This is a genomic window from Sorangium sp. So ce321, from assembly GCF_051530195.1.
Taxonomy (GTDB): domain Bacteria; phylum Myxococcota_A; class Polyangia; order Polyangiales; family Polyangiaceae; genus Sorangium.
In genome coordinates this window covers 12,330,687-12,445,096 of record NZ_CP150329.1, presented here as the reverse complement: position 1 = coordinate 12,445,096, position 114,410 = coordinate 12,330,687, and the positions used below count along the sequence as shown (strand labels likewise).

Sequence of the window (114,410 nt, the reverse complement as noted above, 5' to 3'; positions counted from 1 at the left end):
CCCTGTGGACGCCCGCGCGTTCGTCGCCGTCCACCGCGCCACGGCCGAGGATTACCGGGAGTCCACCGGGTGCATGGGTGTCGCGTGCGGACCGTGCCCGGACGTCGGCGCGACCGAGCACACCTCCCAGTACTTCACCGCCGCGTGCGAAAGCGGGCGCTGCGTCGTCGTCGACGTGCGCGAGTCGCCGCTGACGCAATGCTCGGACGACGCGGAGTGCGTCCTGCGCGACGGCCTCGGGTGCTGCGAGGGGTGCGACGGGATGGACATCGTCGCCCTCAACCAGAGCGCGGACATCCGAGGGCTGGTCTGCCCCGACGACTTCGGCGCGTGCCCTCCCTGCGCGCCCGTGGTTCCGCCCGGGATGACGGCGGTGTGCTCGGAGGGCAGGTGTCGGCCCGAGCTGTCCGCGGGGCCGTGAAGGCCAGCGTCGCCTGCATGCGCCATCAGGCGCTGTCACCCGAGCCGTGAGCAAGGCTCTCCCCGGCACACACAGACGGCGTCTCCCCGTCCGCAGCGCGTCACCAGCGCGCGCTGTCGCTGCGGTCGAACGAGTCCGGCGCGGACGAGAAAAGCCGCCGCGCGCGCTCGCCTCGCGTTGACGGTCGGCGCTCGTCGCCGATAGCCTGTTGCTGAAGCGCTTGTACATTCTTTCTTTTCGACCTCTTCGCGAAGGGAGCTGCCCGTGAATCGAAGCACCCCGAGGATGCTGCTCGTGGCCCTCGCGCTCTCGAGCGCGGCCGCGTGCTCGGGAACAGACGGAGACCAGGGCGGATCGAGCTCGGGCGACGGTCCTGGTCCCGGTCCCGGTCCCGGCACCGACGTCCAGTGCGCGCCCGGCGCCACCGCGCCCGGCCCGATGCCGCGCCTGACGCGGCTCACGCACGCGCAGTACGACAACACGATCCGGGATCTCCTCGGCAAGGACATGAAGGCCTCGGCGGCGTTCCTCGCGGACCCGGCGTTCGAGGGGTTCACGAACAACGCCAGGGCGCTCACCGTCTCCGACCGCCTCGCCCGCGATTACCGCCGCGCCGCGGAGACGATCGCGGCAGACGCCGTCGCCGACCAGGCCGTGCTCGGCAAGATCGTGCCCTGCGCCCCGGAAGGCGACGGCGCCGCGTGCGCGCGCCAGCTCATCAAGGCGCTCGGCAAGCGCGTTTACAGGAGGCCGCTCTCGGCGGAGCAGGAGGAGGCCTATGTCGCCGCCTACGCCCGAGGCAACGGCCTCTTCGAGTCGGGCACGCCGTTCGAGCAGGGCGTCCGCCACGTCCTCGAGGTGATGCTCCAGTCGCCGCATTTCCTCTACCGCGTCGAGCTCAGCGAGGAGCTCGACGGCGAGCAGGTCATCCCGCTCGACGGCTACGAGGTAGCGACCCGGCTCTCGTACCTGCTCTGGAACAGCCTGCCTGACGACGCGCTCCTCGCGGCGGCGGAGGGCGGCGCGCTGGGCACGCCCGAGGGGATCGAGGCCGAGGCGCGGCGCATGCTCGCCGACGTCAAGGCGGTGAGCGCGCTCGACGACTTCCACCGCCAGTGGCTCCACATGAGCGGCTACGCGGATCTCTCGAAGGATCCCGCGCTCTACGAGGGCTTCGACGCCAGCGTCTCCTCGGCGATGCTGGCCGAGACGCAGGAGTTCATCCGGCACGTCGTCCTCGAGATGGAGGGCGACTACCGGACGCTGATGACCGCGCCCGTCGGGTTCGTGAACGACAAGCTCGCCCCGATCTACGGCGTGGAGGGGTCGTTCACGAGCGAGCTCGTCGAGACGCCGCTCGACCCGGGCGAGCGCGCGGGGCTCCTCACGCAGGCCGGCTTCCTGAGCTCGCACGCGTTCTTCAACAAGACCTCGCCGATCCACCGCGGCGTGTTCATCCAGCGCCAGATCCTCTGCGCGGACCTCCCGGACCCGCCGGCGAACATCAACACGGAGCTGCCGCCCATCCAGGGCGAGATCAGGACGACGCGCGACCAGGTGGAGGCGCACACGTCCCCGAAGGCGTGCAGCGATTGCCACGGCATGATCAACCCGCCGGGCTTCGCGTTCGAGCACTTCGACGCTGTCGGCCGGTACCGCGCCGACGAGGACGGCGAGCCGATCGACGCGACCGGCACGATGCAGGTCGGGGAGACCGAGCTCCGCTTCGACGGCGCCATCGATCTCGTGAAGCAGCTCGCGGAGAGCCCTGTCGCAGAGCGGTGCTATCTGACGAACTGGTACCGTTACGGCAACGCCCGCCAGCTCTCGCGCGAGGACGCGTGCACGATCGAGGACCTCGACGCGAAGCTCGCCGGGGGCGGATACAACATCAAGGAGCTGCTCGTCGCGCTCACGCAGACGAGGACGTTCAGGTATCGAGCGGTGGAAGAGGTGGAGCAATGAAGCGCAGAACGTTCTTGCGGGGCGCGTGCGGGGTGATGCTCGGTCTCCCGTTCCTCGAGTCGCTCGAGCCGCGCGACGCCAAGGCGGATCCGGCGAGCGCGACGCGCCGGTTCATCGCCTTCTTCATGTGCAACGGCGTGAACATGGACCGGTTCTTCCCGGGCACGCAGTACGGCGCGCTGACGGCCGCGTCGTTCGGGGCCGAGCGGGCGATAGCGCCCCTCGCCGGGCACCGGGACAGGCTCCTGATCCCGCGGGGCATTCACATGGCGCCGCGCGGCTTCGGGTGGGACCCCAGCGCGGGCGACGATCACGCGAAGGGGATGGGCTGCAAGCTCACGGCGCAGCCGCTCGTCCAGGGCAGCCAGTACGCCGCGGGGATCTCGCTCGATCAGTTCATCGCGAACAAGGTCAACCCGCCGGGCACGCCCGCGCTCACGCTGATGGTCGGCGCGAAGACGCCGAACGTGCGCGGGCACATCTCCTACAGCGGCAGCGAGCAGCCCGTCTCCGGCGAGAACAACCCGTGGCTCGCGTACCAGGACCTGATCGGCGTGACGAACCTCGACGAGGAGGCGCTCGTGCGGCTGACGAAGCGCCGCCAGAGCGTGCTCGACCTGGTCGGGGCCGAGTACGAGGGCCTGCTCAAGAAGAAGCTCAGCAAGGCCGATCGCGAGAAGCTCGAGATGCACTTCCAGACCGTGCGCGACCTCGAGGTGGGCATGGACAACGCGGGGGTCATCCCGCGCGAGCTCCCGCCGGAGCGGGTGACGGAGATCGAGGGGATCAACCCGGACACGGTGTCGTTCGACGCCGAGTTCAAGAAGATCGGCCGCATGCAGATGGACATCCTCGCGCTGGCGATCGCGACCGGCGCGACGCGGTCGGCGACGCTGCAGTGGGGCTCGGGCGCGCACGGGCCCATCTTCAAGTGGGACGGGATGAGCCACGAGTACAACCACCACAAGCTGTCTCACGGGAACACGAAGGACGACGACTCCGGGAGCGCCGTGGACGGCTACGAGGAGATGCTCTTCAACATCGATCGCTGGTTCATCGGCGAGTATGGCTATCTGCTCGACCGGCTCGCGGGCTACGACGAGGGCGGGACGTCCGTGCTCGACAACAGCGCTGTCGTGTTCATGAACGAGCTCTCCAACGGCAAGGTCCACGACTTCCGCGACCTGCCGTACATCATCGCGGGGAGCTGCGGCGGCTACCTCAAGACGGGGCAGTACATCAAGGTGACGCGGCAGTCGAACACCGTGCAGGACGAGGACGCGCCCCACAACAAGCTGCTCACGACGCTCGCGAACGCCGTCGGCTGCACCGAGGAGGGCGGGGGGCCGATCACGAACTTCGGCGCCTTCGGCGAGCCCGGCGAGTTCGACCAGCTCAAGGCATGAGCCGCTGATCTCCCGGACAGGGGTCTCCGGCGCGACGGTCCATCGCGCGCCGCGCCGGAGCGCCGCGCTGCTGGCACATCCCCTGCTATCCCGCCTCGTCCTCAAAGGAGCGCTGCCCTTTTATGACGAAGCAACCTTCCCGAAGAACGTTCCTTCATGCTGTGGGTGCAGGCGTCGCGCTCAGCGCGTGTGCAGGAGGCGCGCAGGTGGGGCAAAACGCCACATCCGCGAGCGGGGGCTCCCAGGAGCCTCCCCAGGGGCCCGCGCCAGGCGCGCCGGGGGAGAAGGACATCGAGCTGCCGGCCGGCGGGGTGATGCCGACACGGCCCCTCGGGCGGACCGGCGTGAACGTCAGCCTCGTCGGCCTCGGCGGCTACCACATGGCGGTCCCGAAGGACGAGCAGGAGAGCATTCGACTCGTCCGCTTCGCGCTCGATCACGGCATCAACTTCCTCGACAACTGCTGGGATTACCACGACGGCAAGAGCGAGGAGCGGATGGGCAAGGCGCTCCAGGAAGGGTACCGCCAGAAGGCCTTCCTGATGACCAAGCTCGACGGCCGCACGCGCGCCTCCGCGGAGGCGCAGCTCGAGCAGTCGCTCCGCCGGCTGCGCACCGACGTCATCGATCTCGTGCAGATGCACGAGATCATCCGGATGAGCGATCCCGAGCAGATCTACGGGCCCGGCGGCGCCATGGAGGCGCTGGTCGCCGCGAAGAAAGCCGGCAAGATCCGGTTCATCGGCTTCACCGGGCACAAGGACCCTGACATCCACCTGGCCATGCTGCAGATGGCCGAGCGCCAGGGGATCCCGCTCGACGCCGTGCAGATGCCGCTCAACGTGATGGATCCTCATTACCGCAGCTTCGAGAAGAAGGTCCTCCCGGTGCTGACCGAGCGGGGCATCGGGGTGCTCGGGATGAAGCCGTTCGCCAGCGGGGAGATCGCGAAGACGGGCGTCGTCTCGCCGATCGACTGCCTGCATTACCCCATGAGCCTGCCGACATCGGTGGTCATCACCGGCTGCGACACGATGGGTGTCCTCAAGCAGGCGCTCAAGGCGGCGTACACGTTCCAGCCGCTCAGCAGCGAGCGCGTCTCCGCGATCCTCGCGCGCACCGCCGAGCTCGGGGCCACCGGGAAGCACGAGCAGTTCAAGACCTCGGAGCGCTTCGACGGCACGACCAAGAATCCCCACTGGCTGACGACCGCCGAGGTCTGATCGGCGCGGGGGGCTGGTCCCCATGTCGCCGAGGTCAGGTCTCCTTCCCTGGTTGCGCGAGAGGCCTCGCCGAGTCGCCTGGCCCCCGGAGAGCGTGTTCTCCTGGGACCGATTTCCGCTGACAACGCGAACGAATGAGGAATTCTCAGCCCGCGATCCCCACGGCCGACATCATCAAAGGCCGCTCGAGTCCAGGGGAGCCGAGCGGCCTCGGTGCGCGGACACCCGCCGCGAGCCGCCTTGTTACCACCCCAAAGCTTCGATCATCTTCTCACCATAACGCGTGCCCATGAGAACAACGGACGCATGATCGAAGTGGTACTGATCCATGACGTTGGTCCCCTGCTGAGTGATCCAGTATCCCTCAGGCAACATGTCGGCCGCCTGGTGCACGAGGTTGTTATGACCGCCGCAACATCCGCCCGCGGGGAGCTCTCCAAGAATGAAGGGAACGTCATAGTCGGCCCCCCAGGCTTCTTTCACCTCGTTATAGAGCTGAACGACCTTGCCGGGCCATGAGCTCTGGCCGCTGTCGGATTCACCCTGGTGGAAGATAATGCCAGCGAAGCGCGCATTCTCAGCCATCTTCGCTTTGGCGATCTTGTTCAAGATCATCTGATGATGTGTGCCACCAGAGATGAACGTGTTGATCGACTCACCGCTCTCAGCAGTAGCGACCAACCCGATCGTATCCCCCTCAGCCAGCTTTCCGAGCAGGGTCTTGCCGAACCATATGCCCGGGTCGACGGAGGTCGACAGGTTCCATCCTTTTTCACCGGGGCAATCACTGAGCGGCGGGTTGGCCAAGTTCCACTGTCCGGCCGGCTGATTGCATCCGCCGAGGACCTTGAGCCGCTCGTCAGAATTTTGGTCACTGTCCTGTTTGTCTGCGACACCAGCCATATTCGACTGGCCCATGAGCATGAAGATGTGAAACGTCGGACCTGAGCTAGGCGCGCCACCGGTGCCTGCCCCGCTGCTACCCGATCCGGTCCCTCCCGTGGCGCCACCTCCAGTTCCAGCGTTCGTGCTGCCTGTCGCGGCGCCTCCGGTCCCCGCGCTCGTGCTGCCTGTCGCGGCGCCTCCGGTTCCAGCGCTCGTGCCACCCGTCGAGGCGCCTCCGGTTCCCGAACTGGCCCCTCCGGTGTTGTCGTTCTCACCGGTCGCGCCGGACGAGGCGGACTCGCCACAACCGGACGCAGCGATGATGAAGAGAAATGGGAGGAGCAGGAATCTAGGCGTGCCTCGGATGGTGCGGTTCATCTCGGTCATGGTGTTACCTCGTCGCGCCGGGGCGCGATCTTGAAGAGAATGGCGGAATTAGTAGGCCGGCGTCGCGATGCCGGTGCGGCGAACCTCGCCCGCAAAGAGCTAAGCGCCGGGGCCTAGCCTATCGCATCTTGGGAGCTTGGCTTCCAGGATTCGGCTCTAGGACAACACAAGGAGAAGACCGTGACACTGGACCATTTCATCGTCGACGGCGTTCGTTCTTCCTGCGCCTCAAGCGCCGACCGATCCTTTTGAAGCGAAGCGGTTTTATGGTACTGGACCGCGGAAATTTGAAATGGACGCGTCGCGTAGGCAACGCAGGGGACCCATCACGAGGCAGCCGCGCTGCGTCGCGAAATTGGCTAGCCTCTCGGAGTCCGCCGCGGCCTGGGTGCGCGGCATTTCGTCTCCAGCCGCTCCTTGTCGCGCCATGAGTCGGCGTCGATGTCGAGGACGTGGCACTGCTGGGCGAAGCGGTCGACCAGCGCCCCGAGGCACGGCGCATCTCCAAACACCGTACCCCACTGCTTGTAGGAGAGATTGGTCGTGATCACGACGGAGCGGCTCTCGTGCCTCTTGCTGAGGTCGGCAACCAAGGCGGCCCGGGGTAACGGATCGGCCGACGCGAGAGTTCCAGGCCCGAGCCTCGCCGGCTGGGCCCGGGTTGGGTCCATGCCCTCCGAACGGGTGCGATCCGTCGTCACGCCTCCCCGGAATGCCGGCGGATCCCGCGCCCGCGGATCGCGCCGGTTCGCCACTGCAAACTCGTCCCTTGGGCTTCTTCCCTGGTGCCGGGGAGCGCAGAGCAGAAATATGAACCATTTCAATCACTTCGTCTTGCTCCGCCGCCGGGACCTCGTGGTTTGGCCCAACGAATAGGCGTTTGCGGGACTGCGGCACCCGGAGCCGCGCCGTCGCCCTCGGGGACGAGGTGACGGATCGAGTCGTTCACGAGGCGATCGGCCGACTGATCTGCCCGGCGCCGTTGCGGACGACACGTTCCCATGATGCCTAGCCCTCGCCCCCGGTGGTAACGTGGGCGACATGGGTCACGCACGCTGCTTCCTCGCCGCAGCCCTGATCCCCGCGGCCGCTGCGGTCATCGCAGCGTGCGGCGGGCCGATCGAAGGCCCCGAGGGCTCCTCGCAGACCGTGGGCTCGAGCGGGAGCGGCGCCGGCGGCGCGAGCACCGGCAGCACAGAGGCCGGCGGCGCGGGCACCGAAGGTACGGGGGCTGCGGGCGCTGGGGTCGGCGGAGCTGGGGCCGGCGGCAGCTGCATTCCCTTCTCCGAACCGCCGGGAGCCGAGTGTTCGCCGAGCTTGCAGTGCAAGAGCACAGCGATGTCGTGCGTGTGCAGCGGCACGGACACGCTCTGCTCCTCGTCCCAGACCGGTCAGCAGAACGACGTGCACCCGCCGAAATCCCCCCCACCCGAGGGCGGCTGCTGCGACACCGAGGGCCTGGTCTGCGGCTACGAGACCTGTGGGCCGATCTGCCGGTGCACGAACGGCGCGTGGTCGTGCCAGGCGCCCGACGTCTGCCCGCCGTTCGAGTGCCCGGCCGATCCCTCGCTGCTCGACGGCCAGCGCTGCGAACAGTTCCTTGGGCAGGTCTGCGCTCGATGCTCCCCGCCCTGGAGCTGCACCTGCGAGCTCCAGCCCACGGGGGCTGCCCTGTGGGAGTGCGTCGAGATCCCGTGCTGAGCGGCCGCTCCGGCGGCCGGCACCCGACGTCGACCCGGGGGGCAGCTCGCGAAGGGCGTGAAAACGCGGACCAACAATCGCACCGGCCGGATGATCAGCACCAAGGGCGAGGCCGCGATGGCGTTCTAAGGCACGAACACCTAGGCCGACCCCAGAGGGGCGTCTGGCGAGCGCTCAACGATGTCCGTGTCAGGTGCCCCATGAGCGTGGACTTCGCGCCGCTCTCCGACGACGAGACGCGCGTCGAGTGGCGCATGATCAGCCGCAATCAGCGGTGGTGGTTTCGCTGGCTTGTGGTCCCACTCCTGCGCCGCGTGATGCGCGGCCGAGCGCGCGACGGACTGCGTAAGCTGAGCGAGAACCTGGAGCGCGAGCCGTCGTGAATGCGCTCGACGCGGCAGTTCCGGCGCGGCACTGGCGGCTCGCGCCCGAGGGTGAGGCTCAGTCCCGGCGGCTCGCCCGCAAGTTGCTCGATTTCCAGCCGTTCAGGCTGGTGTGCAGCCGAGAACCCAAGGCGCTCCGCACGGCGGAGATCGTCGCGGAGGAGCTCTCCCTGCCGGTCGCTCGGCAAGCCGGGCTCGAGGAGTTCGACCGCCCCGCGCTGCCGCTGCTCTCCGCGGCCGAGCACGCTTTACTCAACGCCCCGATCTTCGCCGACCCGGCGCGGCGTGTGCTCGGGGAGGAGTGCGGCGCCGGCGCTCTCGAGCGCTTCCGCGCGGCGCTAGCGGCGGCTCTCGCCGACACCCCGGAGGACCACCACCTCGTGGCCGTGACGCACGGTACGGTGATTGCGCTGATGGTCGCGGCGCATAACCGCGTCGATGGGTTCAAGCTCTGGCGGCGGCTCGCGTGCCCCTCCCTGGTGGTTCTGGGGCTGCCGGAGCTGGAGCTGCTCGAGGTTCTCGATCAGGTGACCTGAGCGGGTGACCTGAGCCGCCCTCATGGCTCAGAATTCATGGCTCAGAAGCCGAAGGTCGGATCCCGCTCGGAAGGGCCCTTGTTGGAGGGCGCCGGAGAGGCCCGCCGGGGCGGGGGAGGCGCCGGGGGGCGCGCCGGCCTCGACGCGCCCCGCGCGGCGCCTGTGGAGGGCGCTGCCGGGGGCGTGGCTGCACCGGCGGCGGCGGACGAGGAAGCGGCGGGGAGGGCGCTCGCGGGCGGCGGAGCGGGCTCCTGGGCGGCCGGCGAGGGCGGCGGAGCGGGGTCCTGCGGGACGGGCGAGGGCGACGGAGCGGACTCCGGGGCGCCGGGCGAAGGCATCGCCGCCGGCGCGGCGGGCGCTTCCGGTACCGGCGAACGAAGCAGGACGACGGCGGCGACGCCCGCCCCGAGCGTCAGCGCGCCGGCGACCACCGCGATGAGCGCCCGGGCCGAGGAGCGACGGTCCGCTTGCGGGGGCAGGGCGCCTCCCACGGCCTCCAGCGTGCCACCTGCCGCGAGCGTGCCGCCCGGGCCATGGACTCCGCCCGGGCCCGGGATCGACATGCGGCCTGCGACCACCGTCCCGCCTGCGACCACCGTGCCCCCGGCGGCCGGCGCGTCATCCAGGGCCACGGTGCCGCCCCGGAAGACCGGCGCGCTGCCCTGAGCCGCTGGCGCGCCATCCGAGCCCGGCGCGCTGCCGTGGGCGGGCGCGCCCGAGCCTGGCGCGCTGCCGTGGGCCGCCATCGCGCCACCCGAGCCCGGCGCGCTGCCGTGGGCCGCCATCGCGCCACCCAAGCCCGGCGCGCTGCCGTGGGCCGCCATCGCGCCACCCAAGCCCGGCGCGCTGCCGTGGGCCGCCATCGCGCCATCCAAGCCCGGCGCGCTGCCGTGGGCCGCCCGCGCGCCGCCCAAGCCCGGCGCGCTGCCGTGGTGCATCGCGCCGGCCTGGGCCAGCGCGCCGCCCTGGGCCATCGCGCCGGCCTGGGCCATCGCGACCGAGGAGTCCATCGCGCCGCGCGGCTCCGGGAGCGGCGTGCGCTGCACCGCCGCGGCGAACGCCCGGGCGAGCTCGCTCGCGCTCTGGAACCGCTCCGCGGGCTCGCGCTTGAGCGCGCGCTCGAGGAACTGATCCAGCTCGGGCCAGAGATCCGGCGCGAGCTGCGACGGGACCGGGATGTCTCCCGTGCAGATCTCCACGAGCACGTCGCCGAGCTCCTCGCCCGGGAAGGGCAGCTGGCCGGTGATGCACTGGAAGATGATCACGCCGAGCGACCAGAGATCGCTGCGGTAGTCGATCGTCTTGCTCCGGCGCACCTGCTCGGGGCTCATGTAGTGCGGCGAGCCGATGAGCGTGCCCGTCTTCGTCGCGTCGGCGACCAGCGCGGTGCCGGTCGACTTGGCGACGCCGAAGTCGAGGATCTTGACGATCTCCTCGCCCTGGCGCGCGATGAAGATGTTCGCGGGCTTGAGGTCGCGGTGGATGAGCCCCACCTCGTGCGCGCGACGGAGCGCCTTGCACACCTGGCCGATGATGCCCAGCGTCTCGGCCGGCTCGAGGCGGCCGCGGCGCTTGAGGTACGCCGCGAGGTCCTCGCCCTCGAGGAGCTCCATCGCGAGGTAGGGCGTGTCGCCCTCGAGCCCGTAGTCGTAGACGTGGACCACGTTGGGCGTCCGGAGCTGGGCAGACGCCTTCGCCTCGCGCTCGAACCGCGCCCGCGCGACCGGGGAGTCGGCGTGCTGCGGCATCATGAACTTGATCGCGACCTCGACCTCCAGCTGGAGGTGCCGGGCTACCCAGAGGAAGCCCATGGCGCCGCCCGCCAGCGGCCGCTCCAGGCGATACTTGCCACCCACGACGCTCCCGGCCTCAAGCGACAGCATGCGATCGAGCCTTCCGCGTCCCAGCGTCCTTGCGTCCGGGCCTCCGGGGTCTAGCAGAGGCGGGGCCCAGTGTCGCGGTTCTTACAACCACAGGCATCTCGCCTCATCATGCCACGGCCGCGGTGACGCGACGAAGGCCGAGCGCGAGCGGTCCGCTGTCGCATCTTCTGCTCCGCTCCTCCGCCCTCCGCGTCCTCCGTGCCCCCCGCGCGCGCCCGGAGCTCCCGTGCACACCCCGCCGCGGCAAGGCAACGGACGAGCCCGTCCAGCCGCAAGGCGCCGAGCGCGCGCTTCCCGCCGCGCCGGGGAGTCTTTGCTGGATCCGGTACTAAGCTGCGCGCGGCATGGCCGACGCCTCTGCGATCACCGCCGTCCTGGGCCCGACCAACACCGGCAAGACCCACCGCGCCATCGAGCGCATGCTCTCGCACGACTCGGGCATGATCGGCCTGCCCCTGCGGCTGCTCGCGCGCGAGGTCTACGACCGGGTGACCACCCGGGTCGGCGAGGCCCGCGTCGCGCTCGTGACCGGCGAGGAGAAGCGCGTCCCGCGGCGGCCGGACTACTGGGTGTGCACCGTCGAGGCGATGCCGATCGACCTGGAGGTCGACTTCCTCGCCATCGACGAGATCCAGCTCGCGGGGCACGACCAGCGCGGCCACGTGTTCACCGAGCGGCTGCTCCTCTCGCGCGGGCGGCGCGAGACATGGTTCCTCGGCGCCGACACGATGCGACCCCTCATGTCCGAGCTCGTGCCGACCGCGAAGCTCGTCCAGCACCCGCGGCTCTCGCGCCTCGCGAGCGCCGGCACCGGCAAGCTCTCGCGGCTGCCGCCCCGCAGCGCCGTCGTCGCCTTCTCGACCCCGCAGGTCTACGAGATCGCCGAGCGGCTGCGCGCGCAGCGGGGCGGCGCGGCGGTCGTGCTCGGCGCGCTCTCGCCGCGCACGCGCAACGCGCAGGTCGCGATGTTCCAGTCGGGCGAGGTCGACTACCTCGTCGCCACCGACGCGATCGGCATGGGGCTCAACCTCGACGTGCGCCACGTCGCGTTCGCGGCGCTGCGCAAGTTCGACGGGCGCGACGTGCGCGACCTCGACCCCGCCGAGCTCGCGCAGATCGCCGGCCGCGCGGGCAGGCACCTCACGGACGGGACCTTCGGCACGGTCGCCCCGCTGGCGCTCCCCGACGGCATCGCCGCGGCGATCGAGGCGCACCGCTTCCCCCCGCTGCGGCGGCTGCTCTGGCGGAGCAGCGAGCTCGATCGGAGCTCGATCGACGCGCTCCTCGCGTCGCTGCGGGAGCCGCCACGCGTCCGCAGCCTGAAGCTCGTCCGCGACGCCGAGGACACCGCCGCCCTGGCGCGGCTCGCCGAGGACCCGGAGATCCGCGCCCGCGCGCGGGGTGAAGCGGCGGTGGGGCTGCTCTGGGACGTCTGCCGCATCCCCGACTTCCGCAAGCTCCTGTTCGAGTCGCACGTCGCGCTCCTCGCCGAGGTCTACGGGCAGCTCTCGGGCCCGAAGGCGGCCCTCGACACGGACTGGATGGCCGCCCGGGTGGCCGAGATCGACGACGTGGGCGGCGACATCGACACGCTGATCACGCGGATCGCGTCGATCCGGACGTGGACCTACATCTCGAACCACGCGCGCTGGGTCCGCGACGCGGCCGCGTGGCAGGACCGCACGCGCGCGATCGAGGACCGCCTGAGCGACGCGCTCCACGAGCGGCTGGTGCAGCGCTTCGTCGAGCGGGGCGGCGGCGCGGCGCGGGGCGCTCGGTCTTCGGGCGCGCGCCCCGCGCCGCGCCGGGCCGAGGCGGAGGAGCCGGTGAGCGTGCCCGAGGGGCACCCGTTCGCGCGCATCGCGGCGCTGCGGGCCCTGCTCGCGCCGGGGCCGGCGGCGCCCGCGCCCGAGGACGACCGGGCGCGGTGGGTCGAGTCGATCGTGGGGGCGCCGCACGAGCGCTTCTCCGTCGACGCGGCGGGGCGGATCCACGACGGCGATCAGCTGCTCGGGCAGCTCGCGCGGGGCCCGGCGCTGCTCCTGCCCGACGTGCGGCTCGCGGCGCTCGAGGACGTCGGCCCGGGGGCGCGGTCGCGGGTCCTGCGGCGGCTGGTGGCGTTCGCGCGCGACCTCGTCGAGGAGCTGCTCGGGCCGCTGCGGTCGCCGGCGGTGCGCGCGCTCCCCGGGGCCGCGCGCGGCATCGTCTACCAGCTCGAGCAGGGGCTCGGGACGGCGGCGGCGCGCGAGGCCTGGGAGCAGGTCGCGGAGCTCGCGCCGGAGGACCGCGCGCTGCTCAAGGCGCACGGCATCGAGGTGGGCGAGCGCGTGATCTACGTGCAGCAGCTGCTCCGGCGCGGCGCGCTGGAGCGCCGGCTCGCGCTGTGCGCGGCCTGGTTCGACCGCGGCCGCGTGCCCGCGTGCCCGGCGCCCGGCGCCGTGTCGGTGCCCGTCGCGCGCGGCGTGGACCCGAGGGCGTACGCGGCGATCGGCTATCCGGTGTTCGGCACGCGAGCGATCCGCGCCGACGTGGCCGAGCGCGTCCACCGGGCGCTCGTGAGCGGCGAGCCGGCGGCGCGGCTCTCGAGCTGGATGGGGTGCCCGGCGCGGGAGGCGCCGCAGGTGGCCGCGTCGCTGCTCGGGTAGGCGAGGAGGGGCTCTCTGGCACGGCGAGCGGCGCGCGCCCGGTGAAGAGGCCTCCCGGTCGCCTGTGGGGGAGCTGAGCTACGGATAGGCCGGCTCCGGGGGGCTCCCCGCCGGCGTCCGCGGCGCGGCGACGGTGAGATAGCCGATGAGCGCGTCCGAGATCGCCCGCCGGAGGCCGCCCTCCTCGACGCCCGGAGGCGGATCGAGGGCCGCTGCGTGGACGAGCTCCTCGAACATGCGCAGGACCACGTAGGTGGCGAGCTCGAGATCCGGCTGCGCGATCTCCGCGCTGTGGCGCGACAGGAGCTGCCGCGTGCTGTCGAAGACCGCCTGGCTCGCGGCGCTCAGCGCGCGCCGTTGCTCCAGCGTCGGGAGGTCGGCGTGGAGGAGCCGCTGTAGCCGCGGCTCCGTTCGATGGACCTCGAGGCCCCTGGCGACGAGCACCTCCGTCGCCTCCCTCAGCGAGGCGCCGCCGTCCACCGCGCCGACCTGCTCGAGGAGCCGGAGCATCTGCCGCACGTGGCGCTCGTGCAGCGCGGTGACGAGGGCGTCCTTGTTCGGGAAGTACTGGTACACCGACCCGACGCTCACGCCCGCGATCCTGGCGATCCGGTTCGTGTTCGCCCCGTCGTAGCCATGCTCGTCGAAAACGCGAGCTGCGGCCTCGACGATGGTCTCGACGAGGAAGCGCGAGCGCGCCTGGCGAGGCTCTTTGCGCGGCGTCTGTGGTCGCTTCGTCGTCTGTCTTCCCAACGCGAGTCTCCGCGGTCCGCCGGATGGCCCAGACTGGCGGCTCATGATCACCTCCGACGCCTCCCCGCGCAATCTGCTCCCGCCGGTTCTCTTTCTCCTCGTGGCCGCGGCCATGGGGCTCGCGCACGCCCTCTTGCCGCGCCCGTCGGTGCTCCCGGAGCCGTACCGCCCGATCGGCCTCCTGCTCCTCGCGATCGGGGTCACCGTGGCGATCGCGGCCCGCCTGCAGTTCGCGCGGGCCGCGACGGAGATCAACACCTTCGCCGAGCCCACGCGGCTCGTGACCGACGGGCTGTTCCGGTGGTCCAGGAACCCGATGTACCTCGGGATGGGCCTCGCCGCCGTCGGCGTGGCGACGCTGAGCGGCGCCGCCGCGGCGTTCCTGCTCGCGGGCGCCTTCGTCGCCCTCGTCGACCGCTGGTACATCGCGTTCGAAGAGCGGCGGCTCCGCGCCCGGTTCGGCGCTGCCTACGAGACCTACGCGCGGTCGACGCGGCGCTGGGTCTGACGGCCCGCGTCGCCGGAGTCGCCCGGACGCCCTCGCCGTGCGCGCGTGGACGCCGCGCCCGATCCGAGCACAGGGAGGAGGCAAAACGCCCCTGGGCCGACAGGCTGTCCCCAGGGCCCCTCCGCGGACTCGGCGCGTCCATCGAGCTCTCCTACGCACGCGGCTCCGCTCTGGCGAGGCCCGTCCACCAGCCGCTCGAGAGGGCGAGCGCGATCCAGCCCTGCAAGTTCGCGCGCAGCCGCGCTGCCTCCGCCGCCGTACAGCCCGCCTCGACGGCGGCGAGGGCTTGCCCGAACGTCAGCTCCCGGCAGCGCTCGAGCAGGCGGGCGAACAGCGGATCCACGGAGGTCGTGGTCGTGCCGGCCGCGCTCCGGGCGAAGACCCAGGTTCGCGTCGATGGGTGGCGACGTATCGCCTCCGGTGCGCCCTCGTCCAGGTCGCCCCCCGCGAGGCGCGAGAAGCGGGCGAGATCCCAGTCCTCGTAGGTCAGCGTGCAGGAAACCGCGAAGCGCAGCCGGCCCTCGGCGAGCCCGGTGAGCTCCTCCGGCGTCGGTCGCCAGAGCCCCTCGAACGGCGACCCGAAGGCGTGCCGCTCCGCTTCGTCCATGTGGAGCGCCTGGCGGACCATGTCGCGCGGGGCCCGGGAGAGCTCGACCCGCCGGGACCACTCGTCTTCTTCGTGTTCGCGCGCCGGGCGCTCCGGTCGGCGACCGCGGCTCGCCTCGTCGAGGCGCTGCAGCGCGCGATCGAGGCGCGCGGCGAACCCGCGGGCCACCTCGTCGAGGTCGAAATGACGGGGCGGGCGCGCGGCGAGGTGGAGCGCGGCGAGGTGGTTGAAGTGCCAGTAGCCCATGGCCCGCGACACGCGCGGGAAGCTCGTCTGCAGGGCGGTGAACAGCCGCATCCAGTACTGGCGGTGGTAGAGCGCGAGCCGCTCCGCCGGAGCGGGGCCCCCGGGGCCGCTCCTCAGCTCCGCCACGAGCCGCGCCGGATACCGCTCCTGCCGCTCCCGGAAGACCCCCGTGCCCGAGTCGAGCGGCGCGCGGAGGACGGCGGTGAAGTCGCGCTGGAGCTCTCGCAGCCAGCGCGGAGGACCCCCGCCGCCCGGGCTCACGGAGACCGCACCCGCCGCGCCTTGTCGAGCTCCGAGAGCGCCACGGACAGGGGCGGGATCTCCGCGTCCCACTCGAGGAGCGTCGGGAAAGGGCCGCCCCGGCGCCACGCCTCCTCGTAGAGAGACCACACCTCGTCGCACACAGGACGATCGTGCGTGTCGTGCCGCAGGCCCGACGGCAGCCTCTGGTGGCCGGCCAGGTGGACCTGCAAGACCCGGTTCCATGGCACGCTGTCGAGGTACTCGCGCGGATCGAACCCGTGGTTCTCGCTGGAGACGAACACGTTGTTGAGGTCCAGCATGTACCAGCACCCGGACTCTTCCACCACGCGGCGGTAGAACTCCCACTCCGGCAGCGTGTCGCGCTCCCAGGCGACGTAGGAAGACAGGTTCTCGATCCCGAAGGGGACGCCGAGGGCCTCCTGGACCTCGAACGCCCGGCCGGCGGCGTAGGGGATCAGCTCAGGATCATGGGGCGCCGGCAAGAGGTCGTGGTGCGTCACGCCCTCGAACGCCGTCCAGCAGAGGTGATCCGTGAAGTATGGAATGCGGAGCTCCTGGATCAGGTCCTTCAGCCGGGACAGGTAATCTCGGTCGAGGGCGCCTTCGCCAAGCAGGTTCAGGGAGACGCCGTGGGCGACGATCGGATAGCGCTCGGCGACGCGCCGGAGCCGCTCCCGGGGGAGCTTCGACGCGCCGAGGTAGTTCTCGGCGATGATCTCGAAGAAGCCGAGCCGGGGCCGGAGCCGCTCGATCTCGTCATGGTGCGGCGGACGCAGCCCGAGGCCGAGCGCGTCTCGCGCGACCGCGCGCTCGGCTGGCGTCCGATCGTCGGCGGGAGCTCGCGGCGCGCTCATGGGCCGGCTAGTTGCCCGGGTCGATCGGATCGGCTGGCGGCACCTGCTCGAAGCTCTCGCCCTCCGGCGTCAGGGTGCGCAGGTGCGCGATGAGCCCGTCCATCTCGGCGCGCGAGAGGAGGTGATAGGCGCCGGGCATGTTCGAGTAGGCGGTGCCCTCGGAGGCGACCCCGTCGATCCCGAACGCGATCACGGACTGCAGGTACAGGTCGGAGCGGCGGTCCCAGAAGTCGGCGACGAACTCGCTCACGTCCTCGCCGGGCGGCACCTGCACGGTGAACGTGCCCTCCGGGCCGGAGTGGCAGTGATTGCACCCCGCGGCCGCGAACGACGCCGGTCCGTCGCGATCCTGGTCCTCGGCGGTCTCCACGCAGCTCCAGCCCGCGCAGCCGTTCACGGCGCGGCAGGAGTGGTCGTAGATCTCGTTCCATGTCTGGTAGACCATGCCGCGGCAGCTGTTCGTGCCGGCGCAGGACGCGTGGACCTGGACCACGCCGGGGCGCGCGTCGCCCATGAGCATGGCGGACTCGGCGCACGCCGCCGAGAACTCGTCGAAGGAGATCTGGCCGTCGCCGTCCGCGTCCATGAGCGCGACAGCGTCGACCAGATCGGGGCCCGGCTCGCCGCTCCACACCAGCGTCTTGGGCGGCGCGTCGGCCCCGTCGCAGTCCGAGTCGATGGAGTCGAGGTTCCTCTCCTCGGCGCCGGGGTAAATGGTGTTGTTGAAGTCGTCGCAGTCGCCTGCGCGCGCGGTGACGCCGTCCCTGTCGCTGTCGCGGTCCTCGTCGCCCACGGGCTGGCCGCCCGCGCCCGCCGTGCCGGAGCCGCCGTCTCCGGAGGACTCCGCGCCGGAGCCGCCGTCCCCGGCGGGCGACTCCGCGCCGGAGCCGCCGTCTCCGGCGGGCGGCTCCGCGCAGGGGGGCGAGCTGTTGTCGTCGTCGCCGCAGGCCGGAGCGAAGGCGGCGAAGCTGGCCAGCGCCAGCGCGAACAGCGTTGATTCCGGGGATTTTTTCATGCTCATCGTCCTGTCTGCGAGAGGCCGCGCCGAACGCGCGCCCGCCAGTTGCTCGGCGCAGGACTCTATCCATGGCTGCCGCGCGTGGAACATGCGGCAAGTTGTCGCACGTACATGCGTGGATGAGTTGTCGACAAGATCGAGCGATGTTACGACCGACGGCCGATCCGGCGGAGCGTTCTGCCGCCGTCCGGGCGCGGATGGCCGGGCCGGATCCGGGTGAAGAGGCCGAGCGCAGGGAAGCAAGAAGCAACGAGACGGGTACCAGGGGAGAGGGAGAGGGGCGACGGATGACGCGCAGGCTTCGTGATGTGCTCGGGATGGGCTGCGCCGCGGCAGCGACGCTCGCGGCGGGGCAGGCGATCGCCATGCCGCCGCCGCCCGGTCCCGAGGCGCAGGCGTCGCCGGCGCCTCGGCCTGCCGAGGCTCCTCCCGCAGCCTCGACCCCGGCGACCCCGCCGCCGCCGGCCGCCCCGCCGGCCGGCGCGTGGGACGCGCCGCCGCCCGGGTATCCGCCGCCTCCTCCCGGGTGGACGTGGAGCCCGGTCCCGTGGCGGCCCGAGGCGACCGCCGGGCGCGGCGAGCAGCCCGCGACGAAGACCGTGTGGTACGGCTGGCAGCACCTCCTCGTGGCGCTAGGGAGCCTCGTCATCTTGCCCGTGGGCGCCGGTTCCGAGTCCGGGGCGCTCATCATGGTGGGCATCGGCGGCTTCGCGCTCGGCGGCCCGGTCACGCACTGGGCCAACGGGAACGTCGGCAAGGGCTTCATCAGCCTCGGCCTCAACGCCGGCGGCGCGTTCGGCGGCAGCATGATCGGGGTGGCCATTGGCAGCTCCGGCGACGGGTGGGAGGCGCTCGGCGGCTTCCTCGTCGGCGGCGCCCTCGGCCTGTTCGCGGCCAACATCGTCGACATCGCCGCCTTCGAGTACGAGGAGCGCGGGACGGCCGAGAGCTACGACTACATCCGCGTCCGCTCCCCGCGCCTGCGGCTCGCGCCCCAGGTCGGCCTCGCGCCGGGCGGCGCCACCTTCGGCCTCGGCGGCGCCTTCTGAGCGGACCGCCCCGCGCCTCGCCCTCCGCTTCGGCCTGGCCCGGCGGCGGCGGGGGTGTAGCATCCGCGCGTGTTCATTCCGAAATCAGGTGTACGACGGCTCGCGCTCGCCGCGCTCGCCGCGCTCGCCGCGTGCGGCGGCGCCGACCGGCAGGATCCCCAGTTCGCGGATTCGCCCTCGGTCCCGCTCCCCGGGCCGCCCGGCGCCGCGCCGCTCGACGCCCCCGGCGGCGAGCCCGAGGAGCTGCCCGGCGTCGACACGGCCGAGCTCGTCCGCCGTGAGCGCCACACCTGGTGGCAGCTCGTCTCGCAGCTCTACGCGCCCTGCTCCGATCAGGCGGTGTCGCTCGCGCAGTGTGTCCGCGAGTCGCGGCCGTGCGCGGCCTGCGTGCCCGCCGCGCAGCTCGTCGCCGACAAGATCCGCGGCGGCGCGAGCGGCGCCGAGGCGCAGGCCGCGTACGGCGTGAGGTTCGGTCCGAACGTGAAGAAGATCGACCTCGCCGACTCGCCCTCTCGCGGGCCGGAGCGCGCGCCGGTCCAGATCGTCGTGTGGTCGGACTTCGAGTGTCCCTCCTGCGGGCGCGCGGTCCCGCTCCTCGACGAGATCTTCGAGCGCCACGCGCCGGACGTCCGGCTGGTCCACAAGGTCTACCCGCTGCGGTCGCACGCCCACGCCGAGCCCGCGGCGCGCGCCGCCGTCGCGGCGCACAACCAGGGCCGCTACTGGCAGATGGAGCGCCTCCTGTTCGAGAACCAGGCGCGGCTCGAGGAGAAGGATCTGCTCGGCTATGCGCAGAGGATCGGCCTCGACATGGCCCGGTTCCGCGCCGACATGGCCAGCGAGGCCGCCGCGAAGGTGATCGCGCGCGACAAGGCCGAGGCCGACCGCGCCGGGCTCAACGGGACGCCGTTCATCGTCGTCAATGGACGGGAGTTCGATCTGGCGCTGTTCAGCCTGCAGGGGGAGCTCGATCGGTGGATCGAGACCGAGCTCGCGATCTTCAAGGCGAGCGGGGGGGCGGCGCCCGGCGCCGGCGCGCGGGCCGGCGCGGAGTAGAGCCCTGCCGGGCCCCTCGTTCGGGGTGCTGGACGGAGCTGGGGGCAGAAAGCGAACGCGCACCGGCTCCCCCTCCGCCGCTCGCGCGCCGGTGGCGGGCGTTTGCCGACGAGGCGGCGCGCGCACGCGCCTCAGCCCCTCCGCCGTCGGCGCCGGGCCTTCCCGGCCGGCGCGGGGGCCCCGGCGTCGCGGCCGCCGCGCCGCAGCGCTTCCCAGAGCGCCTGCGCGACCACGCCGTGCGGTCGGTCACGGCGACGCATCGCGAACAGCTCCATGACATGGGCGTCGAACTCGGGCACCTGCAAGCTCACCAGCTCGCCCGCCGCGAGCGCATCGGCGGCCACGTGCTCGGGCAGCCCGCCCCAGCCCATGCCCGCGAGGATGACCTCCCTCTTCGCCGCGACGTCGGTGACGCTCCAGCGGAGGCCGCCCTCCAGCACGTTCAGCGACGGCGAGGCGCTCCCCGTCGCGCTGTCGCGCAGGATGATCTGCGCGTGCGCCCGCAGCAGCGCCGGCGGGATCGGCGTGCCGCAGGTGGCCACCGGGTGATCGAAGCGCGCCACCGGGAGCACGCGCACGTCGCAGAAGGGCGCCATCTCCACCTCGGACGCGTCGATCCCGAGCCGCGTGGCGACGGCGAGATCGGCGCGGCGCTCGCTCAGCGCGTCGGCGGCGCCCGCCAGCCGCTCGGTGCCGAGCTCGATGCGGACCAGCGGATAACGCGCCTGCACCCCGCGGAAGATGTCCATGATCGGCCCGAGCGGCGTCACCGCGTCGACGGCGAGCCGCACGATCGGCTCCACCTTGCCCGAGAGCCGCATGCCGAAGCTCCGCAGCGCCTCGGTGCTCTCGATGACCGCCGCCGCGCGCTCGTGGAACAGGCGGCCGGCATCGGTGAGCGTGGCGCGGTACTCCCGGCGATCGAACAGCTCGACCCCGAGCTCACCCTCCAGGTTGCGCACCAGCTTGCTCACCGCCGGCTGTGATTTGTGCAGCCGCGCGGACGCAGCGCTGAACGAGCCCTCGCCCGCGACGGCGAGGAAGGCGACGAGCTGATCGTAGGTCATGGCGGCGCGCGCAGGGTCCATAACTGGAGGTTATGGAGTCCATCGAAACATACCACTTTCTTGTTCCGGGGAGTGGCCTCAGGCTGTCGACCAGAAGAGAGGAGCGACACTCCATGTCCAACCGAATCGATCGCGTCATCATCACCGGCGCCAGCAGCGGTATCGGCCTCGATCTCGCGAGGCGCTTCCTGGCCGAGGGCTCGAGCCTGGTCCTGAACGGACGCGATCCGGAGAAGCTCGACCGGGCGCGGCGGAGCCTCGACGGCGGCGCGCGCGTCGTCGCCGTGCCGGGCCACGTGGGCGATCGGGCCACGGCGCTGGCGGTCGTCGCCGCCGCGCGGGAGCACTTCGGCGGCGTCGATGTGCTGATCAACAACGCCGGGATCTTCGGCGTGAAGCCGTTTCTCGAGAGCACGGAGGAGGATCTGGACCGGTTCTTCGCCACCAACGTGAAAGGGACGTTCCTGATGACGCAGGCCGCGGTGCCCCTGATGATCGAGGGCGGCGGGGGCTCGATCATCAACGTGGGCACGGTGCTCGTGCAGCAGGCCATGACGGCGATGCCAGTCTCGGCCGCCATGGCCAGCAAGGGCGGCGTCCACGCGCTCACCGTCTCGCTCGCGGCCGAGCTGGCCCGCCACGATATCCGCGTGAACACGCTGGCGCCCGGCATCATCCGTACGCCGCTCATCGGCGAGAGCGCGGAGTCGATGGCGTCGATCCACCCGCTCGGGCGGATCGGCGAGGTGCGGGACACGACGGACGCAGCGCTGTTCCTGGCCAGGGCCGGCTTCGTGACCGGCACGACGCTCGACGTGGACGGAGGCTACTCCCATGGGCGCTGAGGGCCGAGAGCACGTGCTCCTGATGGGGCTCCAGGTGACGGACGAGGCGGCCTACGACGGTTACCGCGCCCGCATGACGCCGATCCTCTCGACCTACGGTGGCTCGTTCGGCCACGATTTCGTCGTGGCGCGCGTGCTGAAGGGGGATGCGCGCATCAACCGCGTCTTCACGATCGTGTTCCCCGATCGCGCGACGCGGGAGCGGTTCTTCGCCGATCCGGAGTACCGCGCGGCGCGCGCCGAGCTCTTCGAGCCGGCGGTCGCGGCGACGATCGTCCTCGGCGAGCTCGAAGCGGCGGTGGCATGAGCCGTCCCGTTCGCCACGGTGCCTGAGAGCGCGCAGCGCTCTCCAGGCACCGCCGGCCTCCCGTCGCGGGAGGGAGAGCATCCCTCACAGGTCGTCCGCCGTGCCCCGCGCACCGCCGCTCCCCGGCGAACGATGCCAGTCAGCTAGGCTGCTTCCCCTTGTCGGCCACCGTCTGGCCGCCGCTCACGGCCGTCTGGCCGCTGCCCGCGCTCGCTCCCTGTCCGCTCGCCATCTGCGCCGCGGACCCGCCGCCGCTCTTGATCTCGACCGAGCGGCCGCGCCGCTGTTGCTGCGGCAGCTTGAGGCAGACCTCGAGGACGCCGTTCTCGAACCTCGCGTCCACGTCGTCGGCCTGCACGCCCTGGGGCAGCGGGATCGAGCGCATGAACGAGCCGTAGCTGCGCTCGGTGTAGCTCACGCCCTCGCGCTGCTCCTGCTGCTCCTGCCGGCGCTCGCCCTCGATGATCAGGGCGTCGTCGTGGAGCTGCACCCGGATATCGTCCTTCGTCACGCCGGGGAGGTCGGCCTTCACGACGAGCTGACCGCCGCGCTCGCCCACCTCGATGTGCGGCGACCAGAGGTTGCCGCCGGAGGACGAGAGGCCTCGCCCGCCGCCCTGCTCGGCCGTCGAGCGGGGCTGTCTGAACGGCGACAGCATCCCCCCGAAGCCGAGGTCGTCGAACATGCGATCCATGTCCTCCATCATCCGGCGCATCATCGTGAACGGGCTGACGAAGCCGCCCGCCGCGCCGTACCGCCCGAGCTGACCGCCTCCTTGCTGGCGCTGCATTCCGGTGGGCTGCGCGCCGGCCTCCTGAGAGGAGGGCTGACCCATCGCCTGGCTGCTGGGCTTGCCCTGCTGCGACCTGCCAACGGACACATCCTGACCCGTCTGCTGACGCTGCTGTTCCGCCATGGGAACCTCCTTTCAACCAGTCACCAGACGTTGTTGCAAGCGCGATGCCGCGTCGCCCGCGCGCGCCAGACACGGCGGCTGAAGCGCGCGACGCCGCGCCGCGCCGCGCCGCGCCGCGCCGCGCCGACAGCGCACCGCTGCGCCCGGGAGCCGGCTATCGCCAGCCCCTGACGATCTCCAGGAAGCGATTGAGGTTGCACGGCTTCTGCAGCACCGGACGGCTGAGGTCGGACTCGCGCAGCCCTGCCTTGCCGTACCCGGTCATGAAGACGAAAGGGATGCCTCGCGCCATCAAGATGTCCGCCACCGCATAGACCTTCTCGCCGGCGATGTTGACGTCCAGGCTCGCCCCATCCATCTCCGCCTCGCGGGCCAGGCGGATCGCGTCCGTCATGTTCAACGCCGGGCCGATCACCACGCAGCCGAGGTCGGTCAAGGCATCTTCCAGGGACGAGGCGAGCATGGGCTCGTCCTCGACGATCAGGACGCGCAGGCCCTCCAGCAGCTCGCGCGTGCTCTCTGGATCCGGCGCCATCATACGGTCAACCGCTCGAGCGACAGGTGCATCACGCAGCGCACGCCCTCGGGCAGGAACTCCAGGCGCACCTCCCTGGCGAGCTGGCGCTGCAGGTCCCGCTCGATCAGGCGCGAGCCGAAGCCCTTGCGGCGCGGCGGCCGGACAGGCGGTCCGTTCGTCTCCTGCCATTCCAGGCTGACCAGCGGCTCGGGCGTCTGTGCGCTCACGTTCCATGTGACCGCGACGCGGCCGGACGGCTGCGACAGCGCCCCGTACTTGGCCGCGTTGGTCGCCAGCTCGTGAAAGGCCATGCCGAGCGTCACCGCCACCTCCGGGCGGAGGCGCACGTCCTCGCCGGCCACGTGGACGCGCTCGGCGTGGCAGTCGGCGTGCGGCGCCAGCTCGGCGCGCACGATGTCGTGGAGGCTCGCGCCCTGCCAGGAGGTCTGGTTCAGCAGGTTGTGGGTCTGGGACAGGGCCAGGAGCCGGGCCAGGAAGGCCTCCGTGAACGCTCTGGGCGAGTCCGCCATGCGGAGCGTCTGCATGGCGATCGCCTGCACGATCGCCAGCGTGTTCTTCACCCGATGGTTCAGCTCGTTCAGCAGGAGCCTCTGGCGCTCCTCCGCCTGCTTGCGCTCGCTCACATCGAGGACGAACGCCACCCCCTGGTTGTCTGATCCCTCGAACCGCGCGCCGCCGAGCAGCACCGGGACGCGGCTGCCGTCCTTCCGGAAGAACTCCTTCTCGTACGGCCGGAACTGACCCGTCGAATCGATCTCGTCGAGCGACCGCTGGGTCACGTCGTGAAACTCCGGCGGCGTGGCCGCTGTCCAGTAGATCTTCTCCGAGACGAGCTCCTTCCGGCCATAGCCGACAATGGACAGAAACGCGTCGTTCGCGTCGATGATCCTGCCGTCGAGGTCCCAGAAGGCGATCCCGATGATGTTGGCGTCCACCAGGCGCCGGATCCGCGCTTCCCTCTCGCGCAGCGCCAGCTCCGCGCGCTTGCGTTCGCTGTTCTCTCGCTGGAGCTGGGTATAGAGGCGAGCGTTCTCCAGCGAGTTGGCGGACTGGGAGGCCAGGAGCTCCAGCATCGCGATCCGATCAGCGATGAAGGCGCGCGGGGTCAGGTTGTTCTCGAGATAGAGCACGCCCACCAGCGTGCCCTGCTTCACCAGGGCGAGGCAGAGCACGGAGCGGGGGCGCCGCTCGCGCACGTAGGCGTCCTCCGAGAACTGGTTGGGCGCGGCGGCGTCGTCGAGGATCACGCTCTCCCGCGTGCGGATCACGTAGTGGAGGACGGCGATGGGGAGATCGGCCGGGGTGACGGGCGCCTGCCGGAGGGTGACCTCGACCCGGCCGCGCCGGGTGACGACCTCGGCCTCGACCTCGTGCTCGGCGCCGCAGGGGCGGATCAGCAGGCCTCGCTCGGCGCCCGCGTGCTCGACCATGATCGTCAGCAGCGTCTCGAGCAGCCGGTCGAGGATCAGCTCGCCCGAGACCGCCTGCGAGGCCTTGAGTACGGTGATGACGTCGAGCTCCGCGTGCGGGGCGTGCGGGGCATCGAATGCGGGGGCGGGCCCTGGCGCGGCCTGCCTGCGCATCACCTCCGGCCGGAGCGCGTGCGGGAAGTCCCTCTCGAGGCGCTGCATCGGCCGCGCGGCGCCCCAGCGCCCGTAGAGCCTGTGCGCCTCGGTCATGTAGGCACACGCGACGAAGGTCCTGTCCTGGTCGAGGTAATGGCGAGCGCAGAGCTCGTTGGCCAGCGCCGCGTCGTGCAGGAACTGACCCTCTCGCGCCGCCGTGATCCCCTGGTCGTAGAGGGCGCCCGCGCCTTCGCGCTGCTCGCTCCGGGCGAGCTCGGCCTTCAGGATCAAGTCGCGGTGACGGTGGCTCGCCGGGCCAAGAGCCGCCGAGGACTCCACCTTGCGCGCGCACTCCCTGAGCCTCGCGAGGTACACCTCCCTGAGCGCAGGGGCGGCGGTCCCCGCGGCCCGCGAGAAGGCCAGCCCGCCGTAGAAGTAATAGCAAGGGCTCGCGAGGTAGGCAGCGAGCATTCCAAGGCTGCCCGGGTCGGTCGAGCCCCAGAGCTCCGCCACCTCCTCGTACGAGCCCTGGAAGACGCCGGCGATGACCTTGAAGATGTTCAAGAAGTAGAGGGACGCCCGGTTGTCGATGCGGCGGGCCTCCTCGGTGACCGCGTCGATGTCGACCCATGCCCCGCACGTCCAGTCGCCCCCGCCCGTCGCGCCGAGGTGCTCGCAGAGCTGCGCGACGGCCCCGACCATCCACGTGATCGTGTTGAACTTGTCGAGCTTGCAGAGCGGCACGTACAGCCTCGCCTCCTCGATGACGTCGTGGAGGTGCGCCCCGCGGAGCAGGCCGTTCATGCTCACGTTGCACGCGTTGTAGAAGGCCCAGATGTACTGCCCTGTCTCGATGCCGGCGTGGATGCCCTTGCGCAGGGTCGCCTTCGAGCTCTCGTACGTATCCATCCAGTGCTGGACCCACCCTCCCCACATGTTGCACAGCATGGATTCGGACTTCGCGTCCGGGTAGCGCTCGTTCAGGCGGACCGCCGCTCGCCCGAACTCGTGGCCCTTCTCGATGTCGAGCCCGGCGCAGAGGAACGTCCCGAAATTCACGTAGGCATACGTCGAGCTCTTCGAGATTCCATGTCTCAGCGAGTTCTGGAGCACCTTCATCACCGTGATGCCGAAATTGTTCGTGCCCAGCTGGTAGTTCGGCGAGAACATCTCCTGAAGGACGTCCTGCAGGGCGGCGATTTCGGGATCGTTCAGCGCGGGCAGATCGACGAGAGACGCGATGGGGCGGTCGCCGATCATCGCGATCGTTCGATCGAACTCGGCGGCGAGCGCGCCGTCGTCCGGGTAGGGCGGCAGGTGGATGCCGTACGCTCGGAGCGCGGCGAGCCCCTCTTCCATGGCGGCGGGCAGATCGTTCTTCAGGATCTCCACCTTCATCTTCAGACGCCGCACCTCTGTCTTGTGGAGGCGCCCCGTCGCTTTATCGAAGCTGCACGCGAGGGTCGACAGCGCGTCGTCGTGCCGCCCGCAGAGCGACTCCATGAGCCCCTTCTTCATGTGATAGACGAACGTCAGATCATAGTGGGAGGTCCACGCGTCTTCAGGCAGCATGGACATGCCATGTTCCAGGTACTTCAGGGCCGCCGTGAAGGCCGCCGACTCCTCGGCTCGCCCGGCGGCCTGGAGGTTGAGCCTGGCCGACTCCATGCGCTCCTCCGGGGCCTGGATCAGATCGCCCGCGCTGTTCAGGTGATTGACGATGTCGAACAGGTGTTGCCCCCTGTCGGAGCGCAGCTTGTCGAGCAGGAGCCTCCCGATCCGGTAGTGGAACGCCGGTCTGTCCCGCCCCGGGATCAGCGAGTACGCGGCCTCCTGGATCTTGTCGTGCGCGAAGCGATACTGCTCGTTCGCGCTCACGATCAAGCCCTCGCCGAGGGCGTGGTCGAGGCTTCCGTACGTCTCGTCCGGGGGGCGCTCGCTGACGGTGTTCAGGACGTCCAGCTCGAACGTGTTGCCGATCGCCGAGGCCAGCCGGAGCACCCGCTGCGTCGCCTGCGGCAGGCGCCGGATGGTCTCCGCCATCAGGCTCAGGACGTTGTCGGTGCACTCCAGCCGCTCGATCTGCGGCAGGTCCCAGCCCCAGCCCGTCGCTGGATCGAAGACCAGCACCCTCGCGTCATAGAGGTGCCTCATGAACTGCTTCACGAAGAACGGATTGCCTCCGGTCTTCTTCAGGACCGCGCGAGCGAGCGCGTCTCCGTCGCTGATCTGGAGGCTGTCGTTGACGAGCTCGATCAGGTGGGCCAGCCCGAGGGGCTCGAGGACGATGCTCCGCGCCACGAGGCCGCTCCTCGCGAGCTCCTCCAGCGCGACGAGGAAGGGATGGGTCGGGCTCACCTCGTTGTCGCGATACGCGCCGCAGAAGAAGAGCGATTCCACGTTCTCCTTCGCGAGGATGCTCGTGATCAGGCTGAGGCTGGCCGAGTCGACCCATTGCAGGTCGTCGATGAACATGGCCAGCGGGTGGGCGTGCCGGGCAAATACGGATACGAAGTTCTGGAAGTAGAGGATGAAGCGATTCTGGGCCTCGACCGGGCCGAGCGCGGGGACGGGCGGCTGCTCGCCGATGATGTGCTTCAAGGACGGGAGGACATCGCAGATGACCTGCCCGTTGCTCCCCAGCGCGTCCAGGACGGCGCCCCGCCACGTCGTGATCCTCTCCTCGCTCTCGGAGAGGAGCTGCTTGATGAGCCCGTCGAACGCGTGGACGACGGCGCTGTAGGGCGTGTCGCGGTTGTACTGATCGTACTTCCCGCTGATGTAGTAGCCCTTCTCGCGCGCCAGCGGCTTCAGGATCTCCTGCACGAGCGACGACTTGCCGATGCCCGAATAGCCCGAGACGAGGACGATCGTGCGCTTCCCCCGGAGCACGTCGTCGAACGAATCGATGAGCACTCGAATGTCCCCTTCGCGACCGTAGAGCTTCTGGTGAAGCCGGAAGAGGTCTCTCCTGTCGTACTGACCAGGGCTGAACGCCCGGATCCGGCCGCCGCATCGCCAGCGCGACCGGACCTCTTCCAGATCGGCCTTCAGCCCCTCGGCGCACTGGTAGCGGTCTTCAGCGTTCTTGCCGAGGAGCTTCAGCGCGATGTCAGAGAGCGCGCCGGGCGCCTCCGGGTTGATCTCCGAGGGCGGGACGGGCTCCACGGCGATGTGGGCGTGCATCAGCTCGAGCGGGTCCATCGCCTCGAACGGCCTCCGCCCGGCGAGCATCTCGAAGAGCACGACCCCCAGCGAGTACATGTCCGTGCGGTAGTCCACGCTGCGGTTCATGCGGCCGGTCTGCTCGGGCGATGTGTACGGGAGCACCTCCGAGAGGACGCGGTGGGAGTAGATCTCCTCTTTCTCGCGCGTCACGAGGGAGTCCACGCCGAAGCCCGTGAGCTTCACCTGTCCTCCCCCTCCGTGCAGGATGTTCGGAGGCCTCACGTCGCCGTGGACGACGCCGTGCCGGTGGATGTCGGCCAGGGCTTCGGCGACGGGGATCACGGTGTCGAGCAGCGCGCAGACGTCGAGCTCGCCTGCCGTCACCGCGGACAGCGGGGCGCCCGGGAAATACTCGGTGAAGAGTATCAGGCCATGTGCGTGCTCCTCGACGGCGTGCACCTTGACGATCCTCGCCGAGTCGATGCCCTGGATGACGCGGTAGGCGTGCTTGAAGCGCATGATGTCGCCTATCCGCGTGTAATCGGCGTACAGCACCTTGACCGCCACCTCGATCCCGTCGACGTCCCGGTTGGCTCGGTACGTGGCGGACCCCGCGCCCTCACCGATCTTCGCGGTGACGTGATACCCCTTGATCTCGAGCGCGCCTGGCTGCATCGGAGAGGGGCTCATCGGGCCGTCTTCCCGCTCGCTGCCCCGCTCTCGCGCGGACAGCTCCGCGCCGGGATCCGAGACCCGGAGCCGCTCCGGCCCGCCCGCGCGACGCGCGCCCTGGCGCAACGCAGCGAGCATTCCGGACAGCAGGTCGATTCCGTACGTGGGATGTGCGCCCCCATTGCGTGCGTATGAGCCCTCCACACGCCCTGTCAACCGGACGAACAGCCCGGGTGGCGCCGCTGCGTGCGGCGCCGCGCCTCAACAGGCGCGGCGCGGAGGCGGGATCCGCCGCCTCGGAGGAGATCCGGCGGCCGTCGCGCCGGCCATCGTCGCACGCGTCGCGCGCGTCACGCGCGTCACCCTCGCAGCCGGAGGATGAGCTCCGTCAGCCCCGCCGCGAGCAGCAGCAAGAGCCCGCCGACGAAGCAGATCAGCGTGAACCGGTCGTCCCGCCACCGCGGCCGGAGCGGCACGATGTCCCGCTCCGGCAGCACGACCGCCCTCATGGTCTGGTGGATCGGCAGCCCGCCCGGCCGCGGCGCGACCGCCACGTTCGGCGGCTGCGCCAGCCCCATGTTGATGAACCGCGTCACCCCCGCGCGGAGCCGGTCGCCCATGCCCGGCAGCGCGCTGCCGATCGCCACCGCCCGGATCCACGGCGCGCGCTCGAACGCGTTCTCCATCGCGATCACGCCGAACAGCTGCCGCAGCCTCGCCATCAGCGCCCGCACCTCGGAGAGGTGCTGGAACGCGCGCATCCTCGCGTCGGGCGGGTCCTCCGAGCTCACCCGCGCCAGGCAGTACGACTCCAGCCGCGCGTTCAGGCCCTCGAGCGCCTGGAGGATGCGCGGCGCCGCCTTGTCCGGGCTCGTCTCGAGCGGGAGCGTGAAGCCCCAGGGCTCCTCGCGGCCGCGCTCCGGGGTCCACTGGAACACCTCGGCGAACCCCCAGAGCGTGTCGTAGCGCGACAGCACCACGTACGTCGGCACGTCGGCGCGCAGCGCGCGGCCCACCTCGATGAGGTAGGCGCGCACGCGGTTCGCGTACGCGTCGACCCCCTGCTCGTCGAGCTCGACGAACTCGGCGATGCTCAGGACGAGGAGGATGCCGTCGATCGGCTCGCGCGCCCGCGAGCGGCGCAGCTCCTCGCAGAGCTGCACGAGCTCGGCCGGCTGCCGCCGCGGGCCGAGCACCGACGCCTCGGGCTCGATGAAGAGCGCCTCCTTCGACAGCCAGTACGAGCACCGCGCCCCGGGCACCCCGATCGGGAGCGGGCCGCCGCCCGGGGCCCACGTGAGGTTCATCGAGCGGACCACCGTGGAGCGGCCCGAGCCGGGCTCGCCGAGCACGAGGTAGCACGGGACCGCGTAGATCCCCTGCGCGCTGTCCGGGTTGGCCTGCTCGACCAGCGCGTGGACGCTCGCCAGCTCGTAGACGAAGGAGCCGCTCATCCGACCCTTTGCGCGATCGTCCACCCGAGCGCCAGCGCGCCCGCGATCGCGACGAGCGCCGCCAGCGCCCGCCCCACCAGCGCCGACCGCCACAGCGGCAGGCCGGGGACGTGCCGGTCCGCGACGCCGTCGACGAGCGCCGGCCGGAGCACCCCCGCCTTCCAGTCCCGGTCCGGATCGACGCCGAGCTTCAGCGAGAGATCGCGGCGGATCCGCAGCAGATCGTCGCTGTTCTGCCCCGGCAGCCCGTAGCGGCCGCGGAAGCCGAGCCCGAGCACGCAGGCGTAGGTCGCCATCACCGGGAGCGGCCCGCTCTGCACGCGCCCGAGGCGCTCGAAGAGCTCGACGCCCGCGTTGTTGGTCATCCACCGCGACGCCTGGAGCGGGCGCTGGGCCCAGACCGGCCGGAGATCCGGCAGCGACATCGCGAGCTCGTCCGCGAACGCGGCGATCGCGAACATGCCGTCGTCGACCGAGGCCACCGGCAGCGACATCGCGAGCTTGGACCCCTTGAGCTCCTCGAGCAGCAGGTTCGCCTGCCGCAGCACGTGATCGGCCGGCGGCCGCCGCGGGGACTGGCGGAGCATGCAGAGCCAGAGGAGCATCTCGTCACCGAAGACGCCGATGGACGTTTCCACGCGGCCGCGAGCTTACGCCAGGCGCGCACCGACCGTCGACCCGGGCGCGCGTCGATCGACCGGTCGACCGCTCGACGGACGGCGCGCGCGCCTTCTCCGCTTCTCCGCTTCTCCGCCCGCCCGCGCGACGATCCCGCGACATCGTCGGTGCGAACGGCGGCGCGCGCGTTTTCTGCGCCCGGTCCTGCGCCCAGGCGGCGCCTCGCGCGCGGATGCACTGGAGATGCACCGGAGCGTCGACAACCGGGGGGGGCCGCGCCTATGCTCCCGCCGCTTCTCGAGCCCCCTTCGAGAGCAGCCGGGGACCCGCGAGCGCGGCCCCCTTGAGGAGAGGTCATGTCGGAGATTCAGAGCGTCATCGCCCGCGAAGTCATCGATTCGCGCGGCAACCCCACCGTCGAGGCCGAGGTCACCACGCTGAGCGGCACCGGCCGCGCGGCCGTGCCGAGCGGCGCGTCGACCGGCGAGCACGAGGCCGTCGAACTCAGGGACGGCGACAAGAAGCGCTTCCTCGGCAAGGGCGTGCTCACCGCGGTGAAGAACATCGAGACCGTCCTCGGTCCGGCCGTCCTCGGGATGGATGCGCTCGATCAGGCCGAGCTCGACCAGGTGCTCATCAAGGCGGACGGCTCCGCGAACAAGTCGAAGCTCGGCGCCAACGCGATCCTCGCCGTCTCGATGGCCGCCGCGCGCGCCGCCGCCGACACGGTCGACCTGCCGCTCTGGCGCTACCTCGGCGGCGCCGCGGCGCGCGTCCTGCCGACGCCCCTCATGAACATCCTGAACGGCGGCGTGCACGCCGACAACGGCCTCGAGATCCAGGAGTTCATGGTCGTCCCCTACGGCGCCGCGTCGTTCGCCGAGGCGCTGCGCACGGGCGCCGAGATCTTCCACACGCTGAAGGGGCTGCTCAAGAAGGACGGTCAGGTCACGGCCGTCGGCGACGAGGGCGGCTTCGCCCCGCGCCTCGCGTCGAACCGGGCGGCGCTCGAGTACGTCGTGCGCGCCATCGAGGCCGCCGGCTACCGCCCCGGCGAGGACGTCGGCGTCGCGCTCGACTCCGCGCTCAGCGAGTTCTACGACGCGAAGACCGAGCGGTACACCTTCGACAAGCAGCAGAAGACCCGCGAGGAGGTCGTCGCGATCTACGAGGAGCTCAGCAAGGCGTTCCCGATCGTGTCGATCGAGGACGGCGTCGCCGAGAACGACGAGAAGGGCTGGCGGCTGCTCACGGAGCGGCTCGGCAAGAAGGTCCAGCTCGTCGGCGACGACCTCTTCGTCACGAACCCCGCCCGGCTCGCGAAGGGCATCGAGGACGGGCTCGCCAACGCCATCCTGATCAAGCTGAACCAGATCGGCACCGTGACGGAGACCCTCGAGTGCATCCGCCAGGCGGGCGAGGGCGGCTACCGGTCGATCATCTCGCACCGCTCGGGCGAGACCGAGGACACGTTCATCGCCGACCTCGCGGTCGCGACGAACGCGGGCCAGATCAAGACGGGCTCCGCGTCCCGCTCGGACCGGGTCGCGAAGTACAACCAGCTGCTCCGGATCTCGTACGCGCTCGGCGACGGCCAGATCTTCGCCGGCCGCGCGCCGTTCCGCCGCCCCGGGGCGCAGCGCGCCAGCTAGCGTCAGCCCGGCGCTGGCCGCGCTCTTGCGGCCAGCGCTCGGTCGACGTGGTCGATGTGACGACGTCGCCGTCAGCGACGTCAACGTGAACGACGCAGCGGGGCCCCCGCGGCGCTTAGCGCGCCGGGGGCCCTGCCTAGCCGCTGGCTACCAGCGATCGCGCCCGCCGCCACCTCCGCGGCCACCGCCACCGCCACGGCCGCCGCCGCCGCCACGGCCGCCGCCGCCGCCGCCGCCGCCGCGGAACCCACCGCCGCCGCCGCCGCCGCCCGGACCGCCCGTGCGCTCGCGCGCCTCATTGACCGTCAAGGTGCGGCCGTCGAGGTCCTTCCCGTGCAGCGCGTTGATCGCCGACTGCGCCTGGGCATCGCTTACCTCGACGAAGCCGAACCCACGAGACTGCCCGGTCATCCTATCCGTCATCAACTGAATCGACAGAACCTCGACCCCTGCCCCCTCGAACGCGGTGCGCAGGCTGTCTTCCGTCGAATGGAACGCCAGGTTCCCCACATAAAGCCGCTTGCTCATGTCTGCCGCCGATCCCATGTGCACGATCCCCGCTTCCCTCGCGAACGGCCCGGATCGTGCCGCGGGCCGTACACGAAAACACTCCCCGATGACCGGCCGTCACCCCACGTTCGGATGAGGCAACCACGTTGCAGCAGGCGGCCGGATCTGAGGTCGAGGACGAACGAGCCTTGAGGCGCTTCGGAAGCTACCGGCCGGCGACGGTGTACGCAAGGTATTCCCCCTGGATGGCCGCGTCTGCCTGGCGATGAGCGGGCCCGGCCGCGGATCCGGGCCGCAGGATCGCGCCGGGCACGGGCCTCGCTCGACCCCGTGACCGAGGCTGGCGCCCGCGCTCGCGCCAGGGAGAACGTTTTCATGCAACGAGGACACACGGATCTTTCCGTGGCCTCTCTGACGCCGAGCTCGGCTGGGTCGAGCGCGATTCGCTCGAAATCGCTCGATCGCGCCGCGCGCGGGCCAGAGGCGAGCGCGTATGTCCCCGATCGTCTCTTCTGGTAGCCTGCCTGTTCAGTGCTCGGACTGGAGGTCAGACCATGAGACCACGCGTGTTCTCCGCGAGGGCAGGCTCGCGCAAGGTGCATCGAGGGGCGCTCCTCCTCGCCTTCGCGGCGGCGATGGCGGCTTCCGGGGGGGCGTGCTCGTGCTCCTCGGACGGCGAGACGGACACGTCGACGGGCGGGGCGCAGGGCGGCGGCGGTGGCTCCTCGAGCAGCGGCGCGGTGGAGGGGCTCGTCTCGCTGCGGGTCGAGCCGGGCGCCACCTCGGTCGAGCTCGCGGTCGGCGAGCCCGCTGCCGTGCAGCTCGAGGCGATCGGCCGGTTCGAGGACGGCTCCGAGCGCGACGTCACCGACCGGGTGGCCTGGAGCGCCGACGACCTCTTCGCCCACGTGGAAGCCGGGCGGCTCACGACCGCCTCGCCCGGCCGCGTCCGGGTGACCGCCGCGGACGGCCCGATCGCGGCGAGCGCCGAGGTCACGGTGAAGCTCGCCGGCGAGATCGCGCTGCCCGGCGCGCCCTCCGGGGCGAGCGCCGCGCTCGACGGCGCGCCCGAGGCGGCGAACGCCCCCGCCATCGCCTATCCGCTCGACGGCGCGCTCTTCCCCTCGAACATCGGCACGGTCGAGCTCCAGGTGCGCCGGGGCAGCGCCGGGCAGAGCGTCGGTCGCATCGAAATAACGGGTGATTTCATCGACTTGCGGCTCGTCGGCGCCTGCGACCCGATCCGGGACACCGACGGGTGCGCCATGGCGCTCCCCGCGGATCTGGTCCCGCTGCTCGTGAGCGCGAGCGAGGGCGAGGCGATGGAGACGCGCGTCCGCCTGGCCGCCGACGACGGGAGCGAGCTCGGCGAGAGCGCGGCGATCGACGTCCGGTGGGCGAGCGCGTCGCTCTCCGGCGGCCTGTATTACTGGCGCACCAACGGGACCTCGCTCCAGTCGGCCGCCATCTACCGGTACGATCTCGACGACGCGTCGAGCCCGCCCGAGCTGTTCTGGGACAACGAGCAGTCGCCGCCGCTCGCGAACGGGCAGGAGATGCCGTGCATGGGCTGCCACGCCCTCGCGCTGGCCGGCGACAAGATGGCGCTCACCTTCGGCGGCAGCGGCCCTTCCTCGTTCGCGCTGGTGGACGTCGCGACCGCGGACATCATCGCGCTCCGCAACACCGACCCCGACGGGTTCGCGACGATGACCGCCTTCTCCCCGGACGGCGCGCTCATGGTCAACGCCTTCCGCGGCGGGCTCACGCTCCGGCGCGCCGACGAGACGCTCGAGTCGCTCGGCGACCTGTTCGGCGACGAGCCCGAGCGGCTGACGCAGCCGTTCTGGTCGCCGGAGGGCAAGCACCTCGCCTTCGTCGCGTGGCAGCCCGGAGAGAACGGCGCGGGCGACGAGCTCTACGGCGACACGGTCCGCGGCGCGCAGATCCTCATCGCGGGCGCGGACGGCGCGGGCGGGTTCGAGGCGCCGAGGGCCCTCGTGCCGCGCGAGCAGGACCGGACCCATTATTACCCTGCCATCTCCGACGACGGCGCCTGGGTGGTGTTCAACACCTCGCGCTGCGACGGGCCGCTCGGCAACGGGACCTACGGCAACGACCCGTGCGATTCCTACGACGACAACTCCGCGCGCCTCCGGATCATCCCGGTCGAGGGGGACACGCCCGTCGATCTCGCGCGGGCGAACGGCGACGATACCTGGGCGAACTCGTGGCCGCGCTTCGGGCCGAGCCACGACACCTACCGTGGAAAGAACATCTACTGGGTCGCGTTCTCGTCGCGGCGCCCCTATGGCCTGCGCCTGCCCGGGTCGAACGACGGGACATCCAAGCCGCAGCTCTGGTTCGCGGCCGTGACGCTCGCGCCGGGCGCCGAGATCGACGGCGACCCGAGCTTCGCCCCGGTGTGGATGCCCCAGCAGAACGACGACATGGCCGATCCGACGGGGAACCACATCCCGCAATGGGCCGAGAAGGCGCTCCCCGTGCCGCAATGACGAGAGCCGGGCGCGGCCGAGCGCGGCGCGGCCGAGCGCGGCGCCGCGGCGGAGCGCGGCGCCGCGGCGGAGCGCGGCGCCGCGGCGGAGCGGCGGAGCGCGGCGCGCGCGAGGCGGTCCGCGGCCTCGCGTGCGCGCCGCTCAGGCGGCCCGCGCCGCGGCCACGGCGGCGCGGGGCTGCACCACGCCCCAGCCCTGCCGCTCGAGCGCGATGCCGGGCAGCCCGCGCGCTGTCTTCATGAGGATGCGCCGGCACTGCTGCGGCGAGAGCCGCGGGTTCGCCTCCAGCATCTGCGCCACCACGCTGCTCACGATCGGCGCGGCGAAGCTCGTCCCGTCCACGTGCTTGTAGTGGCCGGAGATCACCTTCTGGTCGCGCAGCTTGGCCGCCGCGAGCTGGCGCACGAGGTACGGCTCGCGCCCGGCGACGGCGTCGAGGTCCGGATCGACGCACGCGTGCTCGACGAGCAGCCCCGGGAGCTCGTCGTCCCGCGCGCCGTCGAGCAGCGACAGGAGCTGCGCCTGCGCCGCCGTCGGCGTCCCCGGCAGGATCGGCGCCGCCAGCCAGATCGCCGGCGCGATGATCTCCGGCTTCTGCAGCCCATCGAGCGTGAGCCCGTACGATGAGTGGTAGTTCCACGTCTGCTCCCCGGCGCCGCCGTCGTCGAGCCCCCCGACCGCGACGACGCTCGGCGCGCTGGCCGGCGGAAGGACGTTGTGCGCCGCGTCGTGCCCGGAGTTGCCCGCGGCCGCCACGACGACGATGCCGTGCCGGGTCGCGTCGTCGGCGGCGCGCGACAGGCTGCCGGTGAGGTACGACTCCTCGTAGTCGCCCCCGCACGAGATGTTGAGCACGCGGATCCCGTACCGCTCGCGGTGCGCGATCACCCACTCGATGCCCCTGCGGATGTCGTCATGGACGATGCGGTGCGCGGAGCCGACCTTGACCAGCACGAGGCTCGCTTCCCAGGCGAGCCCGCGGAAGCGCCCGTCCGAGAGCGCGCCGTTCCCCGTGGCGACGACCGAGGTCATCATCCCGTGCCACGACGAGGCGTCCCGGTGCTCGAGGGCCGAGAGGTCTGCTTCGGGCGAGAAGATGTCGTGGTAAGCGAGGATGCGGCTGCGCGGCGTGACGAGGTCCGGGTGGGCGTGAAAGCCGGAGTCGAGGAAGGCGATGGTGACGCCCCGGCCCGCGTAGCCCGGATCCGCGTGCAGCCGGTCCGCGATGGGCAGGATGCGCCGGGGGTCGAAGTGGCTCGGGGACATCGGCGCGACACTATTTCACCGTTTCGCTCCCCTGGCTCGCGTGAACTCCGCGCGAGCCCGCTCGCCCGCCGGGCTGACACGCTGACCGACGCTGGCCGCCTCCTGGACGGGCCGGCGCCGCTCCGGCAGGCTCGGCGCATGAGGTCATTCATCGCGACGATGGTCTACGAGCTTCACCCGGACACGCCCCCGGACGCGAGGAAGCTCTTGCGGGCGCACCTCGTCGGCAGGCGCTGGCAGGACAGGCACGAGGGCGCGCCGATGCCGCCCACCGCGGTCTGGATCCGCCGCTCCGCGGAGGACCACGAGACGACCGACGACCTGCACGCCGCGTGCGCGCGCGACCTCGGCGACGCGACCGCCGCCGTGGCCAGGGCGGGGCGCCCGATCCAGGTGGTGCGCGCGTGGATCCAGGTGAGCGGCGCCGGGACGTACGGGCTCGCGCCGCTCGCGCCGCTCGCGCCGCGCGGCTGAGGGGGCGGCGCGGCTGAGCGCGCGGCGCGGAAAGCCGGGCCTCACCGTGGTACTTCGGATAGGCTCGGGTGGCTCGAAGGGAGGCGACGATGGCTCGATGGCTGGGGATTGGCACGGTACTGCTCTCGCTGGTCGCGCTCGCGGCCGGCTGCGGGGGGTTCTCGACGGAAGAGGCGCAGCAGCGCTGTGATCAGCTGCGCGACGCGGTGCCCTCCTGCTCCAACGACGAGAGCCATGGCGCGTGCGTGAGCTGTTACGAGGAGTGCGGCGACGACTGCGAGCCGTCGGCGGCCTGCCCACAGACCTTCACCTGCGCGGAGTGACCGGGAGCATCATGAGCAAGCGCAGGGCAGGTTCATGGGCCTTCGCGGCGCTCGCCGCGGTCGCGCTCGGGGGCGCCGCGCTCGGCTGCGGCGGCGGTTACGATGACGAGGACGCGAGGGCGGCGTGCGACGCTCTGGTCGGCCAGGTCGCCACGTCCGACGAGGCCGCGTACGACGACTGCATGGAGTGTCACCGGGAGTGCGGCGCGGACTGCGCGGTGCTCCAGAGCTTCCCGCCGCAGTTCGCCTGTCCTGATTGACCGCCGCGCCGCCCTGCAGGGGCGGGGAGGGGGCACCTGGGGAGGGGGCGCTCGACGGGCTGCGCCGGGCGCGCGAGGCGCTCGCGGCCGCGCGCTCCCATCGCCCGCCGCCCGGCCCTACCTCACCTCGACGCCGCAGTTGATGAACTCGATCGAGGTGTCGATCCGGAAGTGGGAGTCGGTCACGTGGCGCTCGGCGAAGAAGAAGTCGAGCTGATACTTCTTCCCGATCTCGAGCCCGAGCTCGTCGAGGTTGACGATCTCGGTCTGCTCGGCGTGGATGCCCCCGAGGTCGACGACCTTCTTCCCGTTGATGTACGTGAAGACGTCGTCGTCGCCGGCGAACGTGAACTGCTCGCCGCCCTTGTACTCGAAGCCCATGTGCATCTCGAAGGTGAAGTGGTAGTTGTGCGGCCGCCCCTCGTTGCCGAACAGCTGCTCATCGATGGGGAAGAACTCCCGGTCATTGTACGTCCACACGCCGTCTCCCTCGGGGTCCTCGAACTGGAGCGTGACGTTCATCGGCATGTTCTCGCCATCCATATCGCGGAACCACATGTCGAAGTTTGCCTGGCCGGTCGTGGTCGTGGTGCCCTCGGCCCCGCCGGCGTAGACCGGCTTCAGGTCCTGTCCGAGAACGTCGGAGACGATCGCGTGGTCGTCGCAGTTCGAGCACTTGCCCGAGTCCTGCGGCTCCATGTCGGGGTGGGCTTCCTTGAAATCGCGCACCCGACCGGTGAACTTGCCGTCGCACGACTCCCCGTTCTCCTGCCCGTTCTCTCCGGGGGTCCCTCCACCGCTACCGGTGGTGCTGGGATTGACCGAGCCGAAGCTCTCGTCGGCGCCCCCGGTCCCGCCGGGCCCCGCCGGCCCCGCGGTCCCGCCAGGCCCGCCAGGCCCACCGGCGGCTTCAGACGACGAGTCCCCGCCGCTGCTCTGATTCGCCTCTGCGCTGCACCCGCTCAGCGCTCCCACGAGCGCAAGTGCCGCCACGCAACCCGCCGCCGTCTTCATCGCCTTCATCGCCGACCTCGCTCTTAAGATGTCGTCCCAAGCCCCGGCGGCAAAGTAGCATATTGGCACCATCCTGGCGTGTTGACGTAATGCGTCATCCGCCGGAATGCACATATCCAACACGCGATTGGGTTTGCTGTGGCTGGCATTTTCTATCGTCCAGGCACGCCGGGCGATCGTGGTCGGAGGCCGGTGGGCCCAGAGGGCTGAAATTGTTTGATCCCATACGTTCTCCCGCTCGTCCCGGTGCAGGTCGGCATGTTGATGCCCGTCCGGTCGGGTCTCCGAGGACCATCGAGCGGGCCGACCTTCCGAGCGAGCGCGGTCCGCCTGCGCCACGGCGCGGCCTGTGCCGCGGCGCCGCGGACCGGGCTCGACCGCGTGTGCGTGGCTGTGCCCGGCGCCGGGAGCGACCTCCTCCGCCAGGCGCGTCGGCGGGCCTGGACGCTGGATTGCATACAGCACGTCGAGGACGTCGAGGATGTCGAACGGAACGCTGAGCACGTGATGTGGAAGGAGGAAGCGACGATGAGCGATCAACAAGGTGACGCTGCGGGGCGGACGGCCACACAGAGCGGGGCAGGCGAGGGGACGCCTTCCGAGGAGATCGGGCACGGCCCCGGGCTCGATCCGCCGGGCGCGCCGCCCGACGAAGACGCAGATCCCCGGGACGAGGCCTATGCGGACCGGCCCGCGGCCAACACGCCGTCCGCGCCGAAGGACGGGCGCGAGCCAGTCGGGCAGTCGGACTACAGCGATGCAAGCGACGACGCTTCGGCCATCCAGCGTCCGCCGGCCGACTCCTGAGCTGGCGACCACAGCCATGCTCGCCTGAGCGCCTGCGTCTCGTACCCCGCCCGCGCGCCTTCCGTGGAGGCGTCGCGACTTCCCGTCATCTCGTTCACAGCCGTCGCTGGTGCTCCGGCACGAGGGGCTCGACATCCGGGCACGCTCGGAGTACGCGAGGACCGCTCACGGAGAGACGCAGGTGCGCAGTGGACCACGAGACGCGGAGCGATATCGAGCCTGGCTCCAGCGCCGCTGACGCGCGGGAGGCCCGCCACGCCGCCGAGGCGAGCCCATCGCCGGAGTGGACGGAGGCGCCGTCGACCCGGCCGCCCAGCGCCAGTGAGGCGATTTGCCCTGTCTGTCTCGAGCGCATCGCCGCCGGCGTCGCCCTCTGCCCCGAGTGCCGCGAGCCGACCGACGTACCGAAGAGGTCGGTGCGCGCCCCCTCGGTCCCCGACGCCCCCCCGGACGCGAGCTGGCTGTCCCTGCACTGGCGCCCGCTCGTCACCCTCGGCGCGATCCTCGGGCTCATCAGCACCGGCGGGGCGCTGCGCTACCTGGCGCCCGGCCGGTTCTCGCCGTCGCGGGCCGCGTCGCCGGTCCCTCCCCCGGCCCCCGTGTGCGGGGCGCCTTGCTGGAGCGGCGAGGCGTGCCAGCTCGGCCGCTGCGTCTGGCAGCGCCCGAACAACGTCGGCCACCTGGTCGACGCGCCCACGATCACCGGGCCATTCTCGCTCCCCAAGGACGCCTTCGACGCGCTCCCGCTCGACCGCGACCGCTTCGCTGTCGCGCTGCACGCCGGCCTCGAGGTGCGCAGCTCCAGGACCGGCGAGGCGCTGAGCCTCGTCACCGAGGCGCCCAACGTGCGGCGCCTCTACCGCGTGGGCGAGGTCGTCTACGCGACGGCGCCCTCGCGCATCTACGTGATCGACGCCGCCACGACGCGGCTGCTCAAGACGATCGAGCTCGGCGAGGCCGTGGGCGACGTCGTCGTCGGCGCCTCGGGCCGGCGCGCGCTCGCCTCGCTGCCGGCGGCGCACGCGGTGGCGATCCTCGCGACCGAGTACCACGCCGAGATCGAGCGCATCCAGTTCGGCGACGACGCCGTGGGCCCCGTGGCGGTCGACGACAGCGGCACCCGCGCGATCACGACGACCGGCCAGCTCCCGCTGTCCGGCCAGCGCGAGCCGTCGGGCGGCGTCGCGTACCCGTTCGACCCGAGCCGGCTCGGCTCGGAGCAGGATCGCGTGCGCACCTCGATGGTGGGCAACCCGGCCAGCGCGCTGATGAGCCCGGACGGCTCGGCGGGCTTCGTCGCCCTCCGGGCCGAGAACACCCTGGTGCCGCTCACCTGGCTGCCGTCGGGCGCGGTGCGGCAGGAGGCGCGCATCACGACGTGCCGCGAGCCGGAGCAGATCGAGCTCGTCCGGAGCGACAGGCGCGCCGTCGTGCGGTGCAACGAGGGGCGCGCGCTCCAGGTCTTCGACCTGTCGAAGCGCGAGCTGATCCGGGCCGTCACGTTCCCCGGCCGCGCGCTCGACATGGCGGTCGCGCCCGACGGCGCGCAGGCGGTCGTCGCGCTGAGCGGCGACGCGGCCGGCTCGGTGGCGCTCGTCGATCTGAAGAGCTACGCGGCGACGGTCCACCCGCTCGGCGGCGAGCCGACGCGGATCCGGCTCGCCCCCGACGGCGGCTCGGCGCTCGCGCTCGGCGATCGCGCCAAGGTCGCATGGGTGCTGCAATGAGCGAGCGACGCGTCCCGTGCCCGAGCTGCGGCGCCCGGATCGTCGAGGGCGCGCGCAAGTGCCGCGCCTGCAAGGCGTGGCTCGGCGAGCGTCCCCGCGGGTCCTCCGCGTCGCTGTCGGGCCGCGAGCCGCGCCTGGCGCGGGCCGCCGTGTCGGTGGCGAGCGGCGTCGCGGCCGTGATCATCGCCACCGTGACCAGCCTGAAGTCGCCCGTCGGCGAGGCCCCGCCGCTCACGGCGCTCACGCCGGAGGGCGCCGCGCCGTCGTCCGGCGTGGCCGACGACGCGCCGAACCCCGCGGCGTTCGGCCCGGACAGCCCGGAGGGCGCGCCGACGACGCCGCCGTCCGCCGACGCGAAGGGCCGCTGGCGCGCCCGCGAGTTCCGGATCGGCGACGTCCACCCGCTCGACGTCGTCTTCAGCCCGAGCGGCACGTCGATTTACGTCAGCGCCGACGACGCCTCGCTGCGCGAGTACAAGCTCCAGAGCGGCGAGCTCATCCACAAGGCGTCGATGCCGGCGCAGGGCGACCACATCCGGCTCCTGTTCGACCGGTACGTCGCGGTGCTGCGGCACGAGGACGCCGCGCGGATCCCGGTGATGGACACGACCGCGTGGGACCGCGATCCGGTCCTGCTCGACGTCGGCCGGACCCCTGGCGACATCGTGGCGTTGCCGGACGGCAGGACGGTGGTCGCGGCGACGACGGACACGAAGCGCGTGACGAAGTTCGAGCTGCCGACGGGGGTGCGGCTGGCGAACATCACGCTCCCGCACGCGACGGGGCAGCTGTTCCTGGTGCAGGCCGAGGGCCGCCCGTACATCGCGGCGCTCGGCGCGCTCACGCACGCCGGCCGGCCGGCCGGCGCCTGGATCGACCTGTTCGACCCGAGCGAGTCGCCGTTCGGCGCGACGCGGCGGAGCATCGCGGTCGGGCGCGAGCCGCGCGAGGGCGACATCACGAGGGACGGGGGCGCCGTGTTCTTCCCGGATCGGCTGTCCAACACGGCGATCTTGCTGAGCGTCGCCGGGGTGACCGAGACGAGGAAGGCGCCTGTCGGCGTCGGGCCGACCGCCGGCTTCCTGCTCGACGAGGACCGGTACGGCATCACGCTCAACGCCGAGGGGCGGACCGCGAGCGTCATCGAGCTCTCGACGATGGCGGTGAAGAGCACGCTGCCGCTCCGCGGGGAGCCGCGGACGGGGGTGACGTCGCCCGACCGGAGGACGCTCTTCGTGGCGCTCGGCGGGGCCCAGTGGCCGCCGGCCGGCAGCGGCGTCGCGGTCATCGCGGGCGACCCGCCGCGGGTCGTCGCGTCGCTGCCCACCGGCAAGGGCGCGTGCGCCGTGGCTGTCTCGAAGGACGGCACCCGGGCGGTGGTCGCCTCGTACTGGGACCGCTCCATCACGGTGCTCGAGCAGCAATAGGCGGCGGCAGCGCATGCGCACGGAGGCGGCGGCAGCGCACGCGCACGGGGAACATCCTGGCGCTGATCGGCGTCGGGCCACGGTCGTGAGCTCCTCGCCTCTCCGTGCCCGTCTCCTCGCGCTGGCGGCGCTGGCCGCCTGCCGCGGCGGCGCTGGCGCCCCCGACGCGGGGCCAGCGCCGGCGCCCGGCGCCGACGCGGCCGCGTCGGCCTCCTCCGTCGCGCCTGTCCCGGCCGCGGCTGCGAGCACGGCGGCGGCCGTGGCGAGCGCGGCGGCGCTGGATGCGGGGGCGGCGGCGGACGCGTCCGCTGCTCTGGACGCGTCCGCGGCGGCACCGGACGCCGCAGCGCCCGACGCCGCCGCGGATGCGGCGGTCACGGCGGCGGCGCCGGACGCCGGCTGCAAGCTCCGCCGGGGCCCCCTCGCGCTGTCGCTCCGGGGCCCGGCGCTGCTGTGGGCCCCGGACGCGGCGGCGCGCGCGGATTTCCGGGTGATCTTCAACCGCGACGGCGTGGCGCAGCACGTCACGCCGGCGTTCGGCGCGCTCCTCGGGCCGCTCTCGCCGCGCCAGGGGTCCTCGCCGGACGCGGGGACGGGCAGCGCCTCGCCGGACGCGGGGACGGGCAGCGCCTCGCCGGACGCGGGGACGGGCAGCGCCTCGCCCGACGCCGGGACGGGCAGCGGGGAGCCAGCGCGCGCGTCCTGGCCGGCGTGCGAGGTGGCCTCCGGGTTCGTGTTCTGCATGGACCAGGGCGGCACGATCCGGAGGACGCCGCTGGCTGGCGGGGCGGCGCCGCCCCTCGGCGCCGGGCGGCGGGGCACGTCGATCTCCGCCGTCTCGCTGCCCGGCGGGCGCACGCTCCTCGCCTTTCTCTCGGATCGCAAGACCAGCGAGGGGGCCGTCACGCAGGCCTTCGCGGTGCTCGACGACGGGCCTGCCGTGCCGCTCTCCGCGGAGGGCAGCGGCGCGACGTTCGTCGCCCTGTCGCCGTGGAAGGGGGGAGCGCTCGCGATGTACATCGACGCGCGGTCGGCGCTCACGCCGGTTCACGCCCGCACGCTGGGGCTCACGGCGGAGGGGAAGCTCGAGCTCGGGCCTGACGCGGTCCTCTTCGTCGGAGACGCGGGCGAGTCGCGGATGGGCGGCGCGCTCGCCCGCGGGGCCGACGGGCCCGCGTACGTGCTCCTCCCGGCGGCGAGGGACATCTCGGCGTTCGGCATGGCGGCGATCCGCATCGACGACGCGCCGCGCGACGACATGCCGGCGGTCTGGTCGCTTTACCCGAACGGGCTCAGCCCCGCGCCGATCGCGGCCACGCAGGGGGTCACGCCGATCCACGTGGCCCGGGTCCGGCCGACAGCGCGCGAGCCCGGGGCGCGGCACGCGCTCGAGATCGGGCAGCTCGACGGCGAAGGGCGGTTTCACGCGCGCTGCCTCGCCGTGGAGGGTAAATCGTTCAAGCACGTGGCGATCGAGGCGGACCGCGACGGCTCGCTCTGGCTGGCGTACACGACAAGCGCCGGCACCTTCGTCGAGCAGCGCGCCGTGGGCCCCTGAAGGCCGCGCTCACCTGGCGCTGATGCTCCGGCGCCCTGAGGAGCCCCCTCATTTCGCAGCCCTTTTTCAGCGGGGAAATTGAACAGGGAGGCGGGGAGACGGGGAGTAGTGAAGACTTCCCTCCCCGTCTCCCCGCCTCCTTGTGAATTTTCCGAAGAATTCAAGGCGATGCCTCGGTCCGGCGCCAGGTGAGCGCGGCGCCGCGGCCCGGGCCGCTCCCGGCGCTCGTCTCCCGCGGCGCGCAGAAACCGAGATCGACGCGCCGGCCTGCCCGGAACAAGGAGGTATGAGAAGATACCCCATGGGCGCTCCGCCACGTTCTCCCCTCACGGCCGACGACATCCGACCGGGCGATCCCTACGAGCTCTCGGAAGGAGAGCTGGTCGAGTGCTTGCCGACCGGGGAGCGCGGCGGGCGCGGCAACCTGGTGGGCGGCTCCGTGCTGGACACCGATCCAGCGGTCGAGTCTGCCGGTGTGGACGTCGGCGTCGCCGTGCGCCCGGACATGCTCCGGGCGCCGGACATCTCGGTAGGCAATGTGCATGACAAGCCCGGCTGGGCGAGCGCGGCGCCGCCACTCGCCGTGGAGTACGCGGATACGGGGCAAGACGAGGGCGAGCTGCAGCGCAAGGTGGTCGAGCTCCTCTCGGCCGGCACGCGCTGGATCTGGGTTGTCCGGCTGAGCGGCGCGCGCCGGGTCGAGGTGTACGAGGCGGGCGCGAGTCCGGCCGATCGTGGGGGCCGGTCCCCGGCGCTGTCGCCGTCTGGCGGGCGCGCTCGGCGGCAGCCCGCGCTGAGTCCGGCGCGGGTGGCGTACCCGGGCGAGGCGCTGGAGGCGCCGGGCGTGCTCAAGAACTCGGTTCCGGTCGAGGCGCTCTACGATCGCGAGGCGGCGCACGAGGTGACCCTGCGCAACCTGCTCCAGCGCAAGGGATACGAGAGCCTGGCTGCGGTCCAGGCGTCGGGGCGCGAAGAGGGCCTGCGCACCGGTCTCCGGGACCTGTGCGAGCTGCTCGCCATCGAGCTCTCGCCCGAGCGCGAGGCGGCGCTCGACGCCATGAAGGAAGCGGAGCTGCTCGCCTTGCGCGAGCGCCTCAAGCGCGAGCGCCGCTGGCCTTAGTCTCGCGCCCGCCTGCCTGCCATATCATCGCGTCGAGTCGAGCGGACACGAGGCGAATCGCCAGCTCCCTCGGGGCGTGCACGTGTCCCCGCCGGCGGAGACTCCCGCGCTCCCCGCTCGGTCGAGCACAGGAGTCCGCTCGATCCACGACCCCTCCCTGTCCCGCGATGTGCGCCAGGGCCCTTGTCTCAGGGCACGACAGCGCGCCGAGGCTGTTGCGTCACTCCCCCTCCTGGCGTAAGCCAGCCCCGTGGATCCGCGAATCCACTCCTGTCGTAAATCTTAAGGAGCCGAGATGAAGCTAGATTACGTGCCCACGGGCATTTTATGGCCCCTCGTGTCGCTGCTCGCCCTCGGCGTTGCTGGCTGTGGTGACGACGGCAGCGGCGACTCCGGCGACTCCGGCGGAGCTACGGAGAGCACCTCGACCGCCACCGGCGGGCAGGGCGGCGCCGGCGGCGGCGGGGTCACCGCGACGGGCACGGGCGCCGGCCCGGGCAGCTCCACGACGACCGGCGCGACCTCGACGAGCACCGGCGAGCCCAGCAGCACGACCGCCGCCACCACCGCGGCCGCCACCACGACCGGCGCGGGCGGCGCGTCCGCGAGCTGCGGCTATCCCGCCGAGTACGAGGACGGCTCCGTCACCTTCTACACGCTCGACATGGGCTCGACCGAGGTGAACTGCAGCTACCAGATCACGGGGCGGAACCCGGACATCGTCGCGCACGTCCCGTTCGGCGGGGGCCAGTACTTCGCCGCCATGAACACCGCGGACTACAACGCCGCGGCGATGTGCGGCGCTTGCGTGGAGGTCACGCGGGACGACGGGCGGAGCGTGCAGGCCATGGTCGTGGACCAGTGCCCGATCGCCACGAACCCGAAGTGCACGGCGGGCCACATCGATCTCAGCAAGAGCGCCTTTCTCAAGGTCGGCGAAGAGCGCGAGGGGTATGTGGGGACCACCCACGGCGGCGCCGGGGGGAAGATCTCCTGGCGCTACATCCCGTGCCCGACGACTGGCCCCCTCACCTTCCGCCTCAAGGACCCGACGAACCGCTACTGGAACGAGATCATCGTCGAGGGGCACGCGCACCCGATCGAGAAGCTGGAAGTCGAGATCAACGGCACGTGGCAGACGGCCACGCGGCAGTCGTACAACTACTTCGTTGTCGGCGACGGGAACATGGGGGCTGCGCCTTACCATGTCCGCGTCACCGACATCAACGGCTCCACCCTGGAAGCGATGCTGGACCTCAAGGCCGGAGACCAGCCCGCCAGCGCTCAGCTCCCCGCCTGCCGCTGACCGCCCGCCTGCCCCGGACTGGCTACCTGGTTGCCCCGGACCGGGTTGCCCGGACTGGTTGCCCCGGCCGAGCAACCAGTCCGGTCGATCGCGCGCTAGGCCCCCCGCCCCGAGGGCGGCCGCCCGGCGGCCCACTGGTGAACGCTCCCCTCGTGCAGCGCGGCGTAGATCTCGTCGCGCAGCGCGTTCGCCTCCTCGTGCGTGAGCGTCCTTTCGACGTCCCGGATCACCACGCGCAGCAGCACGTTCTTCTGCCCGGGCGCGCTCCCGAGCCGCTCGACCGCGGCGGGCGGCAGCGCCTCGTGCGGCGTCTCCGAGACCACCTCGACGAGCTCCACCGACGGCGCCCGCTCGCCCAGCGCCGCCCGCACCCGGTCGCCGAGCTCCTCGGCCGTCGTGTCGCGCCGCGCCGCGATCGACAGATCGCGCCGCACGGGCGGCTGCGACGAGACCGGGCGGTACGGCGCGAGATCGAGCATCTGCCGGGCGATGCGCGCGTCCGTGGCGCGCAGCAGCCGGATATCGTCGATGCCCTTGCGCAGCATCAGGACGCGGTCGAGCCCGAGCCCCATCGCGAGCCCCGAGAAGCTGCCCGTGGATAACCCCGCCTCGTCGAGCATCGCGCCCAGCGCGAGGCCGCACTCGCCGACCTCCACCCAGCCGTCGCCCTCCACGACGTCGATCTGCAGCCCCTCCGTCGTGTAGGGGTGCACCGCCGCCGCGCAGCGGAGCGGGCGCCCCGGCAGCGCGGCGGCGACGACGGTCTCCACCATCCCGCGCAGATCCTCCGCCGTCAGCGCGGGCCCGCGGCGGATGCGCCAGAGATCGACCTGGTGCGGCTCACCCGTGTGCAGCCGATCGATGGTGTCCCGGCGGTAGACGAGCCCCGGGCAGACGAGGAGCACGTCGTCGACCGGCCCGCCCTCGGGCTGCGCGAGCCGCCGGAGCAGCGGCGGGATCATCGCCGAGGTCTGCGTCCTCAGCACCTCTGTCTCGGAGACATACCGCGTGTAGCGCGCGTCGCGCGCGGCGCCGTCCGGCGGATAGTGCAGCCTGTCGTAGTTGTCCTCGATCGAGACGATGGGGCTCGCGCGGTGGACGATCACTTCGCACCCGAAGGTGCGCTGAAGCGACCCCACCATCTCGTCGAGGAGGAGCTGCATCGCGTGCGGCCCCAGGGCCGGATCGGTGAGATCTCGGAGAGAAAGCGCGCGCTCGCGCGCGCCTTCGTCAAGGACATGACGTGACATGGAAACCCTCGCAGGCAAGGCGTGCTGTGTGCCCACGCGCCGCCGCAGAGAGGGCGGCGCGAACCTCGGGTCACCCCCCGGACCGAAGCCGGGGCCGCCTCACGGCGATCACGCTGCGAGAGGGACTGGCGCTGGAACCTGGAACGACAAACGCTACGCCCGCACCTCTCGACGCCCGGCCTGGGTCGAGGGGCCGGTAAATCGACGAGCGGCGGCGGTGGCGGTCCAGCGCATTGCGACCGTGAGCATACCGCAGCTCGGCGCGCTTGCCAAGCCGGATGGCCGCCATCTCAGCTGGTACGATGGCCGCCGCCCGCGGTCAGGACGTATCGCTGGGCTCTCCAGGAGAACGCCGTGCAAGACCCTCGCCCCGCCCCGTCGCTGCTCACCGTCGACGACTTCGAGCGCGCCGCGCGCGCTCGCCTGTCCAGGATGGCCTATGACTACTACCGATCAGGGGCCGACGAGGGCCGGACGCTCCGGGAGAACCGCCGCGCCTTCCGCCGCCTCGAGATCCACTACCGCGTGCTCGTCGACGTGGCCGAGCGCGACATGAGCACGACCCTGCTCGGCACGAGCTTGCCATTCCCCATCCTCGTGGCGCCGACGGCCTATCAGCGCCTCGCGCACCCCGAGGGCGAGCTCGCCTCCTCGCGGGCGACCTCGGAGCTCGGGACCATCTTCACGCTCTCCACGCTCTCGACGACGAGCCTCGAGGCGGTCGCCGAGGCGTCGCCAGGGCCGAAGTGGTTCCAGCTCTACGTCCACAAGGACCGCGGCCTCACGCGCTCTCTCGTCGAGCGGGCCGAGGCCGCGGGCTATCGCGCGCTGATGCTCACCGTCGACACACCGCTCCTCGGCCGCCGGATCGCGGACGTGCGCAACGGCTTCGCGCTCCCCGAGGGGCTCGTGATGGCGAACCTCCTCGACGCCACGGCGGGCGCCCCGGTCGCGGAGAGGGGCTCGCTGCTCGCGGCCTACGTCGCCTCGCGACACGACGCCTCCCTGACGTGGCGTGATGTCGAGTGGCTCGGCTCGCTGACGCGGCTGCCCATCCTGCTCAAGGGCATCATCCGGCCGGACGACGCGGTCCGCGCGCTCGGCTGCGGCGCGGCCGGCGTCATCGTCTCCAACCACGGCGCGCGGCAGCTCGACGGCGCACCCGCGACGATCGAGGTCCTCCCCGCCGTCGTCGATGCGGTCGCCGGGCGATGTCCGGTGCTGATGGACGGCGGTGTCCGGTGGGGTACGGACGTGCTGAAGGCGCTCGCGCTCGGCGCCCGCGCGGTGCTGGTCGGGCGACCAGTCCTGTGGGGACTCGCCGCGCTCGGCGGCGACGGGGTGGCGCGCGTGCTCGCGGCCCTGCGCGATGAGCTCTCGATCGCCATGGCGCTCGCGGGCTGTCCTACCCTGGCATCCCTCGATCGCGACCTCGTCCGGCGGGCCCGGCCCGCCAGAATGGATACCTGAGTCGCACGAGCGCGGAGTTTTCCACGGTTGGTGCTGTCACACGCGCTGTCAACGCAAACTCCCGCTGGATTGCTGCGCTCCCCGGGATGAAGGTGTCTTCGACGAAAGAAAAGGTGGCGGCCATTCGACCTCGCCCGTAGACTCGCCAGCAGTGAACGGCGCTGTACCTGCGAGGGACCGGTGGCGGGGGCTCTTCCGGCGGGGCGCTGGGCCCTCAGGAGAGGAATCGGGACCGGGGCTGGCGGACCCGACCATGGGGATTCGCCTCCGGCGCTTCGCGGGGCCGGCTGCCTACCTCGACCAGATGTCCTCGCTGCGCATTGCCCACCTGACCGATCAGCACGTCGGCCGGGTGACATCGGTGCGGGTCCAGCGCGCGGCCGTGACGCTGACGAACCAGCAGCGGCCCGATCTGGTGGTGCTCACGGGCGACTTCGTGTGCCACAGCCAGCTCTACCTCGATCAGCTGGAAGAGGTCGTGCGCGGCTTCGAGGCGCCGGTGATCGCCGTGCTGGGGAATCACGATCACTGGTCGGGCGCGGACGCGGTGAAGCGCGCGCTCGAGCGGGGCGGCGCCGCGGTGCTCTGCAACGCGAGCACGGTCATCACGCTGGGCCATGAGCGGCTGCAGGTGGTGGGGCTCGACGACGCCTACACCGGCCACGCGTCGCGCGAGAAGGCGGTGAAGGGGATGCGGCGCGATCTGCCGACGCTGGGCCTCTCGCACATCGCCGAGGAGGCGGACGGGCTCTGGCGGCACGGCATCCCGCTGGTGCTCTCGGGCCACACGCACGCGGGCCAGGTCACTGTCGCGCGCCTGAACGAGCTCGCGATCGGCAAGATCGCCGGGCACCGGTACATCCACGGGCTCTACGGCACGCGCAAGCGGGCCGAGCCCGGCCAGGGTGCGGTCTACGTGGGCGCGGGGATCGGCGCGGCGGTGATGCCGCTGCGGCTCGGCGAGCGCGGCCAGCGCGAGGTCGCGATCTTCGAGCTCGGCAGCGAGCCAGGGTCGTTCGACGAGCACCACGCGGAGCAGGTGCCGCACCAGGGGCGCAAGCCGACGCCGGAGCTCCTGGCGAGCCGGGCGGCGCGTGTGGCGAGGAACCGCGAGCGCCGGGCGCGGGCGGTCCGGCAGGGCCAGCAGGGCCCGGGGAGCGCCGGCGGCGGAGAGCCGTAGCGCTGCAGCGCCCGAGGTCGTCCCCTTGCCGCGCGGGTCGTGCCGAGTGACCCGGGCCCACGCTGAGCGCGGAAGCAGGGACGAGCTGGATGGCGTGCCGCGGTACGGCGCGCGAGCGCGCTGGCCGGGTAAAATTGTGAACGATCACATGGGCGATTTTCTCGCTGTCCGAGCGGCGGGTTGGTCGATCGACGTTGACACCGGCCATGTGAGCGTTGACAATGCCGACCTGTAGTCACGCTTTTGCTTCGCTCCGGATGGGCCATCATGCGCATCCAGGAGCAGTCATGAGATAGCGACCGGTCATGTCGCTCGCGGCTGGGATCGCGGTCCTGGCCAGTGGCGACCCTGTGCAGCAACGATCCCAGCGGCGGTGGAACCCCGGTGCAGCCGGCAGCGGCGGTGGGACCCCGGAAGCGGTTCGACGCATCCGGCCCAGCAGCAGGCCTCTCCGGGGGGCTGCATCATGGATATCTGGTTGCGTCGTACGGCGACGCCAGCTGTTCGATGATGGGGTGGCTACTGCTCCTGAGCTTCATCGTCATGCCGCGGGTCCTGAGCCGCTCGGCGCGCTTCATGAGCAGCCAGGGCCGGCGACGTACAGTCCAGAGATGATGCCGAAGTGCAAGGAGCGATGGAATGAGTGAGACAAAGACGATTCTGGTCACCGGGGCGGCGGGCAAGGTGGGCCAGGCCTTCATCCGCAGGTTCCTGTCGGAGCCCAGGTTCGAGGCCTGGAAGGTCCGCGCGCTGTGTCACAACCGCATGCTGGAGCGGACGGCGCGCCTGGACGTTGTACGTGGGTCGCTCGAGCATCGCGCCGTGGCCAGGGAGGCCGTGGAGGGCGTGAGCCACGTGCTGCACCTGGCGACCAGCAAGGAGACGCCCGAGAGCATCATGGACGTGGCCATCAAGGGCATGTTCTGGCTGCTCGAAGCCTGCCGCGTCAGCCCTGCATTCGAGCAGTTCATCTTGATCGGGGGCGACGCCGGGATGGGCCACTTCTTCTACCCGCACCCCGCCCCCGTCACGGAGGCGCAGAAGCACAGCGCCTACCCCGGGTGTTATGCGCTCTCCAAGGTGCTCGAGGAGGTCATGCTCGAGCAATATTACCTCCAGTACGGGCTGAACGGGTGCTGCCTGCGCGCGCCGTGGATCATGGAGAAAGACGACTTCAAGGCCCAGCTGTCGTTCGGTGACGACGTGTTCGGGGGGCCGAGGTGGCGCGATCTTGTCGGGGCCGAGGCGGCAGAGGGTCACGTCCGCTCAGGCGCCGTCCCGGTGATGCTCGACCCTGACGGCAAGCCGGTGAAGCGTAACTTCGTGCACGTCGATGATCTGGTCGCCGCGATCCTCAAGGCGATCGGTCATGAGAAGGCGCGCCAGCAGACCTTCAACATCTGCATGGATGAGCCGGTGGACTACGGCGAGCTGGCGTCTTACCTGGAGACGACCCGGGGCCTGCCGAGCGTGCGGGTGAAGACGCCGTACCATTCGACCTGGCTGGACAACGCGAAGGCCAGGTTCCTGCTCGACTGGCGGCCGCAGTACAACCTGGCGCGACTCGCGGATGCCGCCTTCGACTACGTGCGCGCGCCCGATGATCCGCGGATCACGTGGTACCCCGGTTGATGAACGAGACGGCGCCCGGCGGTGCGCTGTCACCTCAACGATAGCCCCGGTGTCCGTCGCGACACGCTCATCCTCGACCCCACGAAGACCATTCCAGCTCGGGGCGTCAGCTCGCGTGCAGCGCGCGGCCGAGCGCCGCCTCGAACCTGGCACGATCGCGGTAGATCTCGATCCCGCCGACGGCGATCTTCATGAGCCAGGCCCCCACGGTCACGATCGTGGCCGCGACGAGCACGTGCTCGGTCACCGACGCGCTCGCCCGCACGGCCCGGAGGTACTCGACGAGGCGGACGCGGACGACCGAGTCATAGCCGGTCACGCGCGTGCAATCGAGGAACTCGTCGATGTGCCCGTGGAGCGCCACGCCCTGCAGCGTGGGCTTCACGAGGGTGGCGAGGAGCGGAGCGTCGATGTGCCCGGCGAGGCGGTAGTAGATGACGTGGCGCCCCGGATAGGCTATCTCGACGCTGCCCCGCTCCGATTCATGGCGGACATCGACGGGAAGTGGCGAGTCGTGCATGTCGTTCTCCCGCGCCTCACGCCGCCCGGAGGTCGACGTGGAGCGCCGCGCCCCACGTTACGCGACGCGATCCGCGGAAGCGAGCGTCTTGCGACGACCGCCACCGCCTGGCGCGGCGACAGGACGCCCTGCATGTTTCTCCCCGCGCTGTAGCGCCGGTCCAGCAGGCAGGAGGGCGCGCCGATGTCCCTCACTCGACAGGCGGGCTCGCGCACGAGCCCCGCTGATCGACCGAGATCCCGCTCGCGGCCGCGACGCAAGCGTTCGAGTACGTCTGGCCATCGCAGCCGCACACGGGCGCGAGCTCCTTCGTGCAGACCTCGGGCTTCTCCGCGCAGAGGCCGGACGCGTCCGCGCGCCCGCAGATCGCGTCGGGCGCGTACTTGCAGTAAAGCCCCTCTCCGCACACGCGCGGCCCGCCCAGCGTGAAGCCGCCGCAGCTCTCGTCGAGCCCAACCACCGTGGGGCCACACTCCCCGAGGCTCTTCACGGAGACGCCAGCCATCGCCGCGACGCAGTCGTTGCCGTACGTCCGGCCGTCGCAGCCGCAGACCGGATCGTAGTCCTGCCTGCACACCTCGGGCACGAACTCGCACGTACCGCTCCTGTCGAAAGCGCCGCAGTTCGCCTCGGGAGCGAAGTCGCAGTACAGGCCCTCCGCGCAGCGGATGCCCGCGATGCCCCCGCACATGGCGCCGGGCTGCGCGAGCGGCGAGCAGATCCCGCCGGCGCAGGAGAGGCGGAGCTCGAGCTCGGAGACGGCGCGCGGAGCGGCGATCTGCACGACGTACGCCCCGGTGCCCTGGCTCCGCCACGTCGCCGAGGCCGCCCGGGTGCCCCCGTTCCGCGGGATCTGCCGCAGCTTCCCGTTGCTCGTGACCTCGTGGAGCTTGAAGGCGACCGCGGCGTCCCTGGCCCCGGCGATCGCCCGCAGGTCGAGCGTGATCGTCCTGCCCGGATGGCTCGTGAAGTGCGCGTAGACAGCGTCGCCGCGGTCCACGGTGAAGCGGTTCTCGTGATCGAAATACGCCGGGACAGCCGCCACGTCGCTCAGCGTGAGCGTGCCCTCGACAGTCCCTGTCTCCTCTGGATCCCCGACCTCGGCATCGTCCGATGATGCCGTGCAGCCGGCGAGCGTCACAGCGAGAACAGCACCCAGAACATCCGCCATCTTCATGATCGTGAAAACTCCTCGTGAAGAGACGGGCCCAGCGCTCCGGGCGTCTCCTCGGAAATGCGAATCGCGCGCGAACAGGGCAACGCCAGCGCCGCCAAAAGGCGAGCTGCGTCGGTCAGCCATCCGTCAGCTATCCGGCCAGGCGGTTGCTAGGACCCGAGAGCGGGTCCGTCAATCACCGCCGGAGAGCGCGGCCCGAGCCGCCCTCGCGGCGCAGCGGCCATGAGCCCTGCGTCCCGCTGCGATATCGCTGTGTCCTCCATACCGCCGAGCTCTCGCTCGACCTGGGGTGGTAGTGCGTCGATATGTCCACACTCCAGCGCCTTGACGATCGCTCTCCTCATTCATCCACGTGATCAGCTCTCATCGACTCGACATCTGCTGCCTCATGCGGTTGCAATCAGCGTTCCCCGCGAAGAGCGATGAGCCCGCTCGCCACCCTCTCTCCGGCGCCGGGCAGCGAGGAGCGCGGCGGTCATGGCGTAGTTTTCACGCCGGGGCGGGGCGCCGGTGGCGAGAAGGCAGCGCGCACACCCTGTTCCCACATCACACGCGCCCCTGAGGCGTTCCGCCACACGGGGGCGCTCACCGTACGACCGCATCCCTCCGTGCGGGGCAGTTTGCTACGCGGAAGACCTCGGAGGGCCGCCGCTCGGGCGTGGTCGTCTTCGGGCTCAGCCCTTGTGATGTTGACATAAAGCGCTCGGCCGCTCGCGCGCGGCGGGCGGGTGGTGCGCAGTCCGCGCGGCCAGGCCAGGCCAGACCAGGCATGGCCAGACAGACCAGACGAAGGGGCAAGGGCAGAGGCGCGCGCTCGGGGACGCGGGCGTTCGTGACAGGCGCGTGGCGACGCCTCTTGCTTTCGCTGCGGTGGCGCGGCTAAGTCTTGGTCTGCTCGAATGGTCCGTCCCACCGACAAGACCGCCAACAACCGCACCCCTCGGGAGCTGAACCGTTCCCTCGTGCTCGAGCTCGTGCAGGAGCACGGCCCGATCTCGCGCACCAACCTCGCGCGGCTGAGCGGGCTGACCAAGCCGACGGTCTCGGCGATAATCGAGGAGCTCCTGGGGAGCGGCAGCGTGCGCGATGTCGGGACCGAGTCGCGCGGCGGCCGCCCGGCGCGCCTCCTCGAGTTCAACGACGAGAGCGCGGCGTACCTCGGCATCGAGATCGGCGTCGAGCAGACGGCCGTCGCCGTGGCGGACGCGCGCGGGCGGCTGCGGGCGCGGCTGGAGCATCCGGCCGTCCTGCGCGATCCGCACCGGACTGTCCGCGACGTGGTCGAGCTCGTGCCGAAGGTGCTGCAGCTCGCCGGGGTGCCGCGGAAGCGGCTGCGCGGCGCGTGCGCCATCCTGCCCGGGCTCATCGAGCGGCCGAGCGGCGTCTGCGTGCTCGCGCCCAACCTGGGCTGGGAGCGGTTCCCGCTGCGCGCAGAGCTCAGCCGCGCGCTCCGCATGCAGGTGCCCGTGTACAACCTGCCTCAGGCGGCGGCGGTGGCGGAGGGGCAGCTCGGCGAGGCGCGAGGGCACGCCTCGTACGTGTGGGTGTATGTCGGGCTCGGCGTCGGCGCGGGCCTGGTCGTCGATGGGCGCCTGTTCTTCGGGATGCAGGGGTACAGCGGCGAGATCGGCCACTGCCGCATCGCCGACGACGGCCCGCCTTGCGGCTGTGGGCGCCGCGGCTGCCTGGAGACGTTCACCTCGGTCATGGCGCTCCGGCGCGCCTCCGAGGCCGCGGCCGCGCATTCGGACCTGCTCGCCGCGCTCCCCAGGCCGCACGCGGTCGCCGCCATCGGGAGCGCGGCGCTCGCCGGGGACGCGAGCGCCCGCGCGGTCTTCCACGAGGCCGGAAGGCAGCTCGCGCGCGGCATCGCGTTCCTCCTGAACCTGCTCAACCCGCAGCTCGTCGTGCTGGGCGGCGAGCTGCTCGTCGCGCCCGAGGTCCTCCTCGCCGGCGTGCGCGAGGAGCTGCCGCGCCACGCCGTGCGCGCCGGCGAGGTGCCGGTCGTCGCGTCTCCGCTCGGCAGCGAGGCCGGCCTGCTCGGCGCGGTCCTGCTCGCGCGCGAGGGCGCGGTGCGCTCGTTCCGGCTCGTGCCCGACGGCATCCTCCAGGACAGCGCGCCGTAGCGGCGCGCCGCGCCGCGCCGCCGCTCTCGCGCGGCCGCGTGCGCAAAAGGGAGCCTTTGTCAAGAGGCTTTCCCAACCGTGTGCCGGGACCCGGGGCTCGCCCGTCGCGCGGGGGCGCGCTATCCGGTGGGCTCATGAGCAACGTCGAGCTGATCGAGCGGCTGTACCGGGCTGTCCGGGAGAAAGATTACGAGTCCTTCCGGAGCGTCTGCGCGCCTGACATCGCGTGGATCCAGAACGAGGGTTTTCCGAACGGGAAGAGTCACCGGGGTGTCGAGGCCGTGCTGACCGACGTCTTCGAGGCGCTCGGCGGCGAGTGGTCCACGTGGCGCTTCGCCGTCGAGGAGTATCTGGACGCGAGCCGCTCGGTGATCGTCCTGGGGCGGTACGAGGGCGTCCACAGGACGACGGGCAGGTCGTTCACCTCGGCCGCCGCGCACGTCTACGACATCGAGGACGGCAAGGTCCGACGGTTCCGGCAGTTCACCGACACCAAGGTCATCTGGGACGCGATGGGTCAGGCCGCTGCGCGTGCTTTTCAGAACGAGAGAGATTGAACAGCCAGGAGCGCCAGGGACGCCATGAGAGAGATAGATAGATTCTCTCTCCTCTCGGCGTTCTTGGCGTCCTGGCGGCTCTCCTTCTCTACATTTCTCATCCCGCCCACCGTCGCCCGGAGCGCCGCTATGCAGGCGAAGCGCGCTCCCCGCCCGCCGCGCCGTCCGCGGCGGAGGTCGAGCCGGCGCGCCCCTCGGCGAAGAGCGGCGCGAAAGCGCGGCGGTCGTGCCAGGTGAGGGCGCCGAGGAGGCCGAGCAGGATCACCGCGTTGACGCCGGCGCGGTGGTCGAGCAGCAGGTGGAACAGGGCGATGTTCACCACGACCGGCCAGAGCAGCGCCAACGCGAGAGGGCGGCGGCGGTCGAGGAGGAGCAGGACGGCAGCGGTGAGCTCCACGGCCTTGACGGCATAGACGTAGCCGCTGTCGACGAGCAGCTGCGTGAACGGATGGAGCGGCTCGGGCACAGGCACGATGCGCACGAAGCCGTTGATGCCGCCGAGCAGGATGATGAGGCCGAGGGCGATGCGGGTGGCGTCGACAGCGCGAGGGGGCATGGGTCCTCCTGGTTTCAGGGGACCACCATGCGCCCGGACGCGGCCGGCTCTTGTACGAAGTGGCTGCGGGCGATGGCGCCCGGCGTGCGGCCCAGCGTGGCGGCGATCGCGCGCGCCAGGTGCGCCTGGTCATGGAAGCCGCCGGCGAGCGCCGCCCGCGCCGGCGCGATGCCGTCCACGAGCGCCCGGACGGCCGACATGACGCGCAGGAAGGTCACGTAGTCGCGCAGCGGGTGGCCGAAGGCGTCGTGGAACAGGTGGGAGAGCCGCGAGCGAGACAGGCCCTCCGCGGCGGCCAGCGGGCCCAGCGCGGGGCGGTCCGGGGCGTGCTCCGCGAGGCGGCGCATGGCGCGCAGCACGCGGCGGTCGATCGGCGGGCGCGAGCGCGCGCCGCCCGGCGCGAAAGCGCGGGCGCAGGCGGTCATGAGCTCGCGCGCGGCGGCGTGATCGAACCGGCCGCGGAGCGCGTCGCGCGCCGCGCCACGCACCCGCTCGGCCTGCGCCCCGTCGAGCACGAGCACCCGCCCACGCGCGGCCGCCTGCGCGCCGGCGCCGAGCCCGTCAGGCGGCAGGAACGCCGTCACCGTCGCGCCGGGCGAGCCGACCGCGTGCGCGACGCCGGCGCCGGTGAGCACGGGCGCGCGCACCGCGATCGGCCGCTCGCCCTCGCGCTCGACCTCGAGAGGGCCGTCGACGGGCACCACCAGCTTCACCAGGTGGAGCGCATGGCGGCGCGTCGCCCCGGCGCCCTCGACGATGTGCACGCCGCCCTCGCCAACCAGCGCCGTGTGCTCGCGAGCCGTCACGGCCGAGAGCGAACCACTCGGACGCAGGCGGCGCAAGCGATCATCAGCAGCGGTGACGCGCCCGCGAGCACCTGAATCTGCAACGAGACGAGACGCGCGCCCGCAAGCATCACGTGATGCCTGCAGGAGCCTCGATCCTCCATTGAGGAAAAGTGACGAAAACTGTCGTCAAGTCTGGCAGACCCGCGCCAGGTCCGGGTAGGATCAACGCCAGTTGGAAGCGACACCACGGCGGATTGGGGCCGCCGGGGTGTTGGCGCCATGGCCTCGTGCCGGAGGACTGGACGCATGGACAGTTATCTTAAGCATTGCGTTGTTGGTTCTATATTTCTCATCATCGTGGCGATTTCTTCGTGTGAGCGTCCGAGCCACCTCGGGGGGAGCTGCGAGTCGACGGCCGACTGCGAGTCGGACACCCAGTACGCGCCCGGCACGGAGTGCGCGGACGGGGTGTGCACCTGCGTCCAGGAGGGCCACACGCTGTGCTGTGAGCCCGAAGACACGGCCCCTGACTGCTTCCTCGCCTGCCGTCCCTGCAGCGAGTGCCAGGAGGGCTGGTTCAGCTGCGCGCCGGGGACGGCGGGGACGGCGTGCGACAACGACGCGAAGTGCGCCGGCCCGCCCGACCCCCGCTGCGGTGCCGGGCGGTGCGTGGACAGGGTGTGCCAGGTGGACATCTACCCGGGCCCGCTGCCCTCCCAGGTGCGGGGCGACTGTGCGAAGCTCGAGTGCACGCAGACAGGCGAGGTCGTGGTCACGGCGGATCCGGCCGACATCTACAACGACGGCAACCTGTGCACGTCCGATGTCTGCTCGGCCGAGAACAGGCCTGTCAACGTGCCTTTCGACAACGGCATCAGCCTCATGGCGCTCTATGCGGTCGACCAGATCTGCTACGAGTCGCACCCGTTCGACTGCATCGTCGAGGACGACGAGTGCGGGCCTAGCCGCATCTGTGTCCCGACCGTGGGCGCGCAGCACGGCGGGGGCTTCTGCGCGCCGAGCCACTGCATCAACCTGCGGCGCGACACGGACGAGGCCGACGTCGACTGCGGCGGCATCTGCAGGCGACCGTGCGAGGACGGCTCGCGGTGCGCCGCCCCGCAGGACTGCATCTCCGGCGTGTGCCTCGGGAGCCCGAAGACGTGCCAGAGCCCGACCGTCTCCGACGGCGTGCGCAACGGCTCCGAGACCGGCGTCGACTGCGGCGGTCCGTGGTCGCCGTGCCCGCCGGGCGAGGGCTGCGCGACGGGCGCGGACTGCGGGGCCGGCGTCTGCTGGGCGGCCGTGTGCGAGGAGCCCTCGTGCATCGACGGGGTGCGGAACGGCGGCGAGCTCGACGTGGACTGCGGCGGGCCGGCGTGCCCGGCGTGCCCGCGGTGACGTCGTTGACGCTGCCGCGCCGAGGGGGCATAGGGGAGAGATGCATAGACTCGCCATCGAAGGCATGACCTGTAATCACTGCGTCCAGGCGGTCTCGAAGGCGCTCGCGAAGGTCCCCGGCGTGACGCGGGTGAGCGAGGTGAGCCTCGAGCGCGGAGAGGCGATCGTCGAGGGGAGCGCGGCGGCCGAAGCCCTCGTCGCCGCCGTGGCCGAGGCCGGGTACGAGGCGCGCGACGCCGGCTGACGCGGCGGTGCGGAGGTCGGCCGCCTTTGGTATGGTGGCGGCCACCATGACGCGAGAACAGAGCGGGAAGGGCTTTCCGGAAGGGTTCCTCTGGGGCGCTGCGGCGGCGTCGTACCAGATCGAGGGCGCCGCGTCCGAGGACGGCAAGGGGCCGTCCGTGTGGGACATGTTCTGCAGGAAGCCGGACGCGGTGTGGAACGGCCACACGGGCGATGTCGCCTGCGACCACTACCACCGGTATCAGGAGGACGTCGGCCTCATGCGCGACATCGGCCTCCGCGCCTACCGACTCAGCATCTCGTGGCCGCGCGTCCTGCCGGAGGGCACGGGCGCCGTCAACGAGCGCGGGCTCGCGTTCTACGACCGGCTCGTCGACGCGCTGCTCGAGGCGGGCGTCGAGCCTCATGCCACGCTGTTCCACTGGGACTTCCCGCTCGCGCTCTACCACAAGGGCGGGTGGCTGAACCGCGACAGCGCGGATTGGTTCGCCGAGTACACGAGCGTCGTGGTCCGGAAGCTCGGCGACCGGGTGAAGGACTGGATGACGCTCAACGAGCCGCAGGTGTTCGCGGGCGCCGGCCACTACGAGGGGCGCCACGCGCCCGGCGATCGGCTGCGCTTCGCGGAGGTCCTGCGGCTGTGCCACCATGTCCTGCTCGCGCACGGCAAGTCGGTGCAGGCGATCCGCTCGTCGAGCCCGGGCAAGTGCAACGTCTATTATGCGCCGGTCGCGCAGGTGAAGTACCCCGCGAGCTCGTCACCCGAGGATCTCGAGGCCGCGCGGGCGGCCACGTGGGCGGTGAACGCGCGCACGACGTGGACCAACACGTGGTGGATGGATCCCGTGTTCTTCGGCAAGTACCCCGAGGACGGGCTCCGCCTGTTCGAGAAGGAGCTGCCCGAGGTCCGGAGCGGCGACATGGAGATCATCGCGCAGCCGGTCGACTTCTGCGGCGTGAATGTCTACTGGGGAGTCCCGGTGCGCGCCGGGGCGAACGGCGCCGCCGAGGTCGTGCCGCACCCGGTGGGACACCCGATCACCGCCTTCGAGTGGTCCGTCACGCCCGAGTGTCTCTACTGGGGTCCCAGGTTCTTTTACGAGCGGTACAAGCGCCCCATCGTGATCACCGAGAACGGCCTGTCCACCCGGGACTGGATCTCGCTCGACGGCAAGGTCCACGACCCTCAGCGCATCGACTTCATGGCGCGCCACCTGATCGAGCTCCGCCGGGCGATCGCCGAGGGCGCGGCCGTGAACGGGTATTTCCACTGGTCCATCCTGGACAACTTCGAGTGGGCCCATGGCTACAAGCACCGCTTTGGCCTCGTCTTCGTCGATTATCCGACCGGCAAGCGCGTGCTCAAGGACTCGGCGCACTGGTACCGCGAGGTCATCGCCTCGAACGGCGCGACCCTCGGCGGGTGAGCCGGCCGCGGGGGCGGGGTCAGGCCGGGACCAGCGCCGTCTCGCGGCGGCGGAGAGCTGCTGGGCACTTCGTCCGGTGGCCGACGCCGGTGATAGCCTCGCTCTCCATGTCCATGCTGCGCCCCGCGCCATTCCGGATGGTTCAGGCCCCTCTGCTCGCGCTCGGGCTCTCCGCGTGCGCGAGCGCGCCGGTCGCTTCGAGGCCGGCGGCGGAGTTCCCGAGCCAGGCCGCGCTCGCGGCCATCGAGGCGAAGCCGGCGGCGCTCCCGGCGCTGCCCCAGGAGATCGATGTCGGCGCGGGCTGGGCTCCGGAGGGCGCGCTGCCGGAGGTCGCCGGCGACGAGACGTGGCAGCCGGAGGGCGCCTGGGGCGCGGCGTTCAGCGAGACGGTGAGCGGCGCCGAGCGCCCGCCGCGCGTCACGCGCGCGCTGAGCTGCACCGCGCGCGAGCTGGGGCGGTTCATGCTCGAGCACAAGGCGCCGCCCCCCCAGGCGCTGCGCCGCTTCATGAACGCCGCGTGCGGGGGCGTGAGCGAGGTGGGGGGATACGCCTATGTGGGCGGCGAGGTCCCGCCGACGGCGACCGACGAGGAGGTGCTCGCGCGCTGGGGGAGCGGCTTTCGCGAGCGCGTCGCGGAGGGCGTCAAGGCCGGAGCCCAGGTCGTGGGCTTCTCGTTCGAGCGGCGGGACGGCCGCGCGGTGGCGAGCGCCGTCTTCGCCGTCGAGGAGGCGCAGCTCGAGCCGTTCTCCCCGGTGCCTGATGCGCGGGGCGAGGTGACGATCGCGGGGCGCCTGTCCAGGCCGGCGGGCCAGGTGACCGCCTACGTGAACCGCGGGCGCGCGGGCGTCGCCCCGTGCAACGTGGACCTCTCGGTGCAGCGCCCGAGCTTCCGCGTGATCTGCCGCCCCGACCCGGCCGATCGCAGCGCGTGGATCCAGCTCATGTACACCGCGCCGAAGCGCGTGCTCGCGACGCCGTTCGCCCAGGTGCTCGCCCGGCGCGCCGGCGAGACGCCGGTGTACCAGGACGAGGCGTACGCCGCGTCGCGGCCGGTGGCGAGCGCCGAGCAGTTCACGCGCGCGGTGCTCGAGCAGCTGAACAGCGCGCGTGCGGGGGTGGGGCTCCGCCCTGTCGCGCTCGCGGCGCGCGAGTCCGCCACCGCCGCGCGGCTCGCGCCGCACTACTTCGCGGCGGCGCTCGGGGAGGGCGAGCGGCCGGAGGTGGACGTGATCGCGCTCGGGCTGCTCGCGGGCTGGGAGGTCGACGGGACGATCCGGAGCGGCAGCTTCGTCTCGAGCTTCTCGCCGCGCGGGCTGGACGCTGGCCACTGGCTCGCGGCCGCGCTGGAGATGCCGATGGGGCGGGTGACGCTCTTCGCGCCCGACATCGAGCAGGTGGCGCTCGGCCCGCTCCTGACGCGCGGGCCTGACGGGCTCGGGGCGGTGGTCACCGGGTACCGCTTCCACCACGGCAGCGACCACGCCGCGGACGTGAACCTCCTGCTCTCCCGCGTCATCGACGCGCGCCGCCGGATGAGCCTGACCCCTCCGCAGCGCCTCGCGGACGTGGGCCAGGCGATGGGGGAAGAGCTCCGCCTCGTGCACGTGGGCGAGTCGGACACGAGCTCCGCGCTCGAGGCGGTCATGGAGCGGGCGGTTCAGCAGTACGGGAGCAGCATGCGCGGCTTCGCCATCGAGACGACGTCGCTCGACGCCCTGGAGCTCCCGCCCGAGCTCCTTCGCCAGCGGGCGCTGCACCTCGACATCGGCGTCACCCACCATCGGCCGAAGGGCGCGGCCTGGGCGCAGTACGTGATCCTGGTCGTCTTTGCCGATTACAGCGCGAACGAGGCGTGAGGCGCGGCCGCGCGCCCGGAAGCGCCGGGCGGGCAGCCGCGCCGCCGGCGCGCGCCGCCGGCGCGCGCCGCCGGCGCGCGCCGCGAGCGAGCGCCTCGGCCGGCTCAGGAGGCGATCGGCTCGTCGCCGTCTTCCTCGTCGTCGAGCGGCTCGTCGTCCCCGCTCGCCAGGTCGTACCCGTTCGGATCGAAATCGTCGAACATGGCCTGCAGGCGCTCGGTGAGCGAATCCCACGTGTCCGGCGGCTCGCCTGCCTGGCGATCGCGCTCCGCCAGGGCGAACGCGGCGGCGACCGCCGAGGTCAGCGGGCGTGCGTCCTGGAACACCGCGACCTTCGAGGCGTCGCCGCTGCACGAGTACGCCAGCAGGTAAGCCCGATAGATATCCTCATTCGTCTTGTCGCTCATTCCTCGTCCTTCGTCGTTCGTCGTCCGGCGCGCCGTTCGTTCCGTGGTCTGGCCTTCCAGGCGCGGTGGACCGGGGGTGCGAGCGTAGCCCATCTCGGCATCCATCGGGGGGGTCTGTGTCTCGCCCGCGCGTCCCCCTCGGGCGCCGCGCGGGCGCAGCCGGATCAGTGGCGCAGCCGGTCGCGCAGGGTGCGCACGGCGCGCTCGAGCCCCGCGTGGTGGTGGAAGCAGCACTGACCGATGCGCGGCTGGCACTGCGACGAGCGGAGCATCTCGAGGAACACGAGCGCCCGCGCGTCGCCCTCGAGCGCCGCGCGCTCGAAGAGCGTGTGCTTGCGCCGGCAGGGAGCCTCGCGCAGCTCCACGGCGATGCGCAGCGGGACGCTGGCGCGCTTCAGCACCTCGGGCCGGCGGAGCAGCTCGGCCGCGCGCTTTCCGCCCTGCGTGCCGCCATAGCCGCTCACGATCTCGTAGGCGATGTCGAGGCCCTCGGGGCCGAGGCGGCTCTCCAGGGCCTCGAAGATCGGGTCCGCGCGGCCGTCGGGCCGGTACGAGCTCTTCACCGCGACGGCGGCCGCGGCCGTCATCACGTCGCGGTCCTCGAAGGCGGAGCGATCCCTCTCGAGCAGCGCGAAGAGCGCGCCCTCCGCGTCGTCCCACCGCTTCGCCTGGACCGACTCCACGAGGCGCACCCGCTCGGCCGGCAGGCCCGCGCCCTCGAGCGGCCCCGGACCGGCGTCCGCGACGACGTCCGCGGCTGGCGCCGTCGCGGAAGCTGCGAGCCCGGGGGCCGAGGCGCTCGCGGCCGGCGCCGCGGAGGGCGCTGGCGCTCGCGGCGGCGCGCCGAGGGCGCCCGGCGCCGCGGCGGCTGGCGCTGCGGCGGCCGGCGCCTGCATCGAGGCGGTCGCTTCCCGGAGCTCCTGGCCCGCGACCGCCGGCGCCGGCCGGCTCGCGGGCAAGCGGCGGAGGAGCACCGCGCCCGCCGCGCCCACGGCGACCAGCGCGGCCACCCCGAGGAGCCAGCCCCGGGCGCCCCGCCGCGGCCGGCCCTCCGCCGCCCCGCGCGCACCCTTCCCGGGCGCCCCGCGCGCGTCCCTGGCCGCGTGCGGCGCGCCGGCCGCGTGCGGCGCGCCGGCCTCGTCGCCGCCGCCGGCCTCGTCGCCGCGGGCCGCCGCTGCGTCGCCGGCGCCGGCGCCGTCTCTCCGTGGCGCTGGCGGCCCGGCCGGCTGCAGCGCGCGCATCGCCTCGTCCGGCCACGACGTCCCGCTCGAGAGCGGGTCCTTCCAGGAGAGCAGCCCCAGCGCCTCGGACCTCGGCACGGCCGCGTCGAGCGCGGCGAGCAGCGCGCGCGCGCTCGCGTGGCGCGCCTCCGGGTCCTTGCGCAGCAGCCGCATCACGAGCGCCTCGAGCTCGCGCGGCACCTCCACGCCCGGGGCGCGGAGCCGGAGCGGCGGCGGCGCCGTGTTGCACTGGTCGCGGAACAGCTCGACGGGCACGATCGAGTCGAACGGGTGCTTCCCGGCGAGCATCTCGTAGAGGATGAGCCCGAGGGCGTAGAGATCGGAGCGCTCGTCGACGTGCTCCATGCCCTGCGCCGCCTCCGGCGCCATGTACGCGAGCGTGCCGAAGACCATGCCGCTCAGCGTGATCCGGACGGGATCGGGCCGCTCCTCGCCGCCGTGCGCGTACGTCGTGGAGAGGCGCTCCAGCGGCACCTTCGCGAAGCCGAAATCGATGAGCTTCACCGCGTCGGTGCCGTGCTCGACCATGACGTTGCGCGGCTTCAGATCGCGGTGGATGACGCCGCGCTCGTGCGCCGCGGCGAGCGCCGCCGCGATCTGCCGCGCGATCTCGGCGGCGCGCGGGGCGGGCACCGGGCCCTTCTTGATGATGCGATCGAGCGTCGCGCCGCGGACGTGCTCCAGCACGAGGAACCGGGAGCCGTCGGGGAGGGTCCCGAAATCGGTCGCCGAGGCGATGTTCGGGTGCTGGATGTGCGCGCCCGCGATCGCCTCGCGCTCGAAGCGCGCCGTGAGCTCCGGAGAGCCCTTCGCCGCGGGCAGGAGGATCTTCACCGCCAGCCACTTGCGCAGCAGCAGGTGCTCGGCCTTGTAGACAGCGCCCATCCCGCCCGTCGCGACGAGCTCGACGATCCGGTACCGGTCCGAGATCACCGTCCCGACCATCTGCGCGGCCGCGCTCTCCGCGGGCGCGGCGCTCGGCGTATCGCTCGGCGTATCGCTCGGCGTATCGCTCGCGTGGAGCGACGGATCACCGGGGGCACGGGGCGGGGAGGCGCTCACGGGAAGGCGTGAACTGTCCGGCCTCGCCCGATTTTTGTCAAAGGGGGCGGCGACGCGGGGGCGGCGGCGCGCTGGCTTGCCTATTGAATTGGCCCCGTGCCCGGGCCAAGGATGCGCCATGGCCGATCCCGTCCACGCCCTCTCCCGCGCTCTGCAGGCGGCGATCATCGCTGCGTTCGGCGCCGAGCACGCCGCCACGGATCCCTCGCTGCGCCGCTCCAGCCACGCGGACTACCAGGCGAACGCCGCCATGGCGCTCGGCAAGCGCCTCGGCAAGCCGCCGCGCGAGGTCGCCGCGGCGATCGTCGCGCGGCTGGAGGTCGGCGGGATCTGCCGCAAGGTCGAGATCGCGGGCCCCGGGTTCGTGAACCTCACGCTCGACGACGCCTACCTGATGGGCGAGCTGGCCGAGACGGCGAGCAGCGGCCAGCTCGGCATCGCGCCCGCGGCGCAGCCCGAGACGGTCATCGTCGACTACTCGGGCCCGAACGCCGCGAAGGAGATGCACGTCGGCCACCTGCGCAGCACGATCATCGGCGACGCCCTCGCGCGCGTCCTCGAGGCGCTCGGCCACCGCGTGATCCGCCAGAACCACCTCGGCGACTGGGGCACGCCGTTCGGCATGCTGATCGAGCACATGCTCGATCTCGGCGAGGCCGCCGCCTCGGACGAGCTCTCGGTCGGCGACCTCGACGCGTTCTACAGGCAGGCGCGCGCCAAGTTCGACGGCGACCCGGCGTTCGCGGAGCGCTCTCGCCGGCGGGTCGTGCGGCTCCAGGGCGGCGACGAGCAGACGCTCGCGCTCTGGCGGCAGCTCGTGCGCGAGTCGACGCGCTACTTCGAGTCGGTCTACCGCCGCCTCGGCGTGACCCTGACCGAGGCCGATTTCGCGGGCGAGAGCTTCTACAACCCGATGCTGGCCGACGTCATCGCCGAGCTCACCGCGAAGGGGCTGGCGCGCGAGAGCGAGGGCGCCCTCTGCGTCTTCCCGGCCGGCTTCACGGGCAAGGGCGGCGAGCCGCTGCCGCTCATCGTGCGCAAGCAGGACGGCGGCTACGGCTACCCTACGACCGACCTCGCGGCGATCCGCCACCGCCTCACGACCGTCGGGGCGCAGCGGCTCATCTACGTGGTCGGCGCGCCGCAGAGCCAGCACTTCGCGATGGTCTTCGCGGCGGCGCGGGAGGCGGGCTGGCTCGCGCCCCCGGCCCGGGCCGAGCACGTGGCCTTCGGCTCGGTGCTCGGCGCCGACAAGAAGATGTTCAAGACGAGGAGCGGCGACACGGTGAAGCTCTCGGACCTGCTCGACGAGGCCGTGGAGCGCGCGGCGAAGGTGGTGCGGGAGAAGAACCCGGAGCTCGACGCCGAGGCGGCCGGCGCTGTCGCGCGGGCCGTCGGCGTGGGCGCGGTGAAGTACGCCGATCTCTCGAGCGACCGGATCAAGGACTACGTGTTCGACTGGGATCGGATGCTGGCGTTCGAGGGGAACACGGCGCCCTACCTGATGTACGCGCACGCCCGCATCCGCTCGATCTTCAGGAAGGGCGGCGTGGGCTCGCCGCGCGGGGCCGGGATCGCGCTGGGCGAGCCGGCCGAGCGGGCGCTCGCGCTGGAGCTGCTCCGGTTCGGCGCGGTGCTCGAGGACGTGGCCGCCACGCTCGAGCCGCACCGGCTCTGCGGGTACCTCTTCGAGCTCGCCGGGTCGTTCACGACGTTCTACGAGCGCTGTCCGGTGCTCAAGGCCGAGAGCGACGAGGTGCGCCGCTCGCGGCTCGCGCTGTGCGATCTCACGGCGGAGGTGCTGGCCAAGGGCCTCGGCCTGCTCGGGATCGAGGCGCCGGAGCGGATGTAGCCGCGCCGCCAGCGCGCGCGCCGTGGATCCGGCGAGGCAGACGAGCCCATCTTCCACGGGGCGCCGCGGACCGAGACAGCGGGCGAGCCCATCTTCCACGACGCACGCCACAGACCGAGACAGCAGGCGAGCCCATCGCGCGCGAGCGCGTTTTCCGGGAGCCGCGCGTGGGTTGCGCGCGAGCCCGCCGCGGTCGTCGTGGCAAAGTGCAGGGATGATGGAACTGCGGCTTTCTCTTCCCGGCGCCGGCGTCGCGGCGGTGGCGGCGCTCGTCGCCGCGCTCGGGTGCTCGGCGGTGGGGGGCTCGCCCTCGCCGGGCGGCGCGGGTGATCAGGGCGCGGCGTCGTCGGGGGCCGGCGGCGAGGACGTCGCCGACCCCTCCGGCGGTCTCGATGGGCCGGGCGCGCCCGGGCCGGGCGGCGGCGGCGCTGGCCCCGTCGCCGACCCGAACGCGGACACCGACGCCGACGGGTTCACGCCCGCGGGCGGCGACTGCAACGATGCGGATGCCAATGTGAACCCCGGCGCGATCGAGGTCGAGGTGACGGAGCCCGACGCGAGCGGCCAGGTGCCTGCGCCGGCGGACGAGGACTGCGACGGCGCGATCGACAACGTGGCGCCTCCCTGCGACGAGGGGCTCTCGCTGGAGGATTTCGATCCGGCGAACGGCGCGAGGGCGATCGACCTGTGCGCCGTCGCGACCCGCGAGGAAAGGCGGTGGGGCGTGCTGTCCGCGAGGTATGTCCGCGGGGACGGCTCGCCGGCGGAGCGGTCGCCCGCGGTCGGCCTCTTCGACGGCTTCGGGCCGAACGTGCACGTGCAGGGCGGCGCGCGCCTGCTCGCGCTCTCGACGGGGAGCGCCCGCCCGCCGGATCACCTCGACGCCTGCTGGTCCGAGAGCTGCTCGAACTACGGCGCTGGCGCCGCGCCGCCCGGCTTCCCCCAGGACAACCCCGACTGCCCTCCTTCCGACTTCATCAACGACGACATCGGCCTCGAGGTCGTCCTGCGCGCGCCGAGCAATGCGACCGGCTACGAGTTCCTCTTCAAGTTCTACACGTATGAATACCCGGAGTGGGTCTGCCAGGACTTCAACGATCAGTTCGTCGCGCTGGCCACGCCGGCGCCGCCGGGGTCGTACAACGGCAATCTCTCGTTCGACGCGGAGGGCAGGCCGGTCAGCGTCAATATCGCCTTCTTCGATGTCTGCGACGGATGTACGCTCGGCTCGGACGAGCTGGTGGGGACCGGGTTCAGCCCGCGCCACGACGGCGGCACCCGGTGGCTGAAGACCCGGGCGCCGGTGCGGGGCGGAGAGGAGATCACGCTCCGGTTCATCCTCTTCGACACCGGGGATGATCGCTTCGACTCCACCGCGCTGATCGACGGGTTCCGCTGGATCGCCACCGGCGGGACCGTGAGCCTGGAGACCGCGCCCGCCGCCGACCCCCGCTGAGCCGCGCGGCGCTCTCGCGTGACGTCGCCCGCGTCGCCCGCGCGCCGGGGGGCGGGCGGGAGGCCCGATGATCGCCCTGCGCTCGCCATCCTACCTGCAGGTCCGACACGCTCCTCCGCAATCGACGTCGAGCTCGCTTCCATTCAGGGTGCCGTCATCGCACGAGGGCTCCTGGCAGACACGCTCCCTGCACACGCCGGACGCGCAGTTCTCCCCGGCGAGGCACCCGTCGCCGGCGGCGCACAGCGGGCACGAGCGGGTGCCGCAGTCGACGCCGGTCTCGAAGCCGTTCGCCACGCCGTCCACGCACGTCGGCGCCTGGCAAACCCCCAGGCGACATACGCCCTCTTTGCAGTCGATGCCCGTCGCGCACGAGCCGCCGAGGCGACAAGGCCTGCACGAACCGCCGCAGTCGGTGTCGGTCTCCCCTTCGCGATCATCCGTGATGCCATTGCTGCAGTGCGGGGGGACACACGTGTCCTCCGTGCAGGTCCAGCCCTCGGGGCACTCGTCGCAACTCCAGATGACGATGGCCCCGCCCTCCCCGCACGAAAGGAAAAAAGGCGCCGTCAGCCCCAATGCAATGACGCGTCGAAGCATGGTGCTCGCTCTTCTTTGTAGTTGATGGCCTGTTGACGTCGACAGTACATCAAGCAACGCCATCGAGGGCGCCGATCTGGCCGTTTGCGCGCGGATTTATAGCATTCCGGAATGCTGTCTCGGATTGCCAAATAATCGACATGGCGAGATCCGCCCGGGCGTGGAGGTCTGGCTCGGACGCGCGGAGAGCGCGCGGCTGGAGATCGGGCGCACGGAGATCGGAGGTGCAGAGTGACGAGAGGAGAGGGGAGCTCATCGACGCGAGATGGCCCGTGGCACCGGCCGTTCTCTACGGATTCAACAGGAGCGCGCCGCGCGGCGCCGCGCGCGGCCGACAGGGCAACTCGGCGCGCTCTCTCGGGAGGGTGATGGTGAAGAGGGGGGCTGTGAGGGCGCCTTGGCTCGGTGGCGAGGCGGCGCTCCGGGGCGCGCGCCGCGGGGGCGCGCCGCGCTCAGGGGCGGGCGGGGGCGCGGCGCGCCGCGACGAAGGAGCGCACGCAGAGGCCGACGTAGCCCGCCGAGAGGATGGCCATCAGGGACTGGGCGATGACGGCCGCGGGGCGCTCCACGTGGCCGCCGGAGAGCAGCGCCGGCAGCCTGGACAGGCCGCGGATCGAGCCGAGGAAGCCGACGACGCCGAGCAGCGCCGACGCGTGCATGACGTGCATGCGGTGCTTCTCCTGCCTCGCGAGCAGGCCGAGCCCGATCGCGACGGCCCCGAAGCCGGCCGGGATGAGCGCGGTCGGCGCGCTCGTCGCCGCGAAGCCGCCGACGCCGAGCGCCGTGAGCAGCGCCCCGTAGCCTATGGTCACATTCGACATGCTCGACATGCAGAGCCTCCTTGTCCGGAGCCCCCGGGATACCGCGGCCGGCGCCCCCCCGCCACCGCGGCCGCCCGCGCCGCGCGTCCGGGCCGCGGTGGGCCGGACGCGCGCCATCGTCACGGGGCCGCGCTCGCCGCCCCGCCCGGCGGGAGATCGCCCGGGCCGCCGCGCTCGCCGGGCGTCCGCGGGCGGAGCGCGATGGCGTGGTTAGATTCCGCCCCCATGCTCGGCCTCTCCCGCCTGCGGGACAGCTTCGCCTACACCCCGCGGACGCTCAAGCTCGTCTGGCGCTCGTCGAGGGCGGCCAGCGTCGCGCTCGGCGCGCTCACGCTGGTGGCGGCGGTGCTGCCGCTCGGCGTGGCGTACGTGGGCAAGACGATCACGGACGCGGTGGTCGCGCGCGACCAGCGCGCCGCGCTCGTGTGGGTCGCGGTGGAGCTCGGCCTCGTGGCCGCGCTCGCGCTCGCGCAGCGCGGCCTCGCGCTGACGCGGCAGCTGCTCGGCGCGCGGCTCTCGATCGACATCCACGCGCTCATCCTCGAGAAGGCGCTCTCGCTCGATCTGGCGCACTTCGAGGACTCCGAGTTCTACGACCAGCTCACCCGCGCGCGCCGCGAGGCGTCGTCGCGCCCCGCGTCCGTGGTGACCGAGAGCTTCTCGCTCGTGCAGAACCTCATCACGCTCGCCGGATACGGCGCGATGCTCGTGGGGTTCAGCGCCTTCGCCGTGCTCGCGCTCTTGCTCGCGGCGATCCCGGCCACGGTCGCGGAGGCGCGCTTCTCGGGCGCGGCGTTCCGCCTCCGGAACTGGCGATCTCCCGAGGCCCGCCGGCTCAATTACCTCGAGTATGTGCTCGCCAACGACGGCCACGCCAAGGAGGTGAAGCTCTTCGGGCTCGGGCCGATGTTCCTCGAGCGGTACAAGGCGCTCGCCGCGTCGTTTTACCGGGAGGACAGCGCCCTCGCGGTCCGCCGCGCCGGGTGGGCTTACGGCCTGTCGCTCCTCGGGACGGCCGCGTTCTACGGCTGTTATGGCGCCATGGCGCTCGGCGCCGCGGCGGGGCGCCTCTCGCTCGGCGCGATGGTGCTTTATGTAGCGGCCTTCCGGCAAGGCCAGCAGGCGTTCCAGGCCGTCCTCGCCGGCATCGGCGGCATGTACGAGCACAACCTCTACATGTCGAATCTCTTCCAGTACCTGAGCATCCCGACCAGCGCGCCAGCCGCGCTCGCGGACGGCGCGCCAGCCGCGCTCGCGGACGGCGCGCCAGCCGCGCTCGCGGACGGCAGCGCGACAGCGCTCTCGCCCAGCGCGTCTGCCGCGCTCTCGGGCTCCGGCGCGAGCGACAGGGGCGTGCGGTTCGAGGGGGTCGGTTACCGGTATCCTGGCCAGTCGCGCTGGGCGCTCCGGGGGATCGATCTCCACATCCCGAGCGGACAGAGCCTGGCGCTCGTCGGGCACAACGGCGCGGGCAAGACGACGTTCATCAAGCTGCTCACGCGGCTCTACGAGCCCACCGAGGGGCGCATCCTGCTCGACGGCAAGGATCTCCGCGCCTGGGATCTCGACGCGCTGCGCCGGAGGATCGGTGTCGTGTTTCAGGATTTCAACCAGTACCAGCTCACGTTGCGCGAGAACGTCGGGCTGGGCAGCCTCGAGCACCTCGCGGACGGGCCGCGCATCGGGCGCGCTGTCTCCGAGGGCGGCGCGGACGAGGTCGTGACCGCGGTGCCGGGGGGGCTCGACGCGCAGCTCGGGCGCTGGTTCAAGGACGGCGTCGAGCTGAGCGGCGGGCAGTGGCAGAAGATCGCGCTCGCGCGCGCCTTCATGCGCGAGCAGGCCGACATCCTCGTGCTCGACGAGCCGACCGCGGCGCTCGACGCCGAGGCCGAGCACGCGGTCTTCCAGCGGTTCCGGTCGCTCTCCAAGGGGCGCACGACGATCGTCATCTCGCACCGCTTCCCGACCGTGCGCATGGCCGACCGCATCCTCGTCCTCGACGGCGGGCGCATCGTCGAGGAGGGCACCCACGACGAGCTCGTCGCGCGCGGCCAGCGCTATGCCCGCATGTTCGCGCTGCAGGCCGAAGGATACCTGTAGCGCCTCCGGCGCGAGCGCGCTGCGCTGTCGGCGGACCCTCGTTGCCCGCACGAGCGCCCGCACGAGCGCCCGCACGAGCGCCCGCACGAGCGCCCGGCGCCGGGCTGCCCTTCCTCTCGCCGGCTCGGGCGGAAGCCGCGTGATGCGCGCGACGCCGTTGCTGCGGCGGCTCGAGCGAGCTCTGCCTGCTAGGCTCGGCGCATGCGCGACACGCTCCCCAAGGAGGTCGGCCAGGCGATCCGCATCCTCCGGCTGCTTCGCGGGCTCAGCATGCAGGAGTTCGCCGAGCGGGCGCAGCTCTCGGCCACGTACCTGCGGCAGGTCGAGCGCGGCGAGCGGGATCTCGGGCTCGGCGCGCTCGGCCTGATCGCCCAGGGGCTCCAGTGCGACGCGCGCCTCCTGCTCCCCGGCGACGGGCGCAGCCCGGTCGCGTCCGTCGTGGCAGAGCTCTTTGACCGTTCCCAGGAGACCCTCCAGAACGCGATCCTCTTCCTGCTCATGGAGCCTGACGATTCACCCAGGAAGCAAGCAATGCTCGCCCTGGCCAGCGAGGATCCCGAGCGCTCGCGTCCGGCGGCACCGCCCAGGTCGCGCCCGCCGGAGCGCGCCGTCTCGGGGCGAGCTCCCCCGTCGTCGAGCCGTCGCTCCGGGAAGTGAGCGCGACGCCTCGCTCGCTCCGTGACCCAGGTCCGCCCTGGCGACGGCTTCCGCGGGCCTTGAACGTCTGTTACGCTCGCAGCCAACCGATGTTCCCCGAGCCGTGTCCGGGGGTGTCATGGACTCGAACCTCGTGCCGGAGGTCCGACGCAGTGAGCAGAATCTTCTGGGCTGATCCAACATCGCAGCGCGCGTCCGCGCATCGCCATTTCTTCTTGTCTCCACGCGCCGGGGCTGGAGCTGCTGTGTCCGGAGTGGGGCTCGCGGCGGGGGGCCCATGGTGATCCTGGGCCAGGAGTTCGCGGGGTACACCATCGTCGCCAGCCTCGACTTGCCCGCTCCGGCCGAGGCCTATCGCGCGCTGGATGCCGACGGCCGCGAGGTGACACTTTATGTCCAGGAGGATATCGAGCTCGACCCCGGCGCGTTCCGCCGTGAGCTCGAGCGGCTCCTTTCGCCGTCTCCGGCGGTGCACGGCATCGTGCCAGTGCTCCGGGGCGGCATGGAGGGCAATGCCGGCTGGCTCGCTGCCCGGCCGAGCGATGATCCCTCGGTGGAGGAGCTCTTGCCCCGGCTCCGCTCCGTCGCGTACGAGCTCGCGCTCGACGTCGCGCGGACGCTGACCGCGGCGCACGCCCTGGGGCTGTCGCACGGGGATCTCGGCCCGCACACGGTGGTGATCTCCGGCCAGGGGGCGGCTGTCGTCAGGGCGTTCGGGCTGCACCGGCTGTTCGGGGCGCCGGCCGACATCGTGGCGGACGCGGCGCGCTACCGGGCGCCGGAGGTGTTCGACGCGCGCGTGATCGATCATCGAACGGACATCTACGGGCTCGGGATGCTGCTGTACTGCGCCCTCGCGGGCCGACGGCCGTTCGAGGGGCGCGACGATCTCGATGTGTGCGCGCTCGACGAGGTGCCCCCGCCGCTCGAGGGCGTACCGCCCCAGGTGAACGAGGCGCTGGCTCGGGCGCTCGCGAAGGATCCCGACGCGCGCTTCCAGACGGTGCAGGAGCTCATGACCGCCGTGCGGCCGCTGCTCCTCGCCGGCTCGGCGGCGCTCGCGGGGGGCGCCCCGCCGCCGCACGAGCCGCCGCCCGACACCGAGCGGAGCGTGCCCGCGCCGGAGTCGCGCAACACGCTGCCCACCGGGACCATCCCTCCCGAGGCCATGCGGCACCCGGTGGTCCAGGTCGCTGCTCAGCGCTGGCGCTACGGCCTCTTCCTGAGGGCCGCGGGCGCGTTGCTGCTCGTCGCGCTGACGAGCGCGGCGGTCGCGGTGCCGCTGAGCTCCTACATCGCCCGGCGCGGGGCGCCGCCCCCGCCGCCCGTCGAACCTCCGGTGTACGTAAGTAATCTGGATCACAATACCGAGGCGGCGCCACCGGTGCAGTGCGAGCCGGGCGTCCACGAGACGGTGCATCCTGCTGTCGAAAGGCCCGTTCTGCGGTCCCGGGCGGCGCCCCGTCCGGCGCCGGCGTCGCTGGCCACGACCCCGGCCGTGGAGGCCGGTGGAAGCGCCCGGCAGCGCTGGTACGGCGACCAGCTCTTCTGAGGCACCTTCGCAGGCCGCCCGCAATCTCGCGGCGGGGTCCGTGGGCCGCAGGCCGCAACCTGGGTGCGCCCGCCGCAACCTGGGTGGCAAACGACACCCCGGCGGATTGGGGCCGCCGGGGCGTCCGCATCGCAGGCCTCGTGCCGGAGGCCTGGACGCATGGCTAGCCTACTAAAGCATTCCGTCGATCGATCTTAATTTCTCGCGACGTCGACCATTTTCTCCACTCTTCGGCGTGCTCCCCTCGTCCGCCTGTGTGCGCAGGGTCGGACCGTGGTTGAGCGCGACACCCCGGTTGGGCGCGCCGACGCGCCGCTCAACCCCGTCATGGATCGCGCGGGCGAGAGCCCCCGGCGGCAAGGCGAGCGGGGGCGCTGGGCTGCGAGCCGACGCACGCGGCAGCGCCGCCCGTCGCCGTGCCCCCTCAGCCAGCGTGCCCGCTCAGCGGAGCTCGTTGCCCGGCAGCGGCTGGAACACGTTCGCGCGGTACCACCGGAGCTCCTCGATCGACTCGCGGATGTCGTCGAGCGCGCGGTGGATCTCGCGCTTCTTCGGCGCGGAGCGCCCCGGGTACCAGCGGCGGACGAGCTCCTTGAGCGTGGAGACATCCACGATGCGGTAATGCAGGAAGGAGAGGAGATCCGGCATGTAGCGCTGCAGGAAGGCACGGTCCTTCCACACGGAGTTGCCGCACAGCACGGCCATGCCCTCGTCGCAGTGCGCCTCCAGGAACGCGCGCGTCTCGGACTCCGCGTCGCCGACGGAGAGCGTGGAGGCGCGGATGCGCGCGAGGAGACCCGACCGGGCGTGGAGATCGCGGACGAAGTCGCTCATCCCAGCGAGCACCTCCTCCGGCTGATGGATGACGAGGCACGGCCCCTCCGCGACGACGGTCAGATCCGGCTCCGTGACGATGGTCGCGATCTCCACGATCGCGCACGTGCTCTCGTCGAGCCCCGTCATCTCCAGATCGACCCACACCATCCGCTGCGACCGGTCCGTCATCGGCGGCGAGCATAGCCGATCCGCGGTGGCTCGGGTCCACCTGGACCTGCCCGCGAGCAGGCTGCCCCGGGAACGGGTCGTGTGCTAAGGACGGGCCGGACACCAGGGGTCGGGAGGCTGTCATGCGTGACGTTTTCATCGTGGATGCCGTTCGCACGCCGCGCGGGCGCGGCAAGGCAGGCAAGGGAGCCCTCTCGGGCGTGCACCCCCAGGAGCTCCTCGCGCAGACGCTCAACCGCCTCGCCGAGAAGACCGGGATCCGCAAAGAGGACGTGGAGGACGTGGTCGTCGGGTGCGTGACCCAGGCCAGCGAGCAGGGGGCGTGCATCGCGCGCACCGCGATCCTCGCGGCGGACTGGCCGGACGTCGTGACCGGCGTGACCGTCAACCGCTTCTGCGGCTCGGGCGCGCAGGCGGTCAATTTCGCGGCGATGGGGGTCATGTCGGGCCAGCAGGAGCTCGCCATCGGCGGGGGCGTCGAGAGCATGTCGCGCGTGCCGATGGGCTCGGACGGCGCGCCCCTCGACGGGAACAACCTCGCGCTCCGCCAGAAGCTGGCGATGGTGCCGCAGGGCATCTCGGCGGACCTCATCGCGACGATCGAGGGCTTCTCGCGCGAGGACGTCGACCGCTTCGCCCTGGCGAGCCAGCAGAAGGCCGAGCGGGCCGCGCGCGAGGGGCGCTTCGCGAAGAGCCTGTTCACGGTCGTCGATCTCGACGGCAAGCCGCTGCTCGACAGGGACGAGCACCCGCGGGCCGGGGCGACGATGGAAGCCCTCGCGAAGCTCGAGCCGGCGTTCACCGGCCTCGGAACGACCCCGATGGGCCCCGCCGGCGAGACGGTCGACGAGCTGGCGCTCGTGCGGTACCCGCAGGTGAAGGCGATCCAGCACGTCCACACCGCGGGCAACTCGAGCGGCATCGTGGACGGGGCCGCGGTGGTGCTGCTCGCGTCGGGCGACTACGTGAAGGCGCACGGGCTCAAGCCGCGGGCGAAGATCCGCGCCGCGGCGACGATCGGGGCGGAGCCGGTGATCATGCTGACGGCCCCGGCGCCCGCGTCGGAGCGGGCGCTCAAGAAGGCGGGGATGCAGGCGCGCGACATCGATCTCTGGGAGATCAACGAGGCGTTCGCGGCGGTGCCGCTGCAGACCGCGCGCAAGCTCGACATCGATCTCGACCGCGTCAACGTGAACGGCGGGGCGATCGCCCTCGGGCACCCGCTCGGCGCGACCGGGGCCTGCCTGATCGGCACGGCGCTCGACGAGCTCGAGCGCGCCGACAAGGCGACCGCGCTGATCACGCTGTGCATCGGCGGAGGGATGGGCGTGGCGACCATCGTCGAGCGGGTGTGAGCCGCGCCGGCGCCGTGATGGGGGTGCCCGACGAGCCTGAGAGCTCCGCTCATGAGCACCCGCGCGGGCACGGCGCTCGGCACGGCGAGCGGCACGATCACGGCCACCACGGTCATGACCACGATCACGAACACGGTCACGACCACGGCGACCCAGGGCATCACGACCACGACCACCGGCGCGCGCCGCTCCGCCGGCTGATCGCGGCCTTCGCGCTCACCGCGTCGTTCCTGCTCGTCGAGGCGGCGGTCGGGTGGTGGTCGAAGAGCCTCGCGCTGCTCGCCGACGCGGGCCACATGCTCGCGGACGCCGCGGCGCTCGGGCTCGCGATCATCGCGCAGCGCATCGCGGCGCAGGCGCGGACGCGCGCGCGGACGTACGGCTTCCGGCGCGCCGAGGTGCTCGCGGCGTTCGCCAACGGCATCGCGCTGGCGCTGACGGCGATCTGGATCTTCATCGAGGCGGCCCGCCGTTGGCACGAGCCGCAGGCGGTGCACGCCGAGGCGCTGGCGATCACCGCGGCGCTGGGGCTGCTCGTGAACGTGGCCTCGGCGCTGCTGCTCTCGACCGGCGAGCGCGGGCACAACATCAACACGCGGGCCGCGCTGGCGCACGTGCTGTCGGACGCGCTCGGCTCGGTGGGCGCCATGGCGGCGGGCGTGCTCATCCTCGCCTTCGGCTGGACGCGGGCCGACCCGGTGATCAGCGCGGCCATCGGCGGGCTCGTGCTCTGGGGCGGCTGGCGGCTCGTGCGCGACACGTCCCGCGTGCTGATGGAGGGCAGCCCGATCGAGATCGACCTCGTCGACGTCGAGGACACGATCCGGAGCGTGCCCGGCGTGGTCGACTTCCACGACCTGCACGTCTGGTCGATCTCCGACGGCTTCAACGTGCTCACGGTGCACGTGGTGCTCGCGAAGGGGCACCACGGGACGGACGTCGCCGCGGCCGTGAGCCGCCGGCTGCGCGAGCAGCACGCGCTGACCCACTGCACGATCCAGCCGGAGCCGCTCCAGGAAGAGCACCTCGTGACGCTCAGGCGTCCGGGCGCCCGGGCGCCGCGCGGGGAGGGGCCCGCGAGCGACAGGGGCGGCGCGTAGCCGGGCGGCGGCCCGGCCGGCCCGTCAGAGCTCTCGCAGCAGCGCCTCCGCCGCCTCGGCGGGGGACTCCCCGCGCTCGTCGACGGCGACGTTGAGCTCCCGCATCCGCTCCGCGCCGATCTTGCCCTCGAGCCCCCGCAGCGCCTCGATCACCTCCGGGTGCTCCCGCGCGAGCCGCGCGCTGGCGAGGACGACGGCGTCGTAGGGCGGTATCGCCCGCCGGTCGTCCTCGAGCACGCGCAGATCGAACGACACGATCCTCCCGTCCGTCGAGAACGCGCTGATGACGTCCACCTCGCCCGCCCTCACGGCCTCGTACATGAGCGACGGGTCCATGCTGCGCTGCCTCGCGAACGCGATCCCGTACCGCTGCTCGACCGTCTTCCACTCGGCGCGCTGGAAGAACTCGTAGTCTCCTCCGATCGACAGCGAGCGCGCCGAGGGCACGAGATCGCTGATGGTGCGCGCGCCGAGCCGCTCCGCGAGCTCGCGCCGCAGCGCGAGCGCGTAGGTGTTCTCGAAGCCCAGCGCGGCGGCGACCACGATCCCGTGCTCCTCGAGCAGGTACTGCGTCACCCCCCGGAGCACCTCGCCCCGGTCGGCCGGCAGGTCGCTCCGCTTCATCACCGTCGCCCAGAGCGTCCCGGAGTAGTCCACGTACGCGTCGATCTGGCCCGTCCTCAGCGCGTCGAACGCCACCGTCGACCCCAGCGACTCCACCGCCTCGGTCGGCAGCCCCGTGTCCCGCTGGATCTTCCCCGCGAGGATGCGGCTCAGGATGTACTGCTCGGTGAACGTCTTGGAGCCGATGGCGATCTTCCGCGCGCCGCCCCCGAGCGCCTCCCGCGCGAAGCCCGCCGCGGCGACCGCGTAGAGCAGGGCGAACGCGCCGATCGCCGCCGCCACGAGGCCCCGGCGGCGCTGGCGGAGCCCGATCTCCAGCGCCCTCACCGTGCCGTCGAGGACGAGCGCCAGCGCCGCCGCCGCCGCGCACCCGACGAGCACGGCCGTCGTGTTGCGCGTCTGCAGCCCGCTGAAGATGTAGTTGCCGAGGCTCTCCGCGCCGATGGGGGTCGAGAGCGTCGCGGTCCCCACCGTCCACACGGTCGCCGTCCTGACGCCGGCGACGATCACGGGCATGGCGAGCGGCAGCTCCACGCGCCGGAGCCGCTGGCCCGGCGTCATGCCGACGCCCTCGGCCGCCTCGATCAGGGCCGGGTCGACGGTGGAGATGCCGACCACCGTGTTCCTGAGGACCGGGAGCACGCTGTAGAGCACGAGCCCGAGGAGCGCCGGCACGTAGCCGATGCTCGCGGCGCCGACCGCGGCGAGCGCGGGCACCATGAACGCGAGCAGCGCCAGGCTGGGGATGGTCTGGATGACGCCCGCGGCGGCGAGCACCGGCTGCTCGAGCCGGCGCACGCGGGAGACGAGGACGCCGAGCGGCACGCTGATGCCCGTCCCGATGAGGAGCGCGACGAGCGTGAGCTCGAGGTGCGCGAGGAGGCGCCCGGGGAGCAGGGCGAGCTGCTCGTTCACGGCGCGCTCGCCCCCCCGGCGAGCAGCGCGTCGATGAGCCCCGCCTGCCGCCTGGGCGTCCCGATGAGCTGCGCCACGTACTCGTCCGCGGGCGCGGTCATGAGCTCCCGCGGCGTCCCGACCTGCGCGAGCCGGCCGCCCTGCATCACCGCGATGCGGTCGCCGAGCAGCAGGGCCTCGACCATGTCGTGGGTCACGAAGATCGCTGTCAGCCCGAGCCGGCGCCGGATCGAGAGGAACGACTGCTGGAGCCGGTCGCGCGTCAGCGGATCGAGCGCCCCGAACGGCTCGTCGAGGAGCATCACCCTGGGCTCGGCGGCGAGCGCGCGCGCCACGCCGACCCGCTGCTGCTGCCCGCCCGAGAGCTCCGCGGGGCGGCGATCGCGCACCGCCGCCGGGTCGAGCTCGCAGAGCTCGAGGAGCGCGTCGACGCGCGCGCGGATGCGCGCCGCGTCCCAGCCGAGCAGCGACGGCGTGACGCCGATGTTCTCCGCCACGGTGAGGTGCGGGAACAGGCCGAGCCGCTGGAACACATAGCCGATGCGCCGGCGCAGCGCGTGCGGCGGCTCGCCGGTGATGTCCTGCCCGCCGATCCGGATGGCGCCCGACGTCGGCTCGATGAGGCGGTTCACCATCTTGAGCGTGGTCGTCTTGCCCGAGCCCGACCCGCCGAGCAGGACGAGGAGCTCGCCTTCCTCGACGCGCAGCGAGACAGCGTCGACCGCGACAGCGTCGGCGTAGCGCTTCGTGACCTTGTCGAGCTCGATCATGAGGGCTCCCCGGACGCGCCGCAGGGCGCCGCCCGCGGCGCGGGTACGGCGGCGCCCTCCATCACACCCCGCACCCGACGTTGCCGCGCTGGAGCCCCGCGAGGCGCGCGTCGTCGAGTGCCTCGGCCTCGGCGAGGAGCCACCGGAACATCGCGTTCGCGATCGCCCGCTCCTTGCGCGTGTTGAACAGCCAGACGGCGGCGTGGCACACGTCGGAGTGGAACTTGGGGAACGCGAGGCGGCGGAACTCCGTGCCCACGAGCTCCGCCGCGGCCTCGTACTGCGCGCGGAGCGACGTCCACTCGCGCCACTCCGCGAGCGCCGGGAGCTCGCGCTTCTCGTCGACGCGGCGGCGGAGGGCGTCGCACGCGAGCTCCACCTCGGAAAGGAGCTCGTCCCGGAGGCGCCGGCGCGTGCGGCCGATCGTCGCGCCGAGGTCGTCCCACTCCGCGAGCGGCACGCGCGCCGCGCGCAGCGTCGCCGCGAGGTCCTCCTCGACCGCGCGCGCGAGCGGGCCGAGCGCCGCCTGCGCGCCCGAGGCGCCGAGCGACAGCGCCCGCTCGCGGAGCTCGGCCTGCGCGCGCTCGTCGTCGAGCGCCGCGTCCCACGCGCCGCCCAGCCGCCTGAGATCGTCGCCCGAGACCCTGCCGCGGGGCCGGAGCAGCAGCGTCGCGTGGAGCAGCACCGCGCGGCTCCACAGGTCGCCCTCGGCGATCTTCGCGGCGCACGGCTCGGGCTCATCCGGCTCCGGGCGCGGCGCGCCGTCGCCCGCGGCCAGGGCGCGGCGCACGAGCGGGAGCGTGGCGCGCCGGCGGGGCGCGGCGAGCCAGCGGAGCCAGAGCTCGACCGCGCCCGGCGCGGGCACCTCGCCGAGCAGCCGCGCGGCGACGGCGCCGAGCAGCGAGAGCTCGCGGCCGCCACCTTCCCGCGCGCGCTCGAGCACGGCCTTCCAGTCGCCGCGCGAGGCTGCCTCGGCGGCGAGCCAGCCCGCGGCGATGCGGCGGGCTTCGCGCGGGCAAGCGCGCTCGTCCATGCCGGCGACGCTCTCGAAGAGCGCCCGCGCGCCCTCCACGTCGCCGCGGTACGCCGCGAGCATGGCGCCGGCGGCGACGCCCGCGCCGCGGAGCGGCACCTGGAGCGCCGCGTCCGGCGCGGGAGCCACCCCACCGCGCTCGCCGCCACCGCGCTCGAGCCGCTCGCTGATCCACGCCTCCGCCGCGGGGTCCGGCCTCCGCGCCCGGCAGAGCGCCCACGCGGCCGCGAGCGCCGCGCCGCCGTGCCGGTCGGCGCGCCAGGTCCAGTTCGAGAGCAGCGCGACGTAGTAGGCGGCCCGCGGCAACCCCAGCGGAACGAGCGCGTGGCGAGCGAGGCGGCAGGGCGCGACGAGGAGCACGAGCGGCGCGAGCAGCAGCGCGCACCAGAGCTGACCTGCGGCGAGGCCGAACACGAGGACGATCGTCATCGGAGCGATGACGATCGCCGCCGCGACGCGCCAGGTGCCCGCGCCGAGCAAGCTCGGGCGCGGCGGCGCCCCGGGCGAGGCCCTCCGCGCGGCCACCTCGCAGATCGTCCGCACGACGATCGCGAGGACGAGGAGGACGCCCCAGTTCATCGCGACCTCCAGCCGAGCGCCGACAGCGCCTCCGGCCACGGCGCGCGCGGATCCTCTCCGGGCGGCTCCGGCGCCGGGAGCTCGCCGAGGTCGTCGTCGAGCTCGTCCTTCGGCGGGGGTCTCGGGTCGAGCCGCGCCCAGACCTCGTGCGCGAGCCGCCGCTCCGGGTCCCGCAGGGCCGCCATGGCCTGGCGCACCTTGTCGGCCGTGCGGACCCCGGGGCCGACCGGCGTCGCGTAGGTCGCGGCGCTCGCGAGCTTGAGCTCGAGCATCCCGAGCAGCTTCTGCCCCTCGCGCTCGACCTCCGCGCGGCTCGCGCTCGGGCGCAGGCCGAGCACGTAGAAGGGGTTATCGCGGATGCGGCCGAGCGCGCCGTCCATCACCGCACCCCCGACTCGTGGCCGAGCCTGCGCTTCTGCGCGTCGACCGGCAGGAGGCGCCAGATCTCCTCGGTGATCGCCCTGAGCGCCGTCGTGTCGCCGCGCTCCGCCGCGCTGCGCCCGTCGCGCACGAGCTTCTGCGCGCGGACCAGATCCGAGGCCTGGTGCGCCTCGGAGGCGGCCTCCTCGAACATCCACGCCCACGCCTTCGGGTGCCGCTGGAACGCCGCGCTGCTCAGGTTGCGGACGAGGCGGAGCTGCCGCTGCAGCTCGAGCTGGTTCTTCTCGGCGCGCGCCCGCGCCACCCCCTGCGCGGCCTCCTCGAGGAGCGCCTTCTCGGTGGCCGAGCCGAGCTGCGAGATCCACACCGACGCGTTCGCGACGGCGGCCTGCGCCTCGGCCTCGAGCTCTGGCCAGCGCTTGTCGGCCTCGGCCTGCTCGAGCAGGACGTCGAGCTCGAGCAGCGCGCGCCGCGCCTTCTGCCCGGCGTCGGCGTCGCCGCCGCGCGCCGCGGCCACGTCGCGCTCCACCTCGACGAGCGCGCACTCGACGTAGGTGACCTTGCCGAGCGCGTGCGGCGCGTTCCTGCGCAGGGCGCTCTCGCGCACCGAGGTGAGCCGCTCGCGCATGGCGGCGAGCGAGGCGTCGAGCACCTCGGGCGCCGCCTCGGGGACGAGGAGATGCGCGACGCGCTCGAACACGAGCGCCTGCGACGGGATCAGCGCGCGCGCCGAGAGGTGCCCGCCCCGGTCGAGCTCCAGCGTGAGCTCGATGGCCGAGCCCGCGGGCAGGGTCGCGGTGAGCCCGCTCCCGTCGATCTCGAGCGTGCCGACCACGCGGCAGAGGTGGGCGACGTCGAGCTCGCCCTGCACGATCGGGATCTTGAGCACGCACGCGCTCGACCCCTTCGGGACGCTCTCCACGCTGTGGTGCACGAACGTCCGCCGGGCCGGCAGCGGCGCGCCGCGCTCGAAGTAGACCCGCACGGTGTTGTCCGCGAGCGCGACCCCGATCGTGCGCGACAGCGGCGGATCGCTGATCGTGAGCCCCTGGACGATGGTGATCGCCTGCGGGTGCACCGGCACCCTCGCGCCGCCGGCCGAGGTCGCCTCGACGCGGAAGACGTTCGGCCGCCGCGGGAGCAGGTCCACGGTGACCACGAACGCCCCTTCGGCGTCGAGCGGGGCGTCGGCGCTCGTCCAGCCGTCGCCTTCCCGCGCGAGCCGGATCCGCTCGGGCGCGGCCCCTGGCCCCTCCACGACGCGGCCCACGACGTGCGGCGTGAGGTCGCTCGACATGGCCGGATACTGGAGCCAGAGCCGGCGGCCCTCCTCCTTGGACCGCGCGCTCGAGGAGGCCCGCGCGTCGAGGCCGGCCGTGGCCGCGTAGATCGCGGCCCCTTGCGCGACGAGGGTCATCGGATCGAGCCCCTCGCCGAACGGGACGCCGAGCGCGTCCCGCACGCGCGCCCGGAGCGCCGGCATCACCGTCGGGCCGCCGACCAGCACGACGCGCGCGAGCTGCGACGCGTCGAGGCCGTGCGCGGTGAGCAGCCGGCGGCAGACCTCGATCGAGCGGTCGATGATCGGCGCGCAGAGCGCCTCGAGCGTCGACCTCTGCAGGACCAGGTCGACGTCGACCGGCTTGCCGTCCACCTCGAACGCGGCGGGGAGCGCGAGCGCCGCTTCCTCGGCGCGGGTGAGCTCGATCTTGATGTCCTCGACGGCGAGCTTGAGCTTGCGGAGCGCGGCGGCGTGCCGCGGGTCGGCGCGGCTCACGGTGACGCCCTGGGCGCGCGCGATCTCGGCGAGCGCCCAGTCGACGATGGCCCAGTCGAAGTCGCGCCCGCCGAGGAAGTTGTCGCCGTCGTGCCCGACGACGCGGAGCAGCCCGTCACGCGTCTCGAGCAGCGACACGTCGAAGGTCCCGCCGCCGAGGTCGTAGACGAGCCAGCTGCCCGTGGACTCCTCGGCCGTCCAGCCGGCCGCGAGCGCCGAGGCCACCGGCTCCTGGATCAGCTCGACGCGCTCGAAGCCGGCGCGCCGCGCCGCCTCCGAGGTCGCCGAGCTCTGGGGCAGCTCGAAGAGCGCGGGCACGGAGATCACCGCGGCGGCCGGCAGGGCCCCGAGGTGCTCGGCCACGTCGGCGCGCAGCGAGCGGAGCACCTCGGCGGCGAGCTCCTCGGGCTTCTTCGTCACCTTCGCCGCCGCGAACTCGATCGGCTGGGCTGTCCCCATCAGCCGCTTGAACTCCGCGCGGGTGTTCTGCGGATCGCTCTCGAGGAACCGGCGCGCGCGCGCGCCGACCGTGATCGTCCCGCGCGCGTCGATCCGCACCACGCTCGGGGTGAGCGTCGCGCCCTGGGAGTTCCTGACAAGGGTGACCTTCTCGCCGTCAAAGGCGGCCGCGGTCGAGTTGGTGGTGCCGAGGTCGATGCCGACGTAAAGCGGGCGTGCAGCCATCGCGTGGAAGAATACACGCGCGGAACGGCGGCCGCCCGGACGAGCCCACAGAAGGCCCGGCGGCCGCGAACAGCGGCCGATCGTGAGGCCCCGGGCGCCTGCTCGCCGAGGGTGTGCGCAGGAGCTCGAATTGCGCCCGCGAGGAGGAGGACGCCTGCGTCCGTGGGGAGGACGCGCCTGCGCCCGTTGGGGAGGACCGCCCGCGCCCGTGAGGACGCCGAGCGCCGGCTCGCGGAGGCGATGGCCGAGCTCGAGCGGCTCCGGCGAGCGTATCGGCGGCGCCTGCCGCCCGTCGTCCGCGATCACCCCGCGAACAGCTGCGTCACCCAGACCCGCCCGCTCGGGTCGCGCACCACCGCCACGCCGGCCCTGCCGTAGCGCCGGTCGAGCAGGTTGCCCCGGTGCGACGGGCTCGCCCAGATCGCGCGGTGCGCGCCCTCGGTCGTGCTCGAGCTGGCCACGTTCTCCCCCGCGATCGTGGCCTTGTAGCCGACCGCCTTGAGGCGCACCGCCGGGTCGCCCGAGCCCACGTCGTGCCCCACCATCTTCGCCTTGATCATCTCCTCGGAGTGCGCCCGCGCCAGCGCGCTGAGCGCCGCGTCGCGCGCGAGCGCCGGCACGTCCTCCGACGCCCGCGCGGCGTTCATCATCCGCAGCATCGCGTCCTCGTCGTCCTTCGCCCCCTTGGCGGCCTCCTCCCCCGGCGCCGTCGCGCGGACGTACCGTCCCGGCGGCGCGCTCCCCGCGAAGATCATCGCCTCCAGCACGGGCCTCGGCCCGGTCGACACAGTGGCCAGCACCTGCACCAGCCAGCTCCCCGGCTGGTCGACCGCGAAGCTCGAGCGGAGCCGCGCGCCCGACAGCGAGCTCACCACCGTCTTGGGCGCGCCCCGCGGCCCCAGCAGCACCACCTTCGCCGCGCTCGCGGGGACCCGCATCGTCCCCTCGAGGGTCACCCACTGCCCCACCCGCGCGGTCGTCGGCAGCGGCGACATGTCCGCGAGCGCGTCCACCCCGACCGCGGCCACGATCACCGTCCCGTCCGGCTTCTTCGCCTGGGCCACCCCACACCGCCGCACCCCGAGGGTGGGCCATCCCGACACCCACCCGTCGAGCCGTGCCCCGATCTCCGTCGGCCCGAGCCCCCGGCCGGAGATGGACCAGCCCCGCGGCCAGGCGTGCGGCGCGCCCGCGGCGCGCAGGGTGAAGGCGAGCTCGTCGGGAGGCATGATCTCCCCTCCCTGGAGCTGCCGCTCGACGTTGCGCCGGGCGACGGCGGCGAGCGCCGCGTCCGCGCTCCCGCAGTGCGCCCCGAGCGCGGCGACCTCCGGCGCGACCGCCGCGGCCGGCTGCGGCGATCGCGTGGTGGCCTCCCACGTGAGCGCCGGCGGCTCCGCTGCTGCCGCCCCGGCGAGGGTGAGCGCCGCGCCAGATGCCCCAGTGGCCCACCACGACCGCATTCGCCTCGGCTAGCAGGTTTCCCGGCCGCACGCTCATTTTCGCCCGCCCCCGGCCGCGCCGACGTGCGCCTACTCGCATTCCTGCTTCGAGGAGAAAGCCGCGCGGTCCCGCGGTCAGCTCGTGCTACCGTGGCCCTCGCGCAGGATGGCTGAGGTTTCCAAGGCCGCAAAGGTCGGCGTGATGACGATCGTGCTCGCAGGCGCTGCCTACGGCGGGTACCGCTTCGTGTCGCGCGATGTGGGCGGCGGGAGCGGCTACCGGGTCTGGGCCACGCTGCCGGACGCGATCGGCGTCTCCCCGCAGTCGCGGGTGATGATCTCGGGCATCCAGGTCGGCGTCGTCGACAAGATCTCGCTCTACAACGGCCAGGCGCGCATCGACATCAAGATGAGCCCCGACGTCCCGCTCTACGAGGACGCGGCCGTGGGCAAGCGCGCCACGAGCCTCATCGGCGAGTCGTTCGTCGTGCTCTCGCCCGGCACCGAGGGCAAGCCGCGCATCCCCGACGAGGGGAGGATCACGTTCTACATCGACGAGCCGACGATCCAGTCGATGCAGGGGCAGGTCGCCGAGATCCTGAAGGACGTCAAGACGGTCACCGAGACGCTGAAGAACACCGTCGGCTCCGAGAACGGCCAGGAGCGGCTCGCGCAGATCCTCGACAACCTCGCGGACGTCACGGAGCAGATGAACGCGACCGTGCGCGAGAACCGCGCGGGCGTCACGCAGACGATCAACAACATCAACCAGATCACGGGCGAGTCGGGCCCGCGCCTGCGGGAGATCCTGCGCAACGTCGAGCAGGTGAGCCGCGACATCCGCATGATGACGGCCGCGGCCGAGGTGCCCGGCCGGGACGGGCAGCCCGGCGAGCTTCGCACCGCCGCGGAGCGGGTGGGCCGCGCGACCGAGAGCCTCGAGTCGGCGCTGAAGCACGTCGACAGCGTCGCCGCGCGCATCGACCGCGGGGAGGGGTCGCTCGGCCGCATCACCAAGGACGAGACGCTGATCAACGAGGTCGAGACGGTCGTCGAGGACGTCGGCGAGCTCGTCGGCGGGATCAGCCGGTTCCAGACCGTCGTCGGGCTCCGGACCGACTACAACTTCCTCGCGAACACCATCAAGAGCTACGTCGAGCTCAGGCTCCAGCCGACGGAGGACAAGTACTACGTCGTCGAGCTGGTGAACGACCCGCGCGGCAAGACGGACTTCCAGCAGATCGACATCGACACGACGAACCCGAACGAGCCCGCGCACTACCGGGAAGTCCGCACGATCACGACGAACGCCTTTCGCTTCTCGTTCCAGTTCGCGAAGCGGCTCGGCCCGTTCACGGGCCGGTTCGGCATCAAGGAGTCGACGGGCGGCCTCGGCCTCGACCTTCACCTGCTCGACGACCGCTTCGAGCTCCGCCAGGACCTGTTCGGCTTCGGCGAGGAGCTGTCGCCGCGCTGGCGCGTCGCGCTCGCGTACGAGTTCATCCGCAAGCTGTGGCTGCTCGGCGGCATGGACGACATCCTGAACACCGATCGCCGGGATTACTTCATCGGCCTGCAGCTCCGGTTCAACGACGCCGACCTGAAGACGGTCCTGCCCTTCGCTCCGTCGAGCTTCTGACGCCACCGGCGCGGCCCGCGCCGGTCCGCCCGAGCGCGTGTGCTATAGCGCGGGCATGAGGCGCTCGCTTCCTCGCGGAGTGCGTCGGGGATACGCACTCTTGATTCCTTTCCTCGCGATCGCCGCGGCGGCCGGCGCCGCGGCTTGCCAGGGGTGCAAGGTCCCGGCGACGGGCGCCGTCGTCGCGGACGCGGACACGGACGCGCCCGCGACGACGCCGACGGTGCGGCTCTACGTGCTCAGCACCGTGGCTGGCGCGCTGGAGCCGTGCGGGTGCACGAAGGATCAGCTCGGGGGCATCGATCACCTCGCCGCCCTCATCGAGAGCCAGCGCGACGAGGCGCCGAACCGCCTCGTGGTCGGCGCCGGGCCGCTGCTCTTCACGGACCCCGAGGTGAAGGCGGAGCGCTCCTCCCAGGACGCCTGGAAGGCCGAGGCGATGGCGCTGGCGGCGAAGGAGCTCGGGCTTTCTGCGTGGGCGCCCGGCGAGAACGACTGGGCGCTCGGCGCCGAGGCGCTCGGCAAGTACAAGGAGCAGGCGGGGGCGGCGCCGCTCGCCAGGAACATCGAGGGCGCGCAGGGCGTCGTGGTGCGCGACGTCTCGGGCGTGAAGGTGGGCCTCGTCGGCGTGAGCGACCCGAAGGGCCGCAGCGGCGCGTACCCGGCGGGCGTCAAGGCCGGCCCCGCGATCGAGGCGATGAAGGCGGGCATCGAGGAGGCGAAGAAGCAGGGCGCGAAGGTGCTCGTCGGGCTCGCTGCCTTGCCGAGGGGCGAGGCGCTGCGGCTCGCGGACAACGTGCCGGAGTTGCACGTGCTGGTGCTGGGCAAGCCCAGCGAGCGCGGGGACGGCAACGACGGCCAGAAGCCGCCCGTGGTGATCGGGTCGACGCTGGTCGTGGAGACGCCGAACCACCTGCAGTCCGTGGCGGTCGTGGATCTCTTCATCCGGGGTAGCGGCGACGGCCCGCTCGTGTTCGCCGACGCGGGCGGCGTCGCGAAGGCCGATGAGCTCATCAGCCTGTCGGCGCGGATCCGGGAGCTCGAGATCCGCCTCAACGCCTGGGAGGGCGACGCGCGGGTCGCGCCGAAGGACGTCGCCGACCGGAAGGCCGATCTGGAGAAGCTCCGCGCCGAGAAGGCGCAGCTCGAGGCGGCGGAGACGAAGGTGAGCGGCAGCTTCTTCCGCTACAGCGCGGTGGAGGTGCGCGAGAAGCTCGGCGCCGACAAGGACGTCGCTGGGCAGCTCCTCGCCTATTACAAGCGGGTCAACGCCCACAACAAGGAGGCCTTCGCGGATCGCGTCCCCGAGAAGCCCGCGAAGGGCGAGGCCAGCTACATCGGCATCGACGCCTGCACGAACTGCCACGAAGAGGAGCGCAAGGTCTTCGACGGCACCGCGCACGCGCGGGCTTACGCGACGCTGCAGCAGGACTTCAAGGAGTTCAACCTGGACTGCGTGAGCTGTCACGTGACCGGCTACGGCAAGCCGGGCGGCTCCACGGTGACGCACAACGCCTCCCTGCAGAACGTGCAGTGCGAGGAGTGTCACGGCCCTGGCTCGCTGCACGCGAAGGACCCCGAGCAGAAGGGGCTCATCGTGCTCTCGCCCCCGCCCGAGAGCTGCGTCTCGCAGTGTCACCACCCGCCCCACGTGGAGGGGTTCGAGCCCATGTCCAAGATGCAGCTCATCCTCGGGCCGGGGCACAGCAGGTACTGACGCGAGGTGCGCCGCGCAGCGGTCGCCCGGCGGGCTGGAGCATTCGGGTGTCGGCGGAGCAGGGCGCCGCGCGGCGGTCGCCCGGCGGGCTGCAGCATTCGGGTGTCGGCGGAGCAGGGCGCCGCGCGGCGGTCGCCCAGCCGGATGCATTTCCGCGCCGTATCGATCGCGCTACGGGAGGCGCCTGTGACGAATGTCCACGCCGTCGTCTCCCGCCTGGGCCCGGCCGAGGGCGCGATCCTCGCGGAGCTCGCCGCGGGCGCGCCCCCGTTCGCGGTGCACCGCCGCGCCGCGCTGAGCTCGACGCTGCGCTACCTGGACGGCGGCAGCGGCTCGCCGGTGGTCCTCCTGCACGGCCGCGGGAACGCCGCGACGACGTGGTTCCCGCTGCTCCCCGAGCTCGCGCGGCGCCACCGCGTGATTGCCCTGGATCTGCCGGGCTTCGGTCACGCTTCGTCGCCCCCGTTCGAGGGCGGCGGCTTCGAGGAGGGCCTCCGCTTCTTCGTCGATCCGGTCGAGGAGCTCCTCCTGGAGATGGACCTCGGCCGCGCCGCGCTCGTCGGCCACTCCCTCGGCGCGCTCGTCGCGCTCGAGATCGCGCTGCGCAGGCGCGCGCGCCCGCGGCAGCTCGCGCTCATCGGCGCGATGGGGGTCGGGCCCGTCATGACCGCCCGGAGCCGCGCCTACTTCCGCGCCCCGCCGGAGCGCCTCGTACGGGTGCTCGGCGCCGCGCTCTTCCGCCGCGTCCACCCGCCGCGTCCCACGCCGCTCGGCGAGCGCCTCGCCGCCCTGCACAGCGAGCTCTACGCCGTGCCCGACGGCCGGGTCGCGCCCGTCGCCGCCTTCAACGCGCTGTTCCCCGCCCTCGGCCCCGTTCCCCACCGCCTCGCGCGGCTCGGCGAGATCGACGTCGAGACCCTGGTCCTCTGGGGCGAGCGCGACGACGTGTTCCCGGCGCCGCTCGGCATCGCCGCGGCCGCCGCGATCCCCCGCGCCGCGCTGCGCGTCCTGCCGCTCGGGCACGCGCCCCACCTGGAGGATCCGGCGCTCGTCCTCCCGGAGCTCACCGCCTTCCTCTCGCCCTCGGCGGACCCGTGAGCGCGGCGCCACGACGAGCGGCTGGCCGCGTCACCCGCGTCACGTCACCCGCCGGCGCCTCCGCCATGGCGACCGAGACCGAGCCACCTTGCCCGACACCAGCAGACACGGTGGTCGGCTGCGCCCTGCTGGATCTCCCCGGCGCGCCGTGATGCCCTGGAGGCTGGCTCACGCCGCGCCGATGCGTGAAATTTCGGGGAGGGTTCGCGCGAACTGTCTGGGTCCGTCATGATCCCAGCCACCACGCCGCCAGCTCCCCAGGCGCCCGACGGGCTGCCAGCGGCGTCGCTCGTGACGGCGTCGCTCGACGAGACCGCCGCCCTGCGCTCGGTGGTTCGCGCGGCGATCGCCTGCGTGCTGGGTGAGCGGGCCGACCACCCCGACGTCGAGGATTGCACGCACGAGGCGCTCGCCCGGGCCTTCGAGGGGCGCAGCCGCCTGCGGGACGGCGAGCCGCTGCGGCCGTGGGTGCTCGGGATCGCGCGTCACGTGGCGCTCGACGTGCTGCGCCGGCGCCGCCGCACGCGGCGCGCCGAGGCGCCGCCGGCGCAGGACGCCGAGGAGCGGGGAGAGCTCCTCGAGTCGGTGGAGGACCCGGCGCCCGGGCCGGAGGAGCGCGCCGCCCAGACCGAGCGCGCCCGCCGGATCGATCTCGCCCTGCTGAAGCTGCCGGAGCCGCAGCGCCACGCGCTCCTGGCCTTCCATCTCGAAGGGCTCAACTACCAGCAGATATCGCGCCGGCTCGACATCCCGCTCGGGACGGTGGCGACGTGGATCGCGCGAGGCAGGCGCTGCCTGGCCGAGGCGCTCGGAGAGTGATCGATGCAAAACGACGACAAGCTCTCGCCGGATCTCGTTTGGCAGGCAGACGGCCACCTCACCGAGATCGCGCTCACGGCGCTGGGCGACGGCGAGGAGGCCCTCCTGCCCGAGGGCGCGTCCGCGCACGTCGCTCGCTGCGCGACCTGCTCCTCGGAGCTCGGCCGGGCGGCGCTCCTGTCGCTCCGCGCGGGGGAGCTGCTGCGCGTGCACCCCGCGCCGAGCGGCGCGCGAGAGCCCGCCGCGCTGCGCGACCCGCTGCCGATCCCCGCGATCGCCGTGGCCCTGGCGCTCTCGACGCTCGGCGCGGCGCCGTCGCTCGTGGCCGGGGCGGGCGGCTTGCGGGAGCGCCTGGCGGCGCTCTGGCACGCCTGCTCGGTCGTGGTGCGGACCGGCTGCGCGGTGGCCGGGAGCGGGGCGCTGTCCGGGTGGCTCACGGCGCTGCCGTGGCTCTCGGCGGCGCTCCTCGTGATCGTGGGGGTGGGTGTCGCGTGGACCCGGGAAAAGCAGCTCTCGCTGCACGGAGGGATGTGATGCGCATCGTCTCGACTGGTCTCTTCAGCTCCTCGCGCCTCGGCGCCGCGGCCCTGGGCGCCGCGCTCGGGATCTCGGTCAGCGGCGCCGCCACGGCGGAGGTCGTCCGCAAGGGGTCCTGGCCAGAGGTCGAGCCGAAGGTGAGCCTCGAGGTGCGCGGGGAGCCGCGCAACGAAGCGCTCAGGCGCGTCGCGCGGGAGGCCGGGTGGAGCCTCGTGCTCAACGTGCCGCCCGGCGAGGTCGTCGAGCTCCACGTCCAGAGCCAGCCGGCGGACAAGGTGCTGGAGCTCCTGCTGGCGGACGGAAGCTACGTGGCGACCCGCGACGGCGACCTGATCGCGATCGCCCCGGCTCCGGCGGCGCGGTCAGTCGGGCCGCTGCACGGGCTCCCGGCGCTGCCCGGGCAACCGGCGCAGCCCGATGACGCAGAGGACGAGGACGAGCAGGCCCGGCCTGACGACGCAGAGGACGAGGACGAGCATGCCCGGCCTGAGTCGCGCGGCCACGATCGGTTCGTGACCGGCGGCAGTCTCCGGATCGAGCGGGGCGAGGTCGTGCACGACGTCTCGGTGATCGGCGGCTCGCTCGACGTATGGGGCACGGTCACCGGGGACATCGACGTGATGGGCGGCTCCACGCACCTCCACGAGGGCGCGCGCGTGCGCGGCGACGTGTCGACGGTGGGCGGGCCGCTCACCGTGGCCGACGGAGCTCGCGTCGACGGCGACGTCGACGTCGTGGGCGGCCCGCTGCATCGGGGCGAGCGCGCGCGCATCAAGGGCGACGTGAACAACGAGGTCAGCCCGGTGGGCGGCGACGGAGCGAGCGCGGAGGGCTCGTCCACGCTCGCGCGCAGGGCCGGCAACGCGGTGACGCGCGCGGCGCTCCTGTTCGCCTTCGGCGCGGTGATGCTGGCGCTCTGGCCGCGGCGCATGGAGACGCTCAAGGTCGAGATCGCCGCCCGGCCCATGAGGTCGTTCGCGCTCGGCGTGATGGGCGTCCTCGGCGCCCTTGCGGTCGCCGTCGCCCTCTGCGTCACGCTGATCGGCGTGCCGTTCGCGGTGATCGGCCTGCTGCTCGCCGTCATCGCCGTTGTCGCGGGCGGCTGCGCCGTGCTCGAGACCGCCGGCGCGGGGCTCTTCGGTCACCGGACCAAGAACCCCTATGTTCACCTCGCGATCGGCTGCCTCGGCCTGCTGCTCGTCAGCGGTATCCCCTACGTCGGCCCGGCGCTCTGCGCGGCCGTCGCGCTGATCGGCGCCGGGGCGCTCGTCGCGACCCGGCTCGCGGGCCTCATCCGCCCGAGGCCGCGGGGCGACGCGGCGACGGGCCCGTACCGCACCTCCCCCTGAAGCCTCGCCCAGCGTACCGCGGCCCGATGCAGAGCGTCTCTCCCCCCCGGGGATACGAGCGTCGCAGAGCGGCGGTCACCCGCACAGGAGACGGGCCCAGATCGGCGTTTTCGGCGCGCAAGCGCACTCCCGTGCGCTGAGCACCGAAAACGTCGAGATGGGCCCGTATCCGAAGCGGGTGCCCGCCGCTCAGTGCACGCCGCCGACGAGCCACGCTTGCGCCGGGACGAGCACCTCTTCCGGTGAGCCTCCCCCCTGCGATGCGGGGCCCGTCGTGCTGCCGTCCCCCGTCATGCGGAACCCGTGGTCGCCGAACACGAGCAGCAGGGTGCGCGGCGGCAGGCTGTCCATGAAGCGCGCGACAACGTCGGCGACCTCCTCCGCGATGGCCTCGATCCGCTCGGCGAACGGCGGCCCCGCGGCGCGCAGGCGCGCCTCCACGAGGTCGAGCTTCATCAGCTCGCGCGACCCGACCCGCTCGCGCCGCAGCGTCGCCACGGCGCGCCCGCGGGCGATGGCCGGCTCCGCCTCGCTCGGGGGCATGGCCTCGCGGAGCCCGTCCGGCCCGCGGGCGAGCAGCGAGATCTGCGCCGTCGTCGTGGGCGGCAGCGCCGCCCAGAGGAGCGAGCGCTCCACCAGGATGGCCCGATCCGTCATGACCTCCTTGAGGTGCGCGGCGACCCGCTCGCCGAGGTCGAAGCGCATCGCGTCCACGAGCAGGAGCTTCACCCCCCGCGCGCCGTTGAGCCGGGCGAGGCGGGCGGCCATGTCCGGCGCGTCGAACACCATGGGCGGCCGCTTGCCGGTCACGCGCAGCGCCGAGAACGCCTCCCGGTAGCTGTGCTCGAAGCTGGTCCTCCAGCTGTCGACCACGCCGCGCACGGCCGCGTCCGTCTCGCCCGCGAGCGTCGCGCCGAGCAGCGGCGTGTAGTGGGTCGCGAACAGCTGCTCGATGACCCGGACCGGCTTCGGGCCGCGGGCGTTATCGAGCTCGACGGCGAGCGCGCGCCACTCGGCCGCGCTGAGGATGCGGTTGCGCGGCACCTTCCGCTCCCTCCGCGTCGGCGGCAGCGCGTCGGCGTCCGCCTGCGCGGCCTCCGCGATCGGCGCGGCGTCGTGCCCGGCGCGCGGCGGCCTGAGCGTGGCTCCCGCGCCGCGCTCCTCGGGATCCGCGCTGCCCGGGGCCACCGCGAGCGCCTCGTTCGCGGCGGGCGGCGCGCCTGCTCCCGGCACCGGCGCCGCGCCGGGGCCTCTCGCCGCGGCGAAGGTGCCCGCCGGTGCTTCCGGGCGGCGGAGCCTCGAGGAGCGGGGGGGCAGCACCCCACGCGGCCTCCCGTCGCTGCGTCCCTCGCTCGCCGACGACGCCGCCCCGGGCGCCTCGGTCGCTCTCGCCTCCGGCGGGAGCGCCTCGTCCGGCGCCGCGGCGCTCGGCTGCGCTGGCCTGGCGGGGCGCTCCGGCTCGCGCGGCGCGGCCGGCTCGCGCGGCTCGCGCGCCGGCAGGCTGCGCACCTGCGCGCGCGGGGACGCGGCGCTGTGCCCCTCGGTCGCGCTCCTCTCGACGAGGTCCGAGAGGGGCACCGGCGCGAGCACCTGCGCGGACCTGTCGCTCTCGTCGAAGACGAGCGCCACGGGCGCCTCGCGCGCCGCGCCGAGCCAGGCGAGGAGCGTCGCGCTGTCCTCGGGGTGGAGCGCGCCCCGCGCCCCGCCCGTGAGCCTCGGCAGGGCGACGGCGAGCCCCGCGGCGCCGAGCGCCCTCGCGCGGAACACCTGATCGCCGATCACCGCCTCGAGCGCCGCGCCGTCCTGGACCCGCGGCGGCAGCGCGCCGCGCAGGGCCAGCGCGAGCTCGACGGCCTCGTCGAGGGCCGCGCGGAGCTGCCCTTCCGGCGCCGCCGGGGCGCTTGCCCACAGGAAGCGGCGCCCCCTGAGCTCGCGCTCGGAGTCGGCGCCTTGCCCGCTCGGGGCGAAGCGGGCCATGCCGGACGGGGGCACAGGGGGAGACGGCGGTCGGCCCTCCTCGGAGGCGGAGTCGAGGCGGGAGACAGGATCGAGGCGCATCGCGCGGCAACCTCGCAGAACTCGCGGAAACGGGCCAAGTTTCGGCGAGCGGCGCGCTCGCGCCCGCCCGCGCCAGCTCGTTCGCGCCCGCCCGCCCGCGCCAATCGCCGGCCGGTCGCCGGTCGCCGGGCGCCGGGCTCAGCCTGATTCGCGCGCGGTCTCGGCCATGAGCGCGAGCAGCGCGCAGGCGATGGCGAACCGGGCGTCGACCCTCCCCTGGTTCATCGACAGGTCGAGCGTGAACTCCTTCACGAAGAACCGGAACACCTGGGTCACCTTCGCGACTTCCTGCTGGTGGAGCTCGATGTGCCACTTGCCGATGAGGAGCGGGAACATGCGGCGGAGCATCGCGGCGCCGTCCTCCTGCATCAGCCCGACCGGCTGGTCGGCGGGGTCGAGGATGTCCCACGTATCGCGGAGGATCGACTTGAGCCCGCGCGAGCGGATGGTCCCGACCCGCTCGCCCGTGCGCGCGTCGAGGACGTCCAGACACCGATTGAGGGCGACGACCTGCCTTGATCGGATCGTGAGCAGCGGCTGCGACTCCGACTCATCGGCGAAGAGGGTGAACTCCTGACGGAGCTTGAGCAGCGGGTGCTTGACGAAGCACACGAGGGTGCCGTCGGGCGCGAAGACATGAAATTTGCGGCCGAGGAGCGACCAGAAAGGCCGCTTGATGGTGTAGGTGGGATGCGCGAAGGGTTGAACCGCGAGGCCGCCATACGCGGCGGAGACCATGGGGCTGGCAGTCTGCATTGCAGCCGAGTAGGCCGGAGCGGGGCGCCTCGGTCAAGCGGCGTCTGGCGACGTCTCCCGCTAGAGCGACCGATTTTCGCCGCCCGTGCTCGCCACGATGGTCTTCACGAGCTCTGGTTTGACGACCTTGCCCATCGCGTTGCGCGGCAGGGTGGGGACGACAACCGACTCACGGGGGACCTTGTAAGGCGCGAGTCGCTCCTTGGCCCAGGCGCGGAGCGGCGCGGTCGCGCACTCCGCCTCTCGCCCCGGCGCGGGGACGACGACCGCGACGACGCGCTCGCCCCACGCCTCGTCCGGGACACCGATCACCGCGACCTCGGCGATCGCCCCGTGCTCCCGCAGCGCCTCCTCGATCTCGAGGGCGGACAGCTTGTATCCGCCGCTCTTGAGGATGTCGACGGAGGTCCGCCCGAGCAGCCGGAAGCGCCCGTCGCTGGAGCGCTCCGCGACGTCTCCGGTGCGGAACCAGCCGTCCTGGAAGGCCGCGGCGGTGGCCTCCTCGCGCCCCAGGTACCCCTTGAAGACGCTCGGCCCGCGGATCCAGAGCTCGCCTCGCGCGACGGCGGCGGCGCCGCCGTGCTGCGCTGGCGGCTCGCCCGGAGCACCGCCCGGCGCCCACGCCGACGCGTTGCCCGCGTCGTCCGTGATGCGGGCCTCGACGGTCGGCAGCGGGAAGCCGACCCAGCCTGCCCGCCGCGCGCCTGGATCGAGCGGATTGCTCATGCCGACGCCGATCTCGGTCATCCCGAAGCGCTCGAGCGGGATCGTGCCCGTGAGGTCGCGCCAGCGCTCGGCCAGCGTCACCGGCAGCGCCGCGGAGCCGCTCGTGGCGAGCCGGAGCGCCCGCGCCCCCGCGGCGAAGTCCGGCGCTCCGCCGCGGTCGACGTGCTCGAACAGCCGCTGGTACATGGTCGGCACCGCCATCAGCGCCGTGGCCGAGCGGCGCGCGATCTCGGCGGCGACGCGCTGGGCGTCGAAGCGCGGCAGCATCTTCGTCGCGCTGCCCGCGAGCAGCGACGTCGTGAGCGCGATGACGACGCCGTGGAGGTGGTGCAGCGGCAGCGCGTGCAGCAGCACGTCCTGCTCGGAGAAGCCCCAGGCCGCGCGCAGCAGGTCCGCCTGCACGGCCAGGTTGCGGTGGGTGAGGAGCGCCCCCTTCGGCTTGCCCGTCGTCCCGCTCGTGTAGAGCAGGAGCGCCGGGTCGTCCGCGGCGATGTCGGTCACGGCCGACTCCGGCCCCGGGGCGGCGCGCTCGAGGTCCTCCACGCGGAGCACGGCGCGGCCGTGCGCGATCGGGGCGGCGACGGCAGCGAGCTCGTCTCCGACCAGGATCCGCCGCACGCCGGCGTCGGTCGCGAGCCACTCGAGCTCTGCCGGCGGGTACAGGCCCGACAGCGGTAGCGCGATCCCGCCGGCGAGGATGACGCCGAGGAAGGCCGAGACCCACGCCGCTCCGGGCGGCACGAGGAGCAGGATCCGCTCCCCCGCGAGCGAGGTCGGGCTCGCGCGCTCGTCCGCGCCCCGCGGCGCAGACGGGGACGCGAGCAGCGCGCCGCGGACGCGGAGGGCGCGCTCGATGAGCTCCGCGAAGGTGCTCCGCCCGCGCTCGTCCTCGACGGCGGTCCGGTCGGAGGAGCGGAGCTGCGCGAGCCGTTCGGTGAGCGGGGAGGCCATCGCGCGAACTCTCGCACGGCGGAGGTGCGCGGAGCCAGGCCGGTTGGTTACACTGCCGCGCCATGCGAGCTTCCTCTTTCCGGTCCAGCGCCTTGCCCCGCCTCGCGCTCCTCGTCGGCTCGACCCTGGCGGCCCCGGCCTGCGAGAGCGCGCCGAAGCCGCCCGAGGCCGGCGCCGCCGCCACGGCGGCCTCGGTCGCGGAGGCGCCCGCCGAGCCGCCGAAGCCGAAGGGCATGCCGGAGCTGCTGGTCGACTCCATGGGCCCCTACCTCGGCGGCCAGCGCGTCGATCTGGCGCAGAAGGAGGGGCCCGAGAAGCTCGCGAAGGCGATCCGGGCGCTGCCGATCGAGGGCAAGCCGGTCACGCTGATCGCGGACAAGAAGGCGAAGCCGAGCGCTGTCGCGGCCGTCGTGACGGAGCTCGGCGCGGCCGGCGCGCCGCAGGTCATCATCAAGACCGACGGGCGCGACGACCTCCCGAAGGAGATCACGGTGGTCCCCGAGGGGCGCGTGTCGAAGCCCCCCGCGTGCGCGGTCAGCACGATGGTGATGAAGGACCTCGCGACCGCGATCTGGCCGTTCGGCGGCGGCATGGGCAAGCGCCAGCGCAAGGGGCTCGCTGGTCCGGATCTGTCGAACACCGGCGAGCAGCTCACGAAGGACATCGCCGCGTGCAGCGCGTCGGTGGCCTTCTTCTCGGCCGATGACGAGGTGCCCTGGGAGATGGCGCACAACCTGGCGGGCACGGTCATCGCTTCGGACGCGAAGAAGAAGCTCAACACCCTCGTCCTGCTCCGCGCTGCGCCGGTCGCGGGGCGGCCGGTCCAGCTGGGTGGCGGCTGACGTGCGCGGCGTCGGGGGGATCGCTGCCGGCTCAGGAGCGCACCCGCCGGGAAGGTGCCAGGGCGCGTCGTTTGGAACGACGTCCGGCGCGCTCGCCGCAAGTGTGCTGTCAATTTCCAGCAGGGCGAGACACCATGCTCTCCTGTCGAGCGAGGGCATGGTCGGTCAGGGCAATACGGCACGATCCGGCACACGGGACAGCGCCACGAGCGCACGGAAATGCGCGGGCGGGCGCTCGCCGTCGGCGCCGGCCTGGATCATGAATAGGGCGAGTCGCCGGTCCCCTGCGCCATCGGGGGCGTGACGATCACGGGAGGATGGTTCGGACATGTCGAAGCGACTTCTTGCATCGGCCCGCGCGAACAGGGGCCGCAGTCTCCGTCCCCGGGCCTCCCAGCCCCGCGTGTCGGCGGCGCCCGAGGCGCCGGACCTCGAGACCCGTGATTCCGCGCCGCCGGTCTCGAGCGGCCCGGACGTTCGCGACGAGGCGGTCGCGGCGCCGTCCGCTGCGCCTGCGCGGGCCGTCGACGCCGAGGTCGCGTCGCCTGCTGCGCCGCCGGTCGCGGCGCCCTCGACCGCGCTGAGGGCAGCCGGCGCGCCTGCTGCGCCGCCTGTCGCGGCGGCGGCCGCTGCGCCGCCTGTCGCGGCGGCGGCCGCTGCTTCGCCGGTCGCGGCGGCAGCTACTGCGCCGGCTGTCGCGTTGGCGGTCGCTGCGCCGCCCGTCGCGGCGGGGGCCGCTGCGCCGCCTGTCGCGGAGAGGCCGGCCGCGCCGCTCGCGGTTCCGGGCAGCGAGAGCGACGCGACGCCGATCGAGGCGCTGGAGTCCGAGCCGTCGAACGCGTCTCGGCGCGCCGGCGCTGACGACCAGCCGGCCGGCCTTGCGTCCGAGCCCGAGGAGCCGGCGCCTGACTCGGACGCGCTCGACCTGATCGACCCTTCCTCGCCCACGGCAGCGTTCTTCCGGCGCGAGGAGGAGTCGTTTCCGCCGCTCACCGATGTGGTCAGCGAGCCCGACGATCACGCCGACGAGCGCCTCGTGGTGGTCCATCAGCTGTCGCCCGAGACGCTCGCCCGCCGGGCGCGCCTTCGCCGGATCGTCGCGGCGGTCGCGGGGCTCGCCGGGGTGATCTCCGTGGCGGTGGTCGCCAAATCGTTGCTCTCGAGCAAGCCGTCCTCGCCGGCGCCGGTCGCGATGGCGGCGCCTGCTCGGAAGTCGGCGCACATGGAGGCGCAGCTCTCGGCCATGGCGGGGCACCCTTCTCCTGCACGCGAGAAGGCGCCTTCGCCGGCCGAGCCCGCGCCGGCGGCTGCAAAGGCGGCGGAAGCCGCTCCCGACGCGGTGAAGGCGGCTGCCGAGGTAGAGAGGGCTGCGGCGGAGAAGGCCGAGGCGGAGAGGGCTGCGGCGGAGAAGGCCGAGGCGGAGAGGGCTGCAGCGGAGAAGGCCGAGGCGGAGAGGGCTGCAGCGGAGAAGGCCGAGGCGGAGGAGGCCGAGGCGGAGAAGGCCGAGGCGCCCGCGGCAAGCTCCGAGGACGCGAGCAAGCTGAAGAAGGAGGCGCTCAGCTTCCTCAACCGCGGCCGGTACAAGGACGCGATCGAGGTCTCTCGCGCTGCCATCGCGGCCGATCCGACTGACGCGCTGCCGTATCTCTATCTGGGCTCGGCGCTCCAGGACACGGGCAAGTGGAAGGACGGCCTCGCGGCGTACAGCGAGTGCGTTCGGAACGCCACGAAGGGCCCCGTCCACGAGTGCAGGGCCATGGGCGGTCGCAAGTAGAGCTCAGCCCGGACGGCGCGCGAGCTGCGCGACGAAGGCCGCGGCCACGGCGTAGCCGAAGGCCAGGCCCGTGGCGAGGCGGGTGGCGTGCCAGACGGGACGCAGCCCGAGATCCTGGGTCGCCACGTCGACCACCATCAGCGCGCTGATGGCGATGAGGATCGGGCGCCACGCCGTCATCTTCAGGCGGGGCCGCGCGAGCACGGCGCCCGCCGCGACGCCCGCGAAGATGCCAGCGCAGCGGCTGCAGATCGGCATCATGACCCCCTCGAGCGCGAGGGACCGCTCGGGCAAGCGGTGGCACATCGGCACGAAGAAGCGGTCGAGCGCTGCGCCGAGCTCTCCGAGCGGCAGGCGGCTCCGCGCCAGCGGGATGCACCAGGGCAGGGCGCCGAGGAGCACCAGCGCGCAGCGCACGGCCCGGAGCGGCGCCGGCGGCCGCGCCGGCTCCGACGCCTTCGACGGACCGCGCGCCTGCGTCGGGGCGCCGGCGCGGAGAGCAGCGGGCGCCCGCGCGGCGGGGCTACCGCGTCCGGAAGCGGACGCGGGCACGTCAGCCTCTGTCGGGCGCGCTCTTGCCGAGGTGGCGCATCACCTCTTTCAGGTCGCTCCAGACATCTCGCTTCGCGTTCGGCTGGCGCAGCAGGTAGGCGGGGTGGAACGTGGGCATGATCGGGATCGAGCCCTTGTAGAGCTTCCACGTGCCGCGGAGCTTCGTGATCCCCTCGTTCGTGCCGATCAGCCCCTGAACGGCGGTGGCGCCGAGCGCCACGATCACCTTCGGCTTGATCAGCGCGAGCTGAGAGGTGAGGTAGGGGCTGCAGGCCGCCATCTCGGCCGGCTCCGGCTTCCGGTTCTTCGGCGGCCGGCACTTCACGATGTTGCAGATGTAGACGTCGTCGCGGTGGTACCCCATCGCGGCGATCATCTTGTCGAGCAGCTGCCCCGCCGGGCCGACGAACGGCTCCCCCTGCATGTCCTCCTCCGCCCCCGGTCCCTCGCCGACGAACACGACCTCGGAGAGCGGGCTGCCGCGCGAGAACACCGTGTGGGTGCGGCCCTCGTGGAGCGGGCACTTCTCGCAGGTGCGGACCTCTTCCGCGATGAGCAAGAGCCTCGTCGCGCGCTCCTCCGGCGTACCCGGCGGCGGTGCGTTCGCGCGTGCAGCCGTATCGGCCCGGGGCGCCGCCGCGGCGCTCACGGCAGGCCGCGGCGACGGCTCGGGACCCCACGGCGCCTGGACCGGCGGCCGCATCGCCTGCGGCTCGGCGGTGCGCGGCTCCGGATGCGGCCCGGCGGCGATGCGCGGATCCGTCGGGTGGGGCGGGGAGGCGCTCGCAGCGGCGCTGCGCTGCTCTGGATGATCGGGTGCGGGAGACCCGGCGGCGGCGCCGCGCTGCTCGGGAGGGTGGGGCGCGGGTCCGCCCGCAGCGGCGCTGCCTCCGCGCGGCCCCGGCGGTGAGGGCGCTTCCGGCCCGGGGAAGCCGCGCTCCGCCCGCCGCGGGGCCAGCGCGCCTTCGGAGGGGGACGCGCCCAGCGCCTCGTGGAGCGCCGAGGGGTGGCCCGGCAGCCCCTCCGCGCCGGTCCCTGCATGCCATTCCAGGAACGCTCGGACCGAGGCGGTCAGATCGGCGAGCTCTTCACGCAGCGCTTCGACCATCGTCGTCCCTCAGTGGCCGCCCTGCTGCGCGAGCCAGCGCTCCGCGTCGAGCGCGGCCATGCAGCCCGTGCCGGCGGCCGTCACGGCCTGACGGTAGTTCCAGTCCTGGACGTCGCCCGCGGCGAAGACGCCAGGGATGTTCGTGCGCGTCGAGCCCGGCACCGTTTTCAGGTACCCGTTCGGGTGCGTGTCGAGCTGCCCGACGAAGAGGTCGGTCATCGGCGTGTGTCCGATCGCGACGAACATGGCGGCCGCCGGCACGAGGTGGCTGTCGCCCGTCTTCGTGTTCTTGACGCGGACGCCCGTCACCATATCGGCCTTCACGTCGAGCACCTCCTCCACGACGTGGCTGTAGAGGATCTTGATCTTCGGGTTCTCGACCACGCGCTGGATCATCGCCTTCGACGCCCGGAACTCGTCGCGGCGGTGCACCAGCGTGACGCTGCTGCAGAGCCCGGAGAGGTACGAGGCCTCCTCCATCGCCGTGTCGCCGCCGCCGATGACCACGACGTCCTGGTTGCGGTAGAGCGCGCCGTCGCAGACGGCGCAGGCGCTCACGCCCTTGTTCTTGAGCTTCTCCTCGCTCTCCAGGCCGAGGTAGTTGGCGCGGGCGCCCGTCGCGACCACCACGGACTTCGCCAGGTAGAGCGTGTCATCCACCCACACCTTGAACGGGTGGCCCGTGAGCTCGACCTTGGTCACGTCCGCCGTCACGATCTCCGTGCCCTGATGGGCGGCCTGGTCGCGAAAGCGCTGCATCAGCTCCTGGCCGGTGACCTTCTCGGGGAAGCCGGGGTAGTTCTCGACATCGGTCGTGAACATGAGCTGGCCCCCCGGGATCAGGCCGCCGGCGCTGAAGCCCTCGATGAGGAGCGGCTTCAGGTTGGCGCGCGCCGCATAGATGGCGGCGGTGAGCCCGGCAGGACCGGAGCCGATGATGACCAGGTTGCGGACGTTCGATTCACTCATGGTGGAGCCATCTTATAGGCGCGACAGCCTTCCGCGTCGACCGCCCCGGCGCTCCGCCGCGGGCGCTGCGCCGCGCGGCGCGCCTCTCCGGGCCGTGTGCCCCCGCGGCCTGCATTCCCCTGACGGCGCTGCGTTTCCGCCCGCTGCGCTGCGCTCCCCCGCGCTGCGCGGCAGCCCTGCGCTCCGGCTGCCCCACGCCGAGCAGCCGCTCGCTCAGAAGCGCATCGTTCCGCTCATACCGAACTCGTCCAGGCTGCTTTCGAAGCGGCCGCCGTTCACGCTCTGGATGCTGCGGTAGCCGCTCGGCGCGGAGCCGGAGACGGCCTTGATGCGCCCCTTCCCGCCGTTGTCCAGCGGACCGAAGAACGTGTGCTGAAACGCAGCCGATACGTCGACCGGGCCCACGCGCGCGGTCACGCCGGCCCCGACGCCCACGCGGTAGCCGAGGTGGAAGTCCAGGTTCAGATCGGCGTCGTCCTGCCCCTTCTTCTCGAAGAAGCCGCCCGCCCTCAGCGCGAGGAGATTCTGGAGAACGACGAAATCGCCGCCGAGGCGGACTCCCAGGACATCTCTCCAGCGGTGCGGGACGTCGGCGTTGGTCGGCACCGTGCCGACGACCGTGCCGCGCACCGGAATGCCCTCGCGGAGCCGGACCTCGATCGCGTCGACGGCGCTGTTGTTGGCCCACGTGAAGTCGAGCTCCACGTCGAAGAGGTCGTCGACCATCGGGTCGCGGACGCGGGGCTCGGCCGCGGCCGACGGCGCGGGCCGCTGCGCGCCGGCCCGGGGCTGGTGGTAGCGGAGGCCGAGCTTCGCCTCCATCGGGATCTGCATCTCGAGCTCGCCCGCGCCCTTCTCGTCGGTGACGTTGCAGCCCGGCGCCTCGCCCTTGCAGGGGTCCTCGTTCTTGACCCCCGCCGCCGTCCAGTAGCGAGACTCGATGCGGAGGTCGGTCTCCGCGCGCACGGCGTCCTGCCACTTGAACCACGCGCCCAGGTCGAGGCGATCCGTCGCCGCCCAGCGCGCGCCCAGGACGAAGCCCGGAATGAAGAAATCGTCCGCCCTCGCGCGCGTGCGCAGATCGTTGTGCGCGTTGAAGTCGTCGCCCCCCTCGGCCGAGGTCGCCTCGCTGAAGTTGACGAAATCGATGATCGCCGTGCCCCAGATGAACCCGGCGCCGACCGAGACCCCCTCCGCGGGCGAGAAGCCGACCGAGAGCGTCGGCATCAGCATCAGGGCGTCGAGCGACGTGAGCAGGTAACGCTGCGGCGAAGGCTGCGTCATCGCGCCGAAGGTCGGGTGCGTGTACGCGAGCGACTCGGGCCAGGCGCGCTCGCCGACGCCGTGCGGGCCGAGCACCGCGACGCCGACGGCGAGCGCGTCGTTCACGCGGAAGGTCGCGCCGATCTGCGGGTTCGGGAACAGGCCGCTCTCCGCGCACACCTCCGCGCCGGGGCCGCCCTCGCTGCCGGGCGCCGGGATCGCGGTCGTGTAGCTCGGCGGGACGGGCCGTCCGTCGGGGCCGAGGCGCGTGAAGCACTGCGACAGCTGGATGAGGTGGACGCCGCCGTGCGCGCTGGTCCGCTGCGAGGCGAGCCCCGCAGGGTTGAAGTAAGCCGCGAGCGGGTCGTCCGCGCGCGCCACCCACGCGCCGCCGCGACCGAGCTGGAGCACGCCGATGTCCGGCGAGTCGAGCCCCGACGACGCGCTCGCCGCGCCCGCGGCCACCATCGCAGCGACCGCGGCGCCCGCGGCGCCGGCAGATCCTCGTTTCATGGAGCCTCTGTCCCCGCGCCGCGGCCCCGGCGGCCTCACTTCACCGGCGACGCCTTGAGCGCCGCCTTGCCGTCCTTCACGTAGACCGTGAAGCGCACCCGCGAGCAGTTGTGGCGCGCCACGAGCGCGTCCTTGTTGCGCTGCAGCGTCCCCTTGAACTTCTCGAAGGTGAGGGCGTTCGTCGGCTCCCCGCACTGCTGCTTGACCGACATGAACTCCTCGTAGACGGCGTTCCACTCGGTGAGCTCGTCCGGGTCCCCGGCGCCGTCCTGCAGCGCGGCCGGCGCGCTCGTCGCGTCCGGAACCGCGCTCGCCGCGTCGGGGAGCGGGTTCGACGGGGCGACCGCGCCCGGCGCCCGGGGCGGAGGAGGCGGCGGCGGGCGCCGCGGCGGCGGGCGCCCGGGAGCGCCCGTGGGGCCGTGGGCGGAGAGCGCGATCCCCGCGTCCGAGATCTCCTCGATCGCCTCCACCGCCTCCTCGGCCTCGCGAGGCGGCGGCGGCCCGCTGAGCGGGTGCGAGCCAGGCCGCCGCGTCGGGCCGCGCGGGCTCACCATGGGCTTCGGGTACGACGGGCGCGAGTCGGCGCGCGGCTCGCCGGGGCCGAGCGGCACCGAGAACGCGCTCATCGCGGGCTGCGCCGGGATCGGGCCGAGCACCTGCTCGAGGTCGGCGGCCTTGCGGGGCGCGCCGCCCTTCGCGGCCACCTTCTCGACGCCGTCGTTGATGTCGGCCGCGATCTTCCGGTACGGGCCGCGGAACCGGCTCGGCGCGAGCACGTCGACGTCGCCCTTGGCGAAGCGCGCCGCCTCGTTGCGGAAGACCTGGAGCGGCCGCGTGTGCTCCAGGAACGAGAACACCAGCCCGATCGCGGCCACGGCGAGGACGCCGGCCAGGAGCAGCGCCGTGGGCACCTTGCTCTTGTCCTCGTTGTTCGCCTTGTCGAGGAAGTTGAACGGCGACTCGACCGACCCCGCGAGGCGGCCGACCGCGTAGCCGGCGCCGAGCTCCCACGCCTCGCCGGGCAGCCGCGCGTAGACCACGCCGAGGTGCTCGCCGATGACGCGGACCTCCGAGCGCCCCTTCTCGAGGTAGTCCTTGTTGTCGTCGAGCAGCTTCAGATCTTGCGTGATCTGGTCGAGGTTCGCCTTGTCGAACCCCTCGGGCGCGCCGGACGCGACGCGCGAGCCCTCGGCGTAGAAGCCGACGGCGGCGCCGGTGCGCTTCGTGACCGCGCGGGCGAAGTTGTCGTCGATGATCTTGGCGCCGACCACGGCCCCGACCGGCTCGCCGTTGCCTTCCTGCTCGACCGGGCGCGCCACGATGCGCAGGATGCGGCCCTTCCAGACCCACGCGTCGTCGCGGATCCAGCCGTGGAGGGCGTCGGCGACGACCGGGTAGCCGCCGAGCTCCCAGTCCTCGCGGTGCTCGAAGCCCACCGACGCGATCACGCGGCCGCCCGCGTCGACGGCCCACACGTAATCGAACTTGAACTCGGCGGGCACCTCCTCGGCCGCGCTGCGCAGCGCGCCGCGGGCCTTCTCGCGCAGCTCGGCGCCCGGCTTGGCCTCGGTCGACGACTTCGCGAGCGCCCCCCGCAGGGCGGGGTTCAGCGCGACGCGGATGAGCGCGCTCGAGCGCTTCCGTGCGTCGTCGTTGAGGAACCACTCGACGGCGCTGGAGTCGGCGCTGAGCGACTCGCTCATCGCGCGGTGGCTCGAGCGGTTGTAGAGCTGCGCGGCCACGAAGAGGATGAAGACCGCGGCGCCGAGCGCGAGCGCGAGCACCCCGTACCAGAAGCGCGACAGCAGCATGGCCTACTTTCCTGGCTCCGCGTTCGGCCCGCCGGCCTCGCCCACGACGACAGCCTCCTTGATGAACTGCTCGTCCGGGCCGGGCTTCACGACCACCTCGAGAGGCTTTCCGACCGGCTCGCCGCTGAAGTAGCCCTGCAGCGTGTACTTGCCCGCCTCGACCTCGACCGCGAAGTTCCCCTGACGGTCCGGGTAGGCGATGGCGACGGCCCTCGGCTCGACGACGATCCACGACCGGATGCTCGGGGCGAGCTGGTCGCGGATCTCGTACTTGCCCGGCCCTGGCGGGGTCCAGGCGCGGCTCTTGGAGGCGGCGATCTCGACCGGCTGCAGCCCCTTGTTGCCGACGTCGTAGAGCTTGTGCGGGAACGGATCCTGGTTGTCGAACTGGAGCTGCTGGCCCTCGGCGACGACGAGGGTCACCGGCGAGGTGCGGCCGCCGGCGACGACGATCGAGCGCGGCGTCTTGAGCGGCGCGCCCTTCTCGCCGAGCACGGCGACGCACAGCTCCTTCGGGGCGTAGCCGACGAGCGTGCGGACATCAGCGCGGACGGTCGGCGAGGGCTCGCGGAACGTGTACCGGTTCGCCTTCGGGTCCTTGGCCTCGTTCCAGACCGGGTTCAGGAGCTTGGGCATGCCCGTGGTCCTGCCCTTGATGGTCACCGCGGCGAGGGCCGCTCCGGGTACCGTGAGGATCGCGAGCGTCAGGGCGAGGCGCCGGACGAAGCGCGAGCCGCCGGGGACGCCACGCCTGAGGTGGCTTGATGACCCAAACCGCACTGCGCCGGCGAGCGGACGCTGCTCGTGGTGCTGCGCTCCTGCAGATCGAGGGGATCTCGTATCCATCGCAGGCCCGAAGCTACCGGAAGGGGAATGAGAACGGAAACAAAAGCCGGGCCGTCGTCCGCGCCCGGACGCCGCGCGCCGCGTTGCGCTGCTCGCCGCCCCGGTACCGCCGGCGCGCGGCCTTCGCTCCGGCGACGCCGCGGTGCGGCAGACGCGGCGCGACGCCTCGGCGCACAAAAAAACTGCGGGCCGCGTGGGCGGCCCGCAGGGGAGAGATGTTCCGTACCGCCGAGGACGTGGGCAGAAGGACTTGAACCCCTAGCATAGCTGCTAGGTGGGAGCCTAAGTACCGCTTCAGGCTTCCCGGTGAATGGTTCCGGGCCTAGCTCACCACGGTATCGTTGTTGGCTCCCTGGTTCTCGCTTACTCGGGATTCAATCGTCCAGCGCCTCACGAAGTCGGCAGAGGGAACGACCCTAGAATAGTTCTCGCGGCGGCTCAGTCAACCACTCTTCGTCTCGGTCTCGTCGGTCTCGCTCGTCGGTCTCGCGTTCACGCATGGAGGGACCGCGGCATCGCGCCATCGGGCTCGCCCTGAGCTGTCGCCGCGACACGCCTGGGACGCCGAACAGGTTCAAACCCCGAGAAAATGAGCCCCAGAGGCACCGAGGGCACAGAGTTTTTTTGTTGTTCCTCTGTGTCCTCTGTGCCTCTGGCGTTCAAATCTCTTCATTCCCGGGCGTTTCAGGCTGATCGGTGCTCTAGCGGACGGGCGGGCCTGCGTGGGAGAAGAGCGCGACGATGGGGGCGTGGACGAGCCCGTTGGACGCCACGATGTTGCCTATGTGGTAGTCCGGTGGACCGCCGTCGAGCGAGGTGATGACGCCACCGGCGCCGCGAACGATCGCGCTTCCGGCCGCGACGTCCCAGGCGTGCAGCCGGCGCTCCCAGTAGGCGTCGTACGTCCCATCGGCGACCATGCAGAGATCCATGGCCGCGCTGCCGCAGCGACGCACGGCCTGGGCGTTGCGCTTGACGGTGATGAAGGCGTCGAAGTTGTTGTCCGGAGCCCGATCGCGCACCGTCGGGAAGCCGGTCGCGACCATCGCGTGCTGCAGCGACGCCGTGGCGCTGACCGCGCAGCGCTCGCCGTTGCGGCGCGCCTCGCCGGCGGTCGCCGGCGGCTCCGGCCCGGCGCCGGGCGGCTGCGGATCGCGGGGCCTGAAGCCGGTCCAGCGGAGCCCGAGCGCGGGCGCGACGACGGCGCCGGCGACGGGCGTGTCGTCGTCCATCAGGCCGATGGAGACGCACCAGAACGGGTGGCCGTGGACGAAGTTCGTGGTGCCGTCGATCGGGTCGACGTACCAGACGAGGCCGCCGCGCGCCGAGGTCGCGCCCGAGGCGCTCTGCTCCTCGCCGACGACGGCGATGCCGGGCGTGAGCGCGCCGAGCCGCGCGATGATCAGCGCCTCGCTCGCCCGGTCGAACTCGGTCACGAGGTCGTGCGGCCCCTTCTCCTCCACGCGCGCCCCCGCGCGGAACCCGGTCTGCGCGAGCGCCGCCGCCTCCTCGGCGACGCGCAGCGCGACGCCGGAGAGCTCGGCCAGCTCCGCTGCTCCGCGGCCGCTCACCGCGACCTCGCCGACAGCGCGCCGCGGAGCTTCTCGTAGATGCCGCCGAACGCCCCGTTGGACAGCAGCGCCACCGTGTCGCCCTCCCGCGCGTCGCGCGCGATCGCGGCGACGATCGCGTCCACCGAGGCCGCCGCCTCGGCGCGCTTGCCCGCCTGCTCGAGCTCGCGCACGAGCCGGTCGAGGTCGAGCCGCTCGCCCGCGGCGATGTCCGGCCGCCCGAGCGGCGCGAGCACGACGCGATCGGCCGCGCCGAAGGCGCGCGCGTAGGGCTCCTGGTGGAGCGCGCGGCACGCGGTCGCGCTGCGCGGCTCGAACACCGCCCACAGCGCGCCCTCCGGGTGCCGGGACCGGAGCGCGCGGAGCGTCTCGTCCACGGCGGTCGGGTGGTGCGCGAAGTCGTCGTAGACGCGCACGCCGCGCGCCTCGAAGAGGAGGTCCTGGCGGCGCCGAACGCCCTCGAAGCTCGCGAGCGCCGCGGTCGCGGTCGCGAGCGGCACGCCGAAGCCGTGCGCCGCGGCCGCGATCGCGGCGACCGCGTTGCGTACGTTGTGGTGCCCCGGCATCTGCAGGGCGACGCGCCCGGCCATGACGCCGCCGGCGTACAGATCGAACGACTGGCCGGCCGCGCCGGCCTCCGCGGGGGCGGCGAGCCAGTGCGGCGGCCTCCCGTGCGTGTTGTCGCCCTCGAGCGCGAACCAGGCGACCTCGGCGCGCGCCGACCGCGTCACCACGTCAACGACCCGGGGATCGTGCGCGGCCGCCACGAGGAGCCCCGTCTCCGGGATCCGCTCGACGAACCCGCGGAACGCCGCCTCGTACGACGCAGCGTCGGGGTAGATGTCGACGTGGTCGTGCTCCATCGAGGTCACGATGCCCACCTCGGGACGGTAGTGCCAGAACTTCGGCGTCTTCTCGAAGAAGGCGGTGTCGTACTCGTCGCCCTCGACCACGAACGGCGTCCTGCGGAGACCCGAGCCCGCCTCGTTGAGGAGCGGGAGGCCGCGGCGGTCGCTCGCCGTGGAGGCGCTCCGGGGCAGCCGGAAGCTCCCCTCGAAGTTCTTCGGCAGGCCGCCGATGAGGAACCCGGGGTCCCTGCCTGCCTCGTGGAGGAGCCACGCGCACATCGAGCTCGTCGTCGTCTTGCCGTGCGTGCCGGCCACGACGAGCGGAGAGCGGCCGGCGAGCATGTGGTCCGCGAGCGCGTGCGCCATCGTGGTCACCCGCAGGCCGCCGTCGATCGCGGCGCGCGCCTCGGGGTTCGTCGGGCGGCAGACGTTGCCGATCACGACGAGGTCGGGGCGCGGATCGAGGTGCGCGGGATCGAACCCGGTCATCAGGCGGATGCCCCAGCGCTCGAGGGCCGGCCCCATGGGCGGGTAGAAGGAGACGTCGGAGCCCGAGACCTCGTGCCCCGCGGCCTTGAAGAGCCCCGCCAGCGCACCCATGCCGGTGCCCGCGACGGCGACGAAGTGGACGTGCATCGCGGCGCAGTGTGCCCGAGCGCCCCCGGAGGGCAAGGGGGCTCCCGCGGCGGGTCGTCGGCCGCGTCGCCGGGCCGCGGCGGCTTCCGGCCCGACAGCCCGCAGGACGAGCAGACGATCGCTGCGGACTCGCGGACTCGCGGACTCGCGGACTCACGGACTCGCGGACTCACGGACTCACGGACTTGCGGACTTGCGGACTTGCGGACTTGGACCAATCGGTGAGCCCTGATCGGCACAGAACCTTCAGGAACGCTCCGTTGACCGCGGCATGGCGAGCGTGCATGTCGTGAGCCGGAGACGGCCCACCGGCGCGCTGACCGCAGCGCCGCGCGCTCCGGCGCGAGGCGCTCTCCTCAATCATTCTGGACAGCGCTTCCTTTGGACAGCGCGCCTCGCGGCGGCTCCAGCGTGACGACACGCGGCAGCTCGGCGGCGCACCCTCAGGGCGGATCCACGAGCACGAGCGGCCTCAGCCGTTTCAACGACCGCCGGCCGAGCCCCTTGACCCGGAGCAGGTCGTCGACCTTCCGGAAGCGCTTGAGCCTGGCGCGGAGCGCGAGGATCGCGGCCGCCTTGGCCGGGCCGACGCCAGGCAGGCGCATGAGGTCCGCCTCGGTCGCGAGGTTCAGCACGACCTTGCCGTCGGCGGTCACCCCGCCGCCGCCCGGGGATGGCTGGGCGCCCGCGCCGCCATCGCCGGGCGGCGGCGGCGCTGCTGCGGCCCCTGCGTCGGCGATCGGCGCGGCCGTGGGATGCGCCGGCGCGCTGCCGGCGTCCCCGGCGGCGCCGAACGGCGACGGATCGCCGGCGACCATCGCCAGCCCGGCGGCGGATGGATCCGCGCGACGGCCCGGGAGCAGGCTCAGCGCGTGGCCTGAGCCCACGAGCGCGAGCGCGAGGAACCCCGCGCCGTAGGCCACCACCTTGCCGCCCAGCGCGGTCCACGCCGACTCCCTCAGCGCCTCCTGCGCCCGTTCGCGCCACGAGCGCCGTGCCTCCGTGGCGTGCCCTGCGTCCGCCATGGCTTGCCCTTCATCAGCCCGCTCGGCGAGCGAGCCCTTCCGTTTCGATGTCGCTTCCACGTGCCGCGCCTCCTCGCGCAAAGGACGTCGCCCTCCGCGCCCCAGCGCGCGGCGTTCGTCTCCCGCGCGGCCGCCAAGCGAGCGGCATGCCGGCGCGCGCTGGCCTGAAGACCCCGGACCAATCGTGGGTACCCGGCGCGCCCGGGCGCGGCGCCGCCATGGCGGATCCGGCCTCGCCGACGAGCTCGCCACCCGCGCGGTCCGGTCGCCGTGTCTCGAGCGAGAAGCTCGGCTACCATCAGCCCTCCGGGCGCCCGGCGACCCGGCGGCATTCCACCCGCCCCAGGGCGCTCACCACGAGGTCTTATGCCCCACGATCCCCGTCGCTTTGTTGATCCCGGCCCCTCGGGTCGCTCGCGCCGAGCCTTTCTGGGCGGGCTCGCCGCCGGCGCTGCGGGCACCGCGCTCCTTGGTCCGCGCGCGGCGTTCGCGGAGGAGCTCCCGAGCCTCGCGGCCAAGCCGCCCCCCGGCTTCACGCCGCTCTCCATCCCCGGGAAGATCGTGAAGGTCACGAAGTCGAACTCGATGCAGCCGAACGGCCTCTGGCCCGAGGCGTCCGCGGCGAAGGCGATGCTCGAGCGGGCCATGGCGGAGCTCACCGGGAAGGCCGACCTTGGCGCCGCCTTCGGGCGGTTCGTCCACAAGGACGACCGCGTGGCGATCAAGGCCAACGGGATCGCCGGCCAGAAGGGCGCGACCATGGCCACCAACAAGGAGCTCGTGCTCGAGATCGTGCGCGGCGTGATCGCGGCGGGCGTCCCCGCCGAGAACGTCATGATCTTCGAGCAGTACCCGTCGTTCCTCGCCGGCACCCGCTGCGCCGACCGCACCGCCAAGCCGGCCGCCGAGTTCCCCGCCGGGATCCGCGCCGCGGTGCACGAGAACAAGGACGCCGTGATGCCGAGCATCTCGGTCTGCGGCATCCCCACCAAGTTCGTGCGCCCCTTCACCGAGGCGACCGCGGTGATCAACGTCTCGCTGATCAAGGACCACTCGATCTGCGGTTACACCGGGTGTCTCAAGAACATCACCCACGGCTCGACCATCAACCCGCATTCGTTCCACGAGCACACAGCGAGCCCGCAGATCGCCGAGCTCTACGCTCAGGACGTCGTGAAGAGCCGAGTCCGCCTGCACATCACGGACGGCTTCAAGCTCATCTACGACCAGGGCCCGCTCGACAAGAACCCGAAGCGGCGCGTCCTCCACGAGTCGGTCTACGCCACGACCGATCCGGTCGCCATGGATGTGATCGGCTGGGGCGTGGTCGAGACGTGGCGCAAGGAGAACGGGCTGCCCACGCTGAAGGAGGCGAGCCGGGAGCCGTCGTACATCCGCATCGCGGGGGAGCTCGGGCTGGGGGTCTTCGACAAGAATAAAATCGCGATGCGCGAGGTCCGATTGTAGCGGCGCCGCGGGATCCGCTCGCGGGGCTTTCGTCGATGAGAACCGCCAGCCAAGGCTCGTGTTGCCCATGCCCTGCTCCACGCCGATAGCGCGCTCGTCCACGCGCGCGGGGACCGCGTCGGCGGTCCCCCTCCTCGCCCCGCTCGCGATCGCGTCCCTCGCGCTCGCGGCGTGCAGCAGCAGCGCGCCGGCGCGGGCGCCCGGGTTGCCGCCGACGCCGGCCTCGGTCACCCGCGAGAACCCGGGCGGCGACGCGGCCGACCCGGAGCGCGCCGCGCTCGAGCGGCTGCTCAGCGAGCCGTGGGGGCGACGCCGGGACCGGTTCAACACGCTCGACGTGCCCCTGGTCGACTGGCAAAGCTGGCGCCGGGTGCGGATCTGGAGCCACCCGACGCGCGCGACCTTCCAGTACGGCGACGAGCACTACGCCGCCCTGACGCTCCTCTACACGGACACGACCGGACCGAGCGATCCCGACAGCTGCCTCGACGCGTTCTGGGCGAAGCACGCGCCGCTCGCCGACGGCTATGGCGTGCGGCTCGGGGAGGCGCAGCTCATCCGGACGACGCAGGAGATCGACGGCGAGGTGCGGCCGCTCGTGTTCAAGGTCCTCCAGGGCAGCATCGAGTCGGTGTTCGCGAGCGACGAGTACGCCGGAGCGATCGCGGCCTACGAGTCATGGCCGGGGACATGCCTCGTGTCCGTGCTGGCCGTGAAGGCGGGCCAGCACCCCGATCTCGCGCGCCGCGTGCGCGACCGCTGGATCGACGAGGGCGCCCCGAAGCTCAGGTGGATCTCCGGCATCACCGAGGCGCCCAAGCCCGAGGCGCGGTAGGCCCGGTCTGGCGGCGCTGCTGCCCAGCCCGCCCGACGCAGGCGAGGCGGTCGCCGCGAGGAGGCGCCGCGAGGGCGGCGCGGCGGTGCCGGATCAGGGGTCGCTTGGCGCCGGGCTCTCCGTGGCCTCCGGCGCCCAGAGCGCCCCCTGGGCCATGCCGTGGCAGACGACGGATGCGGCCGCGAGGAGCAGCGCGATCGCGACCAG

Annotated in this window: 95 protein-coding genes and 1 other RNA gene (2 of these 96 cut by a window edge); 50 read left to right on the top strand and 46 right to left on the bottom strand. The window is 72.6% G+C overall.

The window, feature by feature from the left end:
* The 4 genes from WME89_RS46200 to WME89_RS46185 form a co-directional block, all read left to right on the top strand.
* Positions 1-421, top strand: partial view of a BPTI/Kunitz domain-containing protein gene (locus WME89_RS46200; protein ID WP_438005922.1) — the 3' portion only. It extends 413 nt beyond the left edge of the window; 421 of the gene's 834 nt are visible here — the last part of the coding sequence; the start codon falls outside the window, past its left edge; its stop codon occupies positions 419-421.
* A gap of 264 nt (positions 422-685) precedes the next feature.
* Positions 686-2,386: a DUF1592 domain-containing protein gene (locus WME89_RS46195; protein WP_438005921.1), complete on the top strand. Its 1,701-nt coding sequence runs from the start codon at positions 686-688 to the stop codon at positions 2,384-2,386.
* Positions 2,383-3,792, top strand: coding sequence for a DUF1552 domain-containing protein (locus WME89_RS46190; protein ID WP_438005920.1), 1,410 nt, complete (start codon positions 2,383-2,385; stop codon positions 3,790-3,792). The genes WME89_RS46195 and WME89_RS46190 overlap by 4 nt, the downstream gene beginning before the upstream one ends.
* Positions 3,793-3,998: 206 nt before the next feature.
* The gene (locus WME89_RS46185) at positions 3,999-5,015 is read left to right on the top strand and encodes an aldo/keto reductase (protein ID WP_438005919.1); all 1,017 of its coding nucleotides are present in this window, start codon (positions 3,999-4,001) and stop codon (positions 5,013-5,015) included.
* Positions 5,016-5,258: 243 nt separating this feature from the next.
* On the opposite strand, the gene WME89_RS46180 is transcribed toward WME89_RS46185, so the two are convergent.
* Positions 5,259-6,287: a sialate O-acetylesterase gene (locus WME89_RS46180; protein WP_438005918.1), complete on the bottom strand. Its 1,029-nt coding sequence runs from the start codon at positions 6,285-6,287 to the stop codon at positions 5,259-5,261.
* A gap of 359 nt (positions 6,288-6,646) precedes the next feature.
* Entirely contained in the window at positions 6,647-6,958 is a 312-nt protein-coding gene (locus tag WME89_RS46175; RefSeq protein WP_438005917.1) for an ATP-binding protein, read from the bottom strand.
* A gap of 370 nt (positions 6,959-7,328) precedes the next feature.
* Here WME89_RS46175 and WME89_RS46170 point away from each other — a divergent pair, with 370 nt between their 5' ends.
* The 3 genes from WME89_RS46170 (at position 7,329) to WME89_RS46160 (ending at position 8,907) form a co-directional block, all read left to right on the top strand.
* Positions 7,329-7,988 (top strand): hypothetical protein, encoded by a 660-nt coding sequence (locus WME89_RS46170; RefSeq protein ID WP_438005916.1) that lies wholly within the window; start codon positions 7,329-7,331, stop codon positions 7,986-7,988.
* A 206-nt stretch (positions 7,989-8,194) separates the two neighbouring features.
* On the top strand, positions 8,195-8,371 hold the full coding sequence (locus WME89_RS46165; protein WP_438005915.1) for a hypothetical protein: 177 nt from the start codon (positions 8,195-8,197) through the stop codon (positions 8,369-8,371).
* Positions 8,368-8,907, top strand: coding sequence for a histidine phosphatase family protein (locus WME89_RS46160; protein WP_438005914.1), 540 nt, complete (start codon positions 8,368-8,370; stop codon positions 8,905-8,907). The genes WME89_RS46165 and WME89_RS46160 overlap by 4 nt, the downstream gene beginning before the upstream one ends.
* Positions 8,908-8,948: 41 nt before the next feature.
* Here the strand turns inward: WME89_RS46160 and WME89_RS46155 are convergent, their stop codons facing one another.
* Positions 8,949-10,790, bottom strand: a complete 1,842-nt coding sequence (locus tag WME89_RS46155; RefSeq protein ID WP_438005913.1) for a protein kinase domain-containing protein — start codon at positions 10,788-10,790, stop codon at positions 8,949-8,951.
* Positions 10,791-11,134: 344 nt separating this feature from the next.
* Here WME89_RS46155 and WME89_RS46150 point away from each other — a divergent pair, with 344 nt between their 5' ends.
* Positions 11,135-13,435 carry a helicase-related protein gene (locus WME89_RS46150; RefSeq protein WP_438005912.1) on the top strand — a complete coding sequence of 767 codons (2,301 nt, stop codon included), beginning with the start codon at positions 11,135-11,137 and terminating at the stop codon, positions 13,433-13,435.
* Between the two features lie 78 nt (positions 13,436-13,513).
* Here WME89_RS46150 and WME89_RS46145 read toward each other — a convergent pair whose 3' ends face one another.
* Positions 13,514-14,188 carry a TetR/AcrR family transcriptional regulator gene (locus WME89_RS46145; protein ID WP_438005911.1) on the bottom strand — a complete coding sequence of 225 codons (675 nt, stop codon included), beginning with the start codon at positions 14,186-14,188 and terminating at the stop codon, positions 13,514-13,516.
* A gap of 43 nt (positions 14,189-14,231) precedes the next feature.
* On the opposite strand from WME89_RS46145, the gene WME89_RS46140 reads away from it, so the two are divergent.
* Complete coding sequence (locus WME89_RS46140) at positions 14,232-14,696, top strand: methyltransferase family protein (RefSeq protein ID WP_438005910.1); 465 nt, start codon at positions 14,232-14,234, stop codon at positions 14,694-14,696.
* A 151-nt stretch (positions 14,697-14,847) separates the two neighbouring features.
* On the opposite strand, the gene WME89_RS46135 is transcribed toward WME89_RS46140, so the two are convergent.
* Genes WME89_RS46135 through WME89_RS46125 form a run of 3 tightly spaced genes read right to left on the bottom strand, consistent with a single transcriptional unit; the run spans position 14,848 to position 17,682 of the window.
* Entirely contained in the window at positions 14,848-15,810 is a 963-nt protein-coding gene (locus WME89_RS46135) for an HvfC/BufC N-terminal domain-containing protein (RefSeq protein ID WP_438005909.1), read from the bottom strand.
* A complete protein-coding gene (locus WME89_RS46130; RefSeq protein WP_438005908.1) occupies positions 15,807-16,667 on the bottom strand; it encodes a DUF692 domain-containing protein in 861 nt (286 codons plus the stop codon). Before WME89_RS46130 ends, WME89_RS46135 begins: the two co-directional genes overlap by 4 nt.
* A gap of 7 nt (positions 16,668-16,674) precedes the next feature.
* On the bottom strand, positions 16,675-17,682 hold the full coding sequence (locus WME89_RS46125; RefSeq protein ID WP_438005907.1) for a MopE-related protein: 1,008 nt from the start codon (positions 17,680-17,682) through the stop codon (positions 16,675-16,677).
* A 290-nt stretch (positions 17,683-17,972) separates the two neighbouring features.
* Between WME89_RS46125 and WME89_RS46120 the strand changes: the two genes are divergently transcribed.
* Positions 17,973-18,734 (top strand): hypothetical protein, encoded by a 762-nt coding sequence (locus WME89_RS46120; protein ID WP_438005906.1) that lies wholly within the window; start codon positions 17,973-17,975, stop codon positions 18,732-18,734.
* A gap of 69 nt (positions 18,735-18,803) precedes the next feature.
* A complete protein-coding gene (locus tag WME89_RS46115) occupies positions 18,804-19,790 on the top strand; it encodes a DsbA family protein (protein WP_438005905.1) in 987 nt (328 codons plus the stop codon).
* A 131-nt stretch (positions 19,791-19,921) separates the two neighbouring features.
* On the opposite strand, the gene WME89_RS46110 is transcribed toward WME89_RS46115, so the two are convergent.
* Positions 19,922-20,878 carry a LysR family transcriptional regulator gene (locus WME89_RS46110; protein ID WP_438005904.1) on the bottom strand — a complete coding sequence of 319 codons (957 nt, stop codon included), beginning with the start codon at positions 20,876-20,878 and terminating at the stop codon, positions 19,922-19,924.
* 92 nt (positions 20,879-20,970) lie between these two features.
* Here WME89_RS46110 and WME89_RS46105 point away from each other — a divergent pair, with 92 nt between their 5' ends.
* A complete protein-coding gene (locus WME89_RS46105) occupies positions 20,971-21,702 on the top strand; it encodes an SDR family NAD(P)-dependent oxidoreductase (protein ID WP_438005903.1) in 732 nt (243 codons plus the stop codon).
* Positions 21,692-22,009 (top strand): DUF1330 domain-containing protein, encoded by a 318-nt coding sequence (locus WME89_RS46100; protein ID WP_438005902.1) that lies wholly within the window; start codon positions 21,692-21,694, stop codon positions 22,007-22,009. The genes WME89_RS46105 and WME89_RS46100 overlap by 11 nt, the downstream gene beginning before the upstream one ends.
* A 139-nt stretch (positions 22,010-22,148) precedes the next feature.
* Here WME89_RS46100 and WME89_RS46095 read toward each other — a convergent pair whose 3' ends face one another.
* From WME89_RS46095 to WME89_RS46075, 5 genes are all read right to left on the bottom strand, one after another.
* Complete coding sequence (locus WME89_RS46095; RefSeq protein WP_438005901.1) at positions 22,149-22,925, bottom strand: Hsp20/alpha crystallin family protein; 777 nt, start codon at positions 22,923-22,925, stop codon at positions 22,149-22,151.
* Positions 22,926-23,079: 154 nt separating this feature from the next.
* Entirely contained in the window at positions 23,080-23,463 is a 384-nt protein-coding gene (locus tag WME89_RS46090; protein ID WP_438005900.1) for a response regulator, read from the bottom strand.
* On the bottom strand, positions 23,460-28,886 hold the full coding sequence (locus WME89_RS46085) for an AAA family ATPase (RefSeq protein ID WP_438005899.1): 5,427 nt from the start codon (positions 28,884-28,886) through the stop codon (positions 23,460-23,462). The genes WME89_RS46090 and WME89_RS46085 overlap by 4 nt, the downstream gene beginning before the upstream one ends.
* Positions 28,887-29,227: 341 nt before the next feature.
* Positions 29,228-30,322 (bottom strand): type VI secretion system protein, encoded by a 1,095-nt coding sequence (locus WME89_RS46080; RefSeq protein ID WP_438005898.1) that lies wholly within the window; start codon positions 30,320-30,322, stop codon positions 29,228-29,230.
* Positions 30,319-30,960 (bottom strand): DotU family type IV/VI secretion system protein, encoded by a 642-nt coding sequence (locus tag WME89_RS46075; RefSeq protein WP_438005897.1) that lies wholly within the window; start codon positions 30,958-30,960, stop codon positions 30,319-30,321. The genes WME89_RS46080 and WME89_RS46075 overlap by 4 nt, the downstream gene beginning before the upstream one ends.
* A 336-nt stretch (positions 30,961-31,296) precedes the next feature.
* On the opposite strand from WME89_RS46075, the gene eno reads away from it, so the two are divergent.
* Positions 31,297-32,592 carry a phosphopyruvate hydratase gene (gene eno / locus WME89_RS46070; RefSeq protein ID WP_438005896.1) on the top strand — a complete coding sequence of 432 codons (1,296 nt, stop codon included), beginning with the start codon at positions 31,297-31,299 and terminating at the stop codon, positions 32,590-32,592.
* Between the two features lie 147 nt (positions 32,593-32,739).
* Here the strand turns inward: eno and WME89_RS46065 are convergent, their stop codons facing one another.
* Positions 32,740-33,120: an RNA recognition motif domain-containing protein gene (locus tag WME89_RS46065; protein ID WP_438005895.1), complete on the bottom strand. Its 381-nt coding sequence runs from the start codon at positions 33,118-33,120 to the stop codon at positions 32,740-32,742.
* Between the two features lie 548 nt (positions 33,121-33,668).
* Between WME89_RS46065 and WME89_RS46060 the strand changes: the two genes are divergently transcribed.
* Positions 33,669-35,618 (top strand): hypothetical protein, encoded by a 1,950-nt coding sequence (locus WME89_RS46060; protein WP_438005894.1) that lies wholly within the window; start codon positions 33,669-33,671, stop codon positions 35,616-35,618.
* Between the two features lie 141 nt (positions 35,619-35,759).
* Here the strand turns inward: WME89_RS46060 and WME89_RS46055 are convergent, their stop codons facing one another.
* On the bottom strand, positions 35,760-36,884 hold the full coding sequence (locus WME89_RS46055) for a S8 family serine peptidase (RefSeq protein ID WP_438005893.1): 1,125 nt from the start codon (positions 36,882-36,884) through the stop codon (positions 35,760-35,762).
* Positions 36,885-37,022: 138 nt separating this feature from the next.
* On the opposite strand from WME89_RS46055, the gene WME89_RS46050 reads away from it, so the two are divergent.
* The 3 genes from WME89_RS46050 (at position 37,023) to WME89_RS46040 (ending at position 37,941) form a co-directional block, all read left to right on the top strand.
* Positions 37,023-37,358: a hypothetical protein gene (locus tag WME89_RS46050; protein WP_438005892.1), complete on the top strand. Its 336-nt coding sequence runs from the start codon at positions 37,023-37,025 to the stop codon at positions 37,356-37,358.
* Positions 37,359-37,447: 89 nt separating this feature from the next.
* A complete protein-coding gene (locus tag WME89_RS46045) occupies positions 37,448-37,681 on the top strand; it encodes a hypothetical protein (protein ID WP_437621186.1) in 234 nt (77 codons plus the stop codon).
* 11 nt (positions 37,682-37,692) lie between these two features.
* Entirely contained in the window at positions 37,693-37,941 is a 249-nt protein-coding gene (locus tag WME89_RS46040; protein ID WP_438005891.1) for a hypothetical protein, read from the top strand.
* 117 nt (positions 37,942-38,058) lie between these two features.
* Here WME89_RS46040 and WME89_RS46035 read toward each other — a convergent pair whose 3' ends face one another.
* Positions 38,059-38,964, bottom strand: a complete 906-nt coding sequence (locus WME89_RS46035; RefSeq protein ID WP_438005890.1) for a fibro-slime domain-containing protein — start codon at positions 38,962-38,964, stop codon at positions 38,059-38,061.
* 519 nt (positions 38,965-39,483) lie between these two features.
* Between WME89_RS46035 and WME89_RS46030 the strand changes: the two genes are divergently transcribed.
* From WME89_RS46030 to WME89_RS46005, 6 genes are all read left to right on the top strand, one after another.
* On the top strand, positions 39,484-39,762 hold the full coding sequence (locus tag WME89_RS46030) for a hypothetical protein (protein WP_437504155.1): 279 nt from the start codon (positions 39,484-39,486) through the stop codon (positions 39,760-39,762).
* A 188-nt stretch (positions 39,763-39,950) separates the two neighbouring features.
* Positions 39,951-41,489 carry a YncE family protein gene (locus tag WME89_RS46025; protein WP_438005889.1) on the top strand — a complete coding sequence of 513 codons (1,539 nt, stop codon included), beginning with the start codon at positions 39,951-39,953 and terminating at the stop codon, positions 41,487-41,489.
* Positions 41,486-42,916, top strand: coding sequence for a YncE family protein (locus WME89_RS46020; RefSeq protein ID WP_438005888.1), 1,431 nt, complete (start codon positions 41,486-41,488; stop codon positions 42,914-42,916). The genes WME89_RS46025 and WME89_RS46020 overlap by 4 nt, the downstream gene beginning before the upstream one ends.
* A gap of 85 nt (positions 42,917-43,001) precedes the next feature.
* Positions 43,002-44,474 (top strand): hypothetical protein, encoded by a 1,473-nt coding sequence (locus WME89_RS46015; protein ID WP_438005887.1) that lies wholly within the window; start codon positions 43,002-43,004, stop codon positions 44,472-44,474.
* Between the two features lie 286 nt (positions 44,475-44,760).
* The gene (locus WME89_RS46010; protein ID WP_438005886.1) at positions 44,761-45,594 is read left to right on the top strand and encodes a Uma2 family endonuclease; all 834 of its coding nucleotides are present in this window, start codon (positions 44,761-44,763) and stop codon (positions 45,592-45,594) included.
* Between the two features lie 295 nt (positions 45,595-45,889).
* Complete coding sequence (locus WME89_RS46005) at positions 45,890-46,900, top strand: expansin EXLX1 family cellulose-binding protein (RefSeq protein ID WP_438005885.1); 1,011 nt, start codon at positions 45,890-45,892, stop codon at positions 46,898-46,900.
* A gap of 95 nt (positions 46,901-46,995) precedes the next feature.
* On the opposite strand, the gene srmL is transcribed toward WME89_RS46005, so the two are convergent.
* Complete coding sequence (srmL, locus tag WME89_RS46000; RefSeq protein WP_438005884.1) at positions 46,996-48,150, bottom strand: PheS-related mystery ligase SrmL; 1,155 nt, start codon at positions 48,148-48,150, stop codon at positions 46,996-46,998.
* A gap of 354 nt (positions 48,151-48,504) precedes the next feature.
* Between srmL and WME89_RS45995 the strand changes: the two genes are divergently transcribed.
* The 3 genes from WME89_RS45995 to WME89_RS45985 all read left to right on the top strand — a co-directional run bounded on the left by WME89_RS45995 (position 48,505) and on the right by WME89_RS45985 (position 52,432).
* Positions 48,505-49,620 (top strand): alpha-hydroxy acid oxidase, encoded by a 1,116-nt coding sequence (locus WME89_RS45995; protein WP_438005883.1) that lies wholly within the window; start codon positions 48,505-48,507, stop codon positions 49,618-49,620.
* Positions 49,621-49,873: 253 nt separating this feature from the next.
* Complete coding sequence (locus WME89_RS45990; RefSeq protein ID WP_438005882.1) at positions 49,874-50,800, top strand: metallophosphoesterase; 927 nt, start codon at positions 49,874-49,876, stop codon at positions 50,798-50,800.
* A gap of 639 nt (positions 50,801-51,439) precedes the next feature.
* Complete coding sequence (locus WME89_RS45985) at positions 51,440-52,432, top strand: NAD-dependent epimerase/dehydratase family protein (protein WP_438005881.1); 993 nt, start codon at positions 51,440-51,442, stop codon at positions 52,430-52,432.
* A gap of 106 nt (positions 52,433-52,538) precedes the next feature.
* Here WME89_RS45985 and WME89_RS45980 read toward each other — a convergent pair whose 3' ends face one another.
* The gene (locus WME89_RS45980) at positions 52,539-52,952 is read right to left on the bottom strand and encodes a hypothetical protein (RefSeq protein ID WP_437621174.1); all 414 of its coding nucleotides are present in this window, start codon (positions 52,950-52,952) and stop codon (positions 52,539-52,541) included.
* 190 nt (positions 52,953-53,142) lie between these two features.
* Entirely contained in the window at positions 53,143-54,129 is a 987-nt protein-coding gene (locus tag WME89_RS45975) for a Kazal-type serine protease inhibitor family protein (RefSeq protein WP_438005880.1), read from the bottom strand.
* Positions 54,130-55,028: 899 nt separating this feature from the next.
* Here WME89_RS45975 and WME89_RS45970 point away from each other — a divergent pair.
* Both WME89_RS45970 and WME89_RS45965 read left to right on the top strand, forming a co-directional pair.
* Positions 55,029-56,255, top strand: a complete 1,227-nt coding sequence (locus WME89_RS45970; RefSeq protein ID WP_438005879.1) for an ROK family protein — start codon at positions 55,029-55,031, stop codon at positions 56,253-56,255.
* A gap of 134 nt (positions 56,256-56,389) precedes the next feature.
* On the top strand, positions 56,390-56,812 hold the full coding sequence (locus WME89_RS45965) for a nuclear transport factor 2 family protein (RefSeq protein WP_438005878.1): 423 nt from the start codon (positions 56,390-56,392) through the stop codon (positions 56,810-56,812).
* Positions 56,813-56,939: 127 nt separating this feature from the next.
* On the opposite strand, the gene WME89_RS45960 is transcribed toward WME89_RS45965, so the two are convergent.
* Together WME89_RS45960 and WME89_RS45955 are read right to left on the bottom strand one after the other, a co-directional pair.
* The gene (locus WME89_RS45960) at positions 56,940-57,368 is read right to left on the bottom strand and encodes a membrane spanning transport protein (protein WP_438005877.1); all 429 of its coding nucleotides are present in this window, start codon (positions 57,366-57,368) and stop codon (positions 56,940-56,942) included.
* Between the two features lie 14 nt (positions 57,369-57,382).
* Positions 57,383-58,174, bottom strand: a complete 792-nt coding sequence (locus tag WME89_RS45955) for a helix-turn-helix domain-containing protein (protein ID WP_438005876.1) — start codon at positions 58,172-58,174, stop codon at positions 57,383-57,385.
* 339 nt (positions 58,175-58,513) lie between these two features.
* Here WME89_RS45955 and WME89_RS45950 point away from each other — a divergent pair, with 339 nt between their 5' ends.
* From WME89_RS45950 to WME89_RS45935, 4 genes are all read left to right on the top strand, one after another.
* A complete protein-coding gene (locus WME89_RS45950) occupies positions 58,514-59,557 on the top strand; it encodes a hypothetical protein (RefSeq protein ID WP_437621168.1) in 1,044 nt (347 codons plus the stop codon).
* A gap of 64 nt (positions 59,558-59,621) precedes the next feature.
* On the top strand, positions 59,622-59,801 hold the full coding sequence (locus tag WME89_RS45945; protein WP_438005875.1) for a heavy-metal-associated domain-containing protein: 180 nt from the start codon (positions 59,622-59,624) through the stop codon (positions 59,799-59,801).
* Between the two features lie 46 nt (positions 59,802-59,847).
* Positions 59,848-61,227, top strand: a complete 1,380-nt coding sequence (locus tag WME89_RS45940) for a GH1 family beta-glucosidase (RefSeq protein WP_438005874.1) — start codon at positions 59,848-59,850, stop codon at positions 61,225-61,227.
* A gap of 137 nt (positions 61,228-61,364) precedes the next feature.
* Positions 61,365-63,083, top strand: coding sequence for a hypothetical protein (locus WME89_RS45935; RefSeq protein ID WP_438005873.1), 1,719 nt, complete (start codon positions 61,365-61,367; stop codon positions 63,081-63,083).
* Positions 63,084-63,187: 104 nt separating this feature from the next.
* Here the strand turns inward: WME89_RS45935 and WME89_RS45930 are convergent, their stop codons facing one another.
* Positions 63,188-63,490 carry a hypothetical protein gene (locus WME89_RS45930; RefSeq protein ID WP_437621164.1) on the bottom strand — a complete coding sequence of 101 codons (303 nt, stop codon included), beginning with the start codon at positions 63,488-63,490 and terminating at the stop codon, positions 63,188-63,190.
* A gap of 164 nt (positions 63,491-63,654) precedes the next feature.
* Positions 63,655-65,793 carry a protein kinase domain-containing protein gene (locus tag WME89_RS45925; RefSeq protein WP_438005872.1) on the bottom strand — a complete coding sequence of 713 codons (2,139 nt, stop codon included), beginning with the start codon at positions 65,791-65,793 and terminating at the stop codon, positions 63,655-63,657.
* A gap of 118 nt (positions 65,794-65,911) precedes the next feature.
* On the opposite strand from WME89_RS45925, the gene argS reads away from it, so the two are divergent.
* Both argS and WME89_RS45915 read left to right on the top strand, forming a co-directional pair.
* Positions 65,912-67,645 (top strand): arginine--tRNA ligase, encoded by a 1,734-nt coding sequence (gene argS, locus WME89_RS45920; protein WP_438005871.1) that lies wholly within the window; start codon positions 65,912-65,914, stop codon positions 67,643-67,645.
* A 214-nt stretch (positions 67,646-67,859) separates the two neighbouring features.
* Positions 67,860-69,101, top strand: coding sequence for a choice-of-anchor L domain-containing protein (locus WME89_RS45915; RefSeq protein WP_438005870.1), 1,242 nt, complete (start codon positions 67,860-67,862; stop codon positions 69,099-69,101).
* 90 nt (positions 69,102-69,191) lie between these two features.
* Here the strand turns inward: WME89_RS45915 and WME89_RS45910 are convergent, their stop codons facing one another.
* Together WME89_RS45910 and WME89_RS45905 are read right to left on the bottom strand one after the other, a co-directional pair.
* Positions 69,192-69,701 carry a hypothetical protein gene (locus WME89_RS45910; protein WP_437621160.1) on the bottom strand — a complete coding sequence of 170 codons (510 nt, stop codon included), beginning with the start codon at positions 69,699-69,701 and terminating at the stop codon, positions 69,192-69,194.
* 452 nt (positions 69,702-70,153) lie between these two features.
* Complete coding sequence (locus WME89_RS45905; protein ID WP_437621159.1) at positions 70,154-70,531, bottom strand: hypothetical protein; 378 nt, start codon at positions 70,529-70,531, stop codon at positions 70,154-70,156.
* A gap of 216 nt (positions 70,532-70,747) precedes the next feature.
* Here WME89_RS45905 and WME89_RS45900 point away from each other — a divergent pair, with 216 nt between their 5' ends.
* The 3 genes from WME89_RS45900 to WME89_RS45890 all read left to right on the top strand — a co-directional run bounded on the left by WME89_RS45900 (position 70,748) and on the right by WME89_RS45890 (position 74,831).
* A complete protein-coding gene (locus WME89_RS45900) occupies positions 70,748-72,622 on the top strand; it encodes an ABC transporter ATP-binding protein (RefSeq protein WP_438005869.1) in 1,875 nt (624 codons plus the stop codon).
* 201 nt (positions 72,623-72,823) lie between these two features.
* Positions 72,824-73,279: a helix-turn-helix domain-containing protein gene (locus WME89_RS45895; RefSeq protein WP_438005868.1), complete on the top strand. Its 456-nt coding sequence runs from the start codon at positions 72,824-72,826 to the stop codon at positions 73,277-73,279.
* Positions 73,280-73,556: 277 nt separating this feature from the next.
* Positions 73,557-74,831 (top strand): serine/threonine protein kinase, encoded by a 1,275-nt coding sequence (locus WME89_RS45890; RefSeq protein WP_438005867.1) that lies wholly within the window; start codon positions 73,557-73,559, stop codon positions 74,829-74,831.
* 441 nt (positions 74,832-75,272) lie between these two features.
* Here the strand turns inward: WME89_RS45890 and orn are convergent, their stop codons facing one another.
* Entirely contained in the window at positions 75,273-75,836 is a 564-nt protein-coding gene (orn, locus tag WME89_RS45885; protein WP_438005866.1) for an oligoribonuclease, read from the bottom strand.
* Positions 75,837-75,958: 122 nt separating this feature from the next.
* Here orn and WME89_RS45880 point away from each other — a divergent pair, with 122 nt between their 5' ends.
* Both WME89_RS45880 and WME89_RS45875 read left to right on the top strand, forming a co-directional pair.
* On the top strand, positions 75,959-77,191 hold the full coding sequence (locus WME89_RS45880) for an acetyl-CoA C-acetyltransferase (RefSeq protein WP_438005865.1): 1,233 nt from the start codon (positions 75,959-75,961) through the stop codon (positions 77,189-77,191).
* The gene (locus WME89_RS45875) at positions 77,188-78,291 is read left to right on the top strand and encodes a cation diffusion facilitator family transporter (RefSeq protein ID WP_438005864.1); all 1,104 of its coding nucleotides are present in this window, start codon (positions 77,188-77,190) and stop codon (positions 78,289-78,291) included. The genes WME89_RS45880 and WME89_RS45875 overlap by 4 nt, the downstream gene beginning before the upstream one ends.
* A gap of 24 nt (positions 78,292-78,315) precedes the next feature.
* Here the strand turns inward: WME89_RS45875 and WME89_RS45870 are convergent, their stop codons facing one another.
* The 6 genes from WME89_RS45870 to WME89_RS45845 form a co-directional block, all read right to left on the bottom strand.
* A complete protein-coding gene (locus WME89_RS45870) occupies positions 78,316-79,830 on the bottom strand; it encodes a glycine betaine ABC transporter substrate-binding protein (protein ID WP_438005863.1) in 1,515 nt (504 codons plus the stop codon).
* Entirely contained in the window at positions 79,827-80,600 is a 774-nt protein-coding gene (locus tag WME89_RS45865) for an ABC transporter ATP-binding protein (RefSeq protein WP_438005862.1), read from the bottom strand. The genes WME89_RS45870 and WME89_RS45865 overlap by 4 nt, the downstream gene beginning before the upstream one ends.
* A gap of 61 nt (positions 80,601-80,661) precedes the next feature.
* Positions 80,662-82,212 (bottom strand): hypothetical protein, encoded by a 1,551-nt coding sequence (locus tag WME89_RS45860; RefSeq protein WP_438005861.1) that lies wholly within the window; start codon positions 82,210-82,212, stop codon positions 80,662-80,664.
* A complete protein-coding gene (locus tag WME89_RS45855) occupies positions 82,209-82,595 on the bottom strand; it encodes a hypothetical protein (protein WP_437657581.1) in 387 nt (128 codons plus the stop codon). Before WME89_RS45855 ends, WME89_RS45860 begins: the two co-directional genes overlap by 4 nt.
* A complete protein-coding gene (locus tag WME89_RS45850) occupies positions 82,592-85,054 on the bottom strand; it encodes an Hsp70 family protein (RefSeq protein WP_438005860.1) in 2,463 nt (820 codons plus the stop codon). Before WME89_RS45850 ends, WME89_RS45855 begins: the two co-directional genes overlap by 4 nt.
* Before the next feature lie 302 nt (positions 85,055-85,356).
* A complete protein-coding gene (locus tag WME89_RS45845; RefSeq protein WP_438005859.1) occupies positions 85,357-86,514 on the bottom strand; it encodes a CAP domain-containing protein in 1,158 nt (385 codons plus the stop codon).
* Between the two features lie 181 nt (positions 86,515-86,695).
* On the opposite strand from WME89_RS45845, the gene WME89_RS45840 reads away from it, so the two are divergent.
* The 6 genes from WME89_RS45840 to WME89_RS45815 all read left to right on the top strand — a co-directional run bounded on the left by WME89_RS45840 (position 86,696) and on the right by WME89_RS45815 (position 93,652).
* Positions 86,696-88,132: an MlaD family protein gene (locus tag WME89_RS45840; RefSeq protein ID WP_438005858.1), complete on the top strand. Its 1,437-nt coding sequence runs from the start codon at positions 86,696-86,698 to the stop codon at positions 88,130-88,132.
* Between the two features lie 100 nt (positions 88,133-88,232).
* Complete coding sequence (locus WME89_RS45835) at positions 88,233-89,849, top strand: multiheme c-type cytochrome (RefSeq protein ID WP_438005857.1); 1,617 nt, start codon at positions 88,233-88,235, stop codon at positions 89,847-89,849.
* Positions 89,850-90,035: 186 nt separating this feature from the next.
* A complete protein-coding gene (locus WME89_RS45830) occupies positions 90,036-90,947 on the top strand; it encodes an alpha/beta fold hydrolase (RefSeq protein WP_438005856.1) in 912 nt (303 codons plus the stop codon).
* Between the two features lie 228 nt (positions 90,948-91,175).
* Positions 91,176-91,766, top strand: coding sequence for an RNA polymerase sigma factor (locus WME89_RS45825; RefSeq protein WP_437657593.1), 591 nt, complete (start codon positions 91,176-91,178; stop codon positions 91,764-91,766).
* 3 nt (positions 91,767-91,769) lie between these two features.
* Entirely contained in the window at positions 91,770-92,300 is a 531-nt protein-coding gene (locus tag WME89_RS45820) for a hypothetical protein (protein WP_438005855.1), read from the top strand.
* The gene (locus WME89_RS45815) at positions 92,300-93,652 is read left to right on the top strand and encodes a hypothetical protein (RefSeq protein WP_438005854.1); all 1,353 of its coding nucleotides are present in this window, start codon (positions 92,300-92,302) and stop codon (positions 93,650-93,652) included. The genes WME89_RS45820 and WME89_RS45815 overlap by 1 nt, the downstream gene beginning before the upstream one ends.
* A gap of 189 nt (positions 93,653-93,841) precedes the next feature.
* On the opposite strand, the gene WME89_RS45810 is transcribed toward WME89_RS45815, so the two are convergent.
* The 3 genes from WME89_RS45810 to WME89_RS45800 form a co-directional block, all read right to left on the bottom strand.
* Positions 93,842-95,710, bottom strand: a complete 1,869-nt coding sequence (locus tag WME89_RS45810; protein ID WP_438005853.1) for a hypothetical protein — start codon at positions 95,708-95,710, stop codon at positions 93,842-93,844.
* A gap of 138 nt (positions 95,711-95,848) precedes the next feature.
* Positions 95,849-96,448 carry a hypothetical protein gene (locus tag WME89_RS45805; protein WP_437657601.1) on the bottom strand — a complete coding sequence of 200 codons (600 nt, stop codon included), beginning with the start codon at positions 96,446-96,448 and terminating at the stop codon, positions 95,849-95,851.
* Positions 96,449-96,526: 78 nt separating this feature from the next.
* Positions 96,527-98,143, bottom strand: a complete 1,617-nt coding sequence (locus WME89_RS45800; RefSeq protein WP_438005852.1) for an AMP-binding protein — start codon at positions 98,141-98,143, stop codon at positions 96,527-96,529.
* A gap of 62 nt (positions 98,144-98,205) precedes the next feature.
* Between WME89_RS45800 and WME89_RS45795 the strand changes: the two genes are divergently transcribed.
* The gene (locus tag WME89_RS45795; RefSeq protein ID WP_437657605.1) at positions 98,206-98,985 is read left to right on the top strand and encodes an ExbD/TolR family protein; all 780 of its coding nucleotides are present in this window, start codon (positions 98,206-98,208) and stop codon (positions 98,983-98,985) included.
* Positions 98,986-99,313: 328 nt separating this feature from the next.
* Positions 99,314-100,759 (top strand): hypothetical protein, encoded by a 1,446-nt coding sequence (locus WME89_RS45790; protein WP_438005851.1) that lies wholly within the window; start codon positions 99,314-99,316, stop codon positions 100,757-100,759.
* 3 nt (positions 100,760-100,762) lie between these two features.
* Here WME89_RS45790 and WME89_RS45785 read toward each other — a convergent pair whose 3' ends face one another.
* From WME89_RS45785 to WME89_RS45740, 10 genes are all read right to left on the bottom strand, one after another.
* Positions 100,763-101,311 (bottom strand): DUF2085 domain-containing protein, encoded by a 549-nt coding sequence (locus WME89_RS45785; RefSeq protein WP_438005850.1) that lies wholly within the window; start codon positions 101,309-101,311, stop codon positions 100,763-100,765.
* Between the two features lies 1 nt (position 101,312).
* Entirely contained in the window at positions 101,313-102,419 is a 1,107-nt protein-coding gene (locus WME89_RS45780) for a uracil-DNA glycosylase family protein (protein WP_438005849.1), read from the bottom strand.
* A gap of 9 nt (positions 102,420-102,428) precedes the next feature.
* Positions 102,429-103,388 carry a thioredoxin-disulfide reductase gene (gene trxB / locus WME89_RS45775; RefSeq protein WP_437621133.1) on the bottom strand — a complete coding sequence of 320 codons (960 nt, stop codon included), beginning with the start codon at positions 103,386-103,388 and terminating at the stop codon, positions 102,429-102,431.
* A gap of 213 nt (positions 103,389-103,601) precedes the next feature.
* Positions 103,602-105,164 (bottom strand): OmpP1/FadL family transporter, encoded by a 1,563-nt coding sequence (locus WME89_RS45770; RefSeq protein ID WP_438005848.1) that lies wholly within the window; start codon positions 105,162-105,164, stop codon positions 103,602-103,604.
* A gap of 35 nt (positions 105,165-105,199) precedes the next feature.
* Positions 105,200-106,975 carry an MXAN_5187 family protein gene (locus WME89_RS45765; RefSeq protein WP_438005847.1) on the bottom strand — a complete coding sequence of 592 codons (1,776 nt, stop codon included), beginning with the start codon at positions 106,973-106,975 and terminating at the stop codon, positions 105,200-105,202.
* 3 nt (positions 106,976-106,978) lie between these two features.
* The gene (locus tag WME89_RS45760; protein ID WP_438005846.1) at positions 106,979-107,611 is read right to left on the bottom strand and encodes a hypothetical protein; all 633 of its coding nucleotides are present in this window, start codon (positions 107,609-107,611) and stop codon (positions 106,979-106,981) included.
* Between the two features lie 428 nt (positions 107,612-108,039).
* A non-coding RNA gene (gene ssrS, locus WME89_RS45755) (6S RNA) lies at positions 108,040-108,232 on the bottom strand.
* 290 nt (positions 108,233-108,522) lie between these two features.
* Positions 108,523-109,392 carry an inositol monophosphatase family protein gene (locus WME89_RS45750; RefSeq protein ID WP_438005845.1) on the bottom strand — a complete coding sequence of 290 codons (870 nt, stop codon included), beginning with the start codon at positions 109,390-109,392 and terminating at the stop codon, positions 108,523-108,525.
* Positions 109,389-110,876, bottom strand: a complete 1,488-nt coding sequence (locus tag WME89_RS45745; protein WP_438005844.1) for a UDP-N-acetylmuramate--L-alanine ligase — start codon at positions 110,874-110,876, stop codon at positions 109,389-109,391. Before WME89_RS45745 ends, WME89_RS45750 begins: the two co-directional genes overlap by 4 nt.
* Positions 110,877-111,319: 443 nt before the next feature.
* Complete coding sequence (locus WME89_RS45740; RefSeq protein ID WP_438005843.1) at positions 111,320-111,961, bottom strand: ComEA family DNA-binding protein; 642 nt, start codon at positions 111,959-111,961, stop codon at positions 111,320-111,322.
* Positions 111,962-112,267: 306 nt separating this feature from the next.
* On the opposite strand from WME89_RS45740, the gene WME89_RS45735 reads away from it, so the two are divergent.
* The gene (locus tag WME89_RS45735) at positions 112,268-113,368 is read left to right on the top strand and encodes a DUF362 domain-containing protein (RefSeq protein ID WP_438005842.1); all 1,101 of its coding nucleotides are present in this window, start codon (positions 112,268-112,270) and stop codon (positions 113,366-113,368) included.
* Between the two features lie 67 nt (positions 113,369-113,435).
* Complete coding sequence (locus tag WME89_RS45730) at positions 113,436-114,203, top strand: hypothetical protein (RefSeq protein WP_438005841.1); 768 nt, start codon at positions 113,436-113,438, stop codon at positions 114,201-114,203.
* Between the two features lie 93 nt (positions 114,204-114,296).
* On the opposite strand, the gene WME89_RS45725 is transcribed toward WME89_RS45730, so the two are convergent.
* On the bottom strand, positions 114,297-114,410 hold the final stretch of the coding sequence (locus WME89_RS45725; protein ID WP_438005840.1) for a serine/threonine protein kinase. Its footprint extends 1,116 nt past the window's final position; only the last 114 of its 1,230 coding nucleotides appear in the window; its start codon lies beyond the right edge, outside the window — the gene reads right to left on this strand; its stop codon occupies positions 114,297-114,299.

Bases quoted from the DNA above. Each gene is read 5' to 3' on its own strand.
- srmL (WP_438005884.1), bottom strand. From the start codon at position 48,150: ATGTCACGTCATGTCCTTGACGAAGGCGCGCGCGAGCGCGCGCTTTCT.
- WME89_RS46030 (WP_437504155.1), top strand. From the start codon at position 39,484: ATGAGCGATCAACAAGGTGACGCTGCGGGGCGGACGGCCACACAGAGC.
- WME89_RS45905 (WP_437621159.1), bottom strand. From the start codon at position 70,531: ATGTCGAGCATGTCGAATGTGACCATAGGCTACGGGGCGCTGCTCACG.
- WME89_RS45795 (WP_437657605.1), top strand. From the start codon at position 98,206: ATGCGAGCTTCCTCTTTCCGGTCCAGCGCCTTGCCCCGCCTCGCGCTC.
- WME89_RS46155 (WP_438005913.1), bottom strand. From the start codon at position 10,790: ATGCTGTCGCTTGAGGCCGGGAGCGTCGTGGGTGGCAAGTATCGCCTG.
- eno (WP_438005896.1), top strand. From the start codon at position 31,297: ATGTCGGAGATTCAGAGCGTCATCGCCCGCGAAGTCATCGATTCGCGC.
- trxB (WP_437621133.1), bottom strand. From the start codon at position 103,388: ATGAGTGAATCGAACGTCCGCAACCTGGTCATCATCGGCTCCGGTCCT.
- WME89_RS45940 (WP_438005874.1), top strand. From the start codon at position 59,848: ATGACGCGAGAACAGAGCGGGAAGGGCTTTCCGGAAGGGTTCCTCTGG.
- WME89_RS45800 (WP_438005852.1), bottom strand. From the start codon at position 98,143: ATGGCCTCCCCGCTCACCGAACGGCTCGCGCAGCTCCGCTCCTCCGAC.
- WME89_RS46045 (WP_437621186.1), top strand. From the start codon at position 37,448: ATGGCTCGATGGCTGGGGATTGGCACGGTACTGCTCTCGCTGGTCGCG.
- WME89_RS46130 (WP_438005908.1), bottom strand. From the start codon at position 16,667: ATGAGCGCGCCGCGAGCTCCCGCCGACGATCGGACGCCAGCCGAGCGC.
- WME89_RS46105 (WP_438005903.1), top strand. From the start codon at position 20,971: ATGTCCAACCGAATCGATCGCGTCATCATCACCGGCGCCAGCAGCGGT.
- WME89_RS45965 (WP_438005878.1), top strand. From the start codon at position 56,390: ATGAGCAACGTCGAGCTGATCGAGCGGCTGTACCGGGCTGTCCGGGAG.
- WME89_RS46010 (WP_438005886.1), top strand. From the start codon at position 44,761: ATGAGAAGATACCCCATGGGCGCTCCGCCACGTTCTCCCCTCACGGCC.
- WME89_RS45975 (WP_438005880.1), bottom strand. From the start codon at position 54,129: ATGAAGATGGCGGATGTTCTGGGTGCTGTTCTCGCTGTGACGCTCGCC.
- WME89_RS46095 (WP_438005901.1), bottom strand. From the start codon at position 22,925: ATGGCGGAACAGCAGCGTCAGCAGACGGGTCAGGATGTGTCCGTTGGC.
- WME89_RS46080 (WP_438005898.1), bottom strand. From the start codon at position 30,322: ATGAGCGGCTCCTTCGTCTACGAGCTGGCGAGCGTCCACGCGCTGGTC.
- WME89_RS46110 (WP_438005904.1), bottom strand. From the start codon at position 20,878: ATGGACCCTGCGCGCGCCGCCATGACCTACGATCAGCTCGTCGCCTTC.
- WME89_RS45840 (WP_438005858.1), top strand. From the start codon at position 86,696: ATGACGATCGTGCTCGCAGGCGCTGCCTACGGCGGGTACCGCTTCGTG.
- WME89_RS45895 (WP_438005868.1), top strand. From the start codon at position 72,824: ATGCGCGACACGCTCCCCAAGGAGGTCGGCCAGGCGATCCGCATCCTC.
- WME89_RS45760 (WP_438005846.1), bottom strand. From the start codon at position 107,611: ATGCCCAAGCTCCTGAACCCGGTCTGGAACGAGGCCAAGGACCCGAAG.
- WME89_RS45990 (WP_438005882.1), top strand. From the start codon at position 49,874: ATGGGGATTCGCCTCCGGCGCTTCGCGGGGCCGGCTGCCTACCTCGAC.
- WME89_RS45770 (WP_438005848.1), bottom strand. From the start codon at position 105,164: ATGAAACGAGGATCTGCCGGCGCCGCGGGCGCCGCGGTCGCTGCGATG.
- WME89_RS46150 (WP_438005912.1), top strand. From the start codon at position 11,135: ATGGCCGACGCCTCTGCGATCACCGCCGTCCTGGGCCCGACCAACACC.
- WME89_RS45790 (WP_438005851.1), top strand. From the start codon at position 99,314: ATGTCGAAGCGACTTCTTGCATCGGCCCGCGCGAACAGGGGCCGCAGT.
- WME89_RS46140 (WP_438005910.1), top strand. From the start codon at position 14,232: ATGATCACCTCCGACGCCTCCCCGCGCAATCTGCTCCCGCCGGTTCTC.
- WME89_RS45730 (WP_438005841.1), top strand. From the start codon at position 113,436: ATGCCCTGCTCCACGCCGATAGCGCGCTCGTCCACGCGCGCGGGGACC.
- WME89_RS45910 (WP_437621160.1), bottom strand. From the start codon at position 69,701: ATGCTTCGACGCGTCATTGCATTGGGGCTGACGGCGCCTTTTTTCCTT.
- WME89_RS45825 (WP_437657593.1), top strand. From the start codon at position 91,176: ATGATCCCAGCCACCACGCCGCCAGCTCCCCAGGCGCCCGACGGGCTG.
- WME89_RS45880 (WP_438005865.1), top strand. From the start codon at position 75,959: ATGCGTGACGTTTTCATCGTGGATGCCGTTCGCACGCCGCGCGGGCGC.
- argS (WP_438005871.1), top strand. From the start codon at position 65,912: ATGGCCGATCCCGTCCACGCCCTCTCCCGCGCTCTGCAGGCGGCGATC.
- WME89_RS46175 (WP_438005917.1), bottom strand. From the start codon at position 6,958: ATGGACCCAACCCGGGCCCAGCCGGCGAGGCTCGGGCCTGGAACTCTC.
- WME89_RS45865 (WP_438005862.1), bottom strand. From the start codon at position 80,600: ATGATCGAGCTCGACAAGGTCACGAAGCGCTACGCCGACGCTGTCGCG.
- WME89_RS45980 (WP_437621174.1), bottom strand. From the start codon at position 52,952: ATGCACGACTCGCCACTTCCCGTCGATGTCCGCCATGAATCGGAGCGG.
- WME89_RS45805 (WP_437657601.1), bottom strand. From the start codon at position 96,448: ATGGTCTCCGCCGCGTATGGCGGCCTCGCGGTTCAACCCTTCGCGCAT.
- WME89_RS46085 (WP_438005899.1), bottom strand. From the start codon at position 28,886: ATGAGCCCCTCTCCGATGCAGCCAGGCGCGCTCGAGATCAAGGGGTAT.
- WME89_RS45900 (WP_438005869.1), top strand. From the start codon at position 70,748: ATGCTCGGCCTCTCCCGCCTGCGGGACAGCTTCGCCTACACCCCGCGG.
- WME89_RS46190 (WP_438005920.1), top strand. From the start codon at position 2,383: ATGAAGCGCAGAACGTTCTTGCGGGGCGCGTGCGGGGTGATGCTCGGT.
- WME89_RS45860 (WP_438005861.1), bottom strand. From the start codon at position 82,212: ATGAACTGGGGCGTCCTCCTCGTCCTCGCGATCGTCGTGCGGACGATC.
- WME89_RS45810 (WP_438005853.1), bottom strand. From the start codon at position 95,710: ATGCGCCTCGATCCTGTCTCCCGCCTCGACTCCGCCTCCGAGGAGGGC.
- WME89_RS46065 (WP_438005895.1), bottom strand. From the start codon at position 33,120: ATGAGCAAGCGGCTTTATGTGGGGAACCTGGCGTTCCATTCGACGGAA.
- WME89_RS45780 (WP_438005849.1), bottom strand. From the start codon at position 102,419: ATGGTCGAAGCGCTGCGTGAAGAGCTCGCCGATCTGACCGCCTCGGTC.
- WME89_RS46005 (WP_438005885.1), top strand. From the start codon at position 45,890: ATGAAGCTAGATTACGTGCCCACGGGCATTTTATGGCCCCTCGTGTCG.
- WME89_RS45765 (WP_438005847.1), bottom strand. From the start codon at position 106,975: ATGCTGCTGTCGCGCTTCTGGTACGGGGTGCTCGCGCTCGCGCTCGGC.
- WME89_RS46055 (WP_438005893.1), bottom strand. From the start codon at position 36,884: ATGTCCCCGAGCCACTTCGACCCCCGGCGCATCCTGCCCATCGCGGAC.
- WME89_RS45815 (WP_438005854.1), top strand. From the start codon at position 92,300: ATGCGCATCGTCTCGACTGGTCTCTTCAGCTCCTCGCGCCTCGGCGCC.
- WME89_RS46040 (WP_438005891.1), top strand. From the start codon at position 37,693: ATGAGCAAGCGCAGGGCAGGTTCATGGGCCTTCGCGGCGCTCGCCGCG.
- WME89_RS45960 (WP_438005877.1), bottom strand. From the start codon at position 57,368: ATGCCCCCTCGCGCTGTCGACGCCACCCGCATCGCCCTCGGCCTCATC.
- WME89_RS46125 (WP_438005907.1), bottom strand. From the start codon at position 17,682: ATGAAAAAATCCCCGGAATCAACGCTGTTCGCGCTGGCGCTGGCCAGC.
- WME89_RS45850 (WP_438005860.1), bottom strand. From the start codon at position 85,054: ATGGCTGCACGCCCGCTTTACGTCGGCATCGACCTCGGCACCACCAAC.
- WME89_RS46020 (WP_438005888.1), top strand. From the start codon at position 41,486: ATGAGCGAGCGACGCGTCCCGTGCCCGAGCTGCGGCGCCCGGATCGTC.
- WME89_RS46180 (WP_438005918.1), bottom strand. From the start codon at position 6,287: ATGACCGAGATGAACCGCACCATCCGAGGCACGCCTAGATTCCTGCTC.
- WME89_RS45915 (WP_438005870.1), top strand. From the start codon at position 67,860: ATGATGGAACTGCGGCTTTCTCTTCCCGGCGCCGGCGTCGCGGCGGTG.
- WME89_RS45890 (WP_438005867.1), top strand. From the start codon at position 73,557: ATGGTGATCCTGGGCCAGGAGTTCGCGGGGTACACCATCGTCGCCAGC.
- WME89_RS46050 (WP_438005892.1), top strand. From the start codon at position 37,023: ATGAGGTCATTCATCGCGACGATGGTCTACGAGCTTCACCCGGACACG.
- orn (WP_438005866.1), bottom strand. From the start codon at position 75,836: ATGACGGACCGGTCGCAGCGGATGGTGTGGGTCGATCTGGAGATGACG.
- WME89_RS45945 (WP_438005875.1), top strand. From the start codon at position 59,622: ATGACCTGTAATCACTGCGTCCAGGCGGTCTCGAAGGCGCTCGCGAAG.
- WME89_RS45820 (WP_438005855.1), top strand. From the start codon at position 91,770: ATGCAAAACGACGACAAGCTCTCGCCGGATCTCGTTTGGCAGGCAGAC.
- WME89_RS45845 (WP_438005859.1), bottom strand. From the start codon at position 86,514: ATGCGGTCGTGGTGGGCCACTGGGGCATCTGGCGCGGCGCTCACCCTC.
- WME89_RS45735 (WP_438005842.1), top strand. From the start codon at position 112,268: ATGCCCCACGATCCCCGTCGCTTTGTTGATCCCGGCCCCTCGGGTCGC.
- WME89_RS45935 (WP_438005873.1), top strand. From the start codon at position 61,365: ATGGTTCAGGCCCCTCTGCTCGCGCTCGGGCTCTCCGCGTGCGCGAGC.
- WME89_RS45970 (WP_438005879.1), top strand. From the start codon at position 55,029: ATGGTCCGTCCCACCGACAAGACCGCCAACAACCGCACCCCTCGGGAG.
- WME89_RS45745 (WP_438005844.1), bottom strand. From the start codon at position 110,876: ATGCACGTCCACTTCGTCGCCGTCGCGGGCACCGGCATGGGTGCGCTG.
- WME89_RS46090 (WP_438005900.1), bottom strand. From the start codon at position 23,463: ATGATGGCGCCGGATCCAGAGAGCACGCGCGAGCTGCTGGAGGGCCTG.
- WME89_RS46120 (WP_438005906.1), top strand. From the start codon at position 17,973: ATGACGCGCAGGCTTCGTGATGTGCTCGGGATGGGCTGCGCCGCGGCA.
- WME89_RS46035 (WP_438005890.1), bottom strand. From the start codon at position 38,964: ATGAAGGCGATGAAGACGGCGGCGGGTTGCGTGGCGGCACTTGCGCTC.
- WME89_RS46170 (WP_438005916.1), top strand. From the start codon at position 7,329: ATGGGTCACGCACGCTGCTTCCTCGCCGCAGCCCTGATCCCCGCGGCC.
- WME89_RS45985 (WP_438005881.1), top strand. From the start codon at position 51,440: ATGAGTGAGACAAAGACGATTCTGGTCACCGGGGCGGCGGGCAAGGTG.
- WME89_RS46100 (WP_438005902.1), top strand. From the start codon at position 21,692: ATGGGCGCTGAGGGCCGAGAGCACGTGCTCCTGATGGGGCTCCAGGTG.
- WME89_RS45930 (WP_437621164.1), bottom strand. From the start codon at position 63,490: ATGAGCGACAAGACGAATGAGGATATCTATCGGGCTTACCTGCTGGCG.